The following is a 112,316-nucleotide window of genomic DNA, read 5'->3' on the forward strand; positions in this document are numbered from 1 at the left end:
GATCGCGGCAAAGCCATCCTTTGCGCTGAAGATGACCAAGGAGGCAGTGAATCGCTCGGTCGACGTGATGGGCCAGCCGGCCGCGATCGACCAGGCCTTTGCGCTGCATCAGCTCTGTCACGCACATAATCTTCAGGAGTTCGGCATGATCGTCGATCCTTCCGGCCTGCATCCCTCAGTGCGCAAGCCGCCGGCGGCGGAGTAAGAACATGGACCTCAATCTCAGTGACGAGCAGAAGCTGCTGCGCGACAGCGCGGAGCGCTTCATAGCCGGCAGCTACCATGCCGATCACCGCCGCAAGATGGCGAGCGATCCGCTCGGCTTCAGCCCTGCGGTGTGGAAGCAGTTCGCCGAGCTCGGCTGGCTGGCGCTGCCGATCCCCGAGGAGTTTGACGGGCTCGGCGGCGGCGCGGTCGAGATCGGCATCCTGATGGAAGCGTTCGGCCGCGGGCTGGTGTCGGAGCCCTATGTCGCGACGGTGGTGCTGGGAGCCGGGCTGCTCGAAAGATGCGGTACGGCCGAGCAGAAGCAGGCGAGCCTGCCCAAGGTCGCCGACGGATCGCTGAAGCTTGCGTTCGCGCATTCCGAGCGCGCCGCACGGTTCGATCTCGCTGAGGTCGCGACATCAGCGACCAAGACCGCGCAAGGCTGGCGCCTGTCCGGCAGCAAGATCGCGGTGCTCGACGGCCATGCCGCCGACGAGATCATCGTCTCGGCGCTCGTCCACGACCATCACGGTCCTTCGGGGCGGATCGGCCTGTTCGTGCTGCCGGCGACGGCGCCGGACCTTGCGATCTCCGACTACGCGCGCCTCGGCGGCGGACGGGCCTGCAACATCGAATTGTCGGACGTGCACCTGCCGGAAGACGCGCTGCTCGGCGACGGTCACGATGCGCTGCCGGCGATCGAATGGGCGGTCGATCGCGGCATGGCCGCGCTGGGCGCGGAAGCCGTCGGCATCATGCAGACGCTGCTCGAGACCACGCTCGACTACACCAAGATCCGAAAACAGTTTGGCCGGCCGCTCTCCGCCAATCAGGTCATCCGCCACCGCCTCGCCGATATGGCGATACAGGTCGACGAGGCGCGCTCGATGGCGTTGCGGGCCGCGCTAAAGGTGGATGCTGCGCCGACCGAGCGCGCCCGCGCGGCTTCCGGCGCGAAGGCGAAGATCGGCAAATGCGCGCGCTTCGTCGGCGAGCAATCGATCCAGCTTCACGGTGGCATGGGCGTCACCGAAGAGCTCGAGGTCGGCGCTTATTTCAAGCGCCTCGTCGCCTTCGACACGCTGTTCGGCGGCAGCGCGCACCACTATGCGCGCCACGCCGAGCTTGGCCGCAGAACCTGACCCTGGGAGCGCCTCATGGACCTCACCTTCAATGCCGACGAGCGCGCCTTCCAGAGCGAAGTGCGCGGCTTCATCGCCAAGAATCTCACCGAGGAGATGAAGCGCGCGACCGCGCTGACGCCGTCGGTGTTCTCCGACCCCGATATTGGCATGGCCTGGCAGCGCGCGTTGCACGCCAACGGGTGGGGCGCGCCGGGCTGGCCGGTCGAATACGGCGGGCCGGCCTGGACCCCGGCGCAGCGCTGGATCTTCGAGACCGAATGCGCGCGCGCCGGCGTGCCCAATGTCAACGTGATGGGCGTGAAGATGGTCGGGCCCGTCATCATCGGCTTCGGCTCGCCGGAGCAGAAGAACTTTTACCTGCCACGAATCCTCTCCGGCGAAGACTACTGGTGCCAGGGTTATTCCGAGCCGGGCTCCGGCTCCGACCTCTCCTCGCTGAAGACGCGCGCGGTGCGCGACGGCGACGACTACATCATCAACGGCACCAAGATCTGGACCACGCATGCCCACCACGCCAACCGCATGTTCGCGCTGGTGCGCACCAGCGACGGCGAGCGTCAGCAGGACGGCATCAGCTTCATCCTGATCGACATGAAGAGCCCGGGCATCACCACGCGGCCCATTCTCACCATCGGCGGCGACCACGAGGTCAACCAGGTGTTCTTCGACGACGTCCGCGTGCCCGTGGCCAACCGCGTCGGCGACGAGGGCAAGGGCTGGACCTACGGCAAATACCTGCTCGAATTCGAGCGCGGCTCGGGCATCGCATCGGCGAAGCTGCGCGAGGGGTTGAAGGCGATCGCGGACCTTGCCGAGTCGGACCTGACCGGCCGCGCCATCGACAGTCCCGATATCGCCAGCCGCATCTCCGAGGTCGAAATCGACATCGACGCGCTGGAGATGACCGAGCTGCGCGTGCTCTCGGCGTTGCAGACCGGGCAAAATCCCGGCGCTGTGTCGTCGATCCTGAAGCTGCGCAACAGCGAGATCCGCCAGGCCGTAACGCGTTTAGGCGTCGATGTGATCGGCCACGACGCGCTCGCGGTCGAGCCGATGCGTCCGCTCTACAGGCTCAATCACGAGCCGGCGACGCCTGAGGAGATGCTGACGGTGGTGCCCGAATATCTCAACGGCCGCGCCTACACCATCTTCGGCGGCACCTCGGAGATCCAGCGCGACATCATTGCGAAGATGATGCTGGGGATTTGAGGGCTGCTGCCTGGCCCGCATTAGCGCGGCACCCTCCGCTGTCGTCCCGGACAAGCGAAGCGCAGATCCGGGACCCATAACCACGGGCGGACGTGGCTACGAGGACTTGGAGTTATCAGCTTCGCACCACAACACTCCCTGTGGCTATGGGTCCCGGGCTCGCGCTTCGCGCGCCCCGGGACGACAGTTGGGTGTGTGGCGCAGCGGGTCGCGGAGCAACGCGCTACCCCGCCGCCTTCGCGTCCCTGATCGCCTGCCACACCTTCTGCGGCGTCAGCGGCGTGTTCAGCTGGGTGATGCCGAGCTCGGCGAGCGCGTCCATTACGCCGTTGGTGACGCAAGGCGGGCCACCGATGGCGCCGGATTCGCCGCAGCCCTTGGCGCCGAGCGGATTGGTGCGGCAGGGCGCGGTGTCGTCGAGCGTCACCACGATCGGCGGCACGTCGTCGGCGCGCGGTATGCAGTAGTCCTGGTAGCTCGCGGTCAGCAGCTGGCCGTCGGCATCGTAGGAGACGCCTTCGTACAGCGCCTGGCCGATGCCCTGCGCGACGCCGCCATGGATCTGCCCCGTCACCAGCATCGGGTTCACCGCAACGCCGACGTCGTCGACCGTGATGTAGCGCACGACCTTGGAGACGCCGGTCTCCGGGTCGATTTCGACCTCGCAGATATGCGTGCCGTTCGGCCAGCTCGGGCCATCGACCTCGCCCTCGGAATCGACGCTGAGCTTGGCGCCGCTTTCCTTCTCGGCGAGATCGAACAAGCTGATGCGGCGGTCGGTGCCGACCACGGTGAGCATGCCGCCCTGATACTCGATGTCCTCGATCGAAGTCTCCAACACGTTGGCAGCCTTCTCGCGCGCCTTCTGGATCAGATCGTTGGAGGACACCGCGACCGCCGTGCCGCCGACGAACAGCGAGCGCGAGCCGACGCTGCCGAAGCCCATGGCGAGATCCGTGTCGCCTTGCACGACATCAATCTTGTCCATGGCGATGCCGAGCGTGTCGGAGATCATCTGGGTGTAGGTGGTCTGCAGCCCCTGCCCCATCGCCATGGTGCCGGAATGCAGCACGACGCGCCCCTGAGAGGTCGCGTGCAGGCTGACCTTCTCGGTGTGGGCGCGGCCGCCGGTCCATTCGATATAGGAAGTGAGCCCGCGCCCGTAGAGCAGGCCCTTCTTCTTCGCCGCCTTCTTGCGCGCGGCAAAGCCGTCCCAGTCCGCCAGCTTCACGGCGCGGTCGAGCATGTGCGCGAAGGCGCCGGAATCGTAGACCTGGCCGGCCGCATTGGTGTAGGGCAGCTGCGCCGGCTTGATGTAATTGGCCTTGCGGATCGCACGCGGATCCATGCCGATCTTTCGCGCGGCGGCGTCGAACAGCCGCTCGACGATGAAGACGGCCTCCGGGCGGCCCGCACCGCGATAGGCCCCGACCGGCGCGGTGTGGGTCATCACCGACTGCACCTCGAAATGCACCAGCGGCAAATCATAGACGCCGGTCTGGACGAACGGCCCGAGCACCAGCGGGATGATGTTGGCCGCGCCCGAGGAATAGGCGCCGGTGCAGCCGATCGACTTGACGCGATAGGCCAGCACCTTGCCCTTTTCGTCGAGCGCGAAGGAGGCGGTCGAGGTCAGATCGCGGCCATGGGTGCCGCCGACGAATTCGTCTGTGCGATCGCCGCGCCAGCGGATTTTCTTGTTCAGCTTGGTCGCGGCATAGGCGACGATGCCGTCCTCGGGATAGAGATTGGTCTTCTGGCCGAAGCCGCCGCCGATGTCGCCGACCAGCACGCGCACGCTGTCCTTGGGGCGCTTGAGCACGGCCTCCGCCAGCACGTCGCGGGTCGAGGCCGGCGTCTGCGACTGCACGTGCAGCAGGAGACGACCGCTCTTCTTGTCGATCTCGGCAATGGTCGAGCGCGGCTCCATCGCGGAGGGCACCAGGCGCTGGCTGACGAGATCGAGCTCGACCGTGTGCGCGGCCTTGGCGAAGGCCTCGTCGACCTTGGCGGCATCGCCGTAGGACATCGCGCCGACGATGTTGTCGGGCGCCTCAGGCCACACCACGGGCGCGCCGGGCTTGACGGCCTCGACCGGATCGACCACCGCGGGCTGCACGTCGTATTCGACCACGATCGCTTCGGCAGCGGTCTGCGCTTCGGCGCGCGAGGACGCCACCACCGCGGCGACAGCCTCACCGGCGTAGCGCACGACCTCGTGGGCGAGCAGCCGGCGCGGCGGCACCGTCATCGGCTTGCCGTCGGGGCGCTTGAAGATGCTCAAGGTCGGGATGCTGCCGACATCGTCCTTGACGAGGTCGGCGCCGGTGTAGATCGCGGCAACGCCCGGCATCGACGCTGCGGCGCTGGTGTCGATCGAGACGATCCTGGCGTGGGCATGCGGCGAGCGCAGCACATACAGCCACAGCGCACCCTCCTCTGGCTTGTCGTCGATGAACTGTCCCTTCCCGGTCAGCAGCCGCTGGTCTTCCAAACGCTTGACGGGCTGGCCCGCTCCGAAACGCAAATTGCCGGGAAGAATATTCATTCCGTGGGGTCCTCAGGGTCTTTTCGAAACTGCGGGCAGCCTTTTAGCGGATCGATCAAAGGCATGCCAGCCGCGGTTTTGGGCGGCGAACCCACGGATTTGTCATGCCGGGGTAGCGGCTATGCCAGCTCCTTCAACGCCGCCTCGACGACCTTGCGCGCCTCTGATGTCAGCGGGGCCTGCGGCGGGACGGGATCGCCGACGTCGTAGCCCTGGATCGCAAGTCCGGCCTTGATGCAGGCGGCGAGGTTGAAGCGGGCGAAGGCTTCGTTGATGCGCCACAGCCGCCGCTGCAGCGCCATGGCCTCGTCCCAGCGGCCGGCCTTGCCGAGCTCGTAGAGCTTGACGCTCTGGCGCGGGATGATGCAGGCCGGGCCCGCCATCCAGCCGAGCCCGCCGATCAGCATCACCGCGGCCGGGATATGGGCGGAGGCCGAGAACACCCGCAAGGCATCGCCGCAGCGATTCATGATCGAGAGCAGCCGGCCGGTGTTGGTCGAGGCGTCCTTGATGTAGCCGATGCGCGGATGCTCGGCGAGGCGCGCGATGACATCGAGGGTCAGATCTGAACGCTGGAATTGCGGGTTGGTGTAGATGACGACGGGAATGTCGACGGCATCCGCAATGGCTCGGAAGTAGGATTCGACCTGGGCATCGGCAAGCGGGAAATACGCCTCCAGGATCGCCAGAATGCCGTCGGCGCCGAGCTTCTGATAGGCCTTCGCCTGCGCGACCGCGTCCGCCGTCGAGGTCGAGGCGACGCCGGCGATGACAGGCACCCGGCCTTTCGCGGCCTCGATCGTGGTCTGCACGACGGCCATCCGCTGCGCGGCACCGAGGTAGGCGAATTCGCCGGTCGAGCCCAGCGGCGTCAAGCCGTGCACGCCGGCGCCGATCAGATCGTCGCAGAGCTTGGCGAGCACTTCGGTGCGCACGCTGCCGTCGGCATCGACGGGAGAAACGAGATAGGGGAAGACGCCGTGGAATTCGGACATGTCGGGGGCTCCGGAAGCTGGACCCGACGGCTATTAGCAATGCCCGCCCCGGCGATCAAACCTTGAGCAAGCGCACTCGCGTGCCCCAGGGATCGACGGCCTCGAGGCCGCCCGCCAGCACCGTGACCTTGACGCCGCCCTTGCGCAGGCGCTCTTCCTGGGCGGCGAGCAGCTCCTGCTTCGCCATCACCAGCGAGAACCAGGCGAGGCCGGTCGTGGACTCGTCGCGCTGGCCGGCACCCTGGCTCTGCCAGACATTCATGCCGAGGTGATGGTGATAGCGGCCCGACGACAGGAACGCCGCCCCGCTGCGGCTGCGGGTCGGATCGAGGCCAATCGTACCATGATAGAAATTGCCGGCCCGCGCGAGATCGCCGACCCGCAGATGCATGTGGCCGATGCGCAAGCCCTCCGGCGCCCCGGCATAATCGGACACGCGCGTATTGGTCAGCGACAGCAGGTCGGGGATGTTGAGCTCGTCGGTCGCCATCTTGACGCTGCCCTCGCTCCATTGCCATTGCGAGGGATCGCGGTCGGCATAGACCTCGATGCCGTTGCCTTCGGGGTCGTCGAGATAGACGGACTCAGAGACGAGGTGATCGGCGAAGCCCGACAGCTTCACACGGTGCGAGGCGGCATGGACCAGCCAGCGCGCGAGATCCTTGCGGGTCGGCATCAGGAAGGCGGTATGGTAGAGGCCGGCGGCGTTGCGCGGCTCGATGGCCGCATCGGGACGGGCCTCCAGTACCAGCAGCGTGATGCCAGATGTGCCGAGCTTCGCCGCGGTCGCCGAGCGCTCCATCACGGTGAGACCGATGACGTCGCGATAGTAGTCCGCGACCGCATCGAGATTCTTGACCCGCAGCGTCACCATGCCGACCCGCATCGGCGTGCGGCTGGCATAGGTCGGCCCGCCCTGCGGCGTGCCCTCGGCGCGCGCCGCCGCCGCGGCCGCCATGGCAAGCGAGGTGGCGCCGGCGAGTTGCAGCAGGGTGCGGCGGGTGAGGTCGACGGTCATGAGGGCTCGCTGAAAACGTTTGAGGCCATGGGCGCAATTTTCGGATTGCTACACGTTCCCGTGAGGCGCTCCCAATCACATATTCGTCGGCAATGGTCTTGAAGAGGCCCGTCCGGTCCTGGCCACCCGGCCAGTTTCGCAATCGCCCGCGAGATCCCAGATTGAGGACAACTTACAGGAGCCCACCATGACTGATCCTAGTCCCCTGTCCTCGCTATCGTCCGCCCTCGTGGACCTCGTGGCGCGCACTGCGCCCTCGATCGTCTCCGTGCATTCGCACCGCTCCCGCGCCACCGGCTTTGTCTGGAAGAGCGGCCTGATCATCACCGCCGACGAGGCGCTCGCCGACGAGGGCGAGGTCGAGATCGGCCTTGCCGACGGCAGCCGGGTCGCCGCCACCATCGTCGGGCGCGACCACACCACAGATATCGCGCTGCTCCGCGCCGACGTCGCGACGGTCCCGGTCAAGCTCGCCGCAACCGTCCCGCCGCTGGGCGCGTTGGCGGTCGTGGTCGCCACCAACCGCGAGACGCCGAGCGCGGCGCTGGCGATGGTGTCGGCGTCCGGCAATGGCTGGCGCTCCTTGCGCGGTGGCGAGATCGATGCGCGGATCGAGCTCGACGTTCGCCTGCGTCCAGCCCAGCAGGGCGGCCTGGCGCTCGATGCATCGGGGCAAGTCTTCGGCATGGCCGTGCTCGGCCCGCGGCGCGTGCTGGTGATCCCGACCGCGACGATCGAGCGCGTCGCGGCCCAGCTCGAGACACGCGGCCGTATCGCGCGCGGCTATCTCGGCCTCGGGCTGCAGCCGGTGCGGCTCGAGGACGGCGTCGGCGCGATGGTGATGAATGTCGACAAGGCCGGGCCTTCCGCCGCAGCCGGCATCCGCCAGGGCGACGTCATCGTCGCCGTCAACGACCAGAAACTATCGGGCGTGCGCGCACTGTCGCGAACCCTCGGTCCTGCGAGCGTCGGCGCGGTGGTCGATGTCGCGGCGCGCCGCGGCGGCGAGCCGGTCAGCTTCAAGGTCACGGTCGGCGAGAGGCCGGAGGCGTGAGCGAGGACAAGACGCCGGAGATCGTGCTCGCCCTGGAGATCGACGACCCCGCCCTCGCCGATCGCCTGGCGGCCTTGCTCGGCAATGTCGCCGGGCTGCGCCTTGCCGTGCCCGGTGAGCAGGCCGCGGCAACGATCCTCGCGCGCGATCCCCGCCTCATGCCCGACGACATCGCGCTGACGCAGCGCGAGCTCGACGTGCTGGCGCTGATGGCCGAGGGCGCCTCCAACAAGATGATCGCGCGCCGGCTCGGCATCTCCGTGCACACCGTCAAATTCCATGTCGGCTCGCTGCTCGACAAGCTCGATGCCACCGGCCGCACCGATGCGGTGGCGCATGCGGCGCGCCGCGGCGTGATCGAGCTGTGACGGACTCTATGGTGCTGATGCCTTGGGGAAGCCGAGCTCGACAGCGAGCCCCGGTGCATTGTCGCGCAAGGCGATTTCGGCGCCATGAAGACGCGCGACCGCGGCGACGAGGCTGAGGCCGAGCCCGTTGCCCGGCGTGTAGCGGCTTTGTTCGAGCCGGTAGAAGCGCTTGAAGACGTGATCGCGCTGCTCGGCGGGAATGCCCGGGCCATCGTCGGCGATGGCGATCATCGCGCCGCCGCCGGTGCTCCGGCAGGTCACGGTCACCTGCCCGCCTTTGCAGCCATGCTTGATCGCATTGTCGACGAGATTGGCGATGGCATCGAACAGCAGGTCGCGATCGCCGGTGATCGGTACCTGGCGGTCTCCGGCCAGGCTGAGCTTGGTCGCAACCTGCTCGGCGGCGGCATCGTAGAGCTCGACCACCTCGCCTGCGATCTCGGCGAGGTCGAGCGCGCGGAAAGCCCCTCGGCGGGCGCGGGTCTCGATCTCGGAGATCCGGGTGATGGACGCGAACATGCCGAGCACGGCATCGAGATCGGCGATGGTGTCGCCGATCAGCGCGGCGTCAGCTTCGCTGTTGCGCGGCCCGTGATAAGCCTTTTCCAGCCGGCCGCGCATCCGCGTCAGCGGCGTGCGCAGATCGTGGGCGACGTTGTCGCTGACCTGCTTGACCTCGCCCATCAGCGTCTCGATGCGGTCCAGCATCTGGTTGAGGTTCTCGGCGACGCGGTCCCATTCATCGTTACTGCCGCGCAAGGGGATGCGCTGGTCGAGGCCGGACAGCATGATGGCGCGGCTGGTGGCATTGATCTGTTCGATCCGCCCCACCGTGCGCCGTGTCACCAGCACGGCCGCGAGACCCGCGAGCACCAGCAGCAGCACGGCAACAGCCGCCATTGCGAGCTCGATCATCCCGGTGAAGCCGTCATGATCGACGGCGTGGCCGATCCGGCCCTCCACATAGGCGAGCGTGCCGAAATAGACATAGGCCATGATCGCCGCGACGATCAGCCCGAACGCCGCGATCGCGATCAGCGCCAGACGGAAGGTCGAGGAGCGGAGCGTCTTAGCCAGGAGCACGGAGGCAATATCCGATGCCGCGGATGGTGTGGATCAACGGATAGGCCTGGGCATCGTCGACCTTGCGGCGGACGCGTCCGACATAGACGTCGATGATGTTGGTGGAGGGATCGAAATGCAGGTCCCAGACGTGCTGGAGCAGCATCGCGCGGGAGATCACCCTGCCCTCGTTGCGCGCGAGATATTCGAGCAGCTGGAATTCGCGCGGCAGCAGCGAGATCCTGCGGCCACGGCGGCTCGCGCTGCGCGCGATCAGGTCGATGGCGAGATCGCCGACCCGCAGCAGCGTCTCCTTGGCGATGGTCTCGCTGCGGCGGCCGAGCGCCTCGAGCCGCGCCAGCAATTCGGTGAAGGAGAACGGCTTGACGAGATAGTCGTCGCCGCCGGCGCGCAAGCCCCGCACGCGGTCGTCGACCTCGCCGAGCGCCGAAATGATCAGGAACGGCGCCGCGACGCCGTCATCGCGTAATTGCCGCATCACGCTGATGCCGTCGATGTCGGGCAGCATCCGGTCGATCGTGATCACGGCATAATCGCGTGCGGCGCCGTGGCTCAGGGCTTCGCGCCCCGTCGCTGCAAGATCGACGTCGTAGCCCGAGGTCGTCAATTCCTCGACGAGCTGGCCTGCGGTTTCCGGATCGTCCTCGACGACCAGGATGCGACGGTGACCTCCGGTCATGCAAAACTCCGCGCGACGATCGCCACCAGACTATTCCGTTCCGGGGCTGGACGGAACCGCCCGGTGGCGACCGCGACAATGGTGCGGTACGGCAATGCGACTACCAATAGTCTCCGCACACATTGACCCATTGCCATCCATAGGGCGTCCAGCTCCGGCGCCAGCAACCATCATTATAGCCGGCGTAGAAATAGGGAGCGCCGAAGACGGCGAAACGGCGGAAATGATGATGGCGAAAGAAGCCGTGGTGGCCGTGCCAGCCGGCGCCAGCGAAGCGCGGCCCGATCGCGGCATGCGCAAAGCGTGCGCCGCCGAAGGCCGGACCGCCGGCATGAGCGAAGCGCGCGCCGCCCATCCCGCCGACATGCATGCCGCCGGCGAAATGGCCACCGCCACCGAAATGTCCGCCGCCGAAGCCGCCATGCCCGCCGCGTGCGAACACGGGTGAAGCAACCGCCATCACCGCGGCGATCGCCGCCGCCGTGAGACCCGTGAGAAGCCTGTTGTTCATCGAAGCGTCCTCCTTGCGGTGCGGCGGTCTTGACGCCGCACGAGGACGATCAGATGAGAGGAAGGGACTGGCCGCTTCAACTTACAAACGCGCCAGATTCTGACGCGGATGTCAGGGAGGGGCGCGCTCCGACCTCTTCCCGCAGAAGGGCGGGGAGAGTTAAGAAGCTACACCCTCTTCCCGCCGTTCTTCTCGGCTGCGCGGCGCAGCGCTTCGGCGAGGGCGCCGCCACCACCGGACGACTCCTGCTTGCGCGGCGCAGACGAACTCATCCGGCTCGCATTTCGCGAGCTGTTGTCGCGCTGCATGCCGGGGGCGTCCTTCTTGGCGCCGACTTCGTCGTCGAGGCGCAGCGTCAGCGAGATGCGCTTGCGGGCGACCTCGAAGTCCAGCACCTTCACCTTGACGATGTCGCCGGGCTTCACCACCTCGCGCGGATCCTTGATGTAGGTCTTGGACATCGCCGAGATGTGCACGAGGCCGTCCTGGTGCACGCCGATGTCGACGAAGGCGCCGAACGCGGCGACGTTGGTCACGGTGCCCTCGAGGATCATGCCCTTCTTGAGGTCCTTGATCTCCTCGACGCCCTCCTTGAACACGGCCGCCTTGAACGCGGGACGCGGATCGCGGCCCGGCTTTTCCAATTCCTTCAAGATGTCGGTGACGGTCGGCAGGCCGAAGGTCTCGTCGACGAAATCCTTCGGCTTCAAGGTGCGCACGATCTCGCTGGAGCCGATCAGCGCCTTGATGTCGCTCTTGGTGGCCGCGAGGATGCGGCGCACCACCGGATAAGCCTCCGGATGCACGCCCGAGGCATCGAGCGGGTCCTCGCCGCCGAGGATGCGCAGGAAGCCCGCGCACTGCTCGAACGCCTTCGGCCCAAGCCGCGGCACCTCCTTCAGCGCCTTGCGCGACTTGAACGGGCCGTTGGCGTCGCGGTGCGCCACGATGCTCTGGGCCAGACCTGAGCCGACGCCCGACACGCGCGCCAGCAGCGGGGCGGAGGCGGTGTTGACGTCGACGCCGACGGCGTTCACGCAGTCTTCGACGACGGCATCGAGCGACTTGGCGAGCTTGGCCTGGCCGAGGTCGTGCTGGTACTGGCCAACGCCGATCGCCTTGGGCTCGATCTTGACGAGCTCGGCCAGCGGATCCTGGAGCCGGCGCGCAATCGAGACCGCACCGCGCAGGGTGACGTCGAGGCCAGGCAACTCTTCCGAGGCGAAGGCTGAGGCCGAATAGACCGACGCACCGGCTTCCGACACCACGATCTTGGTCATCTTCAGCTCAGCGAGGCCCTTGACGAGATCGCCTGCGAGCTTGTCGGTCTCGCGCGAGGCGGTGCCGTTGCCGATCGCGATCAGCTCGACTTTATGCTTCATCGCGAGTCGCCCAAGCGTCGCGAGCGACTCGTTCCATTGCCGCTGCGGCTCGTGCGGATAGATCACGGCGGTATCGACCACCTTGCCGGTCGCGTCGGTGACGGCGACCTTGACGCCGGTGCGGTAGCCGGGATCGAGCCCCATGGTGACGCGGGTGCCGGCCGGCGCGGCCAGCAGGAGGTCGCGCAGATTGGAGGCGAACACCCGCACCGCCTCGGTCTCGGCGGCGTTCCACAGCCGCATGCGCAAATCGATGTTGAGATGCACCTGGATCTTGGTGCGCCAGGCCCAGCGCACGGTGTCGATCAGCCAGCGATCCCCGGCGCGCTTGAGGTCGGCGATGCCGAACCGCTTCATGATCTTGAGTTCATAGGCGCTGGGCACGCCCGGCGGCGGCGCCTCGGCCTCGGCCTGAATTTGCAGGTCGAGGATCTCTTCCTTCTCGCCGCGGAACATTGCGAGGATGCGGTGCGAGGGGAGCTTCGTGAGCGGCTCGGAGAAGTCGAAATAATCGGCGAACTTCTCGCCCTCGGTCTTCTTGCCGTCGCGCACCTTGGAGGCCATGCGCGCATTGGTCCACATCTCCTCGCGAAGCGCGCCGATCAAATCGGCGTCCTCGTCGAAGCGCTCGACCAGGATGGCGCGGGCGCCGTCGAGCGCAGCGGCGGCATCGGCCACGCCCTTCTCGGCATTGATGAAGCCTTCGGCCACGACCTTCGGATCCTTGCCGGGTTCAGCGAGGAGCTGGTTGGCGAGCGGCTCGAGCCCGGCTTCCTTGGCGATCTCCGCCTTGGTGCGGCGCTTCGGCTTGAACGGCAGATAGATGTCCTCGAGGCGCGCCTTGCTGTCGGCGGCCATGATCGAGGCTTCCAGCGCGGCATCGAGCTTGCCCTGCTCGCGGACTGATTCGAGGATGGCCTTGCGGCGGTCTTCGAGCTCGCGCAGGTAACCCAGGCGCTCCTCCAGGGTGCGCAATTGCGCATCGTCGAGCGCACCGGTCGCTTCCTTGCGGTAGCGCGCGATGAAGGGAACCGTGGCGCCGCCGTCGAGCAGCGTCACCGTCGCCTCGACCTGCTCCGCCCGAACCCCAAGCTCCTGCGCAATTTTCTGGTTGATATTTGCCACGCGAGAATCCCTCTATCCAAGCCCCCCGTGCGGCGGCGAACCACCGGCCACGGGACGCCGCTTATGGACCAACCAGGGTTGATTCATCAAGGTACGGCGAAGGGCCGTCGACAAGGGATTTTTTGTCGAGATGATGCGATCTCGCCACATTCTTGGGGACGGCGGCGCAAGCGTTGCTGTGCTCGCGTGTCTCGGACGCGCTGCAACGCCCTTGGCGTTGCGGCGCAGAGCCGGGATCCAGAAAGCGGCCCGGCACGCAGCGACATGGGCCCCGGCTCTGCAGCGCACCGCACCGGACGATGCTTCACATCGCCGGCACGCTGCGCTGCGTCCGGGGCACGAGAGAGGGTCTGGCACTCGCTCTCTCCACGCCGTCATTGCGAGCGCAGCGAAGCAATCCTGAGTCTTTCCACGGAGGGATTCTGGATTGCGGCGTCGCATCAGCGCAAAAATGCTACTCTTGCGCCGTGCCCACGATTTTCTTCCGTCGTGAAAGATCGTAGGCAGCCTTGCGCTTTGCCACCCTGCGATGCCCGCGGTTGTGACACGCAGACACGGCCTCCTCATGGCCCTACCGCCGCCGGCCAGGTTGCAACGATCGCACCACTGCCGGATCGAGACGCAGCCTCGCGACCCCTCCGCCCCGCGCAACCCTGCCCCTCGCGCCCGCTCAGTTGATTCAGGCGGTCCCTTGCGAAGAAGGTGGCGCCGCACCTTGAGGAGATCAGGACTTCATGACCTTGCCGATGAGCTGGACGGAATGGGCACAGCACGATGGCGTCGCGCTGGCGGGGCGCGTCCGCAAGGGTGAGCTGACGGCGCAGGAGCTGGCGCGCCAGGCCGCCGCGGGGGTCGCCAAGGTCAATCCGGCGCTGTCGGGCGTGGTCGAGCTGTTCGAGGACGTGATCGCCGATCCCGCGAAGGACGGCGCCAATCTCGCAGGTCCCTTCGCCGGCCTGCCCTTCCTGATGAAGGACCTCGGGCCGACCATGAAGGGCCGGCTGCAGGAAATGGGCTCGCTGTTGATGCGCGGCAATCGCGCCAGCGCCGACACGTTCCTGACCGGTAAATTCCGCCAGGCCGGCCTCAACCTGATCGGCCGCACCACCACGCCGGAATTCGGCGTGTGCTCTTCCGCCGATAATCCCGCCGTCTACGTCACGCGCAATCCCTGGAATACCGATTACACCACCTGCGGCTCGTCGGCGGGCAGCGCGGCGATGGTTGCCGCCGGCGTGGTGCCGATTGCGCATGCGACCGACGGCGGCGGCTCGATCCGCATTCCCGCTGGCGTCAACGGCAATATCGGATTGAAGGTCTCGCGCGGCGTGTTCTCGCTCGCGCCGCACATGTCCGATCTCACCGGCCTCGTCTCGATCCAGGGCTGCCAGTCGCGTTCTGTGCGCGACACCGCCGCCTTCGTCGATCACGCGCGAGGACCCGCGCCCGGCGAGTTCATGCCGTTCTGGACCACGGCGCAGCCTTATACCGAGATGATCAAGCGCGATCCGTCGAAGCTGCGCATCGCGCTGTCGCACACCTGGGGCGATTACACCGCGACCCCGGAGCTCGCGGCCGAGCTGGAGAAAGCCGGCCGCTTCCTCGAAGGCCTCGGCCATCACGTCGACTATGCGCTGCCGGAGATCGACCTTCCCGCCGCCTTCGCCGCGCAGACCACCTGCTACATCAGCAATTTCGCCGTGGTGATCTCCAACATGCTGGCCGCACGCGGGCTGGAGAAGCCGCCGGAAGATCTGATCGAGCCCATGAACATCCGGATCTGGGAAGCCGGCCGGCACACGACCTTCGCCGAGCGCGCGAAGATGCAGGGCGTGTTCAACACGACCTCGCGCGGCTTCGGCGCCTTCTTCGAGCAGTGGGACGTGATCCTGACGCCGATCACCGCGCTGCCGACGCCGAAGGTCGGCACGAAGGAATATCTCACCATCTCCGACAATCCCGATGTGCGCGACTGGTTCGACAATCTCTGGCGCTTCTTCGCCTTCACCCCGCTCGCCAATCTCTGCGGCATGCCGGCGATCTCGATGCCGATGGCAGCCCAGGAGCACGGCCTGCCGCTCGGCATCCAGGCCATCGCCAAGCAGGCCAATGACGGCCTGCTGCTGCAGCTCGCCGCCCAGATCGAGCGCGCACTCGACGGCAAGTGGAACGGCGGCAAGAAGCCGAAGGTGCATGTGGGCTGAGGCGGAGCCGGTCCACCTCGCGTCGTAGCCCTGATGGAGCATGCTCCATCAGGGCTACGCGCCCCATCGTCAAAAACGCTGATCTCAGTTCTTGACCGCCGGAATCTCCTCCGCTGCCGGCTGCTGCTGGCCCTGCTTGTACATCGCCAGCGCTTTTTCGAGGGCCTCACGCAGCGCCAGCGCCGCGGCGACGCTGCAACGCAAGTGAGCGGTCTGGACCACGTCGACCCTGACGGCCGCGCCGACCGGCATCAGGAGGTTTGCGGCGAGCTCGATCTGGATCGCGCCGTTGTGATGGCCGAAGCAGGACGCGCCGTCGAAATAGATGATCGGCGCCCGCTCCGAGCTGGAGCTCGAAATGGTGACGGGCCCCTGATTGGCGGCGGGCGTTTCGGGGTCGGCCATGGGCACTCCTTGCAGCTAACGACGAACGAAGCACCCACCATCGGCGCTTCGGTCCGCTCTGTCGAGGCCCATTCGGGGTTTTGCGCGGCGGCCGACACTGGTCTAGAACGTTCCCATGAGCACCATATCGACCACGCTCCCATTCGAGGAACTCGCCGAGGCGATCAAGGGCCGCCGCTCCGATTACGGCCATATCAGCGGGCTGCAGCTCGACCGCTTCGCGCCCGCCGAGGCCTGGTCCAGCCTGCCCTATCGTCCCGTCTTCGTCGGCGACACCGAGACCGGCGTGCTGCACGGAGGCGTCGTCACCGCGATGCTGGATGAGAGCTGCGGCATGGCGGTGCAGCTCGCGCTCGACGGCACGCGCGCGATCGCGACGCTCGATCTGCGCATCGACTACCAGAAGCCGGCGACACCCGGCCTCGACATCAAGGCGCATTCGGTCTGCTACCGCACCACGCGCTCGATCGCCTTCGTGCGCTCCACCGCCTATCAGGAATCGGAAGACGATCCGGTGGCGACCGCGACCGCCTGCTTCATGATCGGCGCCAACCGCACCAACATGCTCGCCGATCGCAGGATGAATGCGCTGGACATACCGGCGCTGGAGACGCCGGAGGATCCGGACGGGCCGTTCGCGCGCAGCCCGTTCGCGCGTTGGCTCGGCATCCGCGTCAACGACGACGGTACGCTGACGATGCCGTTCTCGCCAAAGATCATCGGCAACCCGATCCTGCCCGCGATCCATGGCGGCATGACCGGCGCCTTTCTCGAGACCACGGCCGTCATCGGCGTCGGGCGCGAGCTCGGCACCGCCTCGCCGCCCAAGCCGATCGGGCTCACCGTCAATTACCTGCGCTCCGGCCGCGCGCTCGATACGTTCGCCAACGTCTCGATCGTGAAGCAGGGCCGTCGCATCGTCGCCTTCGAGGCGCGCGCCTGGCAGGACGATGCGGACAAGCCGATCGCCACCGCCTTCGGTCATTTCATGCTGCGCCCGACGCCGGGAAGTGACGAGGAATAAGCGCTTTTGACTTGACGTCTGCGGCTGCGGCCACAACGATAGCGCGTCCCCGCGAGAGGTATTGAATTGCGGCATCCGCTCGACATCGTCGCCATGTTCGCCGCACTTTGGCTGCTGGCCTCGATGATGCTCGACGCGTTGACGCCGAAGGAGCTGACCGCGATCATGATTGCCGTCGCGATCGGCCCCGCGATCATCATCACCGCCGTATTCTACTACTTGCGCTGCCCGCGAACCGACTTCGCGGTGATGTTCGCCGCGCTCTGGCTGATCTCGGACATCGCCATCGCCTTCATCTCGCCGAAGGAGCTGCCGCATCTCCTGATCGTGCTCGGCTTCGTGCCGGCCGTGCTGATCGGCAGCGTGCTGCATTGGCAGCGCTTCCAGCGCCGCCACGAGCAGCTGCCCGCGCCGTCGGTGAAGCGGGGCTAGCGCGGCAAGAGGTTCGTCTTCGCAAGATCAAGCACCTCGTCGCCGCGGCCGTTCATCACCGCGCGCAGCACCCAGAGGCTGAAGCCCTTGATCTGCTCGGTGGTGATGGTCGGCGGCATCGACAGCTCCTGCTTGGCGGTGACGACGTCGAGCAGGGCCGGCCCGTCATGCGCCAGCATCTCCTTGACGGCGCCGGGAAGCTCGCCCGGGTCCTCGACGCGTTTGGCAAAAATGCCCATCGCGCGCGCCATCGCGGCGAAGTCCGGATTCTTCAGATCGACATTGGTGTCGACGAAGCCCGCCGCCTTCATCTCCAGCGCGACGAAGCCGAGCACGCCGTTGTTGAAGACGACCACCTTCACCGGCAGTTTCTCCTGCGTCAGCGTGATCAGATCGCCCATCAGCATGGTGAAGCCGCCGTCGCCGGAGAGCGAGATCACCTGCCGGCCGGGCTGCGCCGCCTGCGCGCCGATCGCCTGCGGCATCGCGTTGGCCATCGAACCGTGCACGAACGAGCCGATCAGCCGGCGACGGCCGTTCATGCCGAGATAGCGCGCTGCCCATACCGTCGGCGTGCCGACATCGGCGGTGAACACGGCGTCGTCGCTCGCGTGGTCGCTGACGACCTTGGCGAGATATTGCGGATGGATCGGCTTGCTTCCCGGCGTGCCCCTGGCGAGCGAGTCCAGCCCCTCGCGCGCCTTCTTGTAATGGGCGACGGCATCGTCGAGATGCTTGCGCAGCGTCTTTGATGTCAGCAGCGGCAGCAGCGCCTCGATGGTGAGCTTGACGTCGCCGACGAGGCCGAGATCGATCCTGCAGCGTCGCCCCAGATTTTCCGGGCGGATGTCGATCTGCGCGACCTTTGCATCATCGGGGAAGAACTGCTTATAGGGAAAATCGGTGCCGAGCATCACCAGCGCGTCGCAGGCGTGCATGGCGGCATAGCCCGAGGAGAAGCCGATGAAGCCGGTCATGCCGACGTCGTAGGGGTTGTCGTATTCGACATGCTCCTTACCGCCAAGCGCATGCACGATCGGGCTCTTCAGCGTCTCGGCGAGCTGCATCAAGGGCGCATGCGCGCCGGCGCAACCGCGGCCGCAGAACAGGGTGACGCGCTCGGCGCCGTTGAGGAGATCAGCCAGCGCCTGCAGCTCATCCGCCTGCGGCACCACTTTCGGCGCCGCCACGCTGAGGCCGCGCGTCGTCGACATCGCACGCTTGGGCGGGCTGCGGAACGCAACGTCGCCGGGCATGGCAACGACGGCGACACCGCGCAGGCCCACCGCCGCGCGGATCGCATTCTCCAGCACGAAAGGAAGCTGGCTGGGATCGGAGACCAGCTCGCAATAATGGCTGCATTCGCGGAACAGGTTTTGCGGATGGGTCTCCTGGAAATAGCCGCCGCCGATTTCGGCCGTCGGGATCTGCGCCGCGATCGCCAGCACGGGAACGCGGCTGCGGTGCGCGTCGAACAGCCCGTTGATCAGATGCAGATTGCCGGGACCGCAGGAGCCCGCGCACACCGCAAGGCTCCCGGTCACCTCGGCTTCGCCGGCGGCGGCGAACGCTGCGACCTCCTCGTGGCGGACGTGGATCCATTCGATGGTGCCGCGGCGGCGCAGCGCCTCGGTCAGGGCGTTCAGGCTGTCGCCGACGATGCCGTAGATGCGCTTGACGCCGGCCTGTTCGAGCGTTGCCACGAACAGATCGGCTACGTTGTTGATCGCCATGTCGGTCTCCTGCTTCGGCCGGTCACATACCACGACGCGCGAATGTCAGCATCGCGGCACGATGTGGCACAATAGGCCATGTCAGGATCACAGCTAGTTTATTGCCGGCTCAGTCTTTCGCAATCGCCCGATCGTAGGCTTCGATCGTCGCCTTCGCGCGGGCAGCGACTTCGGCTACCGTCATGCCGGGCTTGTAGAGGCTGGAGCCGAGCCCGAACGCGGTCACCCCGCCCTTGATGTACTCAGCGAAATTCTGGTCTGACACTCCGCCGACGGCGGCGATCATCACGCCTGACGGCAATACAGCGCGGATCGCGGCGATGCCGGCGGCCCCTAGCACGCTCGCCGGAAAGAATTTCAGGCCCGATGCGCCGGAGCGCGCGGCCACCAGAGCCTCGGTCGGCGAGAACACGCCCGGCAGCGTCACCATGGCGTATTGATGTGCACGTGCGAGAACCTGCGTGTCGACATTCGGCGAGACCATCAGCCGGCCGCCGACATCGTTGAGGCGATCGACATCCGCGGTGGTCAGCACCGTGCCGGCGCCGATCAACACGCCTGACGGCGCCTGCTTCACGGCCGTTGCGATGGAGCGGAACGGATCGGGTGAATTCAGGGGGATTTCGATCGCGGTCATGCCGGCTTCGATCAGCACGCCGACGATGGCCTCGGTCTCCCCGGGCTTGACGCCGCGCAGGATCGCGACCAGAGGCCGCTGCATCGGCGGAAAGGGAATGGTCATCTCAAAATCCTTCTACCTGGTCCAGATCGTGCCAGCCGCCATCGACAGTCCGCGGCGGACCGCTTCATCCGCATCGACCGGCTGCACGGTGACCGACAAGGCGTCGAAGGCGTGCCGATACAGCGTCGCGAGCCGGCCCGACGCAATCAACGCAACACCCGCCTGCGGCATGGCGCCGGAGAGCCCTGCCGCGAGCTCGACGCCGATCAACGTGCCCGACAGCGTCTCGCGCGCGGCCGCCGGCGTGCCGCCGAACAGCAGCTGACGCGAGCGCGCGCCGAACAACAGATTAGCGGCGAAGGCCGGCGCCGCATACGCGGCCTTGACCGCCGCCTTGAAGCTCGCGACATCCTCGGCCTCATCGGCACCCGCGACCGCGAACGACAGGATGGTCTCGCGCGAGACCACGCTGAAGAGCTCGCCGGTCATGAAGGTGGAGAAGCGTTCGACGGTGCCGCCCCTGACACGCACCCATTTCGAATGCGTGCCGGGCATGCAGACCAGCGCCTCGCCGGCGGCTTCGAAGCCGAGCGCGCCGAGCAGCTGCGTCTCCTCGCCGCGCATCACGTCCGGCGCGCTGGCGTCGCGCTGCGCGATGCCCGGCAGGATCCGGATGTCGCGCGCCTCGCCGGGGACGCGCACGGCCTGTTTCAGGACGGCCGCGAGCGGCGCCGGCGTGTCGACATAGCCGGCTTCGACCCAGCCGGTCTTGGCGCCGGCCATGCCGCAGACGAGAACCGGCAGATGATCCGGCGCCTCGACCGCCGCGAGATGCGATTGCAGCACCGCGGGAAAGCCGGTCTTCGTCGCGGCCAACATGCCTTCATCGCTGCGGCGCTCAGCCAGCACCTGGCCGGCATGATCGACCAGCCACAGCCGAAAGCTGCTGGTGCCCCAGTCCACCGCGACATAAGCGGGTTCGGTCATGCGAAACTGTCCTCGTCTCACGGCCAAGTTCACGTCTCACCTGCAAGACGCCGTCTCGCGACAATGAGACGGTCTCCTGCGGGTGTTCGTCGAGATACCGGCTATTGCGCGGGCAAACCAGCCCTTTCTCAGCAATTTCAGGCTTCCTTGGCGCTGGCACAGCGCTTGCTGAACCCTTTCCCACTCAACGCCCTCAACGCGCACCAAGACGCGTCAACATCAGATGAGGAAACCCATGGAGATCGGCTATTTCACGATGCCTTCGCATCCGCCGGAGTGCGGCCTGAAGGAAGGGAACGACTGGGACCTGCAGGTCATGCGCTGGCTCGACGAGCTCGGCTATCAGGAGGCCTGGGTCGGCGAGCACCACACCGCGCCGTGGGAACCCAATCCCACGCCGGACCTGTTGATCGCGCAGGCCTTGATGCAGACCAAGAGACTTCGCATCGGACCGGGCGGCTTCCTCTTGCCCTATCACCACCCGGCCGAGCTCGCCAACCGCGTCGCGATGCTGGACCATCTCTCCGAGGGCCGGCTCAATTTCGGCGTGGCCGCGTCGGGACTGCCGAGCGACTGGGCGATGTTCAACGTCGACGGCATGAGCGGACAGAACCGCGACATGACCCGCGAGGCGCTGGAGATCATCCTGAAGATGTGGAGCGATCCCGCGCCCTGGACCTACAAGGGCAAGTTCTGGACGGTGACCAAGCCGGACACGATGTTCGACTTCCTCAAGCCGCACATCAAGCCGCTGCAGGCACCGCATCCGCCGATCGGTGTCGCGGGCCTCTCGAAGAACTCGGACACGCTGAAGCTCGCCGGCGAACGCGGCTTCATCCCGATGAGCCTCAACCTCAACCCGGCCTATGTGGGCAGCCACTGGGATTCGGTCGAGATCGGCGCGGCCAAGACCGGACGCAAGCCGAACCGGGCGGACTGGCGCCTCGTGCGCGAGGTGTTCGTCGCCGACACCGACGAGGAGGCCTGGAGGCTCTCGACCGGCGACATGATGGGCCGGATGATGGGCGAGTACTTCCTGCCGCTGCTCGGTCATTTCGGCTTCAAGGATTATCTGAAGCACGCGCCCGACGTGCCCGATAGCGACGTCACCGTCGAATATTGCGCCAAGCGGAACTGGATCGTCGGCTCGCCGACGACGGTCGCCGAGAAGATCGAGAAAATCTATGACGAGGTCGGCGGCTTCGGCGTGCTCTGCGTGTTCGGCTTCGACTACAAGCACAAGGCCGAAGCCTGGCACCACTCGCTCTCGCTCTTGAAGAACGAGGTGATGCCGCGTCTTGCGCATCTCGGCTCCGCGAAGAAGGCGGCTTGACGCATCGCGGGTGCGGCGCAATCGTGCCGCACCCGCATTCATTTCGGAGATTTCCGCGTGACGGTGGACGCCAAACCTCTCGACGCCAAGGATTTCAAGCAGGCGATGCGCCAGTGCGCCGGCGCCGTGGCGCTGGTGACGGTGGGGGCCGAGCACGGCAAGCGCACCGGCCTGACGGTGACCTCGGCCTGCTCGCTGTCGGACAGCCCGCCCTCGCTGATCGTCTGCGTCAACCGCAACGCCAGCGCCCATGCGCGCATCCGCGAGGAGGGCGCGTTCGCGATCAACTTCCTGCACGAGGATCACGCCCTGCTCGCGCTCACCTTCAGCGGCCAGAAGGGCGTCAACGGCGACGACCGCTTTGCCTTCGGGCAGTGGACGCGCGGGGTCACAGGCGCGCCGGTGCTGACGGACGCAGTCGCCGCGTTCGAATGCGTGCTGACGCGGGAGTTCGAGACGACGACACATTCGATCTTCATCGGCGAGGTCCGCGGGGTGTCGCATTCCGACCGAGCCGCGCCGCTGGTGTATCTGCGCAGCAGCTTCCACGCGCCGCGCGAGATCCGCGGCACCGTGACAGTCGGCGACCTTGATTCACGGCATCTGAGCTGGAGTGATTTTTCGTAAGGGCGCTGTCCTCTCCCCTTCCCCGTTGTGGAAGAAGGTGGCGCGAAGCGCCGGATGAGGGGTATCTATCCGCGTATTGAAACGAGAATTGGACTCGCGGAGAGAGACCCCTCACCCGTCTCGCCGCTGCGCGGCGAGCCACCCTCTCCCACAAGGGGAGAGGGGAAGAAAGAGCGCCGCGTCGTGAACTGTTAACCGCCTACTGCGCCGTCTCGATCTTCAGCTGCTTGATCTTGCGATACAGCGTTGCACGGCTCAGCTTCAACGCACGCGCCGCCTCCGTGACACGGCCGCCATGGTTGCGCAGCGCCTCGACGATCGTGGCGCGCTCGGCCGCTTCGAGATCAGGCTCCGCGCATCCCCCGAACGGCGGTAGATCGAGATCGGCATCGGTGATCACGCCATCCTCCGCCGTGCAGCCGGCGAGCCGCAATACATGACGGAGCTGGCGCATGTTGCCGGGATACGAATAGGCGGAGAGTCGCGCCCAGGCTTCATCCGACAAGCGGCAATTCGGCGCCTCATCGCGCGCGATCTGGCGGATGATGTCGTCCCGATCCGCCCGCTCGCGCAAGGGCGGCAGCCGCACCTCCATGCCGCGCAGGCGGAAGTAGAGATCGGCGCGGAAGGCGCCCTCTTCCGCCCGGCGGCCGAGATCGCGGTGGGTGGCGCTGATCAGGCGGATGTCGACGGCGACGGGCTTGAGCGCGCCGAGCGGCCAGACCTCGCGGTTCTCCAGGACGCGGAGCAGTCGCGTCTGCAGCGCGATCGGCATGTCGCCGATCTCGTCGAGGAACAGCGTGCCGCCGTCGGCCTGCACGATCAGGCCCTTCGAGCCGTCGCGGCGCGCGCCCGTGAAGGCGCCGGCCTCGTAGCCGAACAGCTCGGCGTCGATCAGGCTCTCGGGCATCGCCGCGCAATTCAGCGCGACATAATTGTTGCGTGCCCGGTGGCTCGCCGCATGAATGGCGCGCGCGAACACATCCTTACCGACGCCGGTCTCGCCCTGCAGCAGCACCGGCAGGTCGTGATCGACGACGGCCCCGAGCCGCTTCACGCTTCTGATCAGCCCGGGATCGCGCCCCGCGAGCCGATGCAGCGCATCGAAACGATCGACGGGCGGATCGCGGCGCCTGATGAGCGGCCGCGCGCGCTGCGGCGGCGCGATCCGGCCCTGCCCCAACGGACTGCCGTCGGCGCGGCGCAGCTGGACGATGTCGTCCGCACCGCGCACAGCGTGGTGATCGAACTTGACGTAGCGCGACAGGTCGATGCCGGACGCGATCAAACCGTCGGTGAGGCCCAGCAGGGCGCGCGCGGACCGGCATGCGCCGACAACGCGACGATCATCGTCATAGGCGACGAGGCCGCTGCCGCCATCGCCCGGCACGGTGGCGATCCAGGCATTGCGGAAATGCTCGCGAAAGATCGCGCCTTCGATGCGGCGCGTGGCCTGCATCGCGACCGCAAGCGCAAGCTGGTGCGCGGCGCGGCTGAGGTCATCACGACACGAGGTGATGTTGACGGCGCCGGCGATGCGGCCGGCAGGATCGAACAGCGGCGTCACCGCACAGGAGAAGATGCCCCACTGCTCACGAAAGTGCTCGTCGCGATGAACCAGGATCGGCTTTTGCTCGGCAAGGCAGGTGCCGAGCCCGTTGGTGCCTTCCTGGGCCTCCGAAAAATTCGAGCCGGTATAGACCTTCCAGCGCAGGAAGATCTCGGTGTCGGCCTCGCCCGGCAAGCGGCTGAACAGCATGGTCGCGTTGGCATCAGCGAGATTGACGCAATAGCCGGCGTCCCGCAACACGCGCGCGAGATCCTCGAGCTCGGACGTGGCGAGCCGGATCGTCTCCTCCATCGGTTCGGCGACATGCCGAACCTCGGCTTCGGTGAGCGTCTGCGGCGGTCCCCGGCGGGCGGGATCGAGCTTGTGGCTGATCAGGGAGCGCCGCCAGGAATTGGCAATGCGCGAGGAGGCGTCGACGTCGGCCACATGATTGGCGACGGACAAGACACGGGCGACATGGTTCGAGGCCGAAAGGCTGGCCATCGCGGACGTCTCCACCCTGTATTATTGTGCAAAGTCTGGCACCACAGGCGGGGATGTCAATCGGGAACCGGGAAGGAGCTATTGCTGCACCGCCCTCACCACGTGTCGATACACGGCCGCTTTTTCCCCGCCCTGGCCGGCGGCTTCGGCACCGAACGGAGCCCTGCCATGATCCAGCGCCGCGTCTCGGCGGGGTCGATGACGTTGTCGATCTCGAACACCGAGGCGATCGAGACGGCCTTGCCGTTGGCATAGAGCTCGGCGACCTTGTTGCGGTAATACGTCTCGCGCTCTTCGGGATCGGCAATCGCCTCCATCTCCTTGCGGAAGCCGAGGCGGACATAGCCCTCCAGGCCCATGCCGCCGAACTCGCCGGTCGGCCAGGCCGCGGTGAAGAACGAGGCGTGGAAACCGCCGCCGATCATCGACTGCGCGCCGAGACCATAGCCCTTGCGCAGCACGATGCCGAACAGCGGCACGGTGAGGCTCGCGCCTGTCACGAACATGCGCGAGACGTGGCGGACGATCGCGGTCTTTTCGGCCTCGGGGCCGACCATGAAGCCGGGCGTATCGCAGAGCGAGACGATGGGGAGATCGAAGGCGTCGCAAAGCTGCAGGAAGCGCGCGGCCTTGTCGCCGGCATCGGCGTCGATTGCGCCACCGAGATGGCGCGGATTGTTGGCGATCAAACCAAACGGCTTGCCCTCGATGCGGATCAGCGCGGTGATCATGCCGACGCCATAGTCGCGGCGCAGCTCCAGCACGCTGTCCTTGTCGGCGACCAAATCGATCACGCTGCGGATATCGTAGACGCGTAAGCGATTCTCGGGGATCGCGCGGCGCAGCAGACGCTGGTCGGCCGCTTCCCAATCCGTCACCGCGCCCTGGAAATAGGACAGGTATTTTTGCGCAACGCGCGTTGCCTCTTCCTCGTCCTCGACCAGGATATCGATGACGCCGTTCGGCGATTGGAACGAGACCGGGCCGACCTCGGCCGGATGATAGACGCCGAGCCCGCCGCCTTCGATCATGGCGGGACCGCCCATGCCGATCGAGGCGTTCCTGGTCGCAATGATGACGTCGCAGCAGCCGAGCATCGCAGCGTTGCCGGCGAAACAATAGCCGGAGACCACGCCCACGACCGGGACGAGGCCGGACAGCCTTGCGAATTGCACGAAGGACGGGCCGTCGAGCCCGGTCATGCCGAGCCGGTCGGTGTCGCCGGGTCGGCCGCCGCCGCCCTCGGCGTAGAACACCAGCGGCACGCGCCAGTCTTCCGCCAGCGTCAGCATGCGGTCGATCTTCTTGTGGTTCATGTGGCCCTGCGTGCCCGCGAGCACGGTATAGTCGTAGGCCACGACGATGCAGCGCGCGTCTTCGGGCCCGAACTTCTCGCCATTCACTGTGGCGACACCCATGACGAGGCCGTCGGCCGGTGTGTTCTTGATGAGGTCGTCGAGCTTGCGCCGGCGCCGCTGCGCCGCGATCGCGAGGCTGCCATACTCCATGAACGAGCCTTCGTCGACGAGTTGCGCGACGTTCTCGCGCGCGGTGCGCTGGTTGGTGTTGCGGCGACGCTCGACCGAGGCCGGGCGATTTTCGTCAAGCGTGTTGGCCTGACGCGCGATCAGCTCGGCGAGGTCAGGACGGATGTGGTCGAGATCGACGTCGGCTTCCGCAGCCGAGTGGTCGGCCGCAACGTCGAGCGGCTCCAGATACATGATGGCTTCGCCATGCAGCAGCGTGACGCCGTCGCCGGCCACGAGCTTCATGACACGGCCGCCCTGCTCGGCCATGACGAGATGTTCCATCTTCATGGATTCGATCACGGCGAGCTGCTGGCCCGGGCGCACGATCTCGCCTTCCTTCACCTGGATGGTGACGATGGTGCCCTGCAGGGGAGCTGCGACCATCACCGTGCCTTCGGGCACGACCTGTGCGACATGCGCTTCGATACCGTGACCGCCGCTTTGCTCGGTCGCGGCGAAGTAAAGCGGCTTGGCCGCCCCATCGGCGGCATCGACGAGCTTTGCGATGTTGCGATCGATGAAGTCGGTCGCAATGCGGTTGGTCTTGAAATCTGGATGCGCCAGCACCGCCTGGAGGAAGGCGATGTTGGTGACGACGCCGTCGATCCGGAATTCGCGCAGGGCGCGCGACGCCTTGGCGACGACGTCGTGCCAGGCTTCGCCCGGCGTATGCACGATGACTTTTGCCAGCAGCGAGTCGAAGGCCGCGCTGGTCTTGTAGCCGGCGTAACCAAAACTATCGACGCGCACCCCGGGCCCGGAGGGCGGCTCGAACACGGCGAGCACGCCGCCAGTCGGATGCGTCGCGCCGCCGGCGTCCAGCGTCTCCATGTTGACGCGGAGCTGCATGGCATGGCCGCGCGGCTTCGGGATCGACCCTTGCGCGAGGCCGAGCGAAGCCAGCGTCGCGCCCGCGGCGACCGCGAGCTGGGCGCGGACAAGATCGACGCCGAGAACCTCTTCGGTCACGGTGTGCTCGACCTGCAGCCGGGGATTGGCCTCGATGAAGGCAAAACTGTCCTCGGCGGTGCCGTCGACCAGGAATTCGAACGTGCCGAGATTGTCGTAAGAGGCCGCCGTCGCAAGCTGCCTCGCCGCCTCGATGATGCGGCCACGCAGGGAATCGCTCAGCGAGGGGCTCGGGGCGACTTCGACCAGCTTCTGGTGCCGGCGCTGGATGGTGCATTCACGCTCCCAGAGATGCGAGATCGCGCCATGCTTGTCGCCGATGATCTGCACCTCGATATGGCGCGCTTGCCGGATCAGGCGCTCGGCATAGACGCCGTCGAAGCCGAAGGCGGCCTTGGCTTCCGACTGGCAGCGCGCATGGGCCTCCGCGAGATCGACCGCGCTCTCCACCACGCGCATGCCGCGCCCACCGCCGCCGGCCATCGCCTTGATGACAATGGCCGCGTTGCTGCCGAGCGAGGTGAAGAACGCCGTGATCTCCTCGAGGCTCGACGGCCCGCTGGTGCCGGCGATGATGGGGACGCCGCAGCGTTTTGCGAGTTGCCGTGCCGCAACCTTGTCGCCGAACAATTCGAGTGCAGCCGGTTTCGGTCCGACGAAAGTGAGGCCCGCGTCGGCGCAGGCCTTAGCAAACGCCGCGTTCTCGCTGAGGAAGCCATAGCCGGGATGGACGGCATCGCAGCCGGCGCTCTTCGCCGCCGTCACCACCGCCTCGATGTCGAGATAGGCCCGGGCGCCGCGGCCGGGGATTTCGATCGCGTCATCGGCAACACGCACGTGCAGCGACAGCGCGTCGTCGGCGGGATGGATCGCGACCGTCGCGATGCCGGCATCGGCGGCGGCACGCGCGATGCGGATGGCGATCTCGCCGCGATTGGCGATCAGGAGCTTCTTGAACGACATCGTCTCTCTCACTCAGGCAGCAGGAGGCACATTGGGATTGAGATCCTGCTTCTTCACCTTGCCCGTCGCCGTCAGCGGCAGGGCATCTATCATACGCACTTCCGGAACCTTGTAGACGGCCATGCGCTCGGCGCACCAGGCGCGCAGGTCTTCCGCGGAGATGGTGCCGACCGCCTCCGGCTTGAGCTGGATATAGGCGACCGGCACTTGGCCCTTGTCGGGATCGTCGCGCCCGACCACGCCCGAGCCCAACACCTTCGGATGCTGGCCGAGCAGCGCCTCGATCTCCGGCGGAAACACGCTCATGCCCTTGACCTTCAGCATTTCCTTGCGGCGGCCGAGGAAGTGCAGAAAGCCGTCCTTGTCGATGGCGCCGATATCGCCGGTGCGCAGCCAGCCGTCGACGAGCGACTCGGCGGTCGCCTCCGGCTTGTTCCAGTAGCTCTTGAGCAGCGAGGGCGTCCGCACGCGGATCTCGCCTTCGGCGCCGAGCGGCAGCAGCGCGCCGGTCTCGAAATCCGTGATCTTGAACTCTGCGCCGGGAACCGGCAGGCCGACGAAGATCGGCTGGTTGTTGAGATCGAAATCGTCGTCCTGGAAGCCTGCCGTGAAGGTGTTGGAGGTGTGGGTCTCCGTCATGCCCCAGGCCGCCTCCATCAGGATCGTGCCGGTGAGATCCTTCCAGCGCTTGCGGTAGTCGGCATTGAGCTTCTTGACGAAGGAGACGACGCGGACCTGCTTCAAGGACGACAGATCGAACTCGTGCCAGCGCGGATGGTCCATCAGTTCGACCGCGCCATCCACGGGCATGGCGGTGATGGTGACCTGGTACTTGTCGATCGCCGCCATCGCACCGACGGCGTCCCAGCGCGCGAGCAGAACCAGTGTGCCGCCGGAGAACAGCGGAAAGATCAGGCCGAAATTTTCGCCCGCGATCCAGAACTCAGGGAAGAACGACAGGAACACACTGCTCTCGTCCGACAGCACCGAGATGCCGTAATTGGCGGCCGCCGTATAGACCATGTCGCGATGGGTATGGACGCAGCCCTTGGGCATGCCGGTGGTGCCGCCGGTGTAATTGAGCGCGGCCACATCGTCGAGCCCGGGCGCCGGCAGCGGCGATGGCGCAGGTAGCGCCGCGAGCGCCGGCAGCAGATCAGTCGCGTTTGCGACCGCAACGCGTGGCCCTCGGATCGAGTCCGGCGCGGGAAAGGAAGGCATTGCCGGAACGACGTCGGCGAAGCTGGTGACGATGATTTCGCGCAGGCGCACCTCGCCGCGGACTTGATCGACGACGGGGACGAGCTGGTCGAGCGCGACGATCACCTCGGCCCCGGTGTCGTTGAGCTCGTAGGACAGTTCGAACGCGCGCGACAGCGGGCTGACCGGAACGTGGATCGCACCGAGCTTCAAAATGCCGAAGAACACGATGTGAAATTGCGGACAGTTCGGCAAGAACACGGCGACGCGGTCGCCCTTGCGCACGCCCTTGGCCGCCAGCAGCGCCGCGAAGCGGTCGCTCTGCCGGTCGAGATCCGCATAGGTCGTGACGTGGCCGTAGAAGATCACCGCGGGACGTTCGGGACTGCGCTTCGCCCAGGCGCGCAGATATTCCGTCAAGGGAACTTCGCCGTGCAGATAGTTCGGCGAACGCGGCAGGCCCTTCGGCCAGGCCTTGTCCCACAGGCCGCGCAAGGTGGCGAGGTAGTCCTGTTCGTTGAGGCCTGCGCTCATGACGTCTTCCCGTGCTGCTTTTTTTCTTCGCGCAGGCACGCACGTGCCGTCGCTCGACGTCACTACACGTCGAGCACGGCAGAGGTCATGTCAAGGAAAACAGCATCCGCGCCGCGACCGATGCCGCGACGCGGAAATACCAGGAAGGTGCAGCGCGTTTCGTTACGCCGCGCGGACGCCCGCGACGAAGACGCTGACCTCGTTCTCGAGGGTTTGCAGTTTCTGGGTCAGGCGGCCGCTCGACTGCAGCACGAGCCCGGCGGCCTGCCCTGTCTCTGCGGTCGCATCGGTCACGCCGGAGATGTTTTGCGAGACCTGGTCGGTGCCGGATGCCGCCTCCTGTACGCTGTGGGCGATCGCCTGCGTCGCGGCGCCCTGCTCCTCGACCGCCGCGGCGATCGACGAGGAGATCTCGTTGACCTCCATGATGGTGGCGCGGATGCTCTCGATGTTGCCGACGACCTGATTGGTCTCGGCCTGGATCGCGGTGATCTGCGCGCCGATCTCGTCGGTCGCCTTCGCGGTCTGGCTCGCCAGCGACTTGACTTCGCTCGCGACCACCGCAAAGCCCTTGCCGGCTTCGCCGGCCCGCGCCGCCTCGATGGTGGCGTTGAGCGCGAGCAGATTGGTCTGCGAGGCGATCTGGTTGATGAGGTCGATGACCTCGCCGATCTTGTGCGCAGCCGCAGCCAGCCCCTGCACGGTGTCGTTGGTGCGCTGACCGTCGGCGGCGGCCTTGTCGGCCACGGTCGCGGCCTGCGCGACGCGCTGGCTGATCTCCGAGATCGATGACGACAGTTCGCCGGCCGCGGAAGCGACCGTCTGCACGTTGCTCGAAGCCTGCTGGCAGGCCGTGGCGACGAAGCTCGCGCGGTCGCTCGCCTTGTTCGCGGTCTCCGACATGCCCTGCGCGGCCTGCTGCATCGCGCGCGCCTCGTTGAAGACGTCGCGGACGACGGCCTGGACGCTCGCCTCGAACTTGCCGGCGAGATCGGCCATCGCCTTGCGCTTCTCGTCGTCGGCCTTGTGCTTCATCTCTTCCTGCTCGGCATGCATCCGGCCCACCGCCGACGCATTGTCCTTGAACACGGCCAGTGCCTTGGCAAGCGCACCGACTTCGTTGCTGCGGTCGGTGTAGGGCACCTCGAAAGCGCTGTCGCCGGCGGCGAGGCGCTCGGTCAGCGCCGTGATCGTGGCCAGCGGCCGGGTGACGCTGCGTCCGATCAGGAACGAGGCGCCGAGAACCAGAACAAGCACGGCGAGGCAGACGTAGCCGAACGTCATCGCGTTCTGGCGGAACACGGCGTCGACGTCGTCGAGATAGATACCGGTGCCGATGATCCAGCCCCAGGGCGCAAAGCCCTTCACATAGGAGATTTTCCCGACCGGCTGGTCGAAGCCGGGCTTGGGCCAGAGATAGCCATAGAAGCCGGCGCCCTGCTTCTTGACGACGTCAACGAAGCCCATGAACAACGCGTTGCCGGCGGGATCCTTCATGCCGGACAGATCCTTGCCGTCGAGTTCCGGCTTGATCGGATGCATGACCATCTTGGGGGTCATGTCATTGATCCAGAAATACTCGACCTTGTCGTAGCGCAGGCTCTTGATCTCGGCCATGGCGGCGGCCTGGGCCTGCTCGCGCGGCAGTTTCCCCTCGCTCTCGAGCTTCTGATAGTGGGCGAGAATGCCGTAGCCGACATCGACCATGTGCTGAGTCTTGGCCTGACGGTCGGCGACCATCTGGCTGCGCACGGTCGACAGGGCGATCGGCGCCAGCGCGATCATGCCGAGCAGGCTGATGCCGACAATGAGGACCAGCTTGAAACTGATGCGGGAGAAAATCATCGGGGCTCGCAAAATTGGCGGTACAGACATGCCAATTTATCCCGATCCCCTTAGCAAAGCCTTAAGCATTCCGGTTCCCGGAATTCAGGCCTCCCTCAGGCCGCGCGGACAGAGGTGAGGAAGGAGCTGACCTTCTGCTTCAGGCTTGCGCTGTCGGCGGCGAGCGAGCGTGCCGCGGACAGAACCTGGGACGATGCCGCCCCGGTCTCGGACGCCCCACGCTGCACGTCGGCGACGCCCGTGGACACCTGTTGCGTTCCGTGCGCGGCCTGCTGGACGTTGCGCGAAATCTCCTGCGTCGCCGTGCCCTGCTCCTCCACCGCCGCGGCGATCGCGGAGGCGATTTCCGAAAGGCCGCCGATGGTGTCGCCGATTTCCTTGATTGCCGCGACGGACTCGCCGGTCGCCGCCTGCATCCCGCTGACCTGCTCGCTGATCTCGCCGGTGGCCTTGGCGGTCTGCTCCGCCAGCAGCTTCACCTCCGAGGCGACCACGGCGAAGCCGCGGCCGGCTTCGCCGGCGCGCGCCGCCTCGATGGTGGCGTTGAGCGCGAGGAGATTGGTCTGTGCCGCGATGCCGTTGATGAGCGCGACGATGTCGCCGATGCTGCTGGCAGCCCGCGCCAGCTCATTGACCCGCTCGTTGGTCTTGTGCGCCTGCGCGACGGCATCGCCGGCCATGCGGGCCGACGTCTGCACCTGCCGGCTGATCTCCGTGATCGAGGAGCTGAGCTCCTCGGTCGCCGCCGCGACCGACTGGACGTTGGTCGAAGCTTCGCCGGAGGCGGCGGTCACCGTCCTGGCAAGGTCCTGCGACCTGTCGGCGGTCGAGGTCAGGGTGCCCGCGGAGCTCTCGAGGTTGCCGGCGGCCTGCGACACCGTCTCGATGATCGCGCCGACCGCGTGCTCGAAATCGTCGGCGAGACGATACATGTCCTGCTTGCGCTGGGCTGCGGTGTCCAAGCGCAATCTCTCCTGCTCGGTGCGCAATTTTTCGCTCTCCGCCATCCGGTCGCGGAAATATGTCGTCGCGCGCGCCATCTGCCCGACTTCGTCGGCCCGCTTCGCTTCGGGCAGGTCGATCGACAGATCGCCGTCGGCGAGCGCCTGCATCGCGGCGCTGACGCCGCGGATGCTGCGGCTGACGGCAAAGCCGACGAGGCCGACGAGCCCGATCGCCGGAAGCGCGAGCAGCGCGATGATGCCGACGATCTTCCAGACCATCGCCATGAAGTCGGTCCAGATGTCGTTCACGAACACGCCCGTTCCGATGAAGACCTTCCAGGGCGCGAAACCCTTGACGTAGGACAGCTTCACCGCCGTCTTCGGATCGTCCTGCCGCAACGGCCAGTCATAGGCGTAGGTGCCTTCGTTCTGCTTGCGCACGATGTCGAGCAGAGCCGGGATGACGGGAACACCGTTGCTGTCCTTGATGCCGGAGACGTCCTTGCCCATCAGCTTGGGGCTTGGATGAGCGAAGCCGACCTGATCGTAGGTATGGGCAAACAGATATTCGTCGCCGGAATAGCGAATCTTCAGCAACGCGTCCTTGAAGCGCGCCTGCGCGTCCTCGCGGGTCAGCTGGCCCGCCACGGCCGCGGCCTCGAACTTTTCCGCAAGGCTGTAGCCGGCATCGACCATGGCCTTCAGGACGTTCACCCTGTCCTGGTACATCCGCTGGTACATCGACCACAGTGCAATACCGGTCACGCAGCAGATCGCCACCGCCATCGCCAGGACGGCACTCAAGAGCTTGGTACGGATCGAGATCTGGTTCAGCACAGTCGTTCTCTCTGGAGACGGGGCGCAGCAACACGCGAGCGCCGCATGAAATCAATGTCTGAGGCAATTCGACCATCGCCCGAATAGGCCCGGTATGACTTGATCGGCTTAAGGCGTCGTAAATCGAATCCCGCGCCGCGCCTTTCCATGGCATCTGCGGCAACATGGTACGGTTCGAAGGATTCAAGATTGGATTCGTTCAACGTGTTTTTACGGGCGTTCGCCACTCGGCTCTGATGCGAAATCCCGATTGCAATTCTAGAACACCTCGATATCGCGCCCGCGAGCGTTGACTTGCGAGACGCTCTGGCGGAACGATCGCGCAGATCAAAGGCGGCGTGCGCGCTGCAGACGCCAGAGGCTCCATGCATCAATCGATACAACACCGGTCGTTGGACCTGCCGGCGCTGAGCGCGGCCGAACGGCTCTTCATCTGGGGCTTCCGCGCCAAGGCCCGCAGCGGAGGCCCGGTTCCTACCGCAGCCGACATCAAAGAGGTGTACGACCATTTTCGCGTGGGCGATGCCGTGCTCTCGCTGGAATCCATCATCGAGATCTTCGCCTGCACGGCCCACACCGCCATCGAGGTGCACTGCCCGACCTGTCCGCGCGTGTCGGACAGCGAGCACGGAATCTTGCACGCCATCGCCGCAGCACAACAGGATCGCATCGACATCGTACGCGAACAATTCGAGAGCTGGCTGCCGCCGGTCGGCGCCGATTGGGCGCTCGCGCCCGTGCGCGGGCTCGCGACGATCTTCCGCATGGCGGGTCTCATCCTGCCCGACCGGCAGCTGCGGTCTTTCGACCACGACCGGACCATGGCGATGAAGAGCTGGCTGGTCGGAAGCCCGACATTGCACTGACGAGATCGTTCATGCCCCCGGATATTTGCGGTTCTGTCACGATCCCGAACGCCGGCCAGCCACGGCTCTGTCCGCTTCAGGCCGCGCTTGCGGCGCGTCCCTGCGTCGAAAGCTACGATGACTTCTGCCGCGTCGCGCTGTCGTTGTTCCGGTTCATCGGGGCGGCCTATACCACCGGCGCGTCGGATTGCTGGGAAGCGGCCTATCGCTTTGCCGACGAGGCGCCGGGCATCTCCGACAGTCCGTTGCTGGTAGCGCGGGCTGCCGCGCTCGTCAGAATCCTGCGCAGTGGCCGGCCGTGCGAGCTGTGCTTCATGCCGCCGTCCTGCCGGCGCCTGTCGAAGGACGAGACCGAATTGATGCAGCTGCTGGCGGCCGCGCGCCGCAAGCAGCCGGGCGAGCTCGAATCCATCGTCGGCCAGCTGGTCGGCTCCGGCAAGGAAGATGCCGCGACACGCGCGGTCAACGCGCTTGCACTGTGCTGAGGCTTAGGCGCCCTTCCTGCCCAGCACGAGATCGATCGTGTGCGCGGCGATCTTGCGCAGCTGCGGCTCGTCGCCGAAGGCACGTTCGAGCACGGCGAGGCCGCGCGTCACGGTGATGATGTGCAGCGCCGCGGCCGCGGGATCGCCGTTGAACTCGCCCCGCGCCGCGCCTGCCGACAACGTGTCCTCAACCAGTGCGGTGATACGCGCAATGAGGCTCGCAAGGGCCTGGCGCGCTTCTTCGTCGAGCCCTTCGCCTTCGGCCGAGCCGAGCTCCATCAAGCCGCGCGTGGTCGGACATCCCCGCGACGGCTTGCCTGCGCGAAAATTGCTGATGGTCAGATCGAAGAACGCGGTGAGGCGCTTGCGCAACGAGCCCGTCGCGAGCGCCTTCCGCAGCGCCGCAAGATAATCCCCGGCATAGCGTTCATACGCCTGCAGAAACAACGCCTCCTTGCTGCCGAAAGCATTGTAGAGGCTGCCGCGCTGGACGCCGGCATCGCGCGCGATGTCCGACAGCGAAGTGCCGCGCACGCCGTTGCGCCAGAACTGGTCGAACGCGATGCGCAGGACCTCGTCATGATCGAATTCCCGTGGCCGCAAACTCTGCTCCTGCAGTATTTGACACGATGTCAAGAATGTGCTTTCTAGACATCGTGTCAAAAACTGATCGGAATTGATAGCCCATATCAATGGGGCCGAACCCGCGGCGCACATTCGCCTTGCCGGATCGGCCCGCATGCAAAGGGACCAGCTCATGCCTCTGCTTCATATCGCCATGCGCGCCGGCAAGTCCGAAGCCTACCGGCAGGCGATTCTCGACGGGCTTTATGGCGCCATGCGGGAAGCGCTTGACGTGCCCGACGGCGACGCCTTCATGGCCATCACCGAGCATGAGCGCGCGAACTTCCGCTGCGGCAACGCCTACGGCGTCGTGCGCAGCGACGATGCGGTGCTGATCCAGATCACCGTATTCGCTTCGCGGACCGCCGAGCAGAAGAAGGCGCTGTATCGCTGCGTCGCGGATCGTCTCGGCGAAAGCCCCGGCATCCGGCCCGAGGACGTGTTCGTGAACGTGCTCGATGCGCCCAAGGAGAACTGGTCGGTCGGCCACGGGCTGGCGCAATTCGCGTGAGCTGGCTCCGGTTTCAATCCGCAACGCACGCCGCCATGATGCCGTCGAGCTCGGCGCGCGAGAGCACCCCGAGCTCGGCGATGAAGACGATCCGCGCGCGTGGCACGCCCGGTGCGGGCGCATCGCCCGGGGCGAGCGTGGCGCGGCCGGCGGCAAATTGAAACACCATCTGGCGGCCCGGTTGCTCGACCGTCTCGAACAGGCCTTTTGCACGCGCCAGCTTCGGCGCCAGCTTGCCGATCGCCTGCTGCAAGCGCGGTAGCGAGAGCGGGCGCTCCGAGGTCCAGCTCAGCGTCTCGAAGCGGTCCTCTGCCGGCCGTTTCGGGCCGGGCTCGCGCGGCGCCGGCGCGCGAGCGACATGCGCGGGGAACAGCAGCGCGGACGGAATCTCGCCATGCTTCGCATCGACCACCACGGCGGGAACGCGCTGGGCGCGAATGGCCGCGCGCATTCGCGCACCCGCGCCCTCGTCCGCCAGATCGAGCTTGCTGAGCGCCACGATGTCGGCGACGCGGAGCTGCGAGCGCTGGAGCGCGTCGTCCAGAGCTGACGGCGGCGTGCCAGCGTCCAGCACGCAGAGCACCGTCTCCAGCGGCGCCTCGCGCAGGATCACGGGGTCCATGAGATTGCGGACGATATCGGAGGGGTCGGCGACACCGCTGGTCTCGATCACGATATAGTCGGGCCTCGGATCGCGGCGCAGCAGCGTCGAGAGCGTGCGCAGGAGATCGCCTTCGAGCGAGCAGCAGATGCAGCCATTGGCGAGGCTGACCACGCCGTCGCTCGCGCCCGCGATCAACTCCGCATCGATGTTGATGGCGCCGAAATCGTTGACGATTGCGGCGATGCGCCGTCCCTCCGCATGCGCCAGCAGATGATTGACGACCGTGGTCTTGCCCGCCCCCAGAAAGCCCGTGACCAGGAGAATGGGGACCGGCATGGCTCAGCTCTCGACGACGGGGCGGCGCACGGGTTTTCCCGGCCGCGCGTCGACATCGAGGATGCCGTCGCGGATCAGCGGCTGGCCGCTGACGATCAGATGCTGCACGCCTTCAGACGGGCGGTTCATCGCCGTGAAGGTGGCGCGGTCCGAGAGCTTTTCGTAATCGAACACCACGATGTCGGCGTCCGCGTCTTTCGCGAGCCTGCCCTTGGCGCGCATCGCGGGCGTGCTCTGCGACAGGATTTCCGCCGGGATCAGCGCGCATTTGCGCACGCCTTCCAGCAGCGAGACGGTCTTGCGCTCGCGCACCCATTCGCGAATGAATTTCGTGAAGCAGCCCGCCGAGCGCGGATGCGAGGTGGCATCGTCGGGCAGCGGCCAGGCGTCGCCGGTGTAGGTCTTGCCGTCCGACGTCGTCCACGGCATGGCGTCGGAGGCGATCGCGCCGCCGGGATACAGCACCGACATGTCGAGGAGGTCGCGGTGATGCGCGTTATGCTCGGTGTCGAGGATGTGCCAAAGCACTAGCGAGGACGGCTCTTCCGCCTGCGCCTTCAACAGCTCCTCGCGGTCGTGGAAGCGATAGCCGTCGGTGACGCGCTGCACGGAATCGTAACCGGTGCCGTTGCGCTCGACGAATTCGGGGTCGCTGAAAAAGGCGGCGGCCAGCACGGTCGAGCCGGTGCCGTAGGGGTAGGCTTCGACCGTGATCGGCAGGCCCTGTGCTTGCGCTTTCGCGATCAGCACGCGGCAGCGTTCGACATCGGTCTTGCTCGACGAGTTGAAATGGCAGATGTGCATGTGCGCGCCGGTCGCGCCGGCATAGCCAATCAGGCGGATATAGGCTTCCACCGCGCTTTCGGGGTCGATCCGCGACATGAAGGCGACATGGGTGAAGGTCGGCACGTCCTTGGCTGCGGCGAGCTGGCAGACCGCGGTCAGCTCCTGCACGCCGGCACCCGGCGCGTAAGCATTGAGGATGCCGATGCCGATACCGCCTTCGTTGAGCCCGCGCGAAAGACGTTCGAGAATGCCCGAGACCTCGGCGTCGGTCGCGACATTGTCCATCCAGCGGCGGTCGCGCATGGCGTTGCCGAACGCCTCCAGCGAGCTCTCGGCGTTGGAGCCCGTCATCGCGCCGATGCGCGCGAACGCCCAGTTGGTGGCGGCGCCGTAATTCAGCACGCGGCCTTTTCTCGCCTGGCGCTCGTACCAGGACCCGACCGGCAGCACGCCGGCCTCGAGATCGAGTGTGGTCGTGACGCCGTCGAACGCCTGCATGCGGTCGGCGGGGATCGACTGGCCGTGCGCGTGCAGATCGATGAAGCCGGGGGCGACCACGAGCCCGGTGGCGTCGATCACCCGCTCGGCGCCGCCCAGCGACGAGCCGACCGCGGCAATCTTGCCATCCACCACCGCCACGTCGCCGATCGCATCCATCCCGCTCGCGGGATCCACCACCCGGCCGCGAGAGATCACCAAGCCGCTCATATCGTCACTCCCTCCACCTCGGAATCGCATCAAGGCAGATTCCGGAAGCGACCACCACCTCCACTGAAGCCGACGCAGCATGCTCATAGGGAAGATCATCCGGCGGGCAGATCGCGGACAAGCGCGCGCATCCTCGCGGCATGATTTACCCGAGTGATGCTTTTCTCCTCACCCTCTCGAAGGAAAGGGCGCAGGGAAGGCGGGGCGCCGGCTGGCACCCGTAAAGACCCCCGTGCTGAACAGATGCGCACGCAATGCACAGGGGGAGACACAGGGCAGCCGAAACCAGGCCTTCCCTGCGCGGTGGTTTGACGGCCTATGCCGCGCTCTCCCGGGAGCCGACCTTTCCTTTGGCCTCCCTCGCCCCGCGAATTGGATGATGCAGTCTGCCCGGTCGGGCTCGCTGGCATCTCCGCAAGAGGCTTGACCGTAGCAACGACGGCCAGGACCACACAGTTTCGCCGTACGCGAGAGGCGCCGTTCGTCTTTGCGGGTCACGATGCTCACGAGGTGATCCCCTGCACGCGCAGGCTCCGCCTTTAACGCCGCCCGCGTCCATCGCAACTCCCAGCCCGCGCTCGAAACGACGTACGACCGCCCCTTTGGTGGGCTGGGATGGCCGACACGTACGACAAATCCGAATTTCGGTAAAGTGGAATATTTTTGGGTAGAGGGGTTGACAGTGGATCAGGGTGTCTTGCCCGACGGGCGGCACTTCGTCCCAAACTGTGCTTGTATTTTATTTGGCCGCTTCCCCGTATGCTCGCCGTGATGGAGCCGATCATGCCAGCTCGCTTTGGAGACATCCTTCAGGCTTTCGAGTTCGCCGACGCCAGTGGCGGCATGAGTGAGTGCCGCACCTTCGTCTGCAGGCAGACAGGAAAGATCTACTATCAGTTCGACGATAACACCCTGCAGGAGCTCGAAGACGACGAACTGCCTGACGATATCGACGACGAGACCAAATACCTGCCGATGCCGAACTCGCGAGATCTCAGCCTCGGCAAGCCGCTTGTGCTGGATTTCGTCCGCAAGCACCTGCCGAGCGACCTGGACGACGTTCGCGACATCTTCAGCAAGCGCGGCGCCTATCAGAAATTCAAGACCCTCCTCTCTCAACGGAGAGCGATCGATGCTTGGCATGACTATCGGAACAAGGCGACAAAGCGGGCATTGCGGGGTTGGTGCGAGGTCCATTCCATCGAGATCGTCGACTGACCGGGCAATCACCCGAACACCATGATGTGCGCGAGGAGGCTCCGCCGTCTTCTCGCCCCCATTGTCATTCAGGGGATAGACGGGGCGGCGTTACGGTGGGCAAGTTCCCGAGGGTTCCGTGTGATCGTCCGACATCTTCTGCAACGAGACTCCCGTCATTCCATGTCGCGCCGCGCTGTGCTCGGCGGACTCATGTCGGGGGGCAGTGCGCTCGCGCTCGGCGGATGCGCCGGGCTCGGTGCGACCGGCGCGCGCTACGATGCCTCGTCGCTCTCCGTCGACTCCACAGTGCTCGTCGCCACCACGCGCAAGCCCGTGAATGGTGCTCGCGCCAAACCCTGGTTCGGTCCGGAGCGCGCGACGAGCATGACGGTCGCGCGGGCCAAGCTGGTGGCGCCCGACGAGAGCCGCCTGTCGCTCGCCTCGGTTGGACTTGGCGGCTGGCGTCTCGATCGGATCGAGACCGCGCCAACCGACGCCGGCGATCTCGCCGTGCAGGCCGGCGGCGGGGACGTGCTGATCTATGTGCACGGCTTCAAGCAGACGTTCGAGACGGCGGTGCTGGATGGCGCCTATCTCTCCGATGCGATCAGGTTCCGTGGCCGGACCATGGTGTTCGCCTGGCCCTCCAAGGCCGGACTGTTCGACTATGCCTATGACCGCGACAGCGCGATGTGGTCGCGCGACGATTTCGAGCGCGTGCTTTCGGCGCTGGTGTCCTCGCCCGGCGCTGGCCGCGTCCACATCGTCGCGCACAGCATGGGAACCATGCTGACGCTCGAAAGCCTGCGCCAGCTCCATGCGCGATACGGCGAGACGGTCACCGGCAAGATCGGCGCGGTGGTGTTTGCTTCGCCCGATATCGACATGGACGTGTTCTCGTCGGCGATCCAGCGCATTGGCCCGCTCGCCGGCAAGATCACCGTGATCGCCTCGACGAACGATCGCGCACTGGCGCTGTCGGGACAGCTCGCAGGCGGAATGACCCGGGTCGGCGCCGCCGAGAAAGCCGCGATCGCGCGGCTCGGCGTGCGCGTGATCGATGCGTCAGCGGAAGGCTGGGGCATCGTCAACCACGACCTGTTCCTGTCGAACGCGGAGGTGCAGGGAGTGATCCGCCGGTCGATCGACGGGACGACGGCGTGAGGGAGCGCTCGCAAGGCATGATACATTGCGATCATTGGCGAAGGACGACGATCAGCTAAGATGGTAATTTGCGCTCGGCGATAATCCGCACCGGCGGAAAGGCGACGCAATCCACGACGTCGAACAGCACTTGAAATCTGCGATCAAACGCCCGCGCAAAGGCAATCGCATCATCGCGCCGTTCGTCGGCAATGGCAGTGCCGAGCGAGCAATGGGGCGTCCAGGCACCGGGCCGGTAATGAGGACGACAATGGGCTGGATCGATGGCCGCGCTGATCGCGCGGTGGATGCGAGCCAAGGTTTCATCGGCCTCCGGCTCCGCCCAGAGGACGAGCGGAGAACCTTCGAACCAGCGAATTTGGTTGAATGCGATCCGCAACTGCGTCTCACCGGCGACAGCTGCCAGCATGATGTCCCACACGGCCTTCTCGTCGACCGCAGGCTCGTCGTAGATCGCGAATGTGAAATGTGGCCGATAGCCGAGGGCGCGCATCGAAGGTTCGGCCTCGAACACGGCAACCTGATCCCACAGCCGCTCGATCTCGCCTGCTGACTCGTTGTCGGCCCGGATATTGATCGCCAATGCCATTGGTCGGACTCTATGTGGAACAACCAGGTAGAGATCGCGGTCGCGGCGTTGGTCTACGCGATCAAACGCTGCACCAACGCCGTTTCACTCGAATAGGTCAGCAGCGCCTCGTGCGTCGCCCGGGTCACGCCGACATAGGTCAGTCGCACGCATTCCTCGACGGTCTCGCCGTGGCGGCCGAGCAGGCCCAGGCCGGCAATGGCGACACAGGGAAACTCGAGGCCCTTCGCGGAATGCATGCTCAAGAATCGCACGGCCACGCGCTTGACCGAGACCCGGTTGCGATTGTCCTTGGCCATGTCGATCGGCACGCCGTGCTTGGCCAGGATCTGTGCGACTTTCCCACCGATCCAGTGCTCGGGGTAGAGGCACGCCATCTGCGACCACTCGTACCCGGCCTTTTTCCGGTCCAGGAACCACTCGGCGACGCAGTGAGCTTCCGCATCGACGCTCACGCACCGCCGCACGTCCGGCTCCAGCCCCTGCCGGCCGGCGTCTTCGGGCAACAGGATGGCGTGCTCGTCGTCGGCCGTCGTGCCGGGAGCGCCAATGACATCCGCAGCGAAGCGTCTCGCGAAGGCGACGATTTGCGCAGCGTTGCGATAGTTGACCTTCAACACGGTGGTTCTGCCTTTGGCTTCGATTCCGAGCTGACTCCACACCGGGCGTTCACGCCCTTTGTAGATGGCCTGGATGTCGTCGTAGACGACCATCAGCGCCCTGGTGCGCGGGTTCACCATCTTGGCTGCAAGCGCGAGCCAACGCGGCTCGAAATCGTGTGCCTCGTCGATCAGGACGGCGTCATATTGCTCCGGCGGGATGTGGCCCTGATCGACCGCGTCCACGACCGCGGCAACGCTGGCGGCCAACCGCTGCGCATAGTCCGGGTAGTCGCGCTCCGAGGGCGCGGGGATTCCGTAGGTTCGCAGCATCCGGTAACACCAGGAGTGAAAGGTGAGAACCTGAACGCGGTCCTCCACGCCCCTGCTCTGCATGGCATCTTCGAGTCGCCCTGCGATGCCATTGGCGTAACACAGGATCAGCACCGGCTTTGCCGCCGCGCGCGCCAGATACTCGGCCCGGAACGCCAGGATCAGGGTCTTGCCCGATCCGGCGACGCCGCGGATGATTCGATGTCCCTCCCCAAGGCTGCGCGCGAACTGCTCCTGATGCAGATCCATGACCGCAAGCGTGCGGTCCGAAGGATCCGCCCTCGGCGCATCCTCCAAAGGCAGGGCGATCTGCCGTATCCGGATCTCGGGAAACAGCAGCGCTCGCAGCCGGTCGAATTGCGGCATAGACAGCAGCTCTCCGAGACGCGGATAGACCATGCGCCATAACCTCGACCGGAATTCCTCGGGATCGGCGCCTTCCGTCATCTCGTCCTTGAACACACAGAGTTGCTCGGGGAACACCTCCTTGAGGTCGGTCTGATCGAACTGCTTGCGCGTGATGTTGGTGAACACGGCGCCGTGGCCGAACGGCACAAGCGTGCGGCCCGCGAAGCGATGACCGGGGGGAAAGAGCAGCTGCCCGTCGCGCTCCAGCGTGCGCAAGACCTCGAACGTGTATTTGCGCGCCTGCTCGAGCGGATTGCTCTCCCGCACGACGCCACGCTGTGTCAGCAGTTCGACCTGCGTCTTGTCCGCCGAGACGATCGTCTCCAGACGCCAGTCTTTCACCTCGAGCACGAGCAGGCCGCTCGCGGGATGGACGATGATGAAGTCCGGATGGCGGTTGAGGGGGCCGACGGGAAGGTTGTGCCAAACGACGGCGTTCTCTTCGAGGAAATCCTTGAGACGTTCGGCGAGTCGAAGCTCCCCACGGCTGTCGAAGCGCGCGAAGCCAAGGCTCGGGATCAGGACTGCCATTGCACAACCAATGCGGACCGCTTCCTGGGCTACGCAAGTAGCAGGCGGTTTTCCAGGCTCACATGGTTGCCCAGAGTGTGCAGGTTTTCAATGGCTTAGGATTTGACTGGCGCTCCCTAGGGGAATCGAACCCCTGTTTCAGCCTTGAGAGGGCCGCGTCCTAACCGCTAGACGAAGGGAGCGTGAGGGCTAGCCAATAACCTCGAAATTTGTCCGCCGCAAGGACCCCGACGGGCCTTTTAGGGCTCATTGGCGAATTTCAGCCGTCCGGCGGGCTTCAGGGTGTGGGCGTCGAATGTGCGGATCTCGGTGACCCCGCCCAGGTCCAGGGTGATCACGAGGCGGTCGCCGGCGACCCCGGTCGAGACGATCCTGGCGCCCTTGGGCAGGGTGGCGGTGACGTCGCCGGCGGGTTCGGCCGCCCTTCCCTCCGACTTGAAAAGGCGGTAGCCCACCGCGATCAGCACGGCGCAGATCGCCAGCGCCGTGGTCAACCCCGCGATCAGCATCATCCGCCGCACCCGCGCGAACAGCGCGGCCTGCTCGGGGCTCGGTTCGGGAACAGCGGTATCAGACGTCGTCATGGAAAATTCTGGCTCTGCGCAAAGGTTGGAGGTTGTCGTCGCCGGTGACGAAGGCTCGGCCCGGCTCGACCGCGTGCTGGCGGCGCGCCTCACCGAGCTGTCACGATCGCGGCTGAAAGCCCTGATCCTGGCGGGCGCAGTCCAGCTGAAGGCCTCCGCGGTCCGCGACCCCGCTTATCATGTAAGTCCCGGCGATACGATCACAATCGACGTCCCGGAGGCAGCGCCCGCCGAGCCCAAGGGCGAGGAGATCGCCCTCAACATCGTGTTCGAGGACGACGACATCGTGGTCCTCAACAAGCCGAAGGGGCTGGTGGTCCACCCCGCAGCCGGCCACGAGACCGGCACGCTGGTGAATGCGCTGATCGCCCATTGCGGCGCTTCGCTGTCGGGCATCGGCGGGGTGCGCCGGCCCGGCATCGTGCACCGGCTCGACAAGGACACCACAGGGTTGATGGTGGTCGCCAAGAACGACATGGCCCACGCGTCGCTGTCGGCCCAGTTCGCCGATCACGGCCGCACCGGCGAGATGCGGCGCGGCTACATGGCCTTTGCTTGGGGCGTGCCCGGCCGGCACCGCGGCACCGTCGATGCGCCGATCGACCGCCATCCGCATGCGCGCGAGAAGATGGCGGTGCGCCAGGGCGGCCGCGAAGCGGTGACGCATTGGGAGATCCTGGAGAGTTTCAACGGCCGCGACGGCAAGCCGATCGCGACGCTGCTCGCCTGCGAGCTCGAGACCGGGCGCACCCACCAGATCCGCGTCCATCTCGCCCATATCGGCCATCCCCTGATGGGGGATGCCGTCTATGGCCCGCATTTCAAGACCAAGGCGAACCAGCTCGGCCCCGAGTCGCAAGCCGCCCTGACCGCGCTTGGGCGGCAGGCCCTGCATGCCTATTTGCTGGTATTGGAGCACCCGAGGACGGGAGAATTACTGCACTGGGAGGCGCCCTTGCCGGAGGATTTGCTTCTCCTTCAAAGTGCCCTGAAAGCGGCGCTATGACGCAGAGGCTTTAAGAAAAGCGTTACATTACAAAAGATTATAGCTGCCACACGGGGACGTGACGTCAGCAATCCTTCCCTTTTTGCCCCCCCATGGGGTATATTGCGCCTGCGTTGGAAATGACCGACGCGGAACATCGCAGCCCGGCCGGCTTTGACACAGCGGTCGTCTGCCTGGCCCGCCGCTATCGGGGGCCTGAACCTTTGGAGGGCGCACTATGGCCCGTACCGCTGCTTTGCCGGTCCTCAATGGAGAATCCGGCCTATCTCGCTACCTCGCCGAGATCCGCAAGTTCCCGATGCTGGAACCCCAGCAGGAATACATGCTCGCCAAGCGTTGGCGCGAGCATGACGATCGCGACGCGGCGCACCAACTCGTCACCAGCCATCTCCGGCTCGTCGCCAAGATCGCCATGGGCTATCGCGGCTACGGCTTGCCGATCTCCGAGGTCGTCTCGGAAGGCAATGTCGGCCTGATGCAGGCGGTGAAGCGTTTCGAACCCGAGAAGGGATTCCGTCTCGCCACCTACGCCATGTGGTGGATCAAGGCGTCGATTCAAGAGTACATCCTGCGTTCCTGGTCGCTCGTGAAAATGGGCACCACCGCGAACCAGAAGAAGCTGTTCTTCAACCTGCGCAAGGCGAAGAGCAAGATCAACGCACTGGACGAAGGCGATCTGCGCCCCGACCAGGTGAAGATCATTGCCAAGCGCCTCGGCGTCACCGATCAGGACGTGATCGACATGAACCGCCGCCTCGGTGGCGACGCGTCGCTCAACGCACCGATCCGCGACGACGGCGAGGCCGGCGAATGGCAGGACTGGCTGGTCGACAACACGCCCAACCAGGAAGCCATGATGGCGGAGCACGAGGAGTATGATCATCGCCGTGACGCGCTGAACGGCGCCATGGGCGTGCTCAACCCGCGCGAACGCCGCATCTTCGAGGCGCGCCGCCTCGCCGATGAGCCGATGACGCTGGAAGACCTTGCCGCCGAGTTCGGCGTGTCGCGCGAGCGCGTCCGCCAGATCGAGGTCCGCGCCTTCGAGAAGGTGCAGTCCGCGGTCAAGGGCACGATCGCAAGGGCCGAACAGGCCGCGCTGGAGGCCGCGCACTAAGCGGGGCTTCGCCGCGAAGAGAGATTGGCGGATCGAAAGAGACAGAAAGCCGGCGGCGACGCCGGCTTTTTGTTTGTCTGGTGCAAAGCGCAACCCGACGTCCGCGACCATAGCGGTGATTGTGGCGGGAGTGCAGGACATCACAGTCGCCTCCCCTCGTCCGACGTAGCATCAAACCCGGACTTGACCCGCGCTGCCGGTCGACCGGCCGACAGCATCGCTAGGACGGACGCCATGTCGATCATTCTGCAATCCACCGTCGGCGGCTTCTCAGCCCTGTTCATGCGCAAGCTGCCGCTGGTCGAGCAGGCGATGCGCGAGCACGGATTGGAGCCGTCCGAGTTCGTGATCTCCAAGGACTATGCAAGCACGGCGACGATCCCCATCATGGGCCCGTTCTTCTATGGCTACAGCGTGTTCTTCGGCGAGGAGACATTCACCGTCACCGAGCCGAACGACATGGTGTTCCTGGACTATTTCTACAAACGCGTGCTGGCCGCGGACGAGCCGCCGGAATTGCCGGGGCGGCCGGGACTTATGCAACGGTTCTTCCGCTGGATGTCGCAGCCGGTGTGACGCCGGCCGTCTACTCTCCCCACATCCGCGCCAGGGTTGCGAGCCAGCAGCCTTCGCAATAGCGCGCGTCCTTGTAGTCGATCCAATTGTGCGCATAGACGTGATCAAGCGGGATGTCGTAGCGCGTGCGCAGCACCTTGACGAGGATCTGCCACGCCGCGACCTGCGCCTCGGTCGGGCCCGTCGTCACGTCGGGATAATTGCCGGCGAACTCGACGCCGATCGAATTGTCGCGCACGACCTGGCGGTAGGTCGCGCGATTGTCGATGTACTTGTTGTCGTTGCGGTTGGCGCCGTCACCATGGGTCGGCACCAGGTTCTCCGCGACCGCCCAATAGACGGTGCCGTCGGTCTCGACCCACACCGTGACGCCACGGCGCGTCGGCGCCTTTGCCTGCGCCTGCGCGCCGCCTCGCGCCGAGCCTGCGGGTCCTTCAGTCTGGTGCACGATGATGTTGCGCCACGGCCTTGCGTTGGCGACGTCGCCCCATGGCGCGAGCCAAACGATCTTCAGCCCAGGCATCTCGGGCGTGCCGGAGGCGCGCGCCAGCTTGGCCAGCTCGGCATCCTCGGCGATGGCGGGGACGATCAACACGAGAGCGGCCAGGGCGGCTGCGAGCAGGCGGGCAATCATCAGGCGGGATCCAATCACGGACCCCCGATGTAGCACGGCCTTACGCGAATGTGCGCTGGCTGTGGTCCGGGCCGATCGCTGCGGGCGACAGCGGCGGCACCGGGTCGTAGACGGCAAAGTCGTTCTTGCCGTTCTTCTTGGCGGCATAGAGGGCGTGGTCGGCATTGGCCATCAGGCGGTCCGGGAATGCGCCGATGCCGCGATCCCATTGCGCGACGCCGATCGAGATCGCGATCGGGATGTCGCTGCCGGTGCAGGCCTCGGCATCCTGGCGGCAGACCTCGAGCACGCGGCGGGCGATCGCGGCGGCCTCGCGCAAGGACGAGGACGGCAGCACGACGCAGAACTCGTCGCCGCCGGTGCGGGCGAGCATGTCGCCGGGCCGCAGGCGCGTCTGCGCCATCAGCGTGAAGTGCTTCAGGCAGGCATCGCCGGCGGCATGGCCGTGGGTGTCGTTGATGGTCTTGAAGCCGTCGAGATCGATCACCAGCAGCGAGAACGGCGCGCCGCTGCGCTCGGAGCGGGCGCATTCCTCGGTCAGCCGCTGCAACAGATGCCGCCGGTTGGCGACGCCGGTGAGATCGTCGAGCAGCGCGAGGTCGGCGACCTCGCCCCGGAGCCGGTCCATCGCCATCAGCAGGAAGCCGAAATTGAGCGTCATCGACAGGAACAGCAGCCCCAGCACCATGACGGCATGGGTCTGGCCGCCGGCCTTCGCCGACAGATCGTGGCCGAGCAGGTTGCCCACCGTGCGGGCCACGAGAATCGCGATGATGGTGAGAATGACGATGCCGGACAGCCGTGCGCCCGGGCTGGCGCGGCCTTCGGGCGGCCACAGCAGCAGGCGCAGCGCCAGCACCAGCGGCAAGGCTTGACCCAGCGTGTAGCTGAGCATGCGCAGCTGCATGTGCTCGAAGCCCACCATGAAGACCACGACACCGGCAAGGCTCAGGCATCCCGCGACCGTCATGAGGCGCCAAGAGACCGGCCGGTCATAGAAGCGCTGAATGCCCATGGCGGCGAAGCAGCTCGCGGCGATGACGCCGGCGGCGCCGAGCAGCAGCGGCAAGGGCGAGGCGACGAACAGGCGGACCAGCGCCGTCATCGCACCGGTGGCGCCGACGAAGGACGATGCCATCCAGAACCGCGCGGCGGCGAATTTCGGATAGGACCGCGTCACGTAGGCCCAGATCACGCCGAGCGCCAGGAAGTTGACGACGAAGACGGTCCACAATGTCGGGACGTTCAGCATGACGCGTGCAGCACGCGCAGCGTCCCGCCTCCCGTCTCTGGCAACCGTCCGTCCATGACCCATCCCCGTTTTCTTGCGGTGATCATGCGCGCGACGCGCTTAATGGAGTCTCACTGCGACCTTCGAAAGTTCCGCCTTTGGTTTTGGATTCATGAATGCCGGGGCCGTTGGCGGATCGTTAAGTCTGTCGCGGGCGATGGCATCGCCGACAGGGCGATGCGGATTCGCGGACCAAAATCACCTGAAAATGCATCTGAGCTGTGGATAACGCGATGACACGTATGTGACAGTGCGGGGCAGAGCGCTGCGAATCTGCTGAGTTTGTCGTCGAGGATGTTGCGAGGCTGGCCCTCCGCCTAGCATCCCTCGTGTCGCGTTTCACCATTAACCCTGAAGAGGATCCTATGGCTAAGAAAGCGAAGAAGGCGACGAAGAAGAAGGCGAAAAAGGCCAAGAAGGCGAAGAAGAAGTAACGAGGCTTGTTCTTTGCCCGGGTGGAGCCTCGCTCCGCCCGGGCGTCGGGTAAGAGGTGGCGGGCGCGAGGCCCGCTTTTTTATTGCCCGGAGAGGACTACCGCTCCGCAAACGCCAGCTTGGCGCCGAGCGCGGCGAAGCCGGCCGCAAAGCTGCGGCGCAACCAGGCCATGGCGCGCGGGCGGGAGATGACGTGCTCGCGCACCGAGGCGGCGCACAGGCCGTAGACGGCGAACACCGCGAAGGTCATCGCCATGAAGGTGCCGCTCAATTCCAGCATGCGCGCCAGCACATGGGCTTCGTCCACGGCGATGAACTGCGGCAGGAAGGCGAGGAAGAAGATCGACAGCTTCGGATTGAGGATGTTGATCAGGAAGCCTGTCACGATGACGCGGCCGCTCGAGCGCTCGCTGATGTCACCCTCGACCGAAAGCGCCCCGCTCTCGCGCAGCGCCTGCCAGGACATGTAGAGCAGATAGGCGACCCCGCCCCATTTCAGCGCGGCAAAGGCGAGCGCGCTGGTGTGGAGCACCGCGGCGAGCCCAAGCATCGCGGCACACATATGCGGCACGATCCCGAGCGTGCAGCCGAAGGCGGCGGCGAGGCTGGCGCGCGAGCCGCGCGTGAGCGCGGCGGCCAGCGTATAGAGCACGCCGGTGCCGGGCGAGGCGACGACGATGAGCGAGGTGAGCAGGAAGGACCAGGACATGGGCGGACGCTATCACCGCCCATCGCGGCAGGGAAGTCACGCCCCAGGGCCTTCAGTCTCTCTACATCACCCCCGCGCAACGGCGAAGCGAGGCCTCACGACAGCTGTGCGATCTCGGCTTCGCGCAGCACGTCGAGCGGCGCCCAGGGCTTGGCCCAGAATTTTGCGCCCTCGGGCAGCGGCTGCATCAACGGGCGGCCGGAGGTGACCACGACGTCGAGGCCGGGATTGCGATCCTTGGCGACATGAGCGAGCTCGACGCCGTTCATGCGGCCGGCCAATTGCACGTCGGTCAGCATCAGGCAAAGCGCGCCGGCGCTCTTCTCAAGCACGAGCTCGGCGGCCTCGGCGCTTTCGCACTGGATGACCTGGTAACCGCTCTCTTCGAGCAGGAGACACAACATCTCACGCTGCATGACATCGTCTTCCACGATCAGCGCGGTGGCACGAAATGGTTGCGCTTGTCCCATCTGCGTCTCCAATGCTCGCTTGCGTAACGTACGTTAAGGAGCAAATTCCCATGTGGTTCGGTTCCATTCTGAAAAAATGTAAAGCATAGTTCCATCGATCGGGCCTTGACGGGGGACATCATGACAGCGATTCGCGGCGCCGCCGCCATCACGGGAGCCGCCAGCGGCATCGGCCGGGCGCTGGCCATCGAGCTGGCGGGGCGAGGCTGCGATCTCGCGCTCGCCGATCGCGACGAGGCCGGGCTGAAGACGCTCGCGGCCGAGATCGGACGAGGCCGCAAGGTCAGCGTGCATCGCGTCGACGTCGGCGAGCCCACCGACATCGCGCGGTTCGCGAGCGAGGCGACCGCCGCGCATCCGGAGCTCGGCATCGTCGTCAACAATGCGGGCGTGGCGCTGATGGGCTCGTTCGAGGAGATCGACCAAGCGCAGATGGACTGGCTGTTCGACATCAATTTCTGGGGCGTGGTGCACGGCACACGCGCCTTCCTGCCGCATCTGAAGACGAGGCCCGAGGCGCATATCGTCAACCTCTCCTCGATCTTCGGCATCATCGCGCCGCCGGGACAGTCGGCCTATGCGGCGGCGAAGTTCGCGGTGCGTGGCTTTTCAGAGAGCGTGCGGCATGAGCTGGTGGTGGCAGGAAGCCCCGTGAAGCTGTCGGTCGTGCATCCCGGCGGGGTCGCCACCGCGATCGCGCGCAACTCGCGCACCGGTGTCGGCGTCACCGACAATGCCCGCCGCGCGCAGTCGATCGAGCGGTTCGAGAACGCGGCCAAGACCACGCCGAAGGACGCTGCGCTGCGCATCATCAAGGGCATCGAGAAGAACGAGCCGCGCATCCTGATCGGCAACGACGCCCGCTTCATGGACCTGCTGCAGCGCTTTCGCCCGGGCACCTATTGGGCGCCGTTGCAACGGAAGCTGGAGCAGATGGCGAAGGGGGCGTGACGGCATCACTGCCCCGCCAGCCGATCGGCGAAATAGCCGATGGTCTTGCGGTAGATCACCGCCCTGTTCCACTCGCGCATCGCTTCGAAATTGGCGGTGCCTTCGCCATAGGGCTGGCCCATCTTGAAGCCGTTGGTGTGGAGCAAATTGGCGGTCGAGGCCAGCACGTCGGGGACGCTGTGGCGGAGGTCGACATGGCCGTCGCCGTCGAAATCGACGCCATATTTGATGTAGGACGACGGCAGGAACTGGGTCTGGCCGATCTCGCCGGCAAAGGCGCCGATGAGGTCGCGCAGCGGCAGGTCGCCACGCTGCACGATCTTCAAGGCGGCGAGCAGCTCGCCCTGGAACAGATCGGTGCGGCGGCAATCATGCGCAAGCGTCGCCAGCGTGCGGACCACCGGCATCTTGCCGATGTCGCCCTTGCCGAAATCGCTCTCCAGGCCCCAGATCGCGACCAGGATATACCGTGGCACGCCGAACTGCTGCTCGATGCGCGAGAGCAGCGCGGCGTGGCGCTGCAGCAGCGCGCGGCCGCCATTGATGCGGCCCGGGCCGACGCGGGTCGAGACGTACTGCTCAAAGCTCTTGTTGAAGGTGTGGCGCTGGCGGCGGTCGAAGGCGAGCACCGCGCCATCGGGGGTCACGCCGCTGAGCGCCGCGTTGGTCACGCTCGCCGAGACGCCGGCGGCCTGTGCCTCTTGCGCCATGGTGGCGACGAAGCTGTTGAAGTCGCCGCCGCAGCGCGCGGCCTGCGCCGAGCCGCCGGCCAGACACAGGACGGACGCGGCGGCGAGAAGCAGTCTCAGCATATGGAAAAACCCCTTGGAGAAAAGCGCGAAGCAACGCGCGGATCATGCCCGGGAAAGCCGCAAGGGTCAAAGCATCAGGCTTGATCCGCATCAAACTGTCTCACGTAACGCTCCCTAGATTGCAGGCGACCAGGAAAGCCTCCGAGGAGACGCGTTCATGACCGGAATTACCTTGACCGCCGAGCAGATCTGCAATTCGCCCGCAGCGGTGCGGCAATGGATCGAGCAGGAGGTGATCTCTTCGCTCGGCCTCAGCCCGCGCGCGCCCGTGACGATGCCGCCGCAGGCCTCTCATCTTGTCGCCTGCAGCGTGGAGGACGTCGCCGGCGTGCTCGAGCACATCAGGGGCGTGCTGCCGGCGGTCAACGTGCTGCTCGAGCTCGGCCGCCCCGGCATCAGCTTCGGCCAGCCCGCGGTGATGACGTTCCGCCTGATGGACATCCTTCATCACACCCGCCTGCCTGACATCAACGCGGTCATCACCTGCCTCGAGATGATCAACCAGGCGCTGATCGAGGTGAAGAAGGATCCTCTCGTGCGGTTCTGCGGCTTCGACAATGAAGGCCATTGCCTGATCGCGCCGCAGACGCAAGTGAGCATCGCAGCGCTGTGGCAGACCATGACGGAGCGCCAGCAGGCCGCGCAGGAGCGCGCGGCCGCCGGCCGGGCCGCGCCGGCCGCGTAAGGCAGACGGCAAGTTCCGGCGCAATGGAAGCGGAAACGGTCCGTCGGTTAGAACCGGCAGGGCGGCGCGCGAGACTAACGTCTTGCGCCCCAGCCCCCACAACCGACAGAGAGTGCCCATGCCCGCACCGCAAACCGTCCCGGGAATGCTCGTCCTTGCCGCCCTGCTCTGCCTGTACACCATCCCCGCCTCCGCGCAGACGCGCGACGTGGCGGGCGCGCGCGACTATCCCGGCATCGGCCGGTTCGCCGGCAGCGTCGTCACCGGCTATGTGGTGAAGGATTTCGATGCGACGCGGATCCAGGCGGCCGCCTTCAGGGACGGCCAGCCGACCGACGCGCGGCGGCTCGAGGGCCGCATCGTCCGCATCGCCTATCGCACCAATCCCGGTCCCTCGATCCTTGAAGTGTCGCGCAATTTCGAGACGCAGCTTGCCAAAGCGGGCTTCGAGACCCTGCTGGCCTGCGACACCGAAGCCTGCGGCGCCATTCCCTTCACCGAAAGCATCGACACGCTGCCGGTGCCGCAGATGTGGGTCGACGGCTTCAACTATCGCTATTTCGCCGGCCGCAAGGTCGAAGGCGGACGCGAGACCTATGCCAGCGTCATCGTCAGCCAGAACAACCAGGACATCACGGCGCAGGTCACCGTCGCCGAGCTCGGCGCCATCGCGAACAAGATGGTCGACGCCGCCGCGATGGCGAAGGGCCTTGGCGAGACCGGCCACATCGCGCTCTACGGCATCTATTTCGACACCGACAAGGCCGTGCTGAGACCGGAAAGCCGTCCGACGCTGGAGCAGATCGCAAAGCTGCTGGCGAGCCAGCCGCAGCTCAATGTCTTCATCGTCGGCCACACCGACAGCCAGGGCGCCTATGACTACAATCTCGATCTGTCGAAGCGCCGCGCGGAAGCGGTCGCGGCCGAGCTTACGAAGAGCTTCCGGATCGCCCCGCAACGCCTGCGCACCGCCGGTGTCGGCCTGCTGGCGCCGGTCGGCCCGAACGCGACGGATGCCGGCCGCGCGCTGAACCGACGGGTAGAGCTGGTGGCGCCGTAAAGCATTGCGTGCGAGTTTGATGCGGGTCAATATCGCGGCACGAACGACGTGAGAGGGGTGGACGCACACATCCTCTCTCGGCGTTATTCCGGGCTCGACAAAGTCTGAGGCAACAGGCCATGCCCGACCATCAGCACAAGCCAACGCGCGCCCTCCTCCGCATCCCCCTGCTTCGCCTGCTCGCCATCAACCTCGCGATCGGCGCCTGCGCCGCCGCGCTTCTCGTCGGCGGGCTGCTCTGGCTCAATCCAGGACATCTGCGCGAGCTGATCTTCGCCGACAGCTCTCCCGGCATCGCGCTCGCGCTGCTGCTGGCCTCCTTCCTCATCACCTTCGGCTCGGCCGCGATGGGCAGCGCGATCATGGCGCAGGGGCGCAAGGAGAACAACGACAAGGGCGGCGGGCACGGATCGCGGCTCGCCGTGCAGGAGGTGGCGCAGCGGCCGCGCATGCAATGAGAACCGCGCGGCGATGGAACTCGCCTCACACGCTGATCACATCATCTGCACGCACGCGGGAGCATGTGCAGGCCGGCGCACCCTTCCGGCAATGGCGCGCTCCACATGCGCTGCATCGCGCGCCCGCGAAGATGAACAAAGTGGTTTGCCAATCCGAATAATTGCTTCGATGTGGCGACACACCACAGATCGTAGCCAACGCATATGTGATGCGCTCGCTGCGACATCGGCATCATCTGATTTGCCTTGCCATCGCAGCGCGCCTTCTATAACATTCTATTTTAGGTTGTCGCCCCGCCAGCCCCGGGCGACACTGAAGACCAAAAATAGACGGCGGGCTTCGGCCCGCCGTTTATTGAGGCGAGCGCCTCTCGATGCCAGGGTTTGTGACACGGCGGGTCCGCGGCCACGGCTTCCCACCGCCCCCGGGGCCCTGCGCAAAGTCATTTGACTAAGGCGCCTCTATCGACGAAAAGCCGCCATGGCCAAGAAACCCGGAACCAATCCCAAAGGCGAATTCGCCTTCTTCAACGTCTTCTATGAAGACGATTCCCAACGCTCCAACCGCCGCGTGCCCTCCGAGCTGCTCGGCGGCCTCGACGGCGACGAACCCGCGCGCGGCTTCATCATGGAGCAGGACCGCGAGATCGCGGAGAAGAGCGGCCGGCCCGCGCTGGAGATCAAGCGGATCGAGCGGGTGGGGGTGAAGAAGAAGTGAGGCCGATACAGGCAGGCGCTCACCAGCGCCCGCACCACTTGTTCCAGGCAAACAGCAGATCAGCAAATCGGTCGTAGCCGAACCGCGTGGCCGGCAGCGCCAAGCGATTGCCGAACAGCGCCGCAAGCCACCCCTCCCCCGGCTTTATCCGCCACAACGCAACAGCGACATCCGCACCGACAATGAGCCGGCCGTCCTCATCGGTCGCGTGCAGGCGGCGCCTGATGTCGTCGAGCGAAGCGCCGAAATGCGCCAGCGCATCAGGCTGCTCGTTGATGTCCCTGAATTCGACAGTCCCCGCGCGCACCAGCGCCAGCAGCTTGTTGCGCTGCCAGTCGATGCCAGCGTCTCGATGAATGGGGCCTCATCCAGGGCTTTGCCAAGGCCAGGTTCTCGGGGTCGAAAATGCTTCGGGTCGATTTCGGTAAAACCGATCTTTCCTATGCGCAGTTGATCGGCATCAAGGCGGGCGACTACCTGAATCCCTCCTGGGATAAGACAATCGGCGATCACCTTCACAAGGGGGACGAGGGAGACAATAGGGAAGGCACCGACAACGGAGACGTGAGGCGGAAATTCGTCACTCACTCATCGACGCAAACCTGGAAGGGGCAAACTTCAGCGACGCCGGGCTTCAGGGCGCCGATTTCTCCGGCGCCATATTGAAGGATGCCAACTTCGCGCGAGCCGTCATCTCCCGCACCAGCTTCAAGGGGGCGCAGCAGCTAACTGCAAAGCAGCTTAAGACGGCGTGCGTCGGCGACCGTCACAAAACCAACGTGACTCCTGAGGAACTCAAGTCCGAGCAGCCCTACTTTTCGCCGGCCCTTCGCAAGGAGATAGAGAATAATACCGTTCTAAAGGGAAACATCCCGTGGTGTAAGTGAAGAGCGTCAGGAAGTGCGACGAAGAAGGCGCTTTGCTCAGCCGCCTAATGGAAACGGCGGGCTTACGCCCGCCGTTTTCGGTTTGGATGGATGCCCCGATCAAGCCCCGGCCACTCCGTTCCCAATCAATTATCCAAGAAGCTCCGCAGCTTCCTCGACCGCGACGGATGCTTCAGCTTCCGCAGCGCCTTGGCTTCGATCTGGCGGATACGCTCGCGCGTCACCGAGAACTGCTGGCCGACTTCTTCCAGCGTGTGGTCGGTGTTCATGCCGATGCCGAAGCGCATGCGCAGGACGCGTTCTTCGCGCGGGGTGAGCGAGGCGAGCACGCGCGTCGTGGTCTCGCGCAGGTTCGACTGGATCGCGGCGTCGATCGGCAGGATCGCGTTCTTGTCCTCGATGAAATCGCCAAGATGCGAATCCTCCTCGTCACCGACCGGCGTCTCCAGCGACAGCGGCTCCTTGGCGATCTTGAGAACTTTTCGCACTTTCTCCAAGGGCATGCCGAGCTTCTCGGCGAGCTCTTCCGGGGTCGGCTCGCGGCCGATCTCGTTGAGCATCTGGCGCGAGGTGCGCACGATCTTGTTGATCGTCTCGATCATGTGCACGGGGATGCGGATGGTGCGCGCCTGATCGGCGATCGAACGCGTGATCGCCTGGCGGATCCACCACGTGGCGTAGGTCGAGAACTTGTAACCGCGACGATACTCGAACTTGTCGACCGCCTTCATCAGGCCGATGTTGCCTTCCTGAATCAGGTCGAGGAACTGCAGGCCGCGGTTGGTGTACTTCTTGGCGATCGAGATCACGAGACGGAGGTTGGCTTCCACCATCTCCTTCTTGGCCTGGCGGGCTTCGCGCTCGCCCTTCTGCACGGAGTGCACGATCTTGCGGAATTCGACGATCTCGAGCCCGGTGAGGGCGGCGAGCTGGTGCACCTCGTGGCGAAGGTCCTTGATGCGATCCTTCTCGTGATGGACGAAGTTCTTCCAGCCCTTGGCCGAGAGTTTTGACACCCGGTTGAGCCAACGCGGGTCCAATTCAGAACCGGTATAGTTGCGCAGGAAGTCTTCGCGCGCGACGCCGTGGCTGTCGGCAAGGCGCATCAGGCGGCCCTCATGCGAGACGAGGCGCTTGTTGATGTCGTAGAGCTGCTCGACCAGTGAATCGATGCGCGCCTGGTTGAGGCGCAGCGACTTCACCTCGACGATGATCTCGTCCTTGAGCTTGCGGTATTTGCGCTCCTGGTGCGGCGAGAGCGAGGGCCCATGCGAGGTGCTCTCGAGCTGGTTCTGGATGTCCTGCTCTTGCAGCTTGCGCAGCTTCTTGTAGCTCTCGGCGATCTTGTCGAAGATCTCGACGACCTTCGGCTTGAGCTCGGCCTCGATCGCCGCCAGCGACATCTGGTTCTCGAACTCGTCGTCCTCGTCCATGTCGGCTTCGGCGGCCGATTCGCCGGGATCCTTGCCTTCGCCGACATTGCCGGCGGCGGGCGCGGCGCGGAACGGGGTCGGCGACGGCGGCGCGGCGGGCGGGGCGACATGCGCGGGCGCGCCGACGGCCGCGGCGGCCTGGCCGCCCTCGGCGGGAGCTTCGCCGTTCTCGCCGGTGGGACCGGCGATCATCGCGTTGTTCATGCCGCCCTTGGCGTCGGGGCCGGCATAGGTGGCTTCGAGATCGATGATGTCGCGGAGGAAGATCTTGCCTTCGTTGAGCTCGTCGCGCCAGATGATGATGGCCTGGAAGGTCAGCGGGCTTTCGCAGAGCCCTGCGATCATCGCCTCGCGGCCGGCCTCGATGCGCTTAGCGATGGCGATTTCGCCTTCGCGGGAGAGCAGCTCGACCGTGCCCATCTCGCGCAGATACATGCGCACGGGATCGTCGGTGCGCTCGCCCGGCTCGCTCTTCTTGACCTCGGTGACGGCCTTCTGGGTGACTTCGACGAGCTCGTTGTCGGTCTCGTCCTCGCCGCCCTCGTCCTTCTCTTCCTCGCCTTCGCTATCGTCGGCTTCGGTGACGTTGATGCCCATGTCCGAGAGCATCGACATGATGTCCTCGATCTGTTCGGGCGAGGTCTGGTCGGACGGCAAGACTTCGTTGAGCTGATCGAAGGTCACGAAGCCGCGCTTCTTGGCCTGCTTGATCATCTTCTTCACGGCGGCGTCGGACAGGTCGAGCAAGGGCGAGGGCGCGTCCTGGGAATCCTTCTCCGGCGCGTCCGCTGCCTTGTCGTCTTTTTCCTTGTCCTTCGCCTGCAGCGTCTTTGCCTTGGTGGCCATCCATTGCTCCTAAACGCGCTTCATGCAGGACGCTGCGCCGCGTCCGCGTGAATTCACATGAACCTGTTGCCCGACGCTCTCGCTTCGGCAGCTCTCGACACGGAAAGGGCGGCGCGCATGTCTATCGCCACCCCCAACCTTCTCTCGCCGGAATTGCCTAACGCTTCGTCAGCCTCTTTGTCGCAGCGGATGCAGGTGAAGTGCCAACAGCGATTGCGCGGATTCATTCCTGACGCGTCTGTTCTGCCTGCGGCCGCCTGATGGCCAAAGTGCTACAAGACCGTTAAGCCTCGATTAACCCTGTTTTTGCCGCCAAACCCAAGATTTGGCGAGTCTTTTAGCGGTTCCGGCCCCGGCCGTCCGCATGATTCTTTTCATCACACGCTCTTCTGGAACCGGCCCGACAGCTCGCCAAAACCCTCGATCAGGGCTTCGGTGCCGTCGACCTCGGCCATCCGGGCCTTGACGTCACGCAGCCACGCCAAATTGGCCTCGCTGGGGTCCTCCCCCAAGGCCAGCTCGGCGTCCTTCAACTCCCTAAGTAGTGAATGCCATTGCCGATGCAAGGCAACGAGCTGATGCCAGGTGGAGAGAACGTCGTCCCGTGCTGCGCCCTCGCGCGCGCCCCACACCGCCGCGGTGGTGATACCGCTCTCAACCCTTTGAAGAACTTGCGAAAATCCGCCCTTTTCGAGATCGGACCGCATCTTCTCGGCCTGCTCCTCGGGGTCGGGCGAATGATGATGGTCGTTGGCGAAGGCGGCGATGATGCCGGCCCGGAGCTTGTGGACCTCGGGATGGGCGAGCTCCAGGGCCGCGACTTCCTCGAGGTGGTCGTGCAGCAGCCAGGGGTGGTTGATCAGAATTTGCAGGATCAGGGCCTCCCGGCGCGAGATGGCACTGCGCTGTCCCCTCATGATCGGGCTGGCCGCCAGCTGGGGGCTGGCCGCCTGATAGGGGCCTGACGGTAGCGGGGTGGGGCCGGTCGGCCCACGGCGCCCCCCACCGAATCCCTGGCCGCCGAATCGATTCGCGCCGCCACCCCTTGGCTGGAATGGCCGGCCGCCGCCGCCTTGGCCTTGGCGGAAATTGCCCCGGCCGCCGAAGCCGCCGCGCCCGCCTTCGGGGGCAAAGGCGCGTTGCAGCCGCTCGACGAATTCGTCGCGGTAATAGCGCCGCACCACCTCGTCGCGGATGCCGTTGGTCAGCTCCTTGATGCGCGCTTCCAGCGCGGCGCGGCGTTCAGGGGTAGCGAAATTGCCGCCTTCGAGCTCGCGCGACCAGATCATGTCGGCGAGCGGACGGGCCGCTCCAATCACCTCCTCGATCGCACCGCGCCCGCCGGAGCGTGCAAGATCGTCGGGGTCCTGCCCTTCCGGCAGCAGCGCGAAACGAAGGCTCTTGCCGGGCGCGAGATAGGGCAAGGCAAGATCCGCAGCGCGATACGCCGCCTTCTGGCCGGCGCGGTCGCCGTCGAAGCAGAGGATCGGCTCGTCCGCCATCTTCCAGAGCAGCGCGAGCTGGCTTTCGGTGAGCGCGGTGCCGAGCGGCGCGACGGCGCCGGGAAAACCGGTGGTGACCATCGCGATGACGTCGACATAGCCTTCGACCACGATCAGCGATGCGCCGTCATGGGTCGCCTTGCGTGCGGTCTGATGGTTGTAGAGATTGTCGCCCTTGTGGAAGAGCGGCGTCTCCGGTGAATTCAGGTATTTTGCCGGAACGTCCTTCTCCAGCGCGCGCCCGCCGAAGGCGATGACGCGGCCGCGCAAATCCGTGATCGGAAACATCACGCGATCGCGGAAGCGGTCGTAAGGCACGGGGATGTCGTCGCCGGCGACCAGCAAGCCGGTCTCGACCATGTCGTCGACGGACACGCCGAGCTTGCCGAGATGCTCCTTCAGCGCGAAGCGATCCGGCGGGGCATAGCCGAGGCGGAACTGCAATTGCGTCGCCGGCGAGATGGCGCGGTCGGCGAGATAGCCGCGCGCCTTGGCACCCACGCGCGAAGCCAGCGTCTCCGCGAAATAGGTCGCGGCGAGGTCCATGACGTCATGCAGCGTGCGGCGCCGCTGCTCCTGCCGCGCCGCATCCGGCGTCACCGCCGGCAGCGCCAGGCCCGCCATATTGGCGAGCCGCTCCACGGCTTCGGCGAACGGCACGCCGTCGGTCTCCATCACGAAGGAGATGATGTCGCCGTGCTTGCCGGAGGAGAAGTCGTGGTAAAAGCCCTTCTGGTCGTTGACGTAGAAGGACGGCGTCTTTTCCTGCTGGAACGGCGACAGCCCCTTCCACTCCCGCCCCGCCTTCTTCAGCTTCACGCGCTTGCCCACGACTTCGGAGACCGAAAGCCGGGCACGAAGCTCGTCGAGGAATTGGGGCGTGAAGCGCATTATGCTGATTTCTGGGCTGAGTCGGACGTTATGGCCAACCGGATAGGCATATAGGGACGGCCCCGGGAAATACGAAGCATGTGTGGCTTCTCCCGGCTATTCACAGGTGAAAGTTTCGACGGAAAGCTTGAACCGCGCCCGGTTCCACGCTTCCATGGGCCATGTTCAGGACGTTTCGCGGCGGCCAGAGCGGGGGCTGGCGGGTGACCTCGGTTGCAGCAGTGACGGGCGAGCCCCTGCCCTTCGTACCGGCGCTGTCGGTCACCGACAGCGAGGCGGTCTCGTTGCCGCTGGTGCCCTCGCGCAATGCCTGGCGCCTGGTCGGCGTCGCCAGCAGCCTGCGCTACACCGAAAGGCCTGAGAAGCAGCAGCTCGTGGCCGTGCAGGCCGGGCTCGGCCGGCTGGAGGCCACCAGCGCGGCGCTGATCCCGATCCGCAAGTCGCAGGCCTGGTGGGATCTGACGCAGGAAGAGCGGCGCCAGATCTTCGAGGACAGATCGCACCACATCGCGAGCAGTCTTCGTTTCCTGCCCGCCATCGCGCGCCAGCTCTATCATTGCCGCGACCTCGGCGGCCCCTTCGACTTCCTCACATGGTTCGAATTCGCCCCGGCGCACGCCTCGCTGTTCGAGGAGCTGGTCGCGATGCTCAGGCAGACCGAGGAGTGGCGCTATGTCGAGCACGAGGTCGACGTGCGCTTGGTGAAGGAAGTGCTGTCGGCTTAATGCTCCAGGAATCGCCCGGACTCGATGCGCGGCAGATCGGTGACCGGCCAGTTGTAGACGTAGGTCCAGGCCTTCTCCGTGGCACCATCCGGCAGCGTCACGTCGATCAGCCGGCGCAGATATTCGGTCGGCTCGGGAAAGCCCTCGCCGCAGGCCTCGTACATGTCGAGCTCGGCCAGCAGCTCGTCAGGCACGCGCATCCGGAAGAGCTCGCCATGGACGATGTCGGTGGCCGTCTCCGACAGCAGCAATCCCGGATAGTGCTTCACCAGAACCAGCCGGCCGCGGCAGGTCGCCTCGCCCAGGAAATCCGCGTGCCCCGCCAGCAGCCGCGCCATCGGATGGTCGAAGCCGCGCATCAGGGTGCCGTAGACGAAGAGGCGATCGGAGGTCATGCTGTTCTAACGTTGCGACGTCGGTGCAATATCGTTACTCGTTTTCAACACGTAATCGTTTCATAGGCAATCAGGATGGACCTGCATACGGCCGAGGCGACCGATCAACTGCTCGGCGAGGGCGACATTGCGCCCGTGCATGAGGCGAATGCGGGAGGACGATCGCCCTTCCTGCTCACCTCGGATCATTACGGTCGGGCGCTGCCTCGCGCGCTCGGCGACCTCGGCATCGCGGAAAGCGAGCTCGTCAGGCACATCGGCTGGGACATCGGCATTGCCGGCGTCGCCGACGGGCTTGCCAAATTGCTCGACGCCCATCTGATCGCGCAGCGCTATTCGCGGCTCGTGATCGACTGCAACCGCCCTCCTGCCGCGGCAAGCTCGATCCCGGTCATCTCCGAGGCGACGGCGATCCCGCGCAACGAAGGCATCCCGGACGACGAGCGCGAGGCGCGGCGGCGCGAGATCTTCGAGCCCTATCATGATCGCATCGATGCCGCGATCGACGCCCGCCTGCACGCCAAGCGGCCGACCGTGCTGGTGTCGCTGCACAGCTTCACGCCTGTCTATGCCGGCGTCGCGCGGCCCTGGCACATCGCCGCGCTCTACAATCGCGACACCGTGCTGCCGCAGCTCCTGCTCAGGCATCTGCGCGCGGAAGGCGATCTCGTCGTCGGCGACAACGAGCCCTATGCGGTCAGCGAACTCACCGACTACACCATCCCGGTCCACGGCGAAGGACGCGGCCTCGTCAACACCGGCATCGAGATTCGGCAGGATCTGATCACGGACCCCTCCGGCCAGCGGCAATGGGCCGAACGGCTGGCGCGGATCCTTGGCGAGATCGAGAGGGAGCTGCGGCCGGAACTGCTGGTCGGTTAGCCGCCGCGCGTTGCGACGAACAGCGCGAGCGCGGCGAAGATCGCGGCGATGCCCCACAGCGGCCAGGCGATGCGGCTCGCGCCGTTTGCATCGAGCGTTGCCTCGACCGGGTTGTCGGGATTGACGCGGACCTCGACGGTCGCGCCGTCCTGGTAGCGCGCCATGAGCTTCTTTAACATCTTCTCGGACCCCGACGGGGTGCCGGCCGCAACGCGCGCGCATTCATTGGTGTAGCTGACGTTCTGGTAGCGATACGTGTAGGTCACGCGCCTGCCGAACATCTCGGTACCGCGGCGCTCGCCCGGCTCGCTGGCCTCGTAATAATGCTCGGGCGCCGACAGCTTGATAGTGCCCTGCACGACCGGCCAGCGTGCGGCCATCGACGCCTGACGTCGCACCCCATATCCCATCAGCGCGATAACGAGGCCGAACGCGCCGAGGCCGACGACGAGGCCCGCGAGATCGGGCCGGGCGATGTGGTGCGCGAGGTATGCATAAGTCTGGTTGAGCCCGAACGCCGAGCCGAACACGATGCCAAGCACGATCGCCGTGCCGATGCCGAGGCAGCCCCACAGTCCCTTGGGCAGGTCGCGCTCCAGCACGGCCTGCTCGGGATGGCGCGGATTGTAGTAGACAGTGACGATGCTTCCGGCGGGATACTTTGCGAGCTTCTCGGCGACCTCGAAATTACCGAGATCCTCGCCGATCGAGATGCGGCCACCGCGCAGCTTGCGGCCGCCGACCGCATATTCGTAAGTCACGTTCGCAAAATTGCGTTTCTCGAGGCGATAGCCGTCCTCGCGGTCGCTGTCGGAGATCCTGACCTCGCGCACCTCGGCGACCGAGACAACGACCTTACCCGGCGCCAATAGCCAGCTTCGCGCCTCGCGCACCTGCCAGGTCTTGACGATGGCGGCAGCCAGGAGGAGTCCAAGTGGCGCGAGCAGCATCGCATAGACGGTCCAGGGCAGATCGGGCACGGCAAAAACCTTCGTCAGCGGCAATGTCCGATTGGACGCATCGCCACTGCAAATGGTTCAAGCCGAGACGTGTCCGCGGAGGTTATTTCGCCCGGGTCAGCGCCAGCCAGATGCCGCCGCCGATCATGAAGCCGCCGGAGATGCGCGACATCATCCGCGTGCGGCGCGCCGAGAAGAATTTTCGCGCGCGGCCGGCGGCGATGGCGTAGAGCGCATCCGTCATCACGGCGGTGACCATGAAGGTCGCACCCAGGAGCGCGACTTGCGGAAAGTGCGGCTGGTTCATGTCCATGAACTGCGGGATGAAGGCGCCGAAGAACACCAGCACTTTCGGGTTCGACAGCAGCACCAGAAACCCTTGCAGGAAGAAGCCGCCGCGCGGCGGCGGAGGCGGCGTGTCGACATCAACGCCCTCGACCGGCGCCCAGATCAGCTTGATGCCGAGCCAGACGAGGTAAGCGGCGCCGGCAAAGCGCACCCAGTCGAACCAATAGCCCATGGTCGCCATCAGCGAGGTCAGGCCGATCGCGACGATGCCGATGACGATGGCAAGCCCGGCTTGCGCACCGGCCACGTTGGTGAGCGCGGCACGCGTGCCGTGGCGCAGGCCGTTGGCGATGACGAGAGTGACGATCGGCCCCGGCAGCAGCGCCAGCGCAATGCAGGCGGCGAGGAAGGCGAGATAGGCTTGCATGGACATCATGGGAGGGACTCGGCTGAAAGCGGTTTGAAGGTATTAATGCATGGGACGAGCGGGAACGGAAGCTCGCTCATCCATTCTTCGCCAAGCCGGCAGCCGCGCGCGCCGCTCCGGTCAGCTCGAGGATGTGCAGGCCGGTATTGGCGCGGTCGACGATGTAGATGTAGCCGCGGTCGTCGGTCTCGACATTGTTGGTCTGGATCGCCACCTTGCAGCGCTCGCCGCCTTCGATGGGAATGCAGCGCTTGTCGGTCGCAGCCGTGATCGCGGGAATGAAATAGCCGACCTCCCGGGGATGATAGGGATCGCGGATGTCGAGAGCGCGCACGCCAGCATTGAAGAAGGCGATGAAGGCCATCTTCTTGTAGTAGACCGGCGCCATGCTCTCGTTCGAGGAATGCGCGCCGAACCGGCCGCCGCGCTGGCAGAACTGCCCGCTCGCCTCCGGCACGGTGTAGCTCGAGATCATCATCGGCCGCGTCTCGGTGGTGACGTCGGCGAACCACACCATCTGCCTGGCTTCACCGCATTCGTTGAGGATCGCCTCGTCCACGATCATGACGATGTCGCGGGTCTTGCCGTCCTTGTCCTCGGAAAATTCGGCGATGGGCATGTCGAGCATCGGAAATGTCGTGTGCGCGCCGTTGAAGGCCGACATCGGCAGGCGCGAAATCTCGGGATAGCGCAGATTGTCCGGCGTCGGCTGCTTCGGCCCGCTCAGCAGCTTGTCGCGGTCGACGATCTGCAAGATGCCGCCCTTGTTGGTGCCGTAGCCGAAATAGACGCGGTTGCCATCGGGACCGGTCGAGATCGGCCCGTGCAGCTCGGTCGGCACCGCGCCGGTCGAGCCCGGCTCCTGACCCGGCAGGCCGAAGTCGCGGATTTTCTGCGGACGCGCGGGATCGGAGAGATCGTAGACTTGCGTCATGCGCCGGGTGCGCCAGTCGGGCGCGCCCGAGACGAGATAGGCGATGCCGGTGTCGCACTCCCACCAGCTCTTGTGCGTATCCTTCAGGCCGCCAATGCGCGTGATGAGCACCGGACTGGCGGGATCGCTGACGTTCCAGATCTCATGCGCCTCGCTGCCGAAGGTCCTGAGCATGTAGACCGCGTTGGGATCGCCCTTCGGCAACGCCTTGCCGTCGCAGACCCGCACCATCTGTGCGCCGCCGGATTCGTACTTGCCCTCCTGCCCCGGCAGATGCCGCAGATATCTCGGGCGCGCGGGATCGGTGACGTCGACGATCGAGGTGCCGTTCGGCTCGGCCTTGCCCGTCATCGGATTGACGGGAGCGGGCACGTCGTCGGTGCCGCCGTGATGGCCGATATAAGCGATCCAGCGATCGCCCTGATGATGGATGGTCGGCTGATAGGCGCTGCGCGCCTGCAGGTCGCTGGTGCCCACGAGCTTCATGTTGGACGCTTCGGGCGGCGCGCCGATGGTTTGCTTCTGGGCATGGACCGCCGTGCTGCAAGCAAAAAGGACGAGGCTTGCAGCAGTCAGGACGCAACGAAACATCAAAGTCCTCCCGGAACCAATCTGTGCTGGCTGAGCTTCAACGCTAACATAGCCGAATGCGGGCGACCAAAACACGATTTCGCGGCTCGCGCTTGACATGCAACCATTTGGTTGCGTATTGTCGTCGCCATGGATGAGGTGTTCAAAGCGCTCGCCGATGCATCACGACGCTCGCTCTTGGACCGGCTTCACGCCAGGAACGGCCAGACCCTGAACGAGCTCTGCGAGGGCCTCGCGATGACGCGGCAGGCCGTGACCAAGCACCTTGGGATTCTGGAGGAGGCCAGTCTCGTCACGACCATCAGGCATGGCCGCGAGAAGCTGCACTACCTCAACCCGGTGCCGATCCATCAGATCGGCGAACGCTGGATCAAGAAATTCGAGCGCGGCAAGTTAGCTGCGCTCAGCGAGTTGAAACGCCAGTTGGAGAAGCGCGATGAATAAGCCGGAATTCGTCTACGTGACCTATATCGAGACCACGCCGGAGAAGCTGTGGGAGGCGCTGACGTCGAGCGCGTTCACGCGCCAGTACTGGTTCGACACCGAAGTCAGATCCGACTGGAAGGTCGGCTCGCCCTTTGCCCTCGTGATGGGCGGCAAGGTCACGGACACCGGCGAGATCCTCGAGGCCGACCGGCCGCGGCGACTGTCCTACACGTTCAAGCACGAATTGATGGAGGAGATGCGGAACGAAGCGGCGACGAGGGTCGTCTTCACTCTGGCGCCCTTTGGCAATCTCGTGAAGCTGACGGTGACGCACGAAGGATTCGCCGCGGGCAGCAAGCTGCTCGACGGCATCTCCAAAGGCTGGCCGGCCATCCTGTCCGGGCTCAAGAGCCTGCTGGAAACCGGCAAGGCGCCGACGATCCCGCCCGCCGCGCTCGGCATCGAAGGATTTGCGTGATGAATATCGAGCAATTCAAGCCGCTGACCGTCTACACCATCTACATCGCCTCCACGCCGGAGAAGGTGTGGGAGGCGCTGACCTCGGCGGAGTTCAGCCGAAAGTATTTCTCCGGCTTTGCGGTCGAGATGGAGCCGAAGCTCGGCGGCCGTTTCATCGTGCGCGCACCCGACGGCTCCGAGCACATCAGCGGCGAAGTGTTCGAATACGATCCGCCGAGGAAGCTCACGGTGAGCTGGAACGTCAATTGGCCGGACCTCGTCGCCAAGCTCGGCTCCACGCTCGTCACCTACGAGATCGAGGCAGCCGGTGAAGCCGTCCGTCTCGCCATGAGCGAGCGCCACGACCGCGAACTCAGCGCCGACATCCTGTCCGGCGGCCGCACCGGCTGGCCCGCGATCCTCTCCGGATTGAAGAGCCTGCTGGAAACAGGCAAGGCGCCGCATATCAAGATGTCCCCGCCGGCGAAGATGCTGGACGCGCTGAAGGCGATGGGGATCAAGACGCCGTAGGTGCGGAGGGACAAGCAGCGGCCGCTTCTTCCCCTCTCCCCCTTGCGGGAGAGGGTGGCTCGCCGCGATAGCGGCGAGACGGGTGAGGGGTATTTATCAACGAGCACTGCTCTCGCATCAGTGCATGCGGATAGGGACCCCTCATCCGGCGCTGCGCGCCACCTTCTCCCACAAGGGGAGAAGGAAGAAGGGCAGCGGAACGACACTACCCGACCGGCGCCACCAGCCGCCGATAGAGATGCCAGGTCGCATGCCCCAGCACCGGAAGCGTCACGATCAGCCCGAGAAAGTAAGGCAGCGCCGAGACGATCAGCAGCATCACGATCACGGCGGCCCAGGAGATCATCGGCAACGGGCTCGTCACCACCGCGCGCACGCTCGTCACCATCGCCGTGACGAAATCGACCTCACGGTCGAGCAGCAGCGGAAACGACACCACGGTCAGCGAGAACAGGATCAGCGACAGCACGGCGCCGACCGCATTGCCGATGCCGAGGAACAGCAGGCCCTCATTGGTCGTCAGCACCACCGTCATGAATTCCTGAAGGCTGGAGAACGAGGCGTGCAGGCCGAGCAGCAGCGCGATCAGGAGCCGCACCTGGTACATCCAGACCACGAACACGAACAGCGTGACGAACGCCATCCAGCCGATCTCGCTGCGCGAGCGCACGGCGGACCAGACCGCGCCGAAGGAGACCGGCTCGCCGCGCTCGCGGCGGCGGCTGACCTCGTAGAGGCCGATGGCCACGAACGGTCCGATCAGCGCGAAACCTGCCGCCAGGGGATAGACCAGATAGACCATGCCGAAGGCGGTGAAGCACAGCATGATGGCGATGCCGCCGGCCGCGTAAAGGACGCCGAAGCAGAGACCGTACAGCGGCAGCGCCTGGAAATCGCGCAGGCCCTCGACCAGCGCCTCGGCGATGTCGGTCACCGCGACGGGACGGACCACCGGATCGACCTTGCCCGAGATGGACATCAGCATTCCTCCCCACATCGGCGCGATCTTTCGTCGCGCGCAGATTGAACGCGATATTAGCGTTGCCGCCCGCGGGCGCAACTTGACGGCCGATGACGGGGCGAGAACGGCGCCGGCCCACGAAGGCGACAAGGCGGCGGCTCGAATTCTTTAGTCTTCTGTGCGATTTTCGAGCAGATTCCTATGGACTGCACAGACAATCGTCCGCAAATTTTACCTTCAAGCCGCGCGCGTGACGATCAGAACGGACCGCCCAACAGATGAGCCTGCGTACCCGGTTACTGATCCTCGTCATCGCGGCCATGCTCGTGCCGGCGATCCTGGTCGGGCTGCGGTTCATGCAGAACCGGGCCAGCGAGATCGACGCCGCGCTGGCCAATCTGGCCGCATCCGCCGACGACATCGCAAGTGATCTCGGCGAGAAGATCCAGGGCACCGCCCAGCTCCATTATGGGCTCGCCCGGGCCCGCGACCTCGACACGCGCGACAAGGCGGCGTGCTCGGCATTTCTGTCGGATGTCCGCGAGGAATATCCGCAGTTCACGGGTATCCTGACCATCGATCCCGACGGCCACCTGTTCTGCGACTCGCTGCGGACCAACCGCACGCTCGACCTGAACGACCGCGGCTATTTCAAAGAGGTCAAGACCCTTCAAGGCGTCGTCGCAGTCGAGCCGGTGTTCGGCCGCCTCACTGGCCTGTCCGTGCTCCAGATCGCCTATCCCGTGCGATCGGAGACAGGCGCGCTGAAGTTCGTGCTGCTCGCGTCCTTCAACCTGAACAAGTTCGCCGAGTTTCACGACAAGCGGCTGCTCGCGGAGAAGGACATCCTGTTCGTCGACGCCAAGGGAACGGTGCTGGCCGCCCCCAAGGGCGGCGGCTGGAGCGTGCCCGTCGGCGGATCGATCGCCGGCTCCGACCTGTTCCGCTTCGCCGCAGCGCCCGATGGCGAGCCATTTCGAGAGGTCACCGACGGCGGGGGCTGGGGCGTTGCCCGCTCGCCGGCGATCCGCAAGGCCGGCCTCTACATCCTGGTCGGGCGATCCAAGGACGTCCTGGTCGCGGCCGCGAACCGCCGACTTTACGAGGACATGGCAATTCTCGCGGTGGCCTCGCTGCTGCTCCTCGGCGGCCTCTGGATCCTCACGACCGTGAGCATCGGACGTCAGGTCGGGCGGCTCGCTGCCATGGCGAAGCGCCTCGGGCGCGGTGATCTCAGCGCGCGCATTCCAGAGCCTCACCCGGGCGGAGAGCTCGGCGGATTGATGACCCTGCTCAACAGCACGGCGGAATCGCTCGAGCAGCAGCGTGCCGCGATCGCCGATCTCAGCCACAAGCTAAGCCAATCCCAGAAGATGGAAGCGATGGGCCAGCTCACCGGCGGCGTGGCGCATGATTTCAACAATCTCCTGACCGTCATTCTCGGCAATTCGGAACATCTCGCCGACAGGCTGGCGGGCAACAAGGAATTGCACCGGATCGCCAACGACATTGCGACCGCCGCAGAGCGCGGCTCCGACCTGACACGAAGCCTTCTTGCCTTCGCGCGCAAGCAGCCGCTGAGACCGCGAGAGATCGACATCGCCGAGCAGGTCACCGGCATGAAGCAGCTTCTTCGGAGGACGCTGGGCGAGCACATCGAATCGAGCTTCACATTCGCGCCCGATCTGTGGCTCGCCAGCGTCGATCCCGGCCAATTGGCCACCGCCGTGCTCAACCTCGTGCTCAACGCGCGCGATGCGATGCCTGACGGCGGCAAGCTGATGGTCGAGGTGAGCAACGCATCGCTCGGTGAGACCGACATCGACGTCAACGGCGAAGCGCGTCCGGGCGATTACGTCATGCTGTCCGTGAAGGATACCGGAAGCGGCATGAGCAGCGAAGTGTTGGGACGCGCATTCGAGCCGTTCTTCACGACCAAGGAGGTCGGCAAGGGGACCGGCCTCGGCCTGAGCATGGTCTACGGGTTTGCACGACAATCCGGCGGACTCGTGCAGATGCAGTCCGAGCCGGGACAAGGCAGCGTCGTCAGGCTGTTCTTTCCCCGTCTCGCAACACCGCCGAGCGAAGATCCGCCTCCCGCGGAGCAGACCGTCACGCAAGCGGACCACGAGACCATTCTCCTCGTCGAAGACGACGACATGGTGCGCGCCTATATCGAGAACGAGCTCAGGACGCTCGGCTACCGCGTCATCACGGCGTCGAACGGGCCCGCGGCGCTGGAATTGCTGCGGCAGAGCGACGACGTCCGGTTGCTGTTCACCGACGTGGTGATGCCCGGCGGCATGTTCGGGCCGGAGCTCGCAAGACAAGCCACCGTGCTGCGGCCCGATCTCAAGGTGCTCTTCACCTCGGGCTACAGCCAGGATCCCGTCAAGACGCCGGACGGGATCGACGCCCGCATTCTGACAAAGCCGTTCCGACGACAGGATCTTGCCGCGATGCTGCGGTCCGCCCTGGCGGCGGCGCCGCGATAGTCAGGAGCGCGACGCGAGCAGAATCCCCACGGCGAGATTGGCCGCAAACAGACCCGCGTCGATGACGAAGATCCGCAGCATCGGACCCTTCAGCACCGGCCAGTAGGCCACCCCGACGCGGCCGCCGCGCATCAGCACCGGAACGTTGTAGACGAACTGGCTGAAATGGCAGGCGGCAAAGAACAGGAACAGCACGATCTGCGCCTCGACCGGCTGGAAGAAGGACGGACGCGCCGCCAGAAGGTAGAACGACAGCAGACCGATCGGCAGGTTCATGCCGCCGAGGAACGCAACGCTGGCCGCCAGGGTCGGCGCGATCGGATTGCCGCGCTCCTCCCGCGGCAGCAGGATCTTCAGCGTGTTGGTTTGCGCGATGCTGAACTGAACGAAGGCACCGACGAACCAGAGCGTGTTGAGGAGCAGGACGATATCGGAAAGACGCATGGTTATTTCCCGTAAAAGGCTTCGCTGCGTACGACGCGGCCGGCATCGTCGAAATCCATGAACTCGCTGGCGCGGGTGTCGCCGAGCTGCCACCAGACGACCAACCGCGCGATCGTATCGTCCCAGCTCCAGCTCAATATCCTGAGGTCGGCGCTTTCGATGTGGCCATAGGCTTTCCGCCAATAGGCGCGGATGTTTTCGGCACCGCTCACGACCGGCGAGCCGGTCAGCGTCAACGCCAGAGGACTGCGCATCTGCGCGTCCTCGGCGAAATGCGCGACGACGGCGTCGATATCGACCTTGCGCCAGCTCGCGCACCATGCCGCGACAAAGGGTTCGGCGGCCGCGCGATTCATCGTCTGTCCGCTCATGACGCGGCCCTCCCCTCGCTCGATGGCGCGGAGAATGGCAAAGCACGATCTTCATGTCAACTACGTTGACTTGAGACTGTCAGTTATGGTCGGCAATTGCCTCCATGACGGCCATCCATGCCGCCGTACTGGACGACCCGGCGCGATCGAACGCCTTGCGCATGACGTTGCGCTCGTGGTCGGAGGCGCGCTGCTCGATGCGCTGGCCGGCGGCCGTCAGGCGCAGCAGCTTCGAGCGATGCTGCTCGGGCGAGCGCTTCGACGTCACGAGCTTGCGCTCCAAGAGCAGATTGAGCGGCCGGTTGAGGGCCTGCTTGGAAATGCCGAGGACCTCGAGCAGCGAGCCGATCGCGATGTCGGGCCGGCGCGCCACCACATAGAGGATGCGATGGTGCGGACGCGACAGGCCCTGCTTCGCGAGGTATTCGTCGGCTTCCAGCGTCATGCCGCGCCAGCCGTAATACATGAGCTCGAGCGCCGCATCGAGATCGTGCAGCTCGTCGAGCGAGGCGCGATGAAGTCCCGCGGCTTGAGAAGTCTTTGCCATCGTGGACGTCAGCCCTTGGCTCGCAGCTCGCGCCGCAGTACCTTGCCCGTCGCCGTCATCGGCAGCGTCTCGGCGAATGCGACGAAGCGCGGATATTCGTGTGCGGCAAGCTGCACCTTGACGAACTCCTGGATCTCGCGCGCCAGCGCGTCGCCGGCGCTGAAGCCGGGCCGCAAGACGATCCACGCCTTGATCGATTCGGTGCGGATCGGATCGGGGATGCCGACCACGGCGGCCATGGCCACCGATGGATGCTTCATCAGCGTGTGCTCGATCTCGGACGGGCCGACGCGATAGCCCGCGGTGGTGATGACGTCGTCCTCGCGGCTGACGTACCAGAAATAGCCGTCCTCGTCCTGCACGCCGAGATCGCCGGTGAGCAGGAACGCGCCGGCATATTTCTTTGCCGTCGCATCCGGATTGCGCCAGTATTCGAGCATGGTGACGGGGCACGGCTGGCGCACGCCGATGATGCCGCGCTGGCCGCGCGGCAATTCCTCGCCCTTGTCGTTGAAGATGCGGACGTCGAAGCCCGGCGTCGCCTTGCCCATCGCGCCGGGGCGGATCGGAAACAGATTTGAGTTGCTGCCGATCACGAGATTGCACTCGGTCTGGCCGAACACCTCATGCGCGTCGATCCCGAAGGTCTCGCGCACCCAGCCGAGCAGTTCCCCGCCGAGCGATTCCCCGCCGGTGAAGATGCTGCGCAGCTTGACGCCCGGATGCTTCACGCCGGCCTGCCGCATCAGCTTGAGTGCCGTCGGCGGCATGAAGACGTTGCGGACGCCGAGATCGGCCATCATCTGCATCGCCGCCTGCGGCTCGAACTTCCGTGCACGATGGCCGACGAGGGGGATGCCGTGGTACCAGAACGCGAGCAGGCCGTTGACGAGGCCACCGATCCACGCCCAATCCGCCGGCGTCCACATGAGATCGCCGGGCCTGGGCAGGAAGTTGTGACACATCTCGACGTTCGGGAGATGACCGAGCACGACGCGGTGCGCGTGCAGCGCGCCCTTCGGATTGCCCGTCGTGCCCGAGGTGTAGATGATCAGCGCGGGATCATCCGCTGAGGTATCGACCCGCGCGAAGTCGGGCGAAGCGGCCTTGATTGCACCCCAGAACGACGTCGTGCCCGCAGGTGCACGCTCGCCGACGACATAGACGGTCTTCAATTGCGGCAGGCGATCGCGGATCTTCGCGAGCTTCTCCCAGCCGCCCTCGTCGGTGACGATAGCCTTTGCCTCGGAATTCGACAGGCGAAACTCGAGCGCATCCTCACCGAACAGCGCGAACAGCGGGATCGAGATCAGGCCGGAGCGGAATGCCGCCATATGCGCGACCGGCAATTCCAGCGACTGCGACAGGAACACCGCGACGCGATCGCCGCGCATAAGCCCGTCCGCTTTCAGCACATTGGCAAAGCGGCGCGACATCTCGGCGACCTCGTCGAAGGAGGTGCGGCTGGTTGCGCCATTGTCGTCGACATAGACCAGCGCGAGGCGGCCCGAGCCGTCAGCATGGCGATCGCAGCACGCCTCCGCCATGTTGAAGCGCTCAGGGATGTCCCAGCGGAAATTGCGGACGAGTTCGTCGTAGGTTGCGGCTTCGGTCAGCATGGGCCGGATCGTTTCCCGATGTCTTGTTGGTGTGTAGTGTAGAGCCACAGGGGCGCGGAACAAAGTCCCGTCATTCCGGGCGCCCGCGGGGCGAGCCCGGAATCCATCAAGCCACAGGAAACGCCGCCTGATGGATTCCGGGTTCGACGCTAGCGCGTCGCCCCGGGATGACGTTACCGCACCGACGCGAAAAACTTCCTGACATCCCGTACGAACAGCTCCGGCTGCTCGAACGCGGCGAAATGGCCACCCTTCTCCATCTCGCTCCAATGCGTGATGTCAGGAAAATTCGGCTCCATCCAGCGCCGCACCGGCGTGATGATCTCCTTGGGGAAGGCGGCCACGCCCGTCGGCACCTTGACGACGGGCGTGGTGCGCCGCTTGCCAAAACTTTCCCAATAGAGCCGCGCCGAGGAGGTCGCCGTCTCCGTCGTCCAATAGAGCATGACGTTGTCGAGCAGCTCGTCCTTGGTGAAGATGTTCTCGGGGTGGCCGTTGCAATCGGTCCAGGCCCAGAATTTTTCCAGGATCCAGGCCGCCTGCCCGCTCGGCGAATCCGTCAGGCCATAGCCGAGTGTCTGCGGGCGCGTCGATTGCTGCTTGGAATAGCCGGAGTCGAGATCGACATAATGCTTGAGGCCGGCGAGCGCCCGCTTCTCCTCCGCCGTCGGCTCGCCCTCGATGCGCGGTGGCGAGTTGAAGGACAGCGTAATGTGGATGCCGGCGCAATGCGCCGCGTCCTGCGCGCCGAGCGACGTCGTCACCGCCGAGCCCCAGTCGCCGCCTTGCGCGCCGTAGCGCGCATAGCCCAACCGCTCCATCAGCCTGGCCCAGGTCGCGGCGATGCGGTCGACGCCCCAGCCGGTCTCTTTGGGTTTGGCCGAGAAGCCGAAACCCGGCAGCGAGGGACAGATCACGTGAAACGCATCGGCGGGATCGCCGCCATGCGAGGCGGGATCGGTCAGCGGCGCGATCACCTTCTGGAATTCCACGATCGAGCCGGGCCAGCCATGAGTGATGATCAGCGGCAGCGCGGCCGGCTCCTTGGAGCGTGCGTGAATGAAATGGATGTCGAGCCCGTCGATCTCGGTGGTGAACTGCTCGAAGCGGTTGAGCTTGGCCTCACGCGCCCGCCAGTCATAGTCATTCGCCCAATAGGTGCAGATCTCCCGGATCCATTTCAGCGGCGCGCCCTGGCTCCAGTCGTCGACCAGCTCCGCCTCCGGCCAGCGCGTACGTGCGAGGCGCGATTTGAGATCGGTGAGGATGTCGTCGCTGATGGCGATGCGGAACGGTTTGATCGCGGTCATCGTGCCTCCCAGTTTCTTTTTGTCATTCCGGGGCGTGCGAAGCACGAACCCGGAATCCATTGAGCAACAGGGCTGGCGGCCTGATGGAGTCCGGGCTCGACGCTTCGCGTCGCCCCGGAATGACGGCCTAGCCCGACAACGCCGCCTTCACCAAACCGCTGGCCTTCCCAAAATCCATCTGGCCGGCGTATTTCGCGCGCAGCACGGCAATCACCTTGCCCATGTCTTTCATGCCGGCTGCGCCCGTTTCGGCGATCGCATCCGCGATCGCCTTCTTCACCTCGTCGTCGGCCATCTGCTTCGGCAGGTATGCCGAGATCACCGCGATCTCCTCGCGCTCCTGGGCTGCGAGCTCGGCACGGCCGCCCTTGTCGTAGAGCTCGACCGATTCCTGGCGCTGCTTGATCATCTTCTGAAAGACACCGAGCAGATCGGCGTCGGACAGCGGCGGCTTGCCCTGGCCGCGCGCCTCGATGTCGGCATTCTTTATGGTCGAGTTGACCATGCGCAGCGTGGACAGCTTGCGCTCGTCCTTGGCCTTCATGGCCTCCTTGACCGCATTGTTGATGTCGTCGCGCAGCATGATCGTGATCCCTTCGAATATCTGAGGCCTGATCTAGGCCGTTCGTGGCGCCTAGACAACCTCGGTTCCGAGCCATTCGGTGAGCGCACGCACTGTCGCGTCCGGCTGCTCGGCTTGCGGCAGGTGTCCGCAGCGCTCGAGAACCTTGAGCCTTGCGCCGGCGATGCCCTCGGCCATCTCTATCGAGAACGCGTTGGGAATGGTGTTGTCGGCATCGCCCGTCAGCACCAATGTCGGACAGCTGATGGCGGAAAGCGTCGGGCGCGAATCCACCCGCGCGATGATCGCGGCCTGCTGCCGCAGATATCCCGCGACGCCGACATCCTCGTCCTGCGCATGGACCAGCTCGAGGATCTCGGCATCGTCGCGTCGCGACGGATGCACAAGCTCCGGAAAGCTCTCCTCGCGGATGGCGCGGAGCTCGCCGCGCCTGGCGCGCTCCATCAGGCCGCGGCGGCGTGCGGTCGCCTCGGCGGTGTCGGGCCGGGCCTGGGTGTTGATCAGTGCGAGTTTCACAACCCGCTCGGGTGCCTGACGCATGATCTCGAGCGCGATGTAGCCGCCCATGGAATGGCCGGCGAGCGCGAAGCGCGGCGGCGCCTCGCTCAGCACCCGGGCCGCGATCGCCGCCATGCTGTCATCGCGGATATGGTTGGCGATCATCACCGGGCCGAACCGCCACAGCGCCGGGACGACGGGGGCATAGATCCGGGCCGAGGAGGCCAGCCCCGGAACCAGCACGATCGGGGTGGTCTGGTCCATTATTGCCTCGCAAGCCCCTCAAATTGCCGGAAATTATGCGACCGAGCTTAAGCGGCCGAGGAGGCCTGTCAAATATGCAAAAACGCATGTGAATCGGGCCTCTCCCGCTTTGACGGCGGCGCCCGCGCAGACTATGAAACGCGCTCATGACACAACATGACAACGATCCCGCCTGGCCGGACCACAAACCGACCGCGCTGTTGGTGCTTGCCGACGGCACGGTGCTCGAAGGCTTTGGTCTCGGCGCCGAAGGCCACGCCGTCGGTGAAGTCTGCTTCAACACCGCGATGACCGGCTATGAGGAGATCCTCACCGATCCCTCCTATGCCGGCCAGCTCATCACCTTCACCTTCCCGCATATCGGCAATGTCGGTACCAACGAGGAAGACATCGAGACGGTGAACATGGCGGCAACGCCGGGCGCGCGCGGCGTGATCCTGCGCACCGCGATCACCGATCCCTCGAACTACCGCGCCACCAAGCATCTCGACCAGTGGCTGAAGGCACGCGGCATCATCGGCCTCTCCGGCATCGACACCCGCGCGCTGACCGCACTGATCCGCAGCAAGGGCATGCCCAACGCCGTGATCGCGCACGCCAAGAACGGCGAGTTCGACCTGCATGGCCTCAAGGAAGAGGCGCGCGAATGGCCCGGCCTCGAAGGCATGGACCTCGTGCCGATGGTCACGAGCGGCCAGCGTTTCACCTGGGACGAGACGCCCTGGCTGTGGGACAAGGGCTTTGGCCGCCAGGACAAGCCGGAGTTCAACGTCGTCGCCATCGACTACGGCATCAAGCGCAACATCCTGCGCCTGCTCGCCGGCGTCGGCTGCAAGGTGACGGTGGTGCCGGCGACGACCTCGTCCGCCGACATCCTGGCGATGAATCCGGACGGCGTGTTCCTGTCCAACGGTCCGGGCGATCCGGCTGCGACCGGCAAATATGCCGTGCCTGTCATCCAGGACGTCATCAAGTCGGGCACGCCGACCTTCGGCATCTGTCTCGGCCACCAGATGCTGGGCCTGGCCGTCGGCGCCAAGACCAAGAAGATGCATCAGGGCCATCACGGCGCCAACCACCCCGTGAAGGACGAGACCACCGGCAAGGTCGAGATCACCTCGATGAACCACGGCTTTGCGGTGGACGAGGCCACGCTGCCGAAGGGTGCGACGCAGACCCACATCTCGCTGTTCGATGGGTCCAACTGCGGCATCCAGCTCGACGGCAAGCCGGTGTTCTCGGTGCAGTACCACCCCGAGGCCTCACCGGGTCCACGCGACTCGCACTATCTGTTCCAGCGCTTTGCGGACCTGATGCGGCAGAAGAAGAGCGCGTAGGGCGCGCTCTTCCGCAGCTGCTTTGACGACATCGAGCCCGGGCCTTGTCCCGGGCTCTTGTCATTCCGGGCTCACGCGTCGCCCCGGATTGACGGAGGAGCGAGGAACGCCGCCTCACGCCCCTCGTTGATCCCTGCTAGATTCGCGCAGGAGCCCCGCCATGTCCGTCGTCCGCGACAACGCCGAGCCACTCGCCATCGTGTTCGAGGACGACGGCCTTACGCCGAACAACATCCGTCCGTTCCTGGTCTACCAAGCCGCGGTGAAGCTTGATCCGAAGCAGCCGGAAGCGACCATCGAAGATCTGTTCGAGGCGAACGGCTGGGGCGGCACCTGGCGCAACGGCGTCTACGATTATCTGCATTATCACGCGACGGTGCACGAGGTGCTCGGCGTCGCGCGCGGCAGCGCCCGCGTCCGCTTCGGCGGCGACCACGGCCAGGAGCTGAACATCAAGGCCGGCGACGTCGCGATCCTGCCTGCCGGCACCGGGCATCAATGCATCAAGGCGAGCAACGATTTCTGCGTGATCGGCGCCTATCCGCCAGGCGCGAAGATGGAGATCACGAGGGCAACGCCGGAGAACCACGCCAAGGCGCTGAAGACGATTCCGCAAGTCGCACTGCCGCCGGCGGATCCCGTCACGGGGAAGGATGGCGCGTTGATGAGGCTGTGGCGATAGCCGGGAGAAGGGTGCCGTAGGGCGGGCAGAGCGGCTCGTCCGCCGTAGCTCGAAGAGCGAAGGCGGAACCGTGCCCACGCATTTTTGCGATCGAGAGCGATGGTGGGCACGGCGCGCGAAGAGCGTGCCTTTGCCCACCCTCCGACAGCTCGGCCTACGCCTCGTTGCCACCTTCCTGCCGCGTCGCCTCGAACAGGAACCACGTCCGCCGCTCGGTCTCGTCGATGAAGACTTCGAGGATGCTGGCGCTGGCGACGTCGCCGGCATCGTCGCAGACCTCATGGGCTTTGCGCATCGCGGCTGCGACGTGCTTGTTGTCCTGCATCAGCTCGCGCAGCATCTCGCGCGGCGGGACGTAGTCCTCGTTGTTGTCCTTGATGGTCTGGAGCTTTGCGACCTGGCCGATCGACTTCAGCGTGGTGCCGCCGATCTTGCGGACGCGCTCGGCAAGCTGGTCGGTGGTGGCGAAGATCTGGTCCGACTGCTCGTCGAGCAGCAGATGGTAGTCGTGGAAATGCCGACCGCTGATGTGCCAGTGGAAGTTCTTGGTCTTCAGATACAGCGCGAAGGCGTCGGCCAGAAGCACGTTGAGCGCCTCCGAGACCTTCTTGACCCCGTCGGGCGACAGATCGGTGGGGGTATCGAGATCGGGCGAGACCTTGTTGGTTTTGCTCACGGGAGACCTTCCTGTTAGGACGCGGACATTGACGGCGCGCCGTCGCACCCCTAACGCAAGGCGGGCAGCGCGGTTCCCAGACAGGAACCGCTGGGCGGGATACCATGGACGATTGGATCGATTATTACGACTCGACGCATACGATCTATGTCAGCAAGCTGCATCGCGACTTGCACTTCCAGATCATCGCGCGGGACATTATCGGCTACATCGCCTCGCCCGAGGCGACCGTGCTCGACTACGCCTGCGGCGAGGCGTTGTCGGCGAACCAGGTGGCGGCCGCGTGCGGCAAGCTGATCCTGGCCGAGCCAGCGCCCGGCGTGCGCGGCCGGCTGATCGCGCGCTTTGCCCCGAACACCAAGATCCGCGTCCGCTCGCTCGACGACGTCCGCAATATGCAGGACCAATCCATCGACCTCGTGGTGATGAACTCGGTCGCGCAATACATGGCGTCGGAAGAGCTCGATGCCGCGCTCCTCAACATCCGCAGGATCCTGCGGCCCTCCGGCAAGCTGGTGCTGGGGGACATCCTGCAGCCCAATGTCGGCATGTTCAGGGATGTCATGGCGCTGCTCGGCTTCGGCCTGCGCCACGGCTTTCTGAAGGACGCGCTGATCGGGCTGATCAGCACCGCGCTGTCGGATTACCGTCAACTGCGCACGCGCATCGGGCTGCAGCGCTACAGCGAGGACGAGATCACCGCCAAGCTGAGCGCAGCCGGCTTCGCGGTCCAGCGCGCCCACACCAATATCGGCCATAATCGCTGGCGCATGACCTTCATCGCGCGGCCGCCCCTGGTTCGTTAAGCATAACAATTAGCCGTTGTGGCTTGTCGCACTGCAATCGGACATGATCGCTGTGGCCCGGTGGCGGAAGCGTCTACGCGAGGGCGGTGCAACGCTCTTCATCCTGGTTCAAATCCAGGCCGGGTCTCCACGCTTCGCCCCTGCGTGGCTACGCGTGGCGTAGCCACGCGAGTCCCGAAGAGACGAAGCGTGTCCGGCGTAGTCGGAGCGAAGCGCAAGCGAAGACGGACTGTCCGCTCGAACCTCAATCCGCCTCGACCACATCCCCCTCCGACAACAAGTGCAGCCGCTCGGCATCCTTCGCCGCGGAGCCGATCACCGCGTCCAGCAGGCCCGGAAAGCGTGCATCCAGATCCTCGCGGCGCAATCTTATGAAGCGGTTGGTGCCGGCCACGCGCGTCTGCATCAGGCCGCATTCGCGCAGTTTGGCGAAGTGATAGGCCAGGTTCGACTTGCCCCCGAGCCCACTGAAATCGCCGCAGCAGAGTTCGCTGCTGACACTTTCCTGCGCTGCGAGCTGGTACACGATCGCCAACCGGATCGGATCGCTGAGGCAATCCAGAACCATCGGCAGCTCGATCTGCTCGCGGGTGGGGTGGAGAGGCGTGCGGCTCATGACCCGGAAATCATAGCGATGCGGCCGCAATGTTCAATAGTTCTTGAACCGATTGACATCGCCACCTTTGTGCATTCAATTGTTCAATAAGCGTTGAACATAGGGTGTGGACCAATGAGCGTGTTCTGGCTGGCCTTGGGAGCCTTTGCGATCGGTACTGAAGGCTTTGTGATTGCTGGGCTTTTGCCTGCAATCGCAGGTGATCTGTCGATTTCGGTCCCGGCCGCCGGCCAGCTCGTCACCGCCTACGCCCTCACCTATGCCGTGGGCTCCCCGATCCTGGCGGTGGCGCTGAACAATATCGACCGCCGAACCGTGCTGGCCCTCGCGCTGACGACCTTCATCGCCGGAAACCTCGCAGCGATGGTGGCTTCGAATTACGCCCTGCTGCTCGCCTCCCGGATGCTGATGGCGCTGGGTTCGGGCCTGTGCATGCCGACGGCCCTCGCCGTGTCGATCGCCATCGCATCGCCCGAACGGCGGGGCCGCGCGGTGGCGCTGGTCACCTCCGGACTCACGGTCGCGACTGTCATTGGCGTTCCCCTCGGCAATCTCGTCGGCAGCCTGCTCGGCTGGCGCGCGACCTTTGCCATGGTCGCCCTGATCGGCGCCGTCGCGCTGGCGGGCCTCCTGCTCGGCCTGCCCCGCGGCCTGCCGCGCAACACGGCTTCGCTCAGCGAGCGGCTCGCGGTGGCGCGCCACGGCAATGTCGTGGTCGCGCTTTTGATCACGATATTATGGGCGCTCGGCGGTTTCACCGTATTCACCTATTTCGCGGTTCCACTGCGCAATCTCGGCTTCGACGCCTCGCAGATCAGCCTGGCGCTGCTGGTGTTTGGCGGCGCGGCGGCGATCGGCAACATGCTCGGTGGCGTCCTGGCCGACCGGCTCGGCACGCTCACCACCGCAGCGCTCGGGCTTGCCGGCATGGCGAGCGCCCTCATCCTGCATTCGCTGGTCCTGAAGCTGATGCCCAGTCAGGCCCATTACGCCGTGCTGGGCGCGATCTTCCTCTGGGGCATCTCGGGCTGGGCGTTCTATCCGGCCCAGATCGCCAGCATCATCCGGATCGAGCCGCAGGCCTCGATGATCGCCCTCTCGCTCAACGCCTCCGCCATGTATCTCGGCTTCGCCATCGGCGGGGCCCTCGGCGGCGCGGTGCTGGCCACCCTGTCGCCCAACGACCTCGGCTGGATCGGCGGTGTGAGCGTAACGGCCTCGCTTCTGGTGCATCTCGCCCGCGGCTGGCAGGCCCGGCCAAAACCAGTCAAAATTGCCGGTTGATGGGCGTTTTTCGGGGTTTCGCCGCCCCAAAAACTGGTCTAAGACCCACCCGCGCGCGAGGGAGACCACCGCGCTCTCGGCCACAGGGACGCGCAGCAGCGCGCCCTTTTTTTGTGCCCAAATTCCAGTCCGGCGAGAGTTGATGCCCAAACGTACAGACATCACCACCATCCTGATCATCGGCGCCGGTCCCATCGTGATCGGCCAGGCCTGCGAGTTCGACTATTCGGGCACCCAGGCGGTGAAGACGCTGAAGGAGGAGGGCTATCGCATCGTCCTCGTCAATTCCAACCCGGCCACCATCATGACCGACCCGGAATTGGCCGATGCGACCTATATCGAGCCGATCACGCCCGAGATCGTCGCCAAGATCATCGAGAAGGAACGTCACGTCATCCCCGGCGGCTTCGCCCTGCTGCCGACCATGGGCGGACAGACCGCGCTGAACTGCGCGCTGTCGCTGCGCCGGCAAGGCACGCTGGAGAAGTTCGACGTCGAGATGATCGGCGCCACCGCCGACGCCATCGACAAGGCCGAGGACCGCCAGCTGTTCCGCGAGGCCATGACCAAGATCGGGCTGGAGACGCCGAAGTCGCGGCTCGCCAATGCTTCCGACCTGAAGAAGTCTTTCCGCGACAAGTACCAGGCGGCGCGCGAGAAGGCGTCCGGCGCAGCGCTCGAAGAGCTCGAGCGGCAATGGACGCTGGGCGAAGGCGACCGTCGCAAGCGCTATCAGGAATATGCGATGGGACAGGCGATGATGGCGCTGTCCGAGATCGGCCTGCCCGCGATCATCCGCCCCTCCTTCACCATGGGCGGCACCGGCGGCGGCATCGCCTACAACAAGGAAGAGTTCCTCGACATCATCGAGCGCGGCCTCGATGCGTCTCCCACCAACGAAGTGCTGATCGAAGAATCCGTGCTCGGCTGGAAAGAGTACGAGATGGAGGTGGTGCGCGACAAGAATGACAATTGCATCATCGTCTGCTCGATCGAGAACCTCGATCCGATGGGCGTGCACACCGGCGATTCCATCACGGTGGCGCCGGCGCTGACGCTGACCGACAAGGAATACCAGATCATGCGCGACGCCTCGTTGGCGGTGCTGCGCGAGATCGGCGTCGAGACCGGCGGCTCCAACGTGCAGTTCGGCGTCAATCCCGAAGACGGCCGCATGGTCGTCATCGAGATGAATCCGCGCGTGTCGCGCTCCTCCGCGCTGGCGTCCAAGGCCACCGGCTTTCCGATCGCCAAGGTCGCCGCCAAGCTCGCGGTCGGCTACACCCTGGACGAGATCGCCAACGACATCACCGGCGGCGCCACGCCGGCCTCGTTCGAGCCGACCATCGACTACGTCGTCACCAAGGTGCCGCGCTTCGCCTTCGAGAAATTCCCGGGCGCCTCGACCACGTTGACCACGTCGATGAAATCGGTCGGCGAGGTCATGGCGATCGGCCGCACCTTCCAGGAAAGCCTGCAAAAGGCCCTGCGCGGGCTCGAGACCGGTCTCACGGGCCTCGACGAGATCGAGATCGAGGGTCTCGGCCGCGACGACGACAAGAACGCGATCCGTGCCGCACTGGGCACGCCGACGCCGAACCGGCTGCTCCAGGTCGCCCAGGCCATGCGGCTCGGCTGGTCGAACGAGGACATCTTCAACTCCTGCAAGATCGACCCGTGGTTCCTCAGCGAGATGCGCGGCATCGTCGACATGGAGGAGAAAGTCCGGAAGAACGGACTGCCCGGCAACGCCTTCGGCATGCGCACACTGAAGAGCATGGGCTTCTCCGACGCGCGGCTCGCGGTGCTCGCCCAGACGACGGAGGCCGAGGTCACCGCGAAGCGCCATGCGCTTGGCGTTCGACCCGTCTACAAGCGCATCGACACTTGCGCGGCCGAATTCGCCTCGCCCACCGCCTACATGTATTCGACCTATGAGGCGTTCTTTGCAGGTGCGCCGGCGGACGAGAGCACCCCGTCAGACAAGAAGAAGGTCATCATTCTCGGCGGCGGGCCCAACCGTATCGGCCAGGGCATCGAGTTCGATTATTGCTGCTGTCACGCCTGCTTCGCGCTGCATGATGCCGGCTACGAATCCATCATGGTCAACTGCAATCCGGAGACGGTGTCGACCGACTACGACACGGCCGACCGGCTCTATTTCGAGCCGCTCACCGCCGAGGACGTGCTGGAGATCATCGCCAAGGAGCGCAGCAACGGCACGCTGCACGGCGTGATCGTGCAGTTCGGCGGCCAGACGCCGCTGAAGCTGGCACGCGCGCTGGAAGCCGCCGAAGTGCCGATCCTCGGCACCTCGCCCGACGCCATCGACCTTGCCGAGGACCGCGACCGCTTCAAGCGCGTGCTCGACAAGCTTCGCCTCAAGCAGCCGAAGAACGGCATCGCCTATTCGGTCGAGCAGGCAAGGCTCGTCTCCGCCGATCTCGGCCTGCCGCTGGTGGTGCGCCCGTCCTACGTGCTCGGCGGCCGCGCGATGCAGATCATCCGCGAGGAGAATCAGCTCAACGACTATCTGCTCGGCACACTGCCGGAGCTGGTGCCGGCGGACGTCAAGGCGCGCTATCCGAACGACAAGACCGGGCAGATCAACACCGTGCTCGGCAAGAACCCGCTGCTGTTCGACCGCTATCTGTCCGACGCCACCGAGATCGATGTCGATTGCCTCTGCGACGGCAAGGACACCTTCATCGTCGGCATCATGGAGCACATCGAGGAAGCCGGCATCCATTCCGGCGACAGCGCCTGCTCGCTGCCGCCGCACTCGCTCGATGGGAAGATGATCGAGGAGCTGGAGCGGCAGACCCGCGAGCTCGCGCTCGGCCTCGACGTCGTCGGCCTGATGAACGTGCAATATGCCATCAAGGACGGCGAGATCTACGTGCTCGAGGTCAACCCGCGCGCCTCGCGCACCGTGCCCTTCGTCGCCAAGGTGGTCGGCACGCCGGTCGCCAAGATCGCCGCGCGCGTCATGGCCGGTGAGAAGCTCGCCGATTTCAAGCTGAAGAAGGCGAAGCTCAAGCACGTCGGCGTCAAGGAATCGGTCTTCCCCTTCGCGCGCTTCCCCGGCGTCGACACGGTGCTCGGCCCCGAGATGCGCTCGACCGGCGAGGTCATGGGCATCGACCGCAACTTCGAGGTGGCCTTCGCCAAGAGCCAGCTCGGAGGCGGCACGCGAGTACCGCGCAAGGGCACGGTGTTCGTCTCGGTGCGTGAAAGCGACAAGACGCGTATCGCGGAAGCCGTGCGCGAACTGCATTCGCTCGGCTTCAAGGTGCTGGCGACCTCCGGCACGCAGCGCTTCCTGACCGATCAGGGCATCCCGACCGAGAAGGTGAACAAGGTGCTGGAAGGACGGCCGCACATCGTCGACGCCATCACCAATGGCGACGTCCAGCTCGTCTTCAACACCACGGAAGGCCCGCAGGCGCTGGCCGACAGCCGTTCGCTGCGGCGCGCGGCCCTCTTGCATAAAGTGCCGTATTACACCACTCTTTCCGGGGCCGTGGCGGCCGCGCAGGGCATCCGCGCCTATCTGGGCGGGGACCTTGAGGTTCGTACCCTGCAGAGCTACTTTTCGGAAACCTGATCGCTAGCGGCGGTGAAACCGCCGCTAAGTGATTGGCAATGAAGCCACAATGGCCGGAGGAACTGATCCGGCCATGCGGTTGTTCTGTTCCGGCGCCAGACCCACATAAACTCCCGGCGGGCGCGTGTTCAGCCCCGGGAATATCGACGAATCAAGGTTGCCGCGCCCCGCGGTCTTTGTGAGGCGCGCAGCTGAAGGACGAGAGAAGAGATGGAAAAGGTTCCGATGACCCAGGCCGGCTTTGTCGCGCTCGGGGAAGAATTGAAGAAGCGCCAGTCGGAAGATCGTCCGCGGATCATCGAGCATATCGCGGAAGCGCGCTCGCACGGAGACCTGTCGGAGAACGCGGAATATCATGCCGCGAAGGAAGAGCAGTCCCACAATGAGGGCCGCATCGCCGAGCTCGAGGACAAGCTTGCGCGCGCCGACATCATCGACATCTCGAAGCTCTCCGGCGACACCATCAAGTTCGGCGCCACCGTGACTTTGGTCGACGAGGACACCGAGAAGAAGGCGGTGTGGCAGATCGTCGGCGAGGTCGAGGCCGACGCCAAGAAAGGCCGCATCTCCATCACCTCGCCGCTGGCCCGCGCGCTGATCGGCAAGAAGAAGGGCTCGACCGTCGAGGTCAACGCCCCCGGCGGCGCCAAGGCCTATGAGATCACCAAGGTGGAGTGGCGGTAAGGATTTGCCGCTGCAAACGACGCCGTTCCGAGAAGGCCGCGCGATGCGCGGCCTTTTTGTTTCGGCGTGTTGTTGAGTGAGCCGAGCCTCGCTGTAACTTGTCGTCATTGCGAGGCGCAACGCGACGAAGCAATCCAGACTGCTGCTGCGGAAAGACTCTGGATTGCTTCGCTACGCTCGCATTGACGGAGTGCGCAGCAGCGACACCCACCACCCTCGTGTCCCGGACAAGCTGCAACGCTTCAGCGTTGCAGCGCAGAGCCGGGATCCAGGAGGCGACACGGGAAGTCGCCGCGACATGGGCCCCGGCTCTGCAGCGCGCACCGCCGAAGTGGCACTGCGCTGCGTCCGGGGCACGAGAGCGGCGCTCTACCTCCGCCCCTTCACCTCGAGCGGCACGGCGGCCTCGTATTTCGAATTATGCAGCACCAGCGAGGTCCGCACATTCCGCACATGCGGCGCGGCGGTGAGATGGGTGACGAAATCCTGAAAGGTCGCCATGTCGGGGGCGACACATTTGAGGATGAAATCAACCTCGCCCGACAGCATCCAGCATTCGCGAACCAGCGGCTCGGCGCGGACGAATTCCTCAAAGGCGCGCAAATCGGCCTCGGCTTGGCTGGACAGGTGCACGGCGGCAAACACGGTCACGTCGAAGCCAAGCTTGCGGGCGTCGAGCAGGCCGCGATAGCCGTGGATATAGCCCTCTTCCTCCAGCGCCCGGACGCGGCGCAGGCAGGGCGGCGGCGAGATGCCGACGCGCTTGGCCAGCTCGACATTCGTGATTCGACCGTCGGCCTGAATCTCGGTCAGAATTTTCAGGTCGATCTCGTCTAGGTTCCGCGACACGTGATTGGAACTCCTGGCCTTTAACGGCGGTATTGGTGGGCTTATCGCAATCCTCATACCCAGTCTGCACGGCCAGCGCAATTTTATTGCGCGTGCACCGCAATCGACTTTTGTTCCCTGTTGGAAAAATCCGCCGACAGGGAATGCAATTCTTGCATAGCTCACCAGAACGCTTAGATTAGCTCTGATATTTCAGCGCCTCCGCGACGCCTCCCGGCATGTTCCGCGCCCGCGCTGCAGATCCCCCGTGAAAGGCGTCCATCGAAATGTCCGCTCCTGTTCATGCAAAGGTCGTCATTATCGGCTCCGGCCCCGCCGGTTACACCGCCGCGATCTACGCCGCGCGCGCGATGCTCGAGCCGATCCTGATCCAGGGCATCCAGCCTGGCGGCCAGCTCACCATCACGACCGATGTCGAGAACTATCCGGGCTTTGCCGACGTGATCCAGGGCCCCTGGCTGATGGAGCAGATGGAGAAGCAGGCAGTCCATGTCGGCACCAAGATCGTCACCGACCTTGTCATCAAGCTGGATACGGCGCAGCGGCCGTTCCGCCTCACCTGCGATTCCGGCGACGTCTATCTCGCCGACGCCGTCATTCTCGCCACCGGCGCGCAGGCGCGCTGGCTCGGGCTTCCGTCGGAAGTAAAATTCCAGGGCGGCGGTGTGTCGGCCTGCGCCACCTGCGACGGCTTCTTCTACCGCAACAAGGAGGTCGTGGTGGTCGGCGGCGGCAATACCGCGGTCGAGGAAGCCCTGTACCTCACCAACCATGCCTCGCAGGTCACCATCGTGCATCGCCGCGATCATTTCCGCGCCGAGCGGATCCTGCAGGAGCGCCTGTTCAAGCATCCGAAGATCAGGGTGATCTGGGACTCGGCCGTGGACGAGATCTGCGGCACCGAGAACCCGAACAAGGTCACCCATGTGCGCCTCAAGAACGTCAAGACCGGCGCGCTGACGGACGTGAAGACCGACGGCGTCTTCATCGCCATCGGCCATGCGCCGGCGACCGAGCTCGTGAAAGACCAGATCAAGCTGAAACCGTCGGGTTACGTCGAGACCGCCCCGAACTCGACCGCCACCTCGGTGCCCGGCCTGTTCGCCGCCGGCGACGTCGCCGACGAGACTTATCGCCAGGCCGTGACGGCCGCAGGCCTCGGATGCATGGCAGCGCTCGAGGCCGAACGTTTCTTGGCCCTGCGCGCCAGCGAGCGCGCGGCAGCGGAATAACGATCATGCCTCGAACACGCGACGGATTTACGGATATGGACTGGGACAAGCTGAAGGTGTTTCACGCAGCGGCGGAAGCGGGCAGCTTCACGCATGCCGGCGAGCAGCTCGGCCTGTCGCAATCGGCGGTGTCACGCCAGGTCTCGGCGCTGGAGCAGGAGCTTTCGGTCTCGCTGTTCCACCGCCACGCCCGCGGCCTGATCCTCACCGAGCAGGGTGATTTGTTGTTCCGCACCGCGCATGACGTGTTCATGCAGCTGCAGGCGGCGCGCGCAAAGCTCACCGACAGCCGCGAGCGGCCGAGCGGCGACCTCAAGATCACCACCACGCCCGGCGTCGGCATCAACTGGCTGATCCCGCGGCTCGGCGAATTCACCGCGCTCTATCCCGAGATCCGGATCTCCCTGATCGTCACCGACGAGGAGCTCGACCTGTCGATGCGCGAGGCGGATGTCGCGATCCGCACCCGCAAGCCGACGCAGCCGGATCTGATCCAGCGCAAGCTGTTCGCGATGGGCTTCCATGCCTATTGCTCGCCGGAATACATCAAGCGCTTCGGCACGCCGCGCACGCTGGAGGAGCTCGACTCCCACCGCATCATCACGCTCTCGGACGGCAACTTCGCGCCGCACCTGCAGAACCGCAACTGGCTGGTCGAAGCCGGCCGCAACGGCTCCGGTCCGCGCGAAGCCTATTTCCGAGTGAACAACATCCTCGGTCTCGTGCGCGCCTGTCAGCAGGGTCTCGGCATCGCCGCGCTGCCCGACTACCTCGTCGAGGAACAGAGCAAACTCGTGCAGCTGTTCGGCGAGTCCGACTCGATCCAGCTCGACACCTACTTCGTCTATCCCGAGGAATTGAAGACCGTCGCGCGCGTGCAGGTGTTCCGCGACTTCGTGGTCAGCAAGGCGCAGCGCTGGCCGTCCTGATTTCCGCATGACTGACATGCGGCCTCGGCTGTTGCTGCAGGCCGCTCGTCAAGCCCATACTGTTTGCACGCTGAGCCTTCGCGTTGCGCATTTGTCCCCCTCCTCCAGTGGCGCGGGAGTTCAGTAATCCCTCTTGGAAGGTGATTGTGTCGGCCTCACGTGGCCAATACCTTAAGCCGGGCTCTTTGGGCCCGGCTTTTTTTCTGCCAAATCGGCCTTCGCCCTCCGCGTGTATTGACAGTTCCGCGCATACCCCGCATCATTTGCAAATGATCACGAAGTCGTGCGCAATCTCGTTCAAGGCGATCGCCTCGAAAAAAGGCCCCCATCCCGGGGCCTCGGATGTTTGCGCGCGCTAGCTAAGCTTCGTCATCGCTGCAAATCTTCGAAAACCCCGCCGCCTGGACGGGGTTTTTTCATGTGCCCTCCGTCTCAGGTTTTTCCCGAGAAGGAGATGGAAACATGACTGGTCTACAGGAACAATTGCACGGGCTGTGGCTGCCGCTGGTGACGCCGTTTCGCGATGGGGCGCTCGACGAGCGCTCGCTGCGGCGGCTGACGCGGCACTACGCCGCGCAAGGCATCGACGGCTTTATTTTGGGGGCGACCTCCGGCGAAGGCATGACGCTGCGCGAGGCCGAGCTCGAACGTCTCGTCGGCATCGTGCGCGACGAGATGGCGGCCGGCCGGCGCACGTTGCCGATCTGCCTCGGACTGTCGGGCGCCGACACCGCGCGGCTGCAGGAGCGTCTCGACGAGACCGCGGACTGGCCGATCGACGGCTATCTGATCGCGAGCCCCTATTATGTGCGGCCCTCGCAGCGCGGCCTCCTGGCGCATTTCGAGACGCTCGCCGATCACGCCGCCTGGCCGCTCGCGCTCTACAACATTCCCTATCGCACCTCGGTGAACATCACCAACCAGACCATGCTGCGGCTCGCCGAGCACAGGAACATCGTCGGCCTGAAGGATTGCGGCGCGAGCCGCGAGCAATCCATCGCGCTGCTGCGCGATCGCCCGAAGGGGTTTCGCGTGCTCACCGGCGAGGACGCGAGCTATTTCGAGGCGCTCACCGACGGCGCCGACGGCGGCATCGTGCTGTCCGCCCATGTCGAGACCGCGACCTTTGCGGCCGTCCATGCCGAACTGAAGCGCGGCCATCACGACGCGGCACTGGCACGCTGGCAGGAGGTCGCCGAGCTGACGCGCCTGTTGTTCACCGAGCCGAGCCCGGCGCCGGCGAAGTACTGGCTGTGGCGCTGCGGCCTGATCGACAGCCCCGAAGTGCGCCTGCCGATGGTGGAGGTCAGCAGCGAGCTCGCGGCGACGATCGATCGTGAGATCGAGCGGCGGACGAAGGTCGCGGCGTAGCGGCTCGTCACTGCTTCCGCATGTCATTCCGGGCGCGACGAGATCGCGAACCCGGAATGACCGTGGTGAGAGACCGCCCCGTGGTTAACATCGCGCGAACAGCCTTCGCGTCCGCGGCATTGCGCATCCACGCCTCGTTTACGCTCTGGTGCCTATCGTTGGCCTCGAAAGGCTTATCACAGGGGGAATGACCATGGGGCATCGCACACGGCCGACGGCCGCGAGCCAGTTCGCGCCGGCCGATCTTTTGCAGGGAATTCTCGTCGTATCGTCGTTCGGGTTCTGGGCGGTGATGCTCGGCCTGATGCCGGCGCTGCTGTTTCGGGTCTGGCTGGTCGGCTGACGCAAACGAGCCCGGATGGTTAATCCGAAGGGCAGAGCTGTGTTCAAATACGTGGCAGCCTGCAAGCCGGAATTTTAAAACATCCCGGGTATCGTCCACGCCCATAAGCGAAGAAATCGCGGGGGCGTTTGTGAATAGTCATAATGAAATGGCGTCGCATTTCGACGCTGATTACGAGAAGCTGTCCACCGAGCAGGGCTTTACCACCGAGGACATTCTCTGGGCCGTCGGCATCTGGTCGGTGATCCTGACGCTGTCGCCGGTCATCGTGTTCTACATGCTGATGGTGGCGTAAGCTTCGGCTTGCAGGTCAGCTCTCCTTCCTCGTCGCCATGGCCGGGCTTGTCCCGGCATGACGGACCATCATCCGGAAACGCAAAACGCGCGGGCGTCCGCGCGTTTGTCGTCCGGGGAATGATTTATGAAAAATTAGGCTGCCTGCTTGTGCATTGCGCCGGATGCCGACGCCGTGCCGCGAATGGCCTTCACTGAACGCTCGATTGCCGCCCACAGCCTTGCGATTTCCTGAGCCGCACGGCTCTCGGCCTGATACTCCCGTGCGCCCTCGCCATGGCTCAACGCCATCAGGAGATCCGAACGGTTGGTGATCTGGCCGCCCCACACCGGCGCACGGAATTTCGCCAGGGCTTCGCGGGCGATGGTGACGATCGGGCTTTCGGCTTCGTCGCGCTTGGCAGGCGCACCGTTGAGCACGACCGCATAGGGCTTGCGCGCGGCGCGGCACATCTGGATGGTCTCCTGCACCGCGTTGACGTCGAACACGCCGGGACGGGCGGGAATCACCACCATGGTGGCGTTCTTGATCGCGTCGTCGACGACGGCCGACAGGTTCGGCGGCGTGTCGATCAACACCCATTCATAACCGTCGCGCCTGGCGGCGGAGACGATGCCGCTGACGGAGTTCACGGCCGCCTTGATCGGCGGCTCGTTGGTGCCGCGCAGCTTGTGCCACAGCGTCAGCGAGCCCTGCGGGTCCGCGTCCACGAGCATGACCTGCTTGCTCGCCTTGATCTGTGCGGCAAGATGTGCGGCGAGGGTACTCTTGCCCGAGCCGCCTTTACGCGATGCAAAAACAATGACGTTCATACCTTCGGCCTCCAGATTGACCCCAGGCTACGAAAATGAATCACCGCGCTGATTCGTGAAAGATAAATTTATCGGGAGCAGCGCGGCGGTCACGAAATAACAAGGCGTGCTGGCTTTTGAGTCACACTACGATGTGCAAGGCGCAACACGAACTGCAATGAAACGCAGTGCATCCAGGCTCGTGTGCGTTTTTTGAGCAGTCGTTCGGCAGAATACCGGATGCAACCTCGCCGCGCAGAGTGGCACCCGACTCTTTTCCGTTGCGCCTGTCCGTCAACGCCGCAAGCCTCGCGCCAGTCTGCGCGAACAAAAGGAGTCCGTTACCTTACGAGGTTTCGAAAGAGGAACGCAGGCCCCCGCGCTCAGCCGTCGCTGGTCTTCTTCTTCTTGCTCGCCGGCTTGGTGGTCTTCTTCGCCGTTTTGGGCGCGATGTTGGTCGGCCTGCCGGCACGCTGCTCGCCCGGCTCCGGTCCGCGGCGGAAGAACACCGCGCATTGCGGCGAGAGCTGCGCCTTCTTCTTGATCATGCAGGCGGTGATGGCATCGACGTTCGGCACGAACTCGCCGCACAGTCGCATCGCATCCGGCGTGCAGGCCTGCTGCTCCTCCTGGGTGTAGGCGAAGCCGGCGCCGGGCCGGACCAGCACGGCCAGGGCCATCCCGAGGGTTGCAGCAGCCAAGGATGTCTTGAAGCAAAGCGCCGGCATCTCGTCCCCCACAGGTCGAACAGGAAGCGGATAGTGGGTGAACCGCGGTTCGTTGGCAACCGATGGGAGATGCGAAAGGTCGGAGCTGTGCGGTCTCGGCAACAGGCGGACAGCCTGGTACCAGCGATCGACAGTTCCTGAAGGCCAACCCCAAAAATCGCGAAAACAACCCCATGCACAGTAGCCAAGTCCCGGTAATCCCTCAGCAATTTTTAGGATTAAACGAAGCCACGTTTGACTTGCCGGGCAAAGCAGGGGCATCATGTCACATCCAAGAAGATGCGCGTGGGGTGGCCGGCTTGTCTCCTGCGCCGGTCGACAAGCGCACGTGAGGAGAAGTCACATGGAGAGGAATGAGGCGGAGCTGCCGCTTTCGGGCGTCACGGTGGTCTCGCTCGAGCAGGCGATCGCAGCGCCGCTGGCCAGCCGTCATCTGGCGGACTGGGGCGCGCGGGTCATCAAGATCGAGCGGCCGGGCGCGGGCGATTTCTGCCGGGACTACGACCATGTGATGAACGGGATGTCGAGCCAGTTCGTCTGGACCAACCGCTCCAAGGAGAGCCTCGCCATCGACATCAAGAGCGAGGACGGCCGCAAGGTGCTCGACGCCCTGCTGCCGCAGGCCGACGTATTCATCCAGAACCTCGCGCCGGGCGCGGCTGAAAGACTCGGCCTCGATGCGGCTTCGCTCCTCAAAAAGCATCCGCGCATCATCGCCTGCGACGTCTCGGGCTATGGCACCGGCGGTCCCTACAGCGACAAGAAGGCCTATGACCTCCTGGTGCAGTGCGAGGCCGGCGTACTCGCGATCAACGGCACCGAGGCGGAGCCGGCCAAGGTGGGGCTGTCCGTGGTCGACATTGCCACCGGCATGTACATCCTCAACGGCGTGTTGATGGCGCTGTACCGCCGCGAGCGGACCGGCAAGGGCACGGCGTTCCAGGCCTCGCTGTTCGATTCCATCACGGACTGGATGAGCTACCCCGCCTTCTATACGCAGAGTACCGGCCGGCCGCTGCCGCGCACCGGCGCAAGGCACGCCACGATCGCGCCCTACGGCCCGTTCCGGGTCGGCGACGGCGCGACCGTCTTCTTCGGCATCCAGAACGACCGGGAATGGCGCTCGCTCTGCCGCATCGTGCTCGGCGATGCCGCATTTGCCGACGACCCGCGCTTCCGCACCAATCCGCTGCGCATGCAGAACCGCGACGAGCTGCAGGCCCATATCGAGCAGCGCTTTGCGTCCATGACCGGCGAAGCGGTGCTGCGGCTGCTGGATGAGGCCGGGGTCGCCAACGCGCATCTGAACTCGGTCGAGGCGTTCCTGGCGCATGAGCAACTCCATGCGCGCTCGCGCGTGCAAAGCGTGGGATCGCCCTGCGGACCGGTGATGAGCTTCCTGCCCGCGCTGACCATTCCGGGCCTCACGCCGCGGATGGATCCGGTGCCCGATGTGGGGCAGCACAACGAGGCCATCATCAGCGAACTTGGCCTTGAGAAGGACGCGTGACGATGGCGCATCAGCAGCCCGTGCGGGCCACCCTCGCCGTCCCCGCGCATCGCGCCCGTCTCGTCGCCAAGGCAGCCAGCTCCATGGCGGATGCGGTGTTCATGGACCTCGAGGACGCGGTGCCGCCGTCCGAGAAGAGCCTTGCCCTGGGCGAAGCCGTGCAATCGCTCGCCGCGCTCGACTGGGGCAGCAAGCGCGTGACTGTCAGGATCAACGCCGTCGACAGCCCGTTCATCGGCGATGAGCTCCGCACGCTGGCGGCGCTGCCGCGGCTCGATGCCTTGATCGTGCCGAAGGCCGAGAACCCGAGCGACATCGTGGCGATCGCCGATCAGCTGCGCGCGGCCGCGCCCGATCGCGCCGCACCGGTCGCGCTGGACTTGCTGATCGAGACCGCGCTCGGCCTCGTCAATGTCGACGCGCTCGCCGCGTGCCACGCCAGCGTCGCCGCGCTGCACCTCGGCGTCGGCGATTTCGCCGCTTCCATCGGCGCGCGCTCCTCCGACATCGGCGTGTCGCCGGACGGCTACCGCCATGTCGGTTCAGTGCAGACCGGCTATGCCTCAGCGCCGCTCGATCTGTTCGCCTATCCCATGATGCGCCTGCTGGTGGCCGCCCGCGCGCGCGGCCTGATCGCCATCGACGGCCCCTGCGGCGCGTTCCGCGACGCGAGGCTGACGGAAAGCAGCGCGCAGAAGGCCGCGGCGATGGGCTTCGACGGCAAGCAGGTCATCCACCCCGACCAGATCGAGCCGACGCTGCGGGCCTTCATGCCGACGGCCGCGGAGCTGGCGCAGGCGCGGCGCATCGTCGAGGCCATGGAGCAGGCGGAGGCGAACGGCGAGGGCGCGGTGACGCTGGACGGCAAGATGATCGACTATGCCAATGTCCGCATGGCGCGCCGCATCATCGGACTGGGATCGTAGCGGCGATTGAAAGCCGTTCCCGACGCCGATCCTCCAAAGGCCGGCGGTTCAGGGCCCGCGCAACACGAGCCGGCCAAGCAGCGCTGCGAGTTCGCTCTGCCTGGATATGCCGAGCTTCTGAAATACGCGCTTCAGCACATTGCGCGCCGTCTCTTCGGCAATCCCAAGCCGCCCCGCAGCTTGTTTCGGCGGAACGCCCGACCCCACCAGCGAGGCGATCCTGGCCTCCCCGAGCGTCAAGCCCAGGATGTCCCGCACGATGGCGGGATCCGGCGGCTCGGCAGATTTCAACTCGATCGCGAGCACGATCGCTCGCGTGCGGGTCAGAAAATGACTCTCCGGGTGTGCGCCGGCGGTGATCGGCAGGAGGTAGATGACGAAACGCCGGCCAGTTGCGCTCGCCTCGACGAGAATGGGTCTCGGCTCGGCCAGCAGATCGCGCGCCTCGGCGCGAAGCGTTTGCGTCATCGCGGTCTCGAACGGCGCCCGGCTCGCTGCCATGCGAACACGCAGACGATCGTTCACGAGGTCGAACACCTCGCCGAGAAGGCTCTCCCCGACCGGATTGGCGAACAGCACACGGGCCGACGAGTCCAGCGCAAACACGCCAATGCCGATCCGCGCGAGGGCGTCGCCAAGGCCCAGATTGGCCAGTTCGGTATCGAGCAGCCGGATCGACAGCCGCAACGATTTCTCGGCATGGCGCCCGAGCGTCGCTATCAGGTCCAGTTCGGCGTCGGAGAACTGCGACTTGGCGAAGGCTCGCTGCACGCTGAGCGCCACGAGGATCCGTGCGTCGGGTGACACCCCGATCGATCCGAACCAGCCCAAACCATGCCTAGCAAGGAATTCCTTGCTGAAGGGATGGTTGAGGTAGGCGTCGTCGATCGGGCCGATGTGTCGATCGGTGAAGGGCTCGCCGCTGACGTAAAGGCCGGACGAAACGCAACGTTCGGCCTTGAAATCATGCTGCGCCCAACGCGCCCCATAGTCGGCGAGCGCAGGCGCGAGGCGTTCGGAGGCGATGGCTCCGAACGCCCCATCGTCCCTTCGCCACTGCAGGATCGCGCCGGTGTCATCGAAGCAGTCGGCGATCTTGCCAAGAGCGGATGGCCAAAGTGATGGGCTCGCCGCGGCATCGTAGATCGCTTCGATGGCAGGGAGGAGACGGTCGGCGGCAAGGGCCATGGGTTCCCAATCGATCAGAGAATACATTAGGTTAAATGAAGCTGCAGGTTACACGAGATTGCCCTTCGGCAATTGCAATCCGGCCGCCCTCCCAAGACTTCCACCAGATTTCTGAGTATGAAATCGATTACGGTGGCCGTGCACAAAATTGTCTTTAGTCAGCCTTGCCGCTATTTTGCACTCGCGTTGCGGGAATTCCTGTCAACTCTCTCCATCATCGAGCCCTATGATCGTCATCAGCGGCGGAGACGCTGGAAGGCAGGAATGATTGGCTACTCCCAATGTGCAGATCGCGCGCGGGATCATCGAACTGGGATCGTAGGCGCGCATGGCCACACTGCTGATCGTCGCTCCGGTGTTTGCGCTGATCGCCGCCGGCTATGCCGCGGTGCTGTTTCGCTTCGTCTCGGAAAGCGCGCACAAGGGCATCAGCGAATTCGCCTTCAGCATCGCGATCCCCGCCCTGCTGTTCCGCACCATCGTCGTCTCGGAATTCCCCGATGTCAGCCCCTACAGGATGTGGGGCGCCTATTACGGCGCGCTCGCCCTGACCTGGATCGCGGCGCTTCTGATCTCCGCGCTGATCCGCGCGCGGCGTGAGGACCGCGAGGACGGCGTCGTGTTCGCGATCGGCTCGGTGTACGGCAACATCGTGATGCTCGGCATTCCCCTCGTGCTCTCCGCGCTCGGCAACGAGGCGGCGGGGCCGATGGCGCTGATCCTGTCGGTGAACACGCCGCTGCTCTGGCTCTGCGGCATCCTGCAGATGGAGCTGGTGAGCCAGAAACGCACCGGCTCGGCGCTGTCGGTGATCCGCCCCGTGCTCACCGACCTCGCCCGCAACCCCCTGATGCTGGCGATCGGCTTCGGCGTCATCTGGCGTTTCACCGGCCTCGGCCTCACCCCCGTCGTCGACCGCACCATCGAGTTGCTCGCGCAAGCGGGCTCGCCGACGGCGCTGATCGCGCTCGGCATCAATTTGTTCCGCTTCGAGGTGAAGGGCGAGAAGCTGAGCATCCTGGTGATGTGCGCGCTGAAGCTCGCCGCCATGCCGGCCGCCGCCTTCGTGCTGACACGACTGCTCGGCCTGCCCCCAATCGCCGCCGGCGTCGTCGTGCTGTTCGCGGCCATGCCGACCGGCGCCAACGCCTACATCTTCGCGGTGCAGTATCAGCGGCTGGTGAACCCGGTCTCGGGCGCGGTGGCGCTGGGCACGTTGCTGGCGGCGGTGACATTGCCGGTGGTGGTGTGGGTGGTGAAGGGGTGAGCCCCTGCACCATCGTAGCGCTGATTTTGCCTTTACACGCAAAGGTCGTTAAGATGCCCTGATACGTCTTGCAGGGAGGCTGACATGGCACAGCGCGAAGAGATGCTCGCATTGATGACAGCGGCAACACCGATAGCTTGGTGGCGGCTTTTCACCCCGAGGGCGCATTCACCTTGATGGGCAACAAGGGCGCGCTCGAACTGGCAGGAAGCATGCAAGGCCACCCGACCCTGCACGCAGGTTTCGCTCAATTGACCGCCGGCTTCGGCTTCGAAGGCCGCGAGATCCTGGCCGAGCTGGTCGACGGCGATCGCGTCGCCGTCCATTGCCGCGTCAACGCGCGATACCATCCGACCGGAAAAACGGTCAGCACCGAGATCTTGGATCTGTTCAGATTTCAGGACGGCAAGATTGTAGAGCTGATCGAGTTTGCGGATACGGCACAGATCAAGGCGATGATTGGGTAAGGCGCGTGCCTGCGTGCACTGTCGCCATCATCTTGATGACTGCCGAAAGCGCTATTGAGTGCGCCGGCCCACGCGCCAGCCCATCTCCCAAAAGTCCGCCTCGAGCCGGGTGGCTTCCTTGAAGATCGCGATCAGCTCCGCCTCGCGGGCCGGCGTGGCGTAGCGATCGGCGAGATGATCCAGATGCGCCCGCGCCTTGGCAGCAATCTCCTGGTACGGCGCGCCGGCGTACTCGGCGATCCAGACGCGATAGGCATTCGTCGCGGCGTCTGCACCGGGGCGCGCAGCGAGCCGCGTTGCGATTTCCGCGTACCCGATCACGCAAGGTGCAAGCGCCACCTTGAGCGCCAGCAGATCGCCGCGCATCCCAGCGTCGAGCACGTAGCGCGTATAGGCCAGCATCTCGGCCGCCGGAGGGGTCTGTTCAAGGTCGGCCGGGGACAGACCCCAATCGGCACAGAGTTTTACATGCAGGCTCATCTCGACATCGAGGATGGCCGACAGGCCGGCCGCGGCTTCACGCATGTCGGCAAGCCCAGGCGACTTGTAGACCGCGAGCGCGTAGGCGCGGGCAAACTCGATGAGAAACAGGTAATCCTGAACGAGGTAGTGACGAAACGCGGCTTCAGGGAGCGAACCGTCCGCCAATCCGTTCGTGAAGGGATGCTCGGTGTAGGCCCGCCACTCACCGGATGCTGCTGTCTTGAGACGCTCGAAGAAACTCACGATCTTTTCCGCCCGGCTTGCTTGTCCATGAACGTCTTTGGCTCTATCGCATTGCGAACCGCGAGCTACGGTGACTGTGCATGATAGGCTTTGATCGGCATTGCTGATTTGGTGCATTGTCACCGTAAAATAGCATAGCCCCCGACTGCGAGAACGTATGACAACGGTGTCTAGTCACACGACAACAGCCGCGTCTGAACGCCACCAATCCGAGAATGCTTAAGACGCTAGGACGCTGGTGTGGCCGTCCCCTGGTGGTGTCTGCTTAATCGTTGGCACCCGCTGGTACAGTTGGGTGGGCTCGAACCACCGACCTCCTGTTCCACAGACAGGCGCTCTAACCAACTGAGCTACAACTGCATCCTGGCGAGCCGCCCTCAAGGGGTGCCTGAAAAGGCCGTCGACCAAGGGGGGCTGGACGGGGCGGAAACTAGGTGCAACGGCCCGGTTTGGCAAGGCCGCAATGGGGTGAAAAACCGGGTGAAATTGCGTTCGGGGCCGTAAAATCGGCCGCGATGGCGCGCATTGGAGTGTTGTGCGGCTTCTCCAGTACGGCACCGCACGTGATGCTGGCGCTTCGGGCACTCAGGCTCCCACATCGTCATGGCCGGGCTTGTCCCGGCCATCCACGCCTTTCCCGCGGCACCAAGAACGTGGATGCCGGGACAAGCCCGGGCATGACGACCTTCCAGGAAGCGGGAGAGGCGAAGAAAGAAAAAACCCGGGCGTTTCGGCCCGGGTTCTCTCGATTCAAATCTGCGTCGGCGCTCAGGCGGCGGGCGGCATGTACTTCGAGGCAGAGGCCTTGATCGGCTCGGCGGTCTCGGCGGCGACGCGCTGGGCGAGCTCGGCCAGCTCCTTGGCCTGCGACTGGAAGGTCTCGAGCTGCTTGCGGGAATGGTTGGTCCACAGCGCGAACGCGTCCGACGGCGACTTCACGCTGAACAGCTCCTGGGCGAAGTCCAGATGCGCGCTGGTGTTGGCCTTCATGAACTCGACCAGCTTGGCATTGTACTCGCTGGCGCCCTTGGAGGCCGAGGTGAACACGGCCTCGACGGTGCCGTTATGGGTCTCGGCCGCGTCCTTGAACTTGGCGTAGTTTTCGCGGGCCTGCGACACGCCCTTTTCGGCGAACGCACGCATCTGCTCGGGAACCTCGAACGGAATGATCGAGGCAGAAAACGGATCAGTCGCACCTGTCATGGTCGTCCCTCACGATAATGAAAAAATGGAGTGAGCCTTCTGGCGCGCCCGCCGGCCAACCGGGGCCCTGTCTCTGCTTTGAAGACTGGCGGGAACGAAGACTGGAAACGCGAAACAACGAGATGGCTCGCCCAGCCCCCGTAATATTGCAGCCTATCGTGTCAACATTGTGCAGCGCAACGCGTCCCGAGGGTGCGGCGCGCAAATTTAATCTCGGGGAGGGTGAGGTTCCGGTATGGGGGAACCGGGGGTTGAAGTGGGTGCCGCCGTCGTGCGGCATCAACGGTGTCCCATCCTCCCCTGGAGGGGGTGGATCGGTTCGCATGAAGCAAAGCGCAATGCGAACTGAGGTGGGGTGACGGTCCCTCCACCTCGCACAACTGCCCGAGTGGAGGGATCGCCCCACCCCGGCTCACATCGCTGGCGCGCTGCGAGCCGACCCACCCGCTCCAGGGGAGGGTAAGAAGCCGGCCCTCTCTCCCTCCGAATCCCTTGGATGAAACGGGCGGCGGCTTGCGGGGTTGGCGGGATTAAGGTTATCGCGGCTTTGGGGGTCCTCCGAAAGCCCCAGCCGTGGACCTGCGGGCGGACGCGCGCAATACTAACCCTTTCTTAAGGCTGCCATTCCGGCAGCCGCCAGCTGCCAGCGTGAGACTTAAAGCCGGTCGGATGACGAGTTCGGATTTCCAGTTGCGAGGGGTGGGCGATCCGCGGCTGGCCGTGCATGCGACCTCCCCTTTGCCGGCCTGGCTGTGGTCGACCGACGGCGCGCGCGTGCTGTGGGCCAATCCGGTCGGCGCAAGGCTGTTCGGCGCGGCACATAGCGCGGCGCTGGCGGACAAGGCGTTCGGCCCTGCCGACCCCCATCGCCGCCAGATCGTCAGGCTCACGCGCCAGCTGCCGGCGAACGGCAGTGTGCGGCTCGAACGCCTGCGCGGCTTCGGCGCCAAGCTCGGCACGCTGATGACCTGCGCCTGCGCCCGGCTCGAATTTGCCGACGGCAGCCATGCGGTGCTCGTCACCGCGATGGACCCGAGCCTGCGCAGCATGCCGCTGGTCGAGCGGCTGCATCGCCTGGTCGAAGGCGCCGACATGCCGATGGCGGCGTTCGCGCCCGACGGCCTGTTCGTCGGCGCCAGCGCAGCCGCCCGCGCCCTGCTCGGCTTTCGCGATCTCGGTGAGGCCGGCCTCGAGCAGGCGCGCAGCGATGCGCTGCGCGACGGCCGCGTCGAGACGCCGATCGGGATCGGCCAGATGGTGCTGCAACGGGTTGGCCGCGGCGCCGATGTCGGCCTGGTCGCGCTGATCGAGCCGACGGCCGCGGCGCAAGAAAGGCCCGTCGAGCAGAGGCCTGCCGAGCCCGTGCCCGAGAGCACGGCGGAGAGCACGCGCGAGGCGCCGGTCGAGCCCGCGCAAGACGCGGCGTCCATGCCGAGCGAGCCGCCGCCATCGCAGGACGTCTCGGCGGGGATCTCCTTGTTCGATGCGTTCGCCGAGCCGGTCGAGGCGGCCACGGCAAACGAGACCGCGCCCGAACCGCAGGTGACGGTTGAGGACGCGGTCGAACAGACCGATCGAGATCCGGTGCACGACGTGGCCGAGCAGGCCGCCGACATCACGGCGAAGACTCCGGTTGAAAACCCACCGGAAGCCATGGTGTCGCCGCAGGCTGCGCCGATCACGTCCTCCATGGTCGAGCCGCCGCCGGGTCAAGACTTGTCGGGTCAAGAGCCGCCCGCACCGCGTCAGCATCCGCTGCGTTTCCTCTGGCAGACGGATGCCGAGGGCCGCTTTGTGCTGCTCTCCGACGAATTCATCCGCCTGATCGGCGCGCGCACCGCCGGCGGTTTCGGCCGTCCCTGGCACGAGATCGCGGACACATTCGCGCTCGACCCGCAGGGGCGCGTCGCACAGGCGCTGGCGAGCCACGACACCTGGGCCGGGATCACATTGAACTGGCCGGCCGATGGCGGCGCGCTTCTGCCGGTCGAGCTGGCGGGCCTGCCGACTTACGATGCCGCGCGCGAGTTCGCGGGCTTCAAGGGCTTTGGCGTCTGCCGCGATCTCGACGCTCTCAACCGGCTCGATGCGCTCAGGCGCTTCGAGCTGCTGAGCGAGCCGCCGGCGCAGCACCACCAGGCCACCGAGGTGGTCGAGCCGGAGCCATTGAAAGAGGCCGAGCCGGTGGAAGAGCCCGAGCCGGTGGCGGAGGTGCCGCCTCCGCCGATCGAGCCCGAGCCGACCGCCGAAGCCGAACAACCCGAACCCACCAGCGACGCGAATTCACAGCCAAAAGATCCGGACATCCCAGTGGAAACGCCAGTCGAGACTTCCTTGGAAACCCCTCCCAATGTCGTGCCGTTCCGTCTGGCCGGCGATGCGCGATCGTCGCCGACGCTGACGCCGGTCGAGAACAGCGCGTTCAACGAGCTCGCCCGGCAATTGTCCGAACGGCTGGAGCGCGAGCGCGAGGCGATCGCGGAAGCGTCCGAGCCCGTGGCGGAGATCACTGCTGAAGCGCCGGCGCCGGAGCCTGCGCCGCCACCCGCGGCCGAATGGCTGACCGATCCCGCGCCGCCGCCGCGCGGGATGAGCGCGCGCGACCGCACGCTGCTCGACCTGTTGCCGAGCGGCATCCTGATCTACCGGCTCGACCGCCTGCTCTACGCCAACCCCGCGTTTCTTGCCCGCATCGGCTATGCCGACATCCATGCGCTGGAAGACGCCGGCGGGCTGGATGCGCTCTATGTCGAGCCCGGCGTGTCCCCGGCGAGCAGCACCTCGCAGGCCGGCACGCCGGTCGCGATCAGCGCGACGGTCGCGAACGGCGAAGCGCCGCTTCCGACCACGCAAGCGCATCTGCACACGATCGACTGGGACGGCGAGAGTGCGCATGCGCTGATCTGCGCGCTGCCGCAGGCGGCCCCCGCCCCCGCCGCCGTGATCGCAGAGAGTGTCGTTGCCGAAGCCATCGTCCCGGAGTCCTTCCCTTACGCGCCCGAGCTCGAGCCCGCGGTCGGCGAAGCCGAGGCGGAGGATCTCGCCGCGATCCTCGACACCACGGCCGAGGGCATCGTCATGTTCGATGCCGAAGGCAACATCCACGCCTGCAACCGCAGCGCGGAAGCGCTGTTCGGCTATGACGGCGAGGCGCTGCTCGAGCAGAACCTTGTGACGCTGTTCGCGCCCGAGAGCCAGCAGATCGTCGTCGACTATCTCGAAAGCCTCAAGAGCCAGGACATTGCGAGCCTGCTCGACCACGGCCGCGAGGTGCTGGGCCGCGAGAAGAAGGGCGGCGTCATTCCGCTCGCGATGATCATGGGCCGCACGCGGCCGGACGGGCCGAACTTCTTCGCCGTGTTCCGCGACCTCAGCCAGAGCAAGCAGGGCGAAAGCGAGCTGACGCAGGCGCGCCGCCTCGTCCACGGTGCGGCCAACGCCAAGGCCGACATGCTGGCGCGGATCAGCCACGAGATCCGCACGCCGCTCAACGCCATCATCGGCTTTGCCGAGGTGATGATCTCCGAGCGCTTCGGCACGCTCGGCAACGAGCGCTACGGCGAATACATGAAGGACATCCGCGCCTCCGGCGAGCGCGTCATCGCGATCATCGACGATTTGCTGGAGCTGTCGCGGATCGAGACCGGCAAGCTCGACCTCAACTTCGCCAACCTCAACCTCAACGACCTCGTCGAAGCCTGCGTGACGGTGATGCAGCCGCAGGCCAATCGCGAGCGCATCATCATCCGGACCTCGCTGGCACATGCGCTGCCGCAGGTGCATGTCGATGCGCGCGCGATGCGGCAGATCACCATGAATCTGATCTCGAACTCGATCCGGCTCGCCAGTGCCGGCGGCCAGGTCATCGTCTCGACCGCCACGACCGACCGCGGCGAGATCGCGCTGCGCATCCGCGACACCGGCCATGGCCTTTCCGAGCGCGAGGTCGCCGCCGCCATGGAGCCGTTCCGCACCCCGCCGCCCGGCGATGCCGCGGACAATGCGGCGCTGAACCTGTCGCTGACCAAGGCCCTGGTCGAAGCCAACCGCGCCCGCTTCAACATCAAGAGCGCGGGCCACGGCACGCTGATCGAAGTCGTGTTCGCACCGGCGCTGGCGGGGGCGTGAGGCGCCCACCGTCATTGCGAGCGTAGCGAAGAGGCAGCGCGCCCCTTAGCTCACGCCGCGCGCACCGTCTCCAGGAACCTGCTGACCTCGATCTTCAGCCGGTTGCTGTCGTTCGACAGCGACTGCGCGGCGGACAGCACCTGCGAGGAGGCAGATCCCGTCTCGGTCGCGGCCTGGCGCACGCTGGAGATGTTGGCGCTGACCTGCGTGGTGCCGGCGGCGGCGTTCTGGACGTTGCGCGAGATCTCGCTGGTCGCAGCGCCCTGCTCTTCCACCGCGGCCGCAATGGTCGATGAGATTTCGGACAGCCGCTCGATGGTGCCGCCGATGGTCTTGATCGCGCCGACGGAATCCTGCGTTGCGACCTGGATGCTCGAGATCTGCTGGCCGATGTCGCCGGTCGCCTTCGCGGTCTGCTCGGCGAGCGCCTTCACTCCGAGGCCACCACGGCAAAGCCGCGCCCCGCTTCGCCGGCGCGCGCGGCCTCGATGGTGGCGTTCAGCGCCAACAGATTGGTCTGGCCCGCAATGGCGTTGATCAGCTCGACCACGTCGCCGATGCGTGCGGCCGCCTTCGACAATTCGCTGACGCGGTCGTTGGTCTGTCCGGCCTGGCTGACGGCCTCGCCGGCCATGCGCGCGGAGGCCTGCACCTGGCGGCTGATCTCGTTGACGGAGGCGGTGAGCTCTTCCGCCGCGGACGCCACCGACTGAACGTTGGTCGCAGCCTCTTCGGACGCCGCCTCGACCAGCGTAGCAAGCTCGCTCGACCGGCCGGCCGTCGTGGTCAGAGACGTGGCCGAAGCCTCGAGCTCGTTGGCAGCGGACGATACGGTCTCGACGATCTCGCCGACCGCGCCTTCGAAATCGTCGGCCATCCGGATCATGTCGGCGCGGCGGCGCTCGGCGGCGAGCTTGTCCTGCCTGATCTTCTCTTCCGCCTCTTCCTTCGCCTTGCGCTCGGCATTGATCTTGAACGTCTCGACGGCCTGCGCGATCTCGCCGATCTCGTCGGGACGGCCGAGCCCGGGCAGCACGATGGCGAAATTGCCGTTGGCGAGCTCGATCATCGCCGCGCGCATCGCGGTCAGCGGCTTCGACACCGAGCGGCCGATGAAGATGCCGAGGCCGAGCACGGCGGATGCGATCAGCGCGATCGCGACCGCAATCCAGAACTGGATGCCGGTACGCTCGGCCTCGTTCAGCCGGTCGGCCTCGATGCGAATCTGGTCGACCGACTTCGAGATGTGCTCGATGACGGGCTCGACCGCGGAGAAGGCTTCGGACATCGCCTTCAGCTCGGCCGCGAGCTTCAGCGCGGTCTCCATCCAGGCGGAGAAATCGCGCTGGTAATCGGCGAGCTTCTGGCGAAGCTCGGCTTTCGCGTGGTCAGGAATGGCGCTGGCGTTGAGAGCGGCTGAAAATTCGGTCCCACGCTTCTTGATGTCATCGCCATATCTGGCGTCGCGCCGCAGCATGAAATCCTTCTCGTGCCGGCGCATCATCAGCATGATCACCTTGAGAGAAGAGTCCTGCAGCTGGTCGACCTGGCTCTCGATGCCGTGCACGGAGGCGCGCAGGCGCCCTTCGAGCCCGGATTTCTCGTCGAGGCCGAGCCGCTGCCGTTCCTCGACCACCGCGGCAAAGCGCGCCTGGTAGGTCTTCAGCGATGCGTTCATCGCGTCGATCTTTTGCGCCAGCTCGGGCTTGCCGAGGCCGGAGATCCTGCCGCGAAGCGTGTCGATGTCGAGCGCCACCTGCCGGCTGATCTCGGCCTGGCGCTGGGCCCTGGCTGGATCGCTGCGCAGCAGGAAATCCTTTTCGGCCCGGCGCGCTTCCAGCAGCTCGACCGCGATCCTGTTGTTCAGCTCGAACACCGTGCGCGCCTCTTCGGCGGCGTTGCGATAGACGGCCATCGCTTTCTCACCATAGAGGTGAATGCCACCGATCAGGACGACGCCAATGACGCCGATCACGCCGATCGCGGTGATCTTGTGGGTGAGACGAAGAGAGAGAAGCCGCATCTGACGAAAGACCCGATGGTGACAGATACGGTTGATGAAGCGCTAAGGCATCAAACCTTCCGTTAATTTGCGGGCACGTACAAATACGTGTATTTATTGCAGCACTCGCCTTTGTGCACGGTTGAGTGCACAAATCAGTTCCGAAAACGAAACACGGCGCCTCGCGGCGCCGTGCGTGGAGTATTGAGGTCGTCGCTTACGGATCAGCTGTAGATCTCGAACAGGCCGGCGCCGCCCTGGCCGCCGCCGATGCACATCGTCACCACGCCCCACTTGGCCTTGCGGCGCGCGCCTTCCTGCAGCAGATGGCCGGTGAGACGGGCGCCGGTCATGCCGAAGGGATGGCCGATCGCGATCGAGCCGCCGTTGACGTTGTACTTGGCGGGATCGATGCCGAGCTGGTCACGGCAATACAGGCACTGGCTGGCGAAGGCCTCATTGAGCTCCCACAGGTCGATGTCGTCGATCTTGAGGCCGGTGCGCTTGAGCAGCTTCGGAATCGCGAACACCGGGCCGATGCCCATCTCGTCGGGCTCGCAGCCGGCGGTGGCCCAGGCGACGAAGCGGCCGAGCGGCTTCAGGCCGCGCTTCTCGGCGTCCTTGGCTTCCATCAGCACCACGGCGGCGGCGCCGTCGGAGAGCTGGCTGGCATTGCCGGCGGTGACGAACTTGCCGGGCCCCTTCACTGGCTCGAGCTTGGCAAGGCCTTCCATCGTGGTCTCGGGCCGGTTGCACTCGTCGCGATCGACGACGTAATCGACGATCGACTCGGCCTTGGTCTGCTTGTCGACGACCTTCATCTTGGTCTTCATCGGGACGATCTCGTCCTTGAACTTGTTCGCCTGCTGGGCCGCCGCCATGCGGCGCTGCGATTCCAGCGAGAACTCGTCCTGGTATTCGCGGCTGAGCTTGTAGCGCTCGGCGACGATGTCGGCGGTGTCGATCATCGCCATGAAGATATCGGGGGCGACCTTGAGCAATTCAGGATCGATCGATTCCTTCGGCGTGCCGCCGCCCGGCATCGAGATGCTCTCGACGCCGCCGGCGACGATGCAGTCGGCACCGTCGGAGCGGATCGAGTTGGCGGCCATCGCGATGGTCTGCAGCCCCGAGGAGCAGAAGCGGTTCACCGAAACGCCGGCGGTGGTCTTCGGCATGCCGGCGAGCAACGCGGCCTGGCGGCCGATGTTCGGCGCGCCATGGGCGCAATTGCCGAGATAGCAATCCTCGACGTAGTCCTTGTCGACGCCGGCGCGGTCGACCGCGTGGTGGATGGCGTGCGCCGCGAGCGACATCGGCGGCGTGATGTTGAACCCGCCGCGGCCGGATTTTGCGAGGCCCGTGCGCGCATAGGAAACGATGACGGCTTCACGCATTGTTTTCTCCCTTGTCGAACGATTGGTACGAAGCGTCCTGGACGCCATTGGTACACAAAGTCGGCAGGCTGCGGGAGAAATAAAACGCCGCCTCCAGATGATGGAGGCGGCGTTGTTCCGCGGGTCGGAATATATGTTGTTCGTCATTCCGGGGCGGCTCGAAGAGCCGAACCCGGAATGACCGGGTCTCAGAACGTCAACGCCTTGGCCTGCTTGACCTGCGGCAGCGCCTGCACCTTGGCGAGCAGGTCCGCCGGCACCGCGCCGTCGACCTCGACGAGGGCGATGGCATCGCTGCCGGGCGCGACGCGGCCGAGATGGAAGGTGGCGATGTTGAGCTTGGCATCGCCGAGCAGGCTCGCGAACTTGCCGATGAAGCCCGGCTTGTCTTCGTTGGTCACGTAGATCATCGACTTGCCGAACTCGGCGTCGACCCGGATGCCCTTGATGTCGACGAGGCGCGGTTTGCCGTCGGCATAGACGGTGCCCGAGACCGACCGCTCCTGCCGCTCGGTGGTGACGGTGACGGTGATCAGGCTCTCATAGTCGCTCTGGGCGGCGCGCACGATCTCGTCCACCACCATGCCGCGCTCCTTGGCGACGACGGGCGCGGACACGACGTTGACCTCGCCCAGCATCGGGCGCAGCAGGCCCGACAGCACGGCCGAGGTGATCGCTTTGATCTTCATCTCGGCGACGTGGCCCTCATAGGTGATCTCAACCTTGAGGATGCCGCTCTCGGTGAGCTGGCCCGCGAACGAGCCGAGCTTCTCGGCAAGCGAGATGAACGGCTTCAGCTTCGGCGCTTCTTCCGCCGTGATCGACGGGAAGTTGACCGCGTTCGAGATCGCGCCGGTGAGCAGATAATCCGACATCTGCTCGGCGACCTGCAGCGCGACGTTCTCCTGCGCTTCGGTGGTGGAGGCGCCGAGATGCGGCGTGCAGATCACGTTGGGATGGCCGAACAGCACGTTCTTGTTCGCGGGCTCCTCGACGAACACGTCGAAGGCAGCGCCGGCGATGTGCTTGGAATTGAGCGCATCGACCACCGCCTGCTCGTCGACCAGACCGCCGCGGGCGCAATTGATCAGGCGCACGCCCTTCTTCATCTTCGCGATCGCGGCCGCGTCGATGATGTTCTTGGTCTTCTCGGTCAGCGGTGTGTGCAGCGTGATGAAGTCGGCGCGCTTGAGCAGATCGTCGAGCTCGACCTTCTCGACGCCGATGTCCTTGGCGCGCTCCGGCGACAGGAAGGGGTCGAACGCGATCACCTTCATGCGCAGGCCGAGCGCGCGGTCGGCGACGATCGAACCGATATTGCCGCAGCCGACGACGCCGAGCACCTTGCCGGTGATCTCGACGCCCATGAAGCGGTTCTTCTCCCACTTGCCGGCCTGGGTGGAGGCATCGGCCTGCGGAATCTCGCGGGCGAGCGCCAGCATCAGGGTGATGGCGTGCTCGGCGGTCGTGATCGAATTGCCGAACGGCGTGTTCATCACGATGATGCCCTTGGCCGTGGCGGCCGGGATCTCGACGTTGTCGACGCCGATGCCGGCGCGGCCGATCACCTTGAGGTTGGTCGCCTTCTCCAGGATCTTGGCGGTCGCCTTGGTCGCCGAACGGATCGCGAGGCCGTCGTAATTGCCGATGATCTCGGCGAGCTTGTCCTTGTCCTTGCCGAGGTTGGGCTGGAAGTCGACCTCGACGCCGCGGTCTTTGAAGATCTGAACGGCGGCGGGAGAGAGCGCGTCGGAAATGAGAACTTTGGGTTTGGTCATGGGATGATCCGTGGTGCGAGCTGCATTTACGGAACGTCATCCGTAGGGCTGAAGCGCGAAGCACGTCTTGGCGCTAGAAACCCGCGGATCCATCTGCCTTGATTGATGGATGGCCGGGTCGAGCCCGGCCATGACGAGATGAGATAATGCGACGAGCGAAGCCTGCTTACGCCGCCTTGGCGAGCGCGGCCTTGGTCTCGGCGAAGGCCCAGTCGATCCACTGCGTCAGCAGCTCGACGTCCTTGGCTTCGACGGTGGCGCCGCACCAGATACGCAGGCCCGCCGGGGCATCGCGGTAATAGGCGAAGTCGTAACCGGCGCCTTCCTTCTCGATCAGCGCAACGAGCTTCTTGGAGAAGTCGGCCTGCGCATCCTCGGACAGCGAGATGATCGCGGGATCGGTGAACTTGAGGCACACCGAGGTGTTGGAGCGGATCGCCGCGTCCTTGGCCAGGAAGTCGATCCAGGGCGTCTTCGCCTTCCAGTCGGCGAGCACCTTGGTGTTGGCGTCGGCACGCGCGATCAGCGCCTTGAGGCCCCCGATCGACTTGGCCCAGTTCAGCGCGTCGAGATAATCCTCGACGCAGAGCATCGACGGCGTGTTGATGGTCTCGCCGACGAAGATGCCTTCGTTGATCTTGCCGCCCTTGGTCATGCGGAAGATCTTCGGCAGCGGCCAGGCCGGCTTGTAGGTCTCGAGCCGTTCCACCGCGCGGGGCGACAGGATCAGCATGCCGTGCGCGGCTTCACCGCCGAGCGCCTTCTGCCAGGAGAAGGTGACGACGTCGAGCTTGGCCCAGTCGAGCGGCTGCGCGAACGCTGCAGACGTCGCGTCGCAGATGGTGAGGCCCTCGCGGGTCGCGCTGATCCAATCGGCGTTCGGCACGCGCACGCCTGAGGTGGTGCCGTTCCAGGTGAAGACGACGTCGGACTTCGGATCGACCTTGGAGAGATCGGGGATTTCACCATAGGCTGCGTTCAGCTTGGTGACGTCCTTGAGCTTCAATTCCTTGACGATGTCGCTGACCCAGCCCTCGCCGAAGGATTCCCAGGCGAGCGTGGTGACGGGCCGCGCACCCAGCAGCGACCACAGCGCCATCTCGACCGCGCCGGTATCGGAGGCCGGCACGATGCCGATGCGGTAATCGGCGGGCACCTCGAGCACCTCACGCGTCAGATCGATCGCGAGCTTGAGCTTGGTCTTGCCGACCTTCGCGCGATGCGAGCGGCCGAGCGCTGCGTCCTTGAGATTTTGGGCGTTCCAGCCGGGGCGCTTGGCGCAGGGGCCGGAGGAGAAATGCGGCACGATGGGCCGCGAAGCGGGCTTCGCTACAGTCATAATCTACCCTTCCAGATAGTAAGCCTCCCGTTGGGGGGAGGTGTCCCGCCGCGGCTGATACGGGAATCGGGAAGGGCAGTCAAGGAAGTTCCGGCGTCTCACGCTGGAGTGAAGGCGCTTCCGCTGCGATATCAGGGGATTGCACGACCGCCAGCGCATTCAGCAAGCCCGTGGCCTCGCTGATCAATTGCGCGGCCCGGCGGCGGCTGCCGACTTTCAAAATGCATTTGTCGTTGGCCTGCACGACATAGTCGTTGCCGACCTTGATGATTGAATAGCTTGTCATCGAAATCCCCGAACCGACCGAGCCCGGTTTCTGACGCTGCGTAGCACCGTTCGTTCCAGTGGGAACATGAACGAAGGACGGGTAGTTTATCAGCCCTTAAGATGAACGAACGTGCGATCCGATTCTGCTGATCAAGCAACGCATGCGGCCGCAGGCCCATTCCGATACATCGCAAGGGGGCTGTGGATTTCCTGATTGATGCGTTTTCTTTCAGCGAACCGGCAGCGCACTTCGCGCGAGAACGCTCGTGCTGGCTCAAAAGCGGACAGTCATACCGACGTGGCTCGCTGTGAATCCGAGCCGCGTGTAGAAGCGCTGCGCGTCGGTTCGCGTATGGTGGGTCAGCAATTCGACCAGATTGCAGCCGCGTGCCTTTGCTTCCGTCACCGCCCATTGCACCAGCTGCTCGCCGATGCCGCGGCTGCGACAATCAGTGGCAACGCGCACGTCTTCGAGCAGGCCGCGACTACCGCCTTGCGAGCTGATGCCCGGCAGGATCGCGAGTTGCAGGCAGCCGACCACCCTGCCCTCGCTCTCGGCCACCACGAGCGTGAGATTCGGATCGCGCTCGACCCGCGCGAACGCGTCGTAATAGGCGGCGGGCAGCGGATCCTCCACGCGCTCGCGCGCGCGACCGAGACGATCGTCGGCCAGCATCGCCACGATGGCGGGAACGTCGTCGCGGCGCGCGATGCGAATGGAGACGGATGCGGCGTTCATGTCAGGCAACTCCCACCTCAGCGCGCTGGCGGAAGACCGAGAAACGCTTCAACCTCGCCGATCCAGCGGCGGACGGAAGCATGGCGGCCGAGATCGAAGCCGCCCTCATGCGCCAGGCGGGTATAGGCGAGCAGCGAGACGTCGGCGAGCGAAACCGCGTCACCGACGAAGAAGCGGCTGGCCGAAAGATGCTGCTCCATGCGGTCGAGCGCCGCATAGCCGCGCTTGACCTTGTCGGGGTCGAGCTCGGAGACGTCCTTGCCGAGATAGACGAGCAGGAAGCGGCACACCGCGACATAGGGCTCGTGGCTGTACTGTTCCCAGAACAGCCATTCGTCCATCTTCGCGGCTGTAAAGGCGTCGCGCGGAACCAGCACGCTGTCGCGGGCGAGATAGCGGATGATGGCGTTGGATTGCGCCAGCGTGCGGCCGTCGTCGAATGCCACAGTGGGCACCTGGCCGGCGCCGTTCATCGCAAGGAATTGCGGGGTGCGCGTCTCGCCCTTGCGCGTGTCGATCTCGATCCAGTGATAGGGCAATGCGAGATGATCGCAGACCCACTTCACCTTCAGACAGTTTCCGGAATTGCTGTCGCCGTAGACCTTCATCGCTGCTGCCCCGTTTTGGGGCACAGAGCATCAGGACGGAGCGGAGCTGTCAACCGCGCCGCGGCTGCCCCGTTTCAGAACTTGTAGCCGAGGCCGGCGCGAACGGAGTGGATGTTCGATTCGATGTCCGCCGTCACGCGCTGGTATTCATATTCGGCACGGGCAAACAGTCCCCCGACCAGCATGACGTCGACGCCTGCGCCCGCCGAATAGCCATAAACGAGCTTGGTCTTGCTCGCGAACGTCGTCGCCGGCCGTGCCGGCGAGGGCCACGCCGCGGCGTAACGGTCGACGGTCTGACTGCCGAGGCCACCGCCGAAGAAAGCGTAGGGCAGGAAGCATCCCCAGGCATAGCCGGCACGCATGCGCAGCGAGCCGAAGTCCGGTATCGCGACGACCGCGGAGGTCTTCGTGGTGGCGGCGACGGTATTGTTGTCGAACGCCAGTCCCGTCGAGCTT

105 protein-coding genes, 3 tRNA genes and 1 pseudogene (2 of these 109 cut by a window edge) are annotated in these 112,316 nt (G+C 65.4%); 49 read left to right on the forward strand and 60 right to left on the reverse strand.

The window, feature by feature from the left end; translation table 11 throughout:
* The 3 genes in view from RPS27_RS15015 to RPS27_RS15025 are tightly spaced (at most 15 nt apart) and all read left to right on the forward strand, a layout consistent with a single transcriptional unit that may run on beyond the window.
* Positions 1–205: the 3' portion of an enoyl-CoA hydratase gene (locus RPS27_RS15015; protein WP_211418375.1), read on the forward strand. Its footprint begins 647 nt before the window's first position; the window shows 205 of its 852 coding nt (coding positions 648–852); its start codon lies beyond the left edge, outside the window; it ends in the stop codon at positions 203–205.
* A 4-nt stretch (positions 206–209) separates the two neighbouring features.
* A complete protein-coding gene (locus RPS27_RS15020) occupies positions 210–1,349 on the forward strand; it encodes an acyl-CoA dehydrogenase family protein (RefSeq protein WP_212068085.1) in 1,140 nt (379 codons plus the stop codon).
* A 15-nt stretch (positions 1,350–1,364) separates the two neighbouring features.
* Complete coding sequence (locus RPS27_RS15025) at positions 1,365–2,561, forward strand: acyl-CoA dehydrogenase family protein (RefSeq protein WP_212068084.1); 1,197 nt, start codon at positions 1,365–1,367, stop codon at positions 2,559–2,561.
* A gap of 223 nt (positions 2,562–2,784) precedes the next feature.
* On the opposite strand, the gene RPS27_RS15030 is transcribed toward RPS27_RS15025, so the two are convergent.
* The 3 genes from RPS27_RS15030 to RPS27_RS15040 form a co-directional block, all read right to left on the reverse strand.
* Positions 2,785–5,109, reverse strand: coding sequence for a xanthine dehydrogenase family protein molybdopterin-binding subunit (locus RPS27_RS15030; RefSeq protein WP_212068083.1), 2,325 nt, complete (start codon positions 5,107–5,109; stop codon positions 2,785–2,787).
* A gap of 119 nt (positions 5,110–5,228) precedes the next feature.
* Positions 5,229–6,104 (reverse strand): dihydrodipicolinate synthase family protein, encoded by an 876-nt coding sequence (locus tag RPS27_RS15035; RefSeq protein WP_212068082.1) that lies wholly within the window; start codon positions 6,102–6,104, stop codon positions 5,229–5,231.
* A 55-nt stretch (positions 6,105–6,159) separates the two neighbouring features.
* Positions 6,160–7,122 carry a VOC family protein gene (locus RPS27_RS15040; RefSeq protein WP_212068081.1) on the reverse strand — a complete coding sequence of 321 codons (963 nt, stop codon included), beginning with the start codon at positions 7,120–7,122 and terminating at the stop codon, positions 6,160–6,162.
* A gap of 187 nt (positions 7,123–7,309) precedes the next feature.
* On the opposite strand from RPS27_RS15040, the gene RPS27_RS15045 reads away from it, so the two are divergent.
* Both RPS27_RS15045 and RPS27_RS15050 read left to right on the forward strand, forming a co-directional pair.
* Positions 7,310–8,176, forward strand: coding sequence for a S1C family serine protease (locus RPS27_RS15045; RefSeq protein ID WP_212068080.1), 867 nt, complete (start codon positions 7,310–7,312; stop codon positions 8,174–8,176).
* A complete protein-coding gene (locus RPS27_RS15050; protein WP_212068079.1) occupies positions 8,173–8,544 on the forward strand; it encodes a response regulator transcription factor in 372 nt (123 codons plus the stop codon). The genes RPS27_RS15045 and RPS27_RS15050 overlap by 4 nt, the downstream gene beginning before the upstream one ends.
* Before the next feature lie 6 nt (positions 8,545–8,550).
* On the opposite strand, the gene RPS27_RS15055 is transcribed toward RPS27_RS15050, so the two are convergent.
* The 4 genes from RPS27_RS15055 to RPS27_RS15070 form a co-directional block, all read right to left on the reverse strand.
* A complete protein-coding gene (locus RPS27_RS15055) occupies positions 8,551–9,627 on the reverse strand; it encodes a HAMP domain-containing sensor histidine kinase (RefSeq protein ID WP_313754101.1) in 1,077 nt (358 codons plus the stop codon).
* Positions 9,614–10,306: a response regulator transcription factor gene (locus RPS27_RS15060; protein WP_212068077.1), complete on the reverse strand. Its 693-nt coding sequence runs from the start codon at positions 10,304–10,306 to the stop codon at positions 9,614–9,616. The genes RPS27_RS15055 and RPS27_RS15060 overlap by 14 nt, the downstream gene beginning before the upstream one ends.
* Positions 10,307–10,406: 100 nt before the next feature.
* Complete coding sequence (locus RPS27_RS15065) at positions 10,407–10,817, reverse strand: hypothetical protein (protein ID WP_212068076.1); 411 nt, start codon at positions 10,815–10,817, stop codon at positions 10,407–10,409.
* A gap of 167 nt (positions 10,818–10,984) precedes the next feature.
* Positions 10,985–13,324: a Tex family protein gene (locus RPS27_RS15070; RefSeq protein ID WP_212068075.1), complete on the reverse strand. Its 2,340-nt coding sequence runs from the start codon at positions 13,322–13,324 to the stop codon at positions 10,985–10,987.
* Between the two features lie 734 nt (positions 13,325–14,058).
* Between RPS27_RS15070 and RPS27_RS15075 the strand changes: the two genes are divergently transcribed.
* Positions 14,059–15,528: an amidase gene (locus tag RPS27_RS15075; RefSeq protein ID WP_212068074.1), complete on the forward strand. Its 1,470-nt coding sequence runs from the start codon at positions 14,059–14,061 to the stop codon at positions 15,526–15,528.
* 84 nt (positions 15,529–15,612) lie between these two features.
* Here the strand turns inward: RPS27_RS15075 and RPS27_RS15080 are convergent, their stop codons facing one another.
* Positions 15,613–15,933, reverse strand: coding sequence for a hypothetical protein (locus tag RPS27_RS15080; protein WP_212068073.1), 321 nt, complete (start codon positions 15,931–15,933; stop codon positions 15,613–15,615).
* Between the two features lie 115 nt (positions 15,934–16,048).
* On the opposite strand from RPS27_RS15080, the gene RPS27_RS15085 reads away from it, so the two are divergent.
* The gene (locus tag RPS27_RS15085; protein ID WP_212068072.1) at positions 16,049–16,957 is read left to right on the forward strand and encodes a PaaI family thioesterase; all 909 of its coding nucleotides are present in this window, start codon (positions 16,049–16,051) and stop codon (positions 16,955–16,957) included.
* A gap of 66 nt (positions 16,958–17,023) precedes the next feature.
* Positions 17,024–17,389, forward strand: a complete 366-nt coding sequence (locus RPS27_RS15090) for a hypothetical protein (RefSeq protein WP_313754102.1) — start codon at positions 17,024–17,026, stop codon at positions 17,387–17,389.
* On the opposite strand, the gene poxB is transcribed toward RPS27_RS15090, so the two are convergent.
* From poxB to RPS27_RS15105, 3 genes are all read right to left on the reverse strand, one after another.
* Entirely contained in the window at positions 17,386–19,122 is a 1,737-nt protein-coding gene (poxB, locus tag RPS27_RS15095; RefSeq protein ID WP_212068071.1) for a ubiquinone-dependent pyruvate dehydrogenase, read from the reverse strand. The genes RPS27_RS15090 and poxB overlap by 4 nt on opposite strands.
* A gap of 109 nt (positions 19,123–19,231) precedes the next feature.
* Positions 19,232–19,864, reverse strand: a complete 633-nt coding sequence (locus tag RPS27_RS15100) for a 2-dehydro-3-deoxy-6-phosphogalactonate aldolase (RefSeq protein ID WP_212068070.1) — start codon at positions 19,862–19,864, stop codon at positions 19,232–19,234.
* A 12-nt stretch (positions 19,865–19,876) separates the two neighbouring features.
* On the reverse strand, positions 19,877–20,791 hold the full coding sequence (locus RPS27_RS15105; RefSeq protein ID WP_313754103.1) for a 2-dehydro-3-deoxygalactonokinase: 915 nt from the start codon (positions 20,789–20,791) through the stop codon (positions 19,877–19,879).
* A gap of 235 nt (positions 20,792–21,026) precedes the next feature.
* Here RPS27_RS15105 and RPS27_RS15110 point away from each other — a divergent pair, with 235 nt between their 5' ends.
* Positions 21,027–22,124 (forward strand): LLM class flavin-dependent oxidoreductase, encoded by a 1,098-nt coding sequence (locus RPS27_RS15110; RefSeq protein WP_194408183.1) that lies wholly within the window; start codon positions 21,027–21,029, stop codon positions 22,122–22,124.
* Positions 22,125–22,181: 57 nt separating this feature from the next.
* Entirely contained in the window at positions 22,182–22,751 is a 570-nt protein-coding gene (locus tag RPS27_RS15115; RefSeq protein ID WP_212068068.1) for a flavin reductase family protein, read from the forward strand.
* A 199-nt stretch (positions 22,752–22,950) separates the two neighbouring features.
* Here RPS27_RS15115 and RPS27_RS15120 read toward each other — a convergent pair whose 3' ends face one another.
* The 5 genes from RPS27_RS15120 to RPS27_RS15140 all read right to left on the reverse strand — a co-directional run bounded on the left by RPS27_RS15120 (position 22,951) and on the right by RPS27_RS15140 (position 33,565).
* Positions 22,951–24,804: a sigma-54-dependent Fis family transcriptional regulator gene (locus tag RPS27_RS15120; RefSeq protein ID WP_212068067.1), complete on the reverse strand. Its 1,854-nt coding sequence runs from the start codon at positions 24,802–24,804 to the stop codon at positions 22,951–22,953.
* Between the two features lie 95 nt (positions 24,805–24,899).
* Positions 24,900–28,205, reverse strand: coding sequence for a carboxyl transferase domain-containing protein (locus tag RPS27_RS15125; protein WP_212068066.1), 3,306 nt, complete (start codon positions 28,203–28,205; stop codon positions 24,900–24,902).
* A gap of 12 nt (positions 28,206–28,217) precedes the next feature.
* Positions 28,218–29,939 carry an AMP-binding protein gene (locus RPS27_RS15130; protein ID WP_313754104.1) on the reverse strand — a complete coding sequence of 574 codons (1,722 nt, stop codon included), beginning with the start codon at positions 29,937–29,939 and terminating at the stop codon, positions 28,218–28,220.
* Positions 29,940–30,101: 162 nt separating this feature from the next.
* Complete coding sequence (locus RPS27_RS15135; protein WP_211418397.1) at positions 30,102–31,784, reverse strand: methyl-accepting chemotaxis protein; 1,683 nt, start codon at positions 31,782–31,784, stop codon at positions 30,102–30,104.
* Positions 31,785–31,879: 95 nt separating this feature from the next.
* Entirely contained in the window at positions 31,880–33,565 is a 1,686-nt protein-coding gene (locus RPS27_RS15140; protein ID WP_212068064.1) for a methyl-accepting chemotaxis protein, read from the reverse strand.
* Between the two features lie 365 nt (positions 33,566–33,930).
* On the opposite strand from RPS27_RS15140, the gene RPS27_RS15145 reads away from it, so the two are divergent.
* Positions 33,931–34,431 carry a hypothetical protein gene (locus RPS27_RS15145; RefSeq protein WP_212068063.1) on the forward strand — a complete coding sequence of 167 codons (501 nt, stop codon included), beginning with the start codon at positions 33,931–33,933 and terminating at the stop codon, positions 34,429–34,431.
* Positions 34,432–34,442: 11 nt separating this feature from the next.
* Positions 34,443–34,916: a hypothetical protein gene (locus RPS27_RS15150; RefSeq protein WP_212068062.1), complete on the forward strand. Its 474-nt coding sequence runs from the start codon at positions 34,443–34,445 to the stop codon at positions 34,914–34,916.
* Between the two features lie 3 nt (positions 34,917–34,919).
* Here RPS27_RS15150 and RPS27_RS15155 read toward each other — a convergent pair whose 3' ends face one another.
* Positions 34,920–35,519, reverse strand: coding sequence for a TetR/AcrR family transcriptional regulator (locus RPS27_RS15155; protein ID WP_212068061.1), 600 nt, complete (start codon positions 35,517–35,519; stop codon positions 34,920–34,922).
* A 154-nt stretch (positions 35,520–35,673) separates the two neighbouring features.
* Between RPS27_RS15155 and RPS27_RS15160 the strand changes: the two genes are divergently transcribed.
* Complete coding sequence (locus RPS27_RS15160) at positions 35,674–36,051, forward strand: tautomerase family protein (RefSeq protein ID WP_194406210.1); 378 nt, start codon at positions 35,674–35,676, stop codon at positions 36,049–36,051.
* Between the two features lie 13 nt (positions 36,052–36,064).
* Here RPS27_RS15160 and RPS27_RS15165 read toward each other — a convergent pair whose 3' ends face one another.
* Both RPS27_RS15165 and RPS27_RS15170 read right to left on the reverse strand, forming a co-directional pair.
* The gene (locus RPS27_RS15165; protein ID WP_212068060.1) at positions 36,065–36,991 is read right to left on the reverse strand and encodes a GTP-binding protein; all 927 of its coding nucleotides are present in this window, start codon (positions 36,989–36,991) and stop codon (positions 36,065–36,067) included.
* Positions 36,992–36,994: 3 nt separating this feature from the next.
* Positions 36,995–38,485: an amidohydrolase family protein gene (locus RPS27_RS15170; RefSeq protein ID WP_313754105.1), complete on the reverse strand. Its 1,491-nt coding sequence runs from the start codon at positions 38,483–38,485 to the stop codon at positions 36,995–36,997.
* Positions 38,486–39,256: 771 nt separating this feature from the next.
* On the opposite strand from RPS27_RS15170, the gene RPS27_RS15175 reads away from it, so the two are divergent.
* Together RPS27_RS15175 and RPS27_RS15180 are read left to right on the forward strand one after the other, a co-directional pair.
* Positions 39,257–39,703: a hypothetical protein gene (locus RPS27_RS15175; protein WP_313754204.1), complete on the forward strand. Its 447-nt coding sequence runs from the start codon at positions 39,257–39,259 to the stop codon at positions 39,701–39,703.
* A gap of 192 nt (positions 39,704–39,895) precedes the next feature.
* A complete protein-coding gene (locus RPS27_RS15180; RefSeq protein ID WP_249132079.1) occupies positions 39,896–40,849 on the forward strand; it encodes an alpha/beta hydrolase in 954 nt (317 codons plus the stop codon).
* Between the two features lie 55 nt (positions 40,850–40,904).
* Here the strand turns inward: RPS27_RS15180 and RPS27_RS15185 are convergent, their stop codons facing one another.
* The 4 genes from RPS27_RS15185 to RPS27_RS15200 form a co-directional block, all read right to left on the reverse strand.
* On the reverse strand, positions 40,905–41,438 hold the full coding sequence (locus tag RPS27_RS15185; protein WP_212068057.1) for a 2'-5' RNA ligase family protein: 534 nt from the start codon (positions 41,436–41,438) through the stop codon (positions 40,905–40,907).
* Positions 41,439–41,491: 53 nt separating this feature from the next.
* Positions 41,492–43,309 (reverse strand): DEAD/DEAH box helicase, encoded by a 1,818-nt coding sequence (locus RPS27_RS15190; protein ID WP_212068056.1) that lies wholly within the window; start codon positions 43,307–43,309, stop codon positions 41,492–41,494.
* 107 nt (positions 43,310–43,416) lie between these two features.
* Positions 43,417–43,491 (reverse strand) — tRNA-Glu (locus tag RPS27_RS15195).
* Positions 43,492–43,548: 57 nt separating this feature from the next.
* Complete coding sequence (locus RPS27_RS15200) at positions 43,549–43,893, reverse strand: hypothetical protein (protein WP_212068055.1); 345 nt, start codon at positions 43,891–43,893, stop codon at positions 43,549–43,551.
* On the opposite strand from RPS27_RS15200, the gene RPS27_RS15205 reads away from it, so the two are divergent.
* The 3 genes from RPS27_RS15205 to RPS27_RS15215 all read left to right on the forward strand — a co-directional run bounded on the left by RPS27_RS15205 (position 43,892) and on the right by RPS27_RS15215 (position 46,592).
* Complete coding sequence (locus RPS27_RS15205) at positions 43,892–44,899, forward strand: RluA family pseudouridine synthase (protein WP_313754106.1); 1,008 nt, start codon at positions 43,892–43,894, stop codon at positions 44,897–44,899. The two genes, RPS27_RS15200 and RPS27_RS15205, sit on opposite strands and share 2 nt — an antisense overlap.
* A gap of 217 nt (positions 44,900–45,116) precedes the next feature.
* On the forward strand, positions 45,117–46,016 hold the full coding sequence (gene rpoH, locus RPS27_RS15210) for an RNA polymerase sigma factor RpoH (protein WP_100178250.1): 900 nt from the start codon (positions 45,117–45,119) through the stop codon (positions 46,014–46,016).
* A gap of 234 nt (positions 46,017–46,250) precedes the next feature.
* Positions 46,251–46,592, forward strand: a complete 342-nt coding sequence (locus RPS27_RS15215) for a hypothetical protein (RefSeq protein WP_212068053.1) — start codon at positions 46,251–46,253, stop codon at positions 46,590–46,592.
* Between the two features lie 10 nt (positions 46,593–46,602).
* Here the strand turns inward: RPS27_RS15215 and RPS27_RS15220 are convergent, their stop codons facing one another.
* The 4 genes from RPS27_RS15220 to RPS27_RS15235 all read right to left on the reverse strand — a co-directional run bounded on the left by RPS27_RS15220 (position 46,603) and on the right by RPS27_RS15235 (position 50,130).
* Positions 46,603–47,226 (reverse strand): N-acetylmuramoyl-L-alanine amidase, encoded by a 624-nt coding sequence (locus RPS27_RS15220; RefSeq protein ID WP_212068052.1) that lies wholly within the window; start codon positions 47,224–47,226, stop codon positions 46,603–46,605.
* 40 nt (positions 47,227–47,266) lie between these two features.
* On the reverse strand, positions 47,267–48,478 hold the full coding sequence (locus RPS27_RS15225; protein WP_194406199.1) for a GGDEF domain-containing protein: 1,212 nt from the start codon (positions 48,476–48,478) through the stop codon (positions 47,267–47,269).
* Positions 48,479–49,048: 570 nt separating this feature from the next.
* Complete coding sequence (locus RPS27_RS15230; protein ID WP_212068051.1) at positions 49,049–49,660, reverse strand: LysE family translocator; 612 nt, start codon at positions 49,658–49,660, stop codon at positions 49,049–49,051.
* Positions 49,661–49,755: 95 nt separating this feature from the next.
* Positions 49,756–50,130: a response regulator gene (locus tag RPS27_RS15235; RefSeq protein ID WP_194406197.1), complete on the reverse strand. Its 375-nt coding sequence runs from the start codon at positions 50,128–50,130 to the stop codon at positions 49,756–49,758.
* Positions 50,131–50,250: 120 nt separating this feature from the next.
* Here RPS27_RS15235 and RPS27_RS15240 point away from each other — a divergent pair, with 120 nt between their 5' ends.
* Positions 50,251–51,081, forward strand: coding sequence for an SDR family oxidoreductase (locus RPS27_RS15240; RefSeq protein WP_212068050.1), 831 nt, complete (start codon positions 50,251–50,253; stop codon positions 51,079–51,081).
* Between the two features lie 5 nt (positions 51,082–51,086).
* Here RPS27_RS15240 and RPS27_RS15245 read toward each other — a convergent pair whose 3' ends face one another.
* The gene (locus RPS27_RS15245) at positions 51,087–51,893 is read right to left on the reverse strand and encodes a lytic transglycosylase domain-containing protein (RefSeq protein WP_212068049.1); all 807 of its coding nucleotides are present in this window, start codon (positions 51,891–51,893) and stop codon (positions 51,087–51,089) included.
* A gap of 157 nt (positions 51,894–52,050) precedes the next feature.
* Between RPS27_RS15245 and RPS27_RS15250 the strand changes: the two genes are divergently transcribed.
* The 4 genes from RPS27_RS15250 (at position 52,051) to RPS27_RS15265 (ending at position 54,814) form a co-directional block, all read left to right on the forward strand.
* On the forward strand, positions 52,051–52,578 hold the full coding sequence (locus RPS27_RS15250) for a hypothetical protein (protein ID WP_212068048.1): 528 nt from the start codon (positions 52,051–52,053) through the stop codon (positions 52,576–52,578).
* A gap of 118 nt (positions 52,579–52,696) precedes the next feature.
* Positions 52,697–53,638 (forward strand): OmpA family protein, encoded by a 942-nt coding sequence (locus RPS27_RS15255; protein ID WP_212068047.1) that lies wholly within the window; start codon positions 52,697–52,699, stop codon positions 53,636–53,638.
* A 119-nt stretch (positions 53,639–53,757) separates the two neighbouring features.
* Positions 53,758–54,096, forward strand: a complete 339-nt coding sequence (locus tag RPS27_RS15260) for a hypothetical protein (protein ID WP_259216215.1) — start codon at positions 53,758–53,760, stop codon at positions 54,094–54,096.
* A gap of 481 nt (positions 54,097–54,577) precedes the next feature.
* On the forward strand, positions 54,578–54,814 hold the full coding sequence (locus RPS27_RS15265) for a hypothetical protein (protein WP_014492112.1): 237 nt from the start codon (positions 54,578–54,580) through the stop codon (positions 54,812–54,814).
* Between the two features lie 19 nt (positions 54,815–54,833).
* Here RPS27_RS15265 and RPS27_RS15270 read toward each other — a convergent pair whose 3' ends face one another.
* Entirely contained in the window at positions 54,834–55,172 is a 339-nt protein-coding gene (locus RPS27_RS15270) for a DCC1-like thiol-disulfide oxidoreductase family protein (protein WP_212068126.1), read from the reverse strand.
* 47 nt (positions 55,173–55,219) lie between these two features.
* Between RPS27_RS15270 and RPS27_RS15275 the strand changes: the two genes are divergently transcribed.
* Both RPS27_RS15275 and RPS27_RS39715 read left to right on the forward strand, forming a co-directional pair.
* Positions 55,220–55,480: a hypothetical protein gene (locus RPS27_RS15275; protein ID WP_212068045.1), complete on the forward strand. Its 261-nt coding sequence runs from the start codon at positions 55,220–55,222 to the stop codon at positions 55,478–55,480.
* The gene (locus RPS27_RS39715; protein ID WP_409517554.1) at positions 55,417–55,701 is read left to right on the forward strand and encodes a pentapeptide repeat-containing protein; all 285 of its coding nucleotides are present in this window, start codon (positions 55,417–55,419) and stop codon (positions 55,699–55,701) included. Before RPS27_RS15275 ends, RPS27_RS39715 begins: the two co-directional genes overlap by 64 nt.
* Positions 55,702–55,826: 125 nt before the next feature.
* Here RPS27_RS39715 and rpoD read toward each other — a convergent pair whose 3' ends face one another.
* Together rpoD and dnaG are read right to left on the reverse strand one after the other, a co-directional pair.
* Positions 55,827–57,980 carry an RNA polymerase sigma factor RpoD gene (gene rpoD, locus RPS27_RS15280; RefSeq protein ID WP_211418418.1) on the reverse strand — a complete coding sequence of 718 codons (2,154 nt, stop codon included), beginning with the start codon at positions 57,978–57,980 and terminating at the stop codon, positions 55,827–55,829.
* 377 nt (positions 57,981–58,357) lie between these two features.
* The gene (gene dnaG / locus RPS27_RS15285) at positions 58,358–60,373 is read right to left on the reverse strand and encodes a DNA primase (RefSeq protein ID WP_212068044.1); all 2,016 of its coding nucleotides are present in this window, start codon (positions 60,371–60,373) and stop codon (positions 58,358–58,360) included.
* Between the two features lie 161 nt (positions 60,374–60,534).
* Here dnaG and RPS27_RS15290 point away from each other — a divergent pair, with 161 nt between their 5' ends.
* Positions 60,535–61,098, forward strand: a complete 564-nt coding sequence (locus tag RPS27_RS15290; protein WP_212068043.1) for a chlorite dismutase family protein — start codon at positions 60,535–60,537, stop codon at positions 61,096–61,098.
* Here RPS27_RS15290 and RPS27_RS15295 read toward each other — a convergent pair.
* Positions 61,095–61,493, reverse strand: a complete 399-nt coding sequence (locus tag RPS27_RS15295; protein WP_211418421.1) for a gamma-glutamylcyclotransferase — start codon at positions 61,491–61,493, stop codon at positions 61,095–61,097. The two genes, RPS27_RS15290 and RPS27_RS15295, sit on opposite strands and share 4 nt — an antisense overlap.
* A gap of 75 nt (positions 61,494–61,568) precedes the next feature.
* On the opposite strand from RPS27_RS15295, the gene RPS27_RS15300 reads away from it, so the two are divergent.
* Positions 61,569–62,375 (forward strand): N-formylglutamate amidohydrolase, encoded by an 807-nt coding sequence (locus tag RPS27_RS15300; RefSeq protein ID WP_313754107.1) that lies wholly within the window; start codon positions 61,569–61,571, stop codon positions 62,373–62,375.
* Here the strand turns inward: RPS27_RS15300 and RPS27_RS15305 are convergent.
* From RPS27_RS15305 to RPS27_RS15315, 3 genes are all read right to left on the reverse strand, one after another.
* Positions 62,372–63,355 (reverse strand): DUF3592 domain-containing protein, encoded by a 984-nt coding sequence (locus RPS27_RS15305; protein ID WP_212068041.1) that lies wholly within the window; start codon positions 63,353–63,355, stop codon positions 62,372–62,374. The two genes, RPS27_RS15300 and RPS27_RS15305, sit on opposite strands and share 4 nt — an antisense overlap.
* Positions 63,356–63,437: 82 nt before the next feature.
* Positions 63,438–64,058: a LysE family translocator gene (locus RPS27_RS15310; protein WP_211418424.1), complete on the reverse strand. Its 621-nt coding sequence runs from the start codon at positions 64,056–64,058 to the stop codon at positions 63,438–63,440.
* 67 nt (positions 64,059–64,125) lie between these two features.
* On the reverse strand, positions 64,126–65,574 hold the full coding sequence (locus tag RPS27_RS15315) for an LVIVD repeat-containing protein (RefSeq protein ID WP_212068040.1): 1,449 nt from the start codon (positions 65,572–65,574) through the stop codon (positions 64,126–64,128).
* 129 nt (positions 65,575–65,703) lie between these two features.
* Here RPS27_RS15315 and RPS27_RS15320 point away from each other — a divergent pair, with 129 nt between their 5' ends.
* The 3 genes from RPS27_RS15320 to RPS27_RS15330 are packed head-to-tail and all read left to right on the forward strand — an operon-like array spanning position 65,704 to position 66,990.
* Positions 65,704–66,018, forward strand: a complete 315-nt coding sequence (locus RPS27_RS15320) for a helix-turn-helix transcriptional regulator (protein WP_212068124.1) — start codon at positions 65,704–65,706, stop codon at positions 66,016–66,018.
* Entirely contained in the window at positions 66,011–66,478 is a 468-nt protein-coding gene (locus RPS27_RS15325) for an SRPBCC family protein (protein ID WP_212068039.1), read from the forward strand. Before RPS27_RS15320 ends, RPS27_RS15325 begins: the two co-directional genes overlap by 8 nt.
* Positions 66,478–66,990 carry an SRPBCC family protein gene (locus RPS27_RS15330; protein WP_212068038.1) on the forward strand — a complete coding sequence of 171 codons (513 nt, stop codon included), beginning with the start codon at positions 66,478–66,480 and terminating at the stop codon, positions 66,988–66,990. The genes RPS27_RS15325 and RPS27_RS15330 overlap by 1 nt, the downstream gene beginning before the upstream one ends.
* A 205-nt stretch (positions 66,991–67,195) precedes the next feature.
* Here the strand turns inward: RPS27_RS15330 and RPS27_RS15335 are convergent, their stop codons facing one another.
* Positions 67,196–67,969: a DUF2189 domain-containing protein gene (locus RPS27_RS15335; RefSeq protein WP_212068037.1), complete on the reverse strand. Its 774-nt coding sequence runs from the start codon at positions 67,967–67,969 to the stop codon at positions 67,196–67,198.
* Here RPS27_RS15335 and RPS27_RS15340 point away from each other — a divergent pair.
* Positions 67,962–68,123, forward strand: a complete 162-nt coding sequence (locus RPS27_RS15340; RefSeq protein ID WP_313754108.1) for a hypothetical protein — start codon at positions 67,962–67,964, stop codon at positions 68,121–68,123. The genes RPS27_RS15335 and RPS27_RS15340 overlap by 8 nt on opposite strands.
* Before the next feature lie 106 nt (positions 68,124–68,229).
* Positions 68,230–70,446: an ATP-binding protein gene (locus RPS27_RS15345; RefSeq protein WP_313754109.1), complete on the forward strand. Its 2,217-nt coding sequence runs from the start codon at positions 68,230–68,232 to the stop codon at positions 70,444–70,446.
* Here RPS27_RS15345 and RPS27_RS15350 read toward each other — a convergent pair whose 3' ends face one another.
* The 7 genes from RPS27_RS15350 to RPS27_RS15380 all read right to left on the reverse strand — a co-directional run bounded on the left by RPS27_RS15350 (position 70,447) and on the right by RPS27_RS15380 (position 76,082).
* Positions 70,447–70,890 (reverse strand): hypothetical protein, encoded by a 444-nt coding sequence (locus RPS27_RS15350; RefSeq protein ID WP_212068035.1) that lies wholly within the window; start codon positions 70,888–70,890, stop codon positions 70,447–70,449. It abuts the gene before it with no gap.
* Positions 70,891–70,892: 2 nt separating this feature from the next.
* Positions 70,893–71,261 (reverse strand): YybH family protein, encoded by a 369-nt coding sequence (locus RPS27_RS15355; protein WP_211418432.1) that lies wholly within the window; start codon positions 71,259–71,261, stop codon positions 70,893–70,895.
* Between the two features lie 79 nt (positions 71,262–71,340).
* A complete protein-coding gene (locus tag RPS27_RS15360; protein ID WP_212068034.1) occupies positions 71,341–71,808 on the reverse strand; it encodes a MarR family winged helix-turn-helix transcriptional regulator in 468 nt (155 codons plus the stop codon).
* An 8-nt stretch (positions 71,809–71,816) separates the two neighbouring features.
* Complete coding sequence (locus RPS27_RS15365; protein WP_313754110.1) at positions 71,817–73,427, reverse strand: acyl-CoA synthetase; 1,611 nt, start codon at positions 73,425–73,427, stop codon at positions 71,817–71,819.
* Between the two features lie 173 nt (positions 73,428–73,600).
* Complete coding sequence (locus RPS27_RS15370; protein WP_212068032.1) at positions 73,601–74,737, reverse strand: epoxide hydrolase family protein; 1,137 nt, start codon at positions 74,735–74,737, stop codon at positions 73,601–73,603.
* A 127-nt stretch (positions 74,738–74,864) separates the two neighbouring features.
* Complete coding sequence (locus RPS27_RS15375; protein WP_211418436.1) at positions 74,865–75,320, reverse strand: GatB/YqeY domain-containing protein; 456 nt, start codon at positions 75,318–75,320, stop codon at positions 74,865–74,867.
* Between the two features lie 51 nt (positions 75,321–75,371).
* Complete coding sequence (locus RPS27_RS15380) at positions 75,372–76,082, reverse strand: alpha/beta fold hydrolase (RefSeq protein WP_211418437.1); 711 nt, start codon at positions 76,080–76,082, stop codon at positions 75,372–75,374.
* 146 nt (positions 76,083–76,228) lie between these two features.
* Between RPS27_RS15380 and carA the strand changes: the two genes are divergently transcribed.
* Positions 76,229–77,419: a glutamine-hydrolyzing carbamoyl-phosphate synthase small subunit gene (gene carA / locus RPS27_RS15385; protein WP_212068031.1), complete on the forward strand. Its 1,191-nt coding sequence runs from the start codon at positions 76,229–76,231 to the stop codon at positions 77,417–77,419.
* 160 nt (positions 77,420–77,579) lie between these two features.
* A complete protein-coding gene (locus RPS27_RS15390; RefSeq protein ID WP_212068030.1) occupies positions 77,580–78,101 on the forward strand; it encodes a cupin domain-containing protein in 522 nt (173 codons plus the stop codon).
* A 154-nt stretch (positions 78,102–78,255) separates the two neighbouring features.
* Here RPS27_RS15390 and RPS27_RS15395 read toward each other — a convergent pair whose 3' ends face one another.
* Positions 78,256–78,777: a Dps family protein gene (locus RPS27_RS15395; protein WP_212068029.1), complete on the reverse strand. Its 522-nt coding sequence runs from the start codon at positions 78,775–78,777 to the stop codon at positions 78,256–78,258.
* 104 nt (positions 78,778–78,881) lie between these two features.
* Here RPS27_RS15395 and RPS27_RS15400 point away from each other — a divergent pair, with 104 nt between their 5' ends.
* Entirely contained in the window at positions 78,882–79,583 is a 702-nt protein-coding gene (locus tag RPS27_RS15400) for a class I SAM-dependent methyltransferase (RefSeq protein WP_212068028.1), read from the forward strand.
* Between the two features lie 54 nt (positions 79,584–79,637).
* A tRNA-OTHER gene (locus tag RPS27_RS15405) sits at positions 79,638–79,713 on the forward strand.
* 114 nt (positions 79,714–79,827) lie between these two features.
* On the opposite strand, the gene RPS27_RS15410 is transcribed toward RPS27_RS15405, so the two are convergent.
* Complete coding sequence (locus RPS27_RS15410; RefSeq protein WP_211418441.1) at positions 79,828–80,199, reverse strand: ArsR/SmtB family transcription factor; 372 nt, start codon at positions 80,197–80,199, stop codon at positions 79,828–79,830.
* 114 nt (positions 80,200–80,313) lie between these two features.
* Here RPS27_RS15410 and RPS27_RS15415 point away from each other — a divergent pair, with 114 nt between their 5' ends.
* The 3 genes from RPS27_RS15415 to greA all read left to right on the forward strand — a co-directional run bounded on the left by RPS27_RS15415 (position 80,314) and on the right by greA (position 85,774).
* The gene (locus tag RPS27_RS15415; RefSeq protein ID WP_212068027.1) at positions 80,314–81,483 is read left to right on the forward strand and encodes an MFS transporter; all 1,170 of its coding nucleotides are present in this window, start codon (positions 80,314–80,316) and stop codon (positions 81,481–81,483) included.
* 142 nt (positions 81,484–81,625) lie between these two features.
* Positions 81,626–85,090: a carbamoyl-phosphate synthase large subunit gene (gene carB / locus RPS27_RS15420; RefSeq protein ID WP_212068026.1), complete on the forward strand. Its 3,465-nt coding sequence runs from the start codon at positions 81,626–81,628 to the stop codon at positions 85,088–85,090.
* A gap of 210 nt (positions 85,091–85,300) precedes the next feature.
* The gene (gene greA / locus RPS27_RS15425) at positions 85,301–85,774 is read left to right on the forward strand and encodes a transcription elongation factor GreA (RefSeq protein ID WP_097657627.1); all 474 of its coding nucleotides are present in this window, start codon (positions 85,301–85,303) and stop codon (positions 85,772–85,774) included.
* Between the two features lie 369 nt (positions 85,775–86,143).
* On the opposite strand, the gene RPS27_RS15430 is transcribed toward greA, so the two are convergent.
* Positions 86,144–86,623: an Lrp/AsnC family transcriptional regulator gene (locus tag RPS27_RS15430; RefSeq protein WP_008135853.1), complete on the reverse strand. Its 480-nt coding sequence runs from the start codon at positions 86,621–86,623 to the stop codon at positions 86,144–86,146.
* A gap of 266 nt (positions 86,624–86,889) precedes the next feature.
* Between RPS27_RS15430 and trxB the strand changes: the two genes are divergently transcribed.
* From trxB to RPS27_RS15455, 5 genes are all read left to right on the forward strand, one after another.
* Complete coding sequence (trxB, locus tag RPS27_RS15435; RefSeq protein WP_211418443.1) at positions 86,890–87,855, forward strand: thioredoxin-disulfide reductase; 966 nt, start codon at positions 86,890–86,892, stop codon at positions 87,853–87,855.
* 5 nt (positions 87,856–87,860) lie between these two features.
* Complete coding sequence (locus RPS27_RS15440; RefSeq protein WP_026201990.1) at positions 87,861–88,784, forward strand: LysR family transcriptional regulator; 924 nt, start codon at positions 87,861–87,863, stop codon at positions 88,782–88,784.
* Positions 88,785–89,246: 462 nt separating this feature from the next.
* A complete protein-coding gene (locus RPS27_RS15445) occupies positions 89,247–90,155 on the forward strand; it encodes a 4-hydroxy-tetrahydrodipicolinate synthase (protein WP_212068025.1) in 909 nt (302 codons plus the stop codon).
* Between the two features lie 193 nt (positions 90,156–90,348).
* Positions 90,349–90,498: a hypothetical protein gene (locus RPS27_RS15450; protein WP_194406162.1), complete on the forward strand. Its 150-nt coding sequence runs from the start codon at positions 90,349–90,351 to the stop codon at positions 90,496–90,498.
* A 130-nt stretch (positions 90,499–90,628) separates the two neighbouring features.
* Entirely contained in the window at positions 90,629–90,793 is a 165-nt protein-coding gene (locus RPS27_RS15455) for a hypothetical protein (RefSeq protein WP_313754214.1), read from the forward strand.
* A gap of 134 nt (positions 90,794–90,927) precedes the next feature.
* On the opposite strand, the gene RPS27_RS15460 is transcribed toward RPS27_RS15455, so the two are convergent.
* Together RPS27_RS15460 and RPS27_RS15465 are read right to left on the reverse strand one after the other, a co-directional pair.
* Positions 90,928–91,605: a ParA family protein gene (locus tag RPS27_RS15460; RefSeq protein ID WP_038948136.1), complete on the reverse strand. Its 678-nt coding sequence runs from the start codon at positions 91,603–91,605 to the stop codon at positions 90,928–90,930.
* Positions 91,606–91,967: 362 nt separating this feature from the next.
* A complete protein-coding gene (locus RPS27_RS15465) occupies positions 91,968–92,312 on the reverse strand; it encodes a hypothetical protein (protein ID WP_212068024.1) in 345 nt (114 codons plus the stop codon).
* Between the two features lie 343 nt (positions 92,313–92,655).
* Between RPS27_RS15465 and RPS27_RS15470 the strand changes: the two genes are divergently transcribed.
* On the forward strand, positions 92,656–93,822 hold the full coding sequence (locus tag RPS27_RS15470) for a CaiB/BaiF CoA-transferase family protein (protein WP_212068023.1): 1,167 nt from the start codon (positions 92,656–92,658) through the stop codon (positions 93,820–93,822).
* Between the two features lie 2 nt (positions 93,823–93,824).
* Complete coding sequence (locus RPS27_RS15475) at positions 93,825–94,748, forward strand: CoA ester lyase (RefSeq protein WP_212068022.1); 924 nt, start codon at positions 93,825–93,827, stop codon at positions 94,746–94,748.
* Positions 94,749–94,796: 48 nt separating this feature from the next.
* Here the strand turns inward: RPS27_RS15475 and RPS27_RS15480 are convergent, their stop codons facing one another.
* On the reverse strand, positions 94,797–95,936 hold the full coding sequence (locus RPS27_RS15480; protein ID WP_194406157.1) for a helix-turn-helix transcriptional regulator: 1,140 nt from the start codon (positions 95,934–95,936) through the stop codon (positions 94,797–94,799).
* A 328-nt stretch (positions 95,937–96,264) separates the two neighbouring features.
* Between RPS27_RS15480 and RPS27_RS15485 the strand changes: the two genes are divergently transcribed.
* Together RPS27_RS15485 and RPS27_RS15490 are read left to right on the forward strand one after the other, a co-directional pair.
* On the forward strand, positions 96,265–97,203 hold the full coding sequence (locus RPS27_RS15485; protein WP_212068021.1) for an AEC family transporter: 939 nt from the start codon (positions 96,265–96,267) through the stop codon (positions 97,201–97,203).
* Positions 97,204–97,343: 140 nt separating this feature from the next.
* Complete coding sequence (locus RPS27_RS15490) at positions 97,344–97,670, forward strand: nuclear transport factor 2 family protein (protein ID WP_313754111.1); 327 nt, start codon at positions 97,344–97,346, stop codon at positions 97,668–97,670.
* 51 nt (positions 97,671–97,721) lie between these two features.
* Here the strand turns inward: RPS27_RS15490 and tenA are convergent, their stop codons facing one another.
* The 3 genes from tenA to RPS27_RS15505 all read right to left on the reverse strand — a co-directional run bounded on the left by tenA (position 97,722) and on the right by RPS27_RS15505 (position 99,599).
* Positions 97,722–98,396, reverse strand: a complete 675-nt coding sequence (tenA, locus tag RPS27_RS15495; protein WP_212068019.1) for a thiaminase II — start codon at positions 98,394–98,396, stop codon at positions 97,722–97,724.
* Positions 98,397–98,679: 283 nt separating this feature from the next.
* A tRNA-His gene (locus RPS27_RS15500) sits at positions 98,680–98,756 on the reverse strand.
* A gap of 408 nt (positions 98,757–99,164) precedes the next feature.
* Complete coding sequence (locus RPS27_RS15505) at positions 99,165–99,599, reverse strand: phasin (RefSeq protein WP_194406150.1); 435 nt, start codon at positions 99,597–99,599, stop codon at positions 99,165–99,167.
* Between the two features lie 669 nt (positions 99,600–100,268).
* Between RPS27_RS15505 and RPS27_RS15510 the strand changes: the two genes are divergently transcribed.
* Positions 100,269–103,727 carry a PAS domain-containing protein gene (locus RPS27_RS15510; protein WP_212068018.1) on the forward strand — a complete coding sequence of 1,153 codons (3,459 nt, stop codon included), beginning with the start codon at positions 100,269–100,271 and terminating at the stop codon, positions 103,725–103,727.
* Between the two features lie 50 nt (positions 103,728–103,777).
* On the opposite strand, the pseudogene RPS27_RS15515 reads toward RPS27_RS15510, so the two are convergent.
* The 8 genes and pseudogenes from RPS27_RS15515 to RPS27_RS15550 all read right to left on the reverse strand — a co-directional run.
* Positions 103,778–105,750 (reverse strand): annotated as a pseudogene (locus RPS27_RS15515) (methyl-accepting chemotaxis protein).
* 203 nt (positions 105,751–105,953) lie between these two features.
* Positions 105,954–107,126 carry a thiolase family protein gene (locus RPS27_RS15520; protein ID WP_212068017.1) on the reverse strand — a complete coding sequence of 391 codons (1,173 nt, stop codon included), beginning with the start codon at positions 107,124–107,126 and terminating at the stop codon, positions 105,954–105,956.
* A 188-nt stretch (positions 107,127–107,314) separates the two neighbouring features.
* Positions 107,315–108,904, reverse strand: a complete 1,590-nt coding sequence (gene serA / locus RPS27_RS15525; protein ID WP_194406146.1) for a phosphoglycerate dehydrogenase — start codon at positions 108,902–108,904, stop codon at positions 107,315–107,317.
* Positions 108,905–109,070: 166 nt separating this feature from the next.
* The gene (locus RPS27_RS15530) at positions 109,071–110,243 is read right to left on the reverse strand and encodes a phosphoserine transaminase (protein ID WP_212068016.1); all 1,173 of its coding nucleotides are present in this window, start codon (positions 110,241–110,243) and stop codon (positions 109,071–109,073) included.
* A 79-nt stretch (positions 110,244–110,322) separates the two neighbouring features.
* A complete protein-coding gene (locus tag RPS27_RS15535) occupies positions 110,323–110,529 on the reverse strand; it encodes a hypothetical protein (protein ID WP_194406144.1) in 207 nt (68 codons plus the stop codon).
* A 255-nt stretch (positions 110,530–110,784) separates the two neighbouring features.
* On the reverse strand, positions 110,785–111,249 hold the full coding sequence (locus RPS27_RS15540) for a GNAT family N-acetyltransferase (RefSeq protein ID WP_212068015.1): 465 nt from the start codon (positions 111,247–111,249) through the stop codon (positions 110,785–110,787).
* Positions 111,250–111,266: 17 nt separating this feature from the next.
* On the reverse strand, positions 111,267–111,857 hold the full coding sequence (locus RPS27_RS15545) for a glutathione S-transferase family protein (protein WP_212068014.1): 591 nt from the start codon (positions 111,855–111,857) through the stop codon (positions 111,267–111,269).
* 74 nt (positions 111,858–111,931) lie between these two features.
* Positions 111,932–112,316: the 3' portion of an outer membrane protein gene (locus RPS27_RS15550; protein WP_212068013.1), read on the reverse strand. It continues 374 nt past the right edge of the window; 385 of the gene's 759 nt are visible here — the last part of the coding sequence; its start codon lies off the right edge, out of view — the gene reads right to left on this strand; it ends in the stop codon at positions 111,932–111,934.

Origin of the sequence: Bradyrhizobium sp. WYCCWR 12699 (genome assembly GCF_032144035.1) — a bacterium.
In the GTDB taxonomy this organism is placed as follows: Bacteria; Pseudomonadota; Alphaproteobacteria; order Rhizobiales; family Xanthobacteraceae; genus Bradyrhizobium.

Bases quoted from the DNA above. Each gene is read 5' to 3' on its own strand.
- rpoD (WP_211418418.1), bottom strand. From the start codon at position 57,980: ATGGCCACCAAGGCAAAGACGCTGCAGGCGAAGGACAAGGAAAAAGAC.
- RPS27_RS15265 (WP_014492112.1), top strand. From the start codon at position 54,578: ATGGCCAAGAAACCCGGAACCAATCCCAAAGGCGAATTCGCCTTCTTC.
- RPS27_RS15300 (WP_313754107.1), top strand. From the start codon at position 61,569: ATGGACCTGCATACGGCCGAGGCGACCGATCAACTGCTCGGCGAGGGC.
- RPS27_RS15130 (WP_313754104.1), bottom strand. From the start codon at position 29,939: ATGAGCGCAGGCCTCAACGAACAGGACTACCTCGCCACCTTGCGCGGC.
- RPS27_RS15110 (WP_194408183.1), top strand. From the start codon at position 21,027: ATGGAGATCGGCTATTTCACGATGCCTTCGCATCCGCCGGAGTGCGGC.
- RPS27_RS15520 (WP_212068017.1), bottom strand. From the start codon at position 107,126: ATGCGTGAAGCCGTCATCGTTTCCTATGCGCGCACGGGCCTCGCAAAA.
- RPS27_RS15325 (WP_212068039.1), top strand. From the start codon at position 66,011: ATGAATAAGCCGGAATTCGTCTACGTGACCTATATCGAGACCACGCCG.
- RPS27_RS15075 (WP_212068074.1), top strand. From the start codon at position 14,059: ATGACCTTGCCGATGAGCTGGACGGAATGGGCACAGCACGATGGCGTC.
- RPS27_RS15205 (WP_313754106.1), top strand. From the start codon at position 43,892: ATGGAAAATTCTGGCTCTGCGCAAAGGTTGGAGGTTGTCGTCGCCGGT.
- carB (WP_212068026.1), top strand. From the start codon at position 81,626: ATGCCCAAACGTACAGACATCACCACCATCCTGATCATCGGCGCCGGT.
- RPS27_RS15510 (WP_212068018.1), top strand. From the start codon at position 100,269: ATGACGAGTTCGGATTTCCAGTTGCGAGGGGTGGGCGATCCGCGGCTG.
- RPS27_RS15145 (WP_212068063.1), top strand. From the start codon at position 33,931: ATGCATCAATCGATACAACACCGGTCGTTGGACCTGCCGGCGCTGAGC.
- RPS27_RS15355 (WP_211418432.1), bottom strand. From the start codon at position 71,261: ATGAGCGGACAGACGATGAATCGCGCGGCCGCCGAACCCTTTGTCGCG.
- RPS27_RS15085 (WP_212068072.1), top strand. From the start codon at position 16,049: ATGAGCACCATATCGACCACGCTCCCATTCGAGGAACTCGCCGAGGCG.
- RPS27_RS15535 (WP_194406144.1), bottom strand. From the start codon at position 110,529: ATGACAAGCTATTCAATCATCAAGGTCGGCAACGACTATGTCGTGCAG.
- RPS27_RS15345 (WP_313754109.1), top strand. From the start codon at position 68,230: ATGAGCCTGCGTACCCGGTTACTGATCCTCGTCATCGCGGCCATGCTC.
- RPS27_RS15020 (WP_212068085.1), top strand. From the start codon at position 210: ATGGACCTCAATCTCAGTGACGAGCAGAAGCTGCTGCGCGACAGCGCG.
- RPS27_RS15330 (WP_212068038.1), top strand. From the start codon at position 66,478: ATGAATATCGAGCAATTCAAGCCGCTGACCGTCTACACCATCTACATC.
- RPS27_RS15230 (WP_212068051.1), bottom strand. From the start codon at position 49,660: ATGTCCTGGTCCTTCCTGCTCACCTCGCTCATCGTCGTCGCCTCGCCC.
- RPS27_RS15530 (WP_212068016.1), bottom strand. From the start codon at position 110,243: ATGACTGTAGCGAAGCCCGCTTCGCGGCCCATCGTGCCGCATTTCTCC.
- RPS27_RS15180 (WP_249132079.1), top strand. From the start codon at position 39,896: ATGTCGGGGGGCAGTGCGCTCGCGCTCGGCGGATGCGCCGGGCTCGGT.
- RPS27_RS15290 (WP_212068043.1), top strand. From the start codon at position 60,535: ATGTTCAGGACGTTTCGCGGCGGCCAGAGCGGGGGCTGGCGGGTGACC.
- RPS27_RS15065 (WP_212068076.1), bottom strand. From the start codon at position 10,817: ATGAACAACAGGCTTCTCACGGGTCTCACGGCGGCGGCGATCGCCGCG.
- RPS27_RS15545 (WP_212068014.1), bottom strand. From the start codon at position 111,857: ATGAAGGTCTACGGCGACAGCAATTCCGGAAACTGTCTGAAGGTGAAG.
- RPS27_RS15310 (WP_211418424.1), bottom strand. From the start codon at position 64,058: ATGATGTCCATGCAAGCCTATCTCGCCTTCCTCGCCGCCTGCATTGCG.
- RPS27_RS15040 (WP_212068081.1), bottom strand. From the start codon at position 7,122: ATGACCGTCGACCTCACCCGCCGCACCCTGCTGCAACTCGCCGGCGCC.
- RPS27_RS15150 (WP_212068062.1), top strand. From the start codon at position 34,443: ATGCCCCCGGATATTTGCGGTTCTGTCACGATCCCGAACGCCGGCCAG.
- RPS27_RS15060 (WP_212068077.1), bottom strand. From the start codon at position 10,306: ATGACCGGAGGTCACCGTCGCATCCTGGTCGTCGAGGACGATCCGGAA.
- RPS27_RS15320 (WP_212068124.1), top strand. From the start codon at position 65,704: ATGGATGAGGTGTTCAAAGCGCTCGCCGATGCATCACGACGCTCGCTC.
- RPS27_RS15295 (WP_211418421.1), bottom strand. From the start codon at position 61,493: ATGACCTCCGATCGCCTCTTCGTCTACGGCACCCTGATGCGCGGCTTC.
- RPS27_RS15315 (WP_212068040.1), bottom strand. From the start codon at position 65,574: ATGTTTCGTTGCGTCCTGACTGCTGCAAGCCTCGTCCTTTTTGCTTGC.
- RPS27_RS15080 (WP_212068073.1), bottom strand. From the start codon at position 15,933: ATGGCCGACCCCGAAACGCCCGCCGCCAATCAGGGGCCCGTCACCATT.
- RPS27_RS15410 (WP_211418441.1), bottom strand. From the start codon at position 80,199: ATGAGCCGCACGCCTCTCCACCCCACCCGCGAGCAGATCGAGCTGCCG.
- RPS27_RS15100 (WP_212068070.1), bottom strand. From the start codon at position 19,864: ATGACCATTCCCTTTCCGCCGATGCAGCGGCCTCTGGTCGCGATCCTG.
- RPS27_RS15350 (WP_212068035.1), bottom strand. From the start codon at position 70,890: ATGCGTCTTTCCGATATCGTCCTGCTCCTCAACACGCTCTGGTTCGTC.
- RPS27_RS15275 (WP_212068045.1), top strand. From the start codon at position 55,220: ATGCTTCGGGTCGATTTCGGTAAAACCGATCTTTCCTATGCGCAGTTG.
- RPS27_RS15335 (WP_212068037.1), bottom strand. From the start codon at position 67,969: ATGTCCATCTCGGGCAAGGTCGATCCGGTGGTCCGTCCCGTCGCGGTG.
- RPS27_RS15365 (WP_313754110.1), bottom strand. From the start codon at position 73,427: ATGCTGACCGAAGCCGCAACCTACGACGAACTCGTCCGCAATTTCCGC.
- RPS27_RS15035 (WP_212068082.1), bottom strand. From the start codon at position 6,104: ATGTCCGAATTCCACGGCGTCTTCCCCTATCTCGTTTCTCCCGTCGAT.
- RPS27_RS15175 (WP_313754204.1), top strand. From the start codon at position 39,257: ATGGAGCCGATCATGCCAGCTCGCTTTGGAGACATCCTTCAGGCTTTC.
- dnaG (WP_212068044.1), bottom strand. From the start codon at position 60,373: ATGCGCTTCACGCCCCAATTCCTCGACGAGCTTCGTGCCCGGCTTTCG.
- RPS27_RS15250 (WP_212068048.1), top strand. From the start codon at position 52,051: ATGACCGGAATTACCTTGACCGCCGAGCAGATCTGCAATTCGCCCGCA.
- RPS27_RS15170 (WP_313754105.1), bottom strand. From the start codon at position 38,485: ATGAGCGGCTTGGTGATCTCTCGCGGCCGGGTGGTGGATCCCGCGAGC.
- RPS27_RS15415 (WP_212068027.1), top strand. From the start codon at position 80,314: ATGAGCGTGTTCTGGCTGGCCTTGGGAGCCTTTGCGATCGGTACTGAA.
- RPS27_RS15470 (WP_212068023.1), top strand. From the start codon at position 92,656: ATGGAGAGGAATGAGGCGGAGCTGCCGCTTTCGGGCGTCACGGTGGTC.
- RPS27_RS15225 (WP_194406199.1), bottom strand. From the start codon at position 48,478: ATGCTGAACGTCCCGACATTGTGGACCGTCTTCGTCGTCAACTTCCTG.
- RPS27_RS15440 (WP_026201990.1), top strand. From the start codon at position 87,861: ATGCCTCGAACACGCGACGGATTTACGGATATGGACTGGGACAAGCTG.
- RPS27_RS15390 (WP_212068030.1), top strand. From the start codon at position 77,580: ATGTCCGTCGTCCGCGACAACGCCGAGCCACTCGCCATCGTGTTCGAG.
- RPS27_RS15370 (WP_212068032.1), bottom strand. From the start codon at position 74,737: ATGACCGCGATCAAACCGTTCCGCATCGCCATCAGCGACGACATCCTC.
- RPS27_RS15165 (WP_212068060.1), bottom strand. From the start codon at position 36,991: ATGCCGGTCCCCATTCTCCTGGTCACGGGCTTTCTGGGGGCGGGCAAG.
- RPS27_RS15125 (WP_212068066.1), bottom strand. From the start codon at position 28,205: ATGTCGTTCAAGAAGCTCCTGATCGCCAATCGCGGCGAGATCGCCATC.
- RPS27_RS15340 (WP_313754108.1), top strand. From the start codon at position 67,962: ATGGACATCAGCATTCCTCCCCACATCGGCGCGATCTTTCGTCGCGCG.
- RPS27_RS15240 (WP_212068050.1), top strand. From the start codon at position 50,251: ATGACAGCGATTCGCGGCGCCGCCGCCATCACGGGAGCCGCCAGCGGC.
- RPS27_RS15200 (WP_212068055.1), bottom strand. From the start codon at position 43,893: ATGACGACGTCTGATACCGCTGTTCCCGAACCGAGCCCCGAGCAGGCC.
- RPS27_RS15185 (WP_212068057.1), bottom strand. From the start codon at position 41,438: ATGGCATTGGCGATCAATATCCGGGCCGACAACGAGTCAGCAGGCGAG.
- RPS27_RS15485 (WP_212068021.1), top strand. From the start codon at position 96,265: ATGGCCACACTGCTGATCGTCGCTCCGGTGTTTGCGCTGATCGCCGCC.
- greA (WP_097657627.1), top strand. From the start codon at position 85,301: ATGGAAAAGGTTCCGATGACCCAGGCCGGCTTTGTCGCGCTCGGGGAA.
- RPS27_RS15380 (WP_211418437.1), bottom strand. From the start codon at position 76,082: ATGGACCAGACCACCCCGATCGTGCTGGTTCCGGGGCTGGCCTCCTCG.
- RPS27_RS15360 (WP_212068034.1), bottom strand. From the start codon at position 71,808: ATGGCAAAGACTTCTCAAGCCGCGGGACTTCATCGCGCCTCGCTCGAC.
- RPS27_RS15460 (WP_038948136.1), bottom strand. From the start codon at position 91,605: ATGAACGTCATTGTTTTTGCATCGCGTAAAGGCGGCTCGGGCAAGAGT.
- RPS27_RS15540 (WP_212068015.1), bottom strand. From the start codon at position 111,249: ATGAACGCCGCATCCGTCTCCATTCGCATCGCGCGCCGCGACGACGTT.
- RPS27_RS15400 (WP_212068028.1), top strand. From the start codon at position 78,882: ATGGACGATTGGATCGATTATTACGACTCGACGCATACGATCTATGTC.
- serA (WP_194406146.1), bottom strand. From the start codon at position 108,904: ATGACCAAACCCAAAGTTCTCATTTCCGACGCGCTCTCTCCCGCCGCC.
- RPS27_RS15260 (WP_259216215.1), top strand. From the start codon at position 53,758: ATGCCCGACCATCAGCACAAGCCAACGCGCGCCCTCCTCCGCATCCCC.
- RPS27_RS15445 (WP_212068025.1), top strand. From the start codon at position 89,247: ATGACTGGTCTACAGGAACAATTGCACGGGCTGTGGCTGCCGCTGGTG.
- carA (WP_212068031.1), top strand. From the start codon at position 76,229: ATGACACAACATGACAACGATCCCGCCTGGCCGGACCACAAACCGACC.
- RPS27_RS15235 (WP_194406197.1), bottom strand. From the start codon at position 50,130: ATGGGACAAGCGCAACCATTTCGTGCCACCGCGCTGATCGTGGAAGAC.
- RPS27_RS15105 (WP_313754103.1), bottom strand. From the start codon at position 20,791: ATGACCGAACCCGCTTATGTCGCGGTGGACTGGGGCACCAGCAGCTTT.
- RPS27_RS15135 (WP_211418397.1), bottom strand. From the start codon at position 31,784: ATGATTTTCTCCCGCATCAGTTTCAAGCTGGTCCTCATTGTCGGCATC.
- RPS27_RS15245 (WP_212068049.1), bottom strand. From the start codon at position 51,893: ATGCTGAGACTGCTTCTCGCCGCCGCGTCCGTCCTGTGTCTGGCCGGC.
- RPS27_RS15160 (WP_194406210.1), top strand. From the start codon at position 35,674: ATGCCTCTGCTTCATATCGCCATGCGCGCCGGCAAGTCCGAAGCCTAC.
- RPS27_RS15480 (WP_194406157.1), bottom strand. From the start codon at position 95,936: ATGGCCCTTGCCGCCGACCGTCTCCTCCCTGCCATCGAAGCGATCTAC.
- RPS27_RS15475 (WP_212068022.1), top strand. From the start codon at position 93,825: ATGGCGCATCAGCAGCCCGTGCGGGCCACCCTCGCCGTCCCCGCGCAT.
- RPS27_RS15450 (WP_194406162.1), top strand. From the start codon at position 90,349: ATGGGGCATCGCACACGGCCGACGGCCGCGAGCCAGTTCGCGCCGGCC.
- RPS27_RS15025 (WP_212068084.1), top strand. From the start codon at position 1,365: ATGGACCTCACCTTCAATGCCGACGAGCGCGCCTTCCAGAGCGAAGTG.
- rpoH (WP_100178250.1), top strand. From the start codon at position 45,117: ATGGCCCGTACCGCTGCTTTGCCGGTCCTCAATGGAGAATCCGGCCTA.
- RPS27_RS15505 (WP_194406150.1), bottom strand. From the start codon at position 99,599: ATGACAGGTGCGACTGATCCGTTTTCTGCCTCGATCATTCCGTTCGAG.
- RPS27_RS15215 (WP_212068053.1), top strand. From the start codon at position 46,251: ATGTCGATCATTCTGCAATCCACCGTCGGCGGCTTCTCAGCCCTGTTC.
- RPS27_RS15220 (WP_212068052.1), bottom strand. From the start codon at position 47,226: ATGATTGCCCGCCTGCTCGCAGCCGCCCTGGCCGCTCTCGTGTTGATC.
- RPS27_RS15255 (WP_212068047.1), top strand. From the start codon at position 52,697: ATGCCCGCACCGCAAACCGTCCCGGGAATGCTCGTCCTTGCCGCCCTG.
- RPS27_RS15045 (WP_212068080.1), top strand. From the start codon at position 7,310: ATGACTGATCCTAGTCCCCTGTCCTCGCTATCGTCCGCCCTCGTGGAC.
- RPS27_RS15120 (WP_212068067.1), bottom strand. From the start codon at position 24,804: ATGGCCAGCCTTTCGGCCTCGAACCATGTCGCCCGTGTCTTGTCCGTC.
- RPS27_RS15375 (WP_211418436.1), bottom strand. From the start codon at position 75,320: ATGCTGCGCGACGACATCAACAATGCGGTCAAGGAGGCCATGAAGGCC.
- RPS27_RS15030 (WP_212068083.1), bottom strand. From the start codon at position 5,109: ATGAATATTCTTCCCGGCAATTTGCGTTTCGGAGCGGGCCAGCCCGTC.
- trxB (WP_211418443.1), top strand. From the start codon at position 86,890: ATGTCCGCTCCTGTTCATGCAAAGGTCGTCATTATCGGCTCCGGCCCC.
- RPS27_RS15465 (WP_212068024.1), bottom strand. From the start codon at position 92,312: ATGCCGGCGCTTTGCTTCAAGACATCCTTGGCTGCTGCAACCCTCGGG.
- poxB (WP_212068071.1), bottom strand. From the start codon at position 19,122: ATGGCGATCAACAACGTAGCCGATCTGTTCGTGGCAACGCTCGAACAG.
- RPS27_RS15190 (WP_212068056.1), bottom strand. From the start codon at position 43,309: ATGGCAGTCCTGATCCCGAGCCTTGGCTTCGCGCGCTTCGACAGCCGT.